The organism is Streptomyces guryensis (assembly GCF_021261325.1).
Taxonomy (GTDB): Bacteria; Actinomycetota; Actinomycetes; order Streptomycetales; family Streptomycetaceae; genus Streptomyces; species Streptomyces guryensis.
Window position 1 is genome coordinate 225,809 of record NZ_JAJSBI010000011.1, and the last position, 87,310, is coordinate 313,118.

Below are 87,310 nucleotides of genomic sequence, written 5' to 3' on the forward strand. Positions count from 1 at the left end.
GGTCTTGCTGACCGACTGCGGGCCGTCGAGGAAGCAGATGCCGAGGGCCTCGGTCATGCCGTAGCCCTGCAGGAACGTCAGCCCGCGCGCCTGGTACGTCTCGATCAGCGGGGTCGGTACCGGGGCGCCGCCGCAGCTGAGCATACGCAGCGACGACAGGTCGGCGTCCGGCCAGCTCGGCTGGCGGGCGATCTGCTCGAACATCGCCGGCACCCCGAACATGTAGGTGATCCGGTGGTGTTCGACCAGTTCGAGGGTGGCCGCCGGGTCGAAGGCCTCGACGAGGACGCAGGTGCCGCCCTTGAGCAGTACCGGCAGGGTGAGCACGGTCAGGCCCGCGATGTGGAACAGCGGCGCCGACACCAGCGCCCGTTCGTCGGCGTGGAGGTCCTTGTCGATGAGGAAGTTGACGCTGTTCCAGGTGACGTTGGCGTGCGAGAGCATCGCGCCCTTGGGGCGGCCGGTGGTGCCCGAGGTATAGAGGATCAGACAGGTGTCGTCGGCGGCGACGGGCTCGTCGATCGGTTCGTCCGGGGACGCGTCGAGCAACTCCTCGTATTCCGGGCCCACTTCGAGAAACACCCGCACGTCCGTGCTGCCCGGCAGTCCGGCGACGAGCCCGGCGTGCGAGGGGCCGTAGACGAGGACCTTCGCGCCGGAGTCGGCGAGCTGGTAGGCGATCTCGGGGCCGGCGAGGCGGGTGTTCTGCGGCACGAAGATCGCGCCGAGCATTCCGGCGGCGAACAGCGTCTCCAGGAAGGAGGGGTGGTTGGGCCCGAGGTAGGCGACCCGGTCGCCGCGCCGCACGCCCCGGGCGCGCAGGGCGTGTGCGAGGCGGGTGGTGCGGTTGTGGAGCTCGCCGTAGGTGAGCGCCGTGCCGCCGTGGACCAGGGCGGTGCGGTGCGGGGTCTTGCGGGCCCGGCGTGCGGGCCATGACCCGAGTCCCTCGTTGCGCATCTACGGCCCCTTACGGCTTCGTCAGCCCGAGCAGGCGGGCGGCGTTCTCCTTGAGGATCTTCGGCTTCACTTCGTCCTTGATCGGCAGCTGCTCGAAGTCGCGGAGCCAGCGGTCGGGGGTGAGGACGGGGAAGTCGGAGCCGAAGAGGACCTTGTCCTTGAGCAACGTGTTCGCGTACTGCACGAGCTGCGGGGGGAAGTACTTCGGCGACCAGCCGGACAGGTCGATGTGCACACCCGGCTTGTGTGTGGCGACGGCGAGGGCCTCGTCCTGCCAGGGGAAGGACGGGTGCGCCAGGATGATCTTCAGGTGCGGGAAGTCGGCGGCCACGTCGTCGACATGGAGGGGGTTCGAGTACTTGAGGCGGATGCCTCCCCCACCGGGGACTCCGGCGCCGATGCCCGTCTGGCCGGTGTGGAAGAGGGCGATGGTGCCCGTCTCCTCGATCACCTCGTACAGGTCGTAGGCCACTGAGCGGTCGTTGGGGAAGAAGCCCTGGATGCTGGGGTGGAACTTGAAGCCCTTCACCCCGTACTCCTCGACCAGCCGGCGGGCCTGCTTGACGCCCGCCTTGCCGCGGAAGGGGTCGATGGAGGCGAAGGGGATCAGGACGTCGGCGTTGGCGGCGGCCGCCTCCGCGACCTCCTCGTTCGGGACCGGCGCGGTGCCGGTCGCGGACTCGGCGTCCACCGTGAAGATCACGGCGGCCATCTTCCGCTCGCGGTAGTAGGCGGCCGTCTCCTGAAGGGTCGGCTTCCGCTTGCCCTCGACCTTGAAGTAGGCGGAGGAGGCGTCGTGCAGGTCCTCGTCCAGGGAGGAGTGGCCCTTGGAGGAGACCTCCGCGTGGGTGTGGACGTCGATCGCGACGAGTTCCTCGACGTCGATGCTCGTCATGCTCAGGCCTCCGGGAACTTCGGGGCGGGGACGCCGACGCTCTGCAGTTCGGCGCCGACCGAGGTGGGGAAGGCGTCGGCCAGGGAGTCCGGGGTCCAGCCGCCGTCTGCGTACGCCGCCTTGACCTCCTGCGGATGCGACCAGAGTGCCACCTTGTCGCCGCCGATGCCGATGGCCTGGCCCGTGATTCCGCGGGCGGCCTCGGAGGCGAGGAACGGGACGAGGGCCGCGCAGTCCTCGGGGGTGCCGAAGCCCTCGCCCTTGCGCAGGAAGTCCGGGAGCGGCTCGCCGTTCTTCATGGCCTCGATGTACGGGGCGAAGGCGGGGATGGTCTCGGTCATCGCGGTCGCGGCGACCGGGACGATCGCGTTGACGGTGATGTTCGCGCGGCCCAGCTCCATCGACCAGGTGCGGGCGAAGGCGGCGATGCCGGCCTTGGCGGCGGAGTAGTTCGTCTGCCCGAAGTTGCCGCGCTGGCCGGCCGGCGAGCCGACCAGGATCAGGGTGCCGCCCTCGCCCTGCTCGCGCATCCGCACGGCGGCGGCGCGGGCACAGGTGAAGGTGCCCTTGAGATGGGTGGTGATCACCGCGTCGAAGTCGTCGTCGGACATCTTCCACAGCACCTTGTCGCGCAGGATGCCGGCGTTGGTGACCAGGATGTCGAGCCGTCCGAACTCCTCGACCGCACGGCTGACCAGCCGGTCGGCGGCCTCGCTCGTGCCGACCGGGACCACCTCGGCGACGGCGGCGCCGCCGGCCTCGGTGATGGACTTCACGGCCGCCTCGGCCACAGCCTCGTCGACGTCGTTGACGACCACGGACGCGCCGTGGGCGGCCAGGGCGTGCGCGTAGGCGAGGCCGAGGCCCCGGCCGCTGCCGGTGACGACGGCGACCTTGCCGGTGAGATCGATGCTGGGCACGGGTGGGTCCCTTCACGAGGTGATGCGGGTGGTGCGGCTTCCGCACAGCGGCTTCGAGATCGAAGCTAAGAGCAATAATTGTTGACGTCAATAGTTGTTGAACACCTGCGGGTGCGACATGCTGGAATCTGCACCGAGAGCCGCGCCCCCGTGGGGCCGAGACCAGGGAGCCCGCCATCACCCGCCAGCACGCCACGAACGCAGCCTCGATCGACGCGGACGAGCCATGGATGCGTGGGCTGCACGCGGACACGGGCTACCTGCTGTACCGCCTGGGCCTGCGCTCCGGACAGCTGTTCAACGCCTTCCTGCAGGAGTCGGGGCTGCGCCTGCGGCACTACGCGGTCCTGCGCTTCCTCGCCACCTCCGACGGCGCCCTGCAGCGCGAACTCAGCACCCGCCTCGGCTACGACCCGAGCGCGATCGTCGGCCTGGTCGACGACCTGGAGAAGCTGGGCTTCGCTGAGCGCCGCCCCTCCCCCGACGACCGCCGCAGCCGCATCGTCGTCCTCACCGAGGACGGCCGCGCCTTCCTGCGCGGCACCGACGAGGCGGGCCTGCGCGCGACGAACGAGCTCTTCAAGCCGCTGGAGCCGGCCGAACGCGAGACGCTGCACGCGCTGCTGCTGCGGATCGCGGAGGACGGACTGGGCCGCGCCGGAGACTGATGTGGTCGAAGACGCCCGGCAGTTGAACGCCCGCTCCGCGCCCGACCGGCTGCTGGCCGTGCTCGCCGCGTTCGACCACGAGCACCCGGCGCTGTCCCTGACGGACATCAGCCGACGGGCCGGGCTGACCCTCACCACCGCGCACCGCCTGGTGGGCGCCCTCACCGACTGGGGCGCCCTGGAACGGGACGACTCCGGCATCTACCACGTGGGGCTCAGGCTGTGGGAGGTCGCGGCCCTCGCCCCGCGCGGCCTCGCGCTGCGGCAGATCGCGCTGCCGTACCTGGAGGACCTGTACGAGGCGACGCACGAGAACGTGCAGCTGGCGGTGCGGGACGGCGGGGAGGTCGTCTACATCGAGTGGATCTCCGGTCGCAGCGCCGTCGGCGTGCACATACGGGTCGGGGCGCGCTGGCCGCTGCACGCCACCGGGGTCGGGCTGGCGCTGCTCGCGCACTGCGGTTCGGAGGCGCAGGAGAAGTACTGCGCGGGGCCGCTCGCCTCGTTCACGCCGTACACCATCACCGAGCCGGTGCGGTTGCGCCGGGTGCTGGCCGAGGTGCGGCGCACGGGAGTCGCGGTGAGCAGCAGGCAGGTCACCGACGACGCACTGTCGGTGGCCGCCCCGGTGCGCGGGCCGGGCGGGGCGGTGGTCGCCGCCGTGTCGGTGGTGGTGCCGCAAGCCGATGCGCAGGTACCGGTGCTGGTGCCCGCGGTGCGGCTTGCGGCGCGCGGCATTTCGCGGGCGCTGGGGTGGCGGCCCGCGAAGGAGCCGTAGAGATCGCTCAGCAGTCAGCGGTTGCCGGGCATCGGCTTGCCCGCGAAACGGTCGGTGAGCCAGTTGACCGAGTCGCCGATCGCCTGCGGGGCGCCGAGGAGATGGTCGCCCGCGTACGAGGTCCACTGCGTGGCCGTCCCTGCGTCGCAGTAGGCGCGGCGGGTGTCCTGGCCGGTCTCGGCGGGGATCACCTCGTGAAGACCGCGGAGGCGCTCCGCTGACAAAGCAGGCCGGACGAGACGGCCAACGCCCCGGCGGATATCCCTCTCACCGGCGAGGCCCCGCCCAGGGCCCCTCGCGATACTGGAACGGCCCTTGCCCCGAGGAGCCGCCCATGTCCCCGCAGTCCTGGTTCTCACAGACCGCCGCGCGCCTGCGTACGGCGAATCCGTACGTCGTCGACGCCGCCCTCGCCGCGCTCGTGCTGTTCGCCGTATCGCTGCAGTGGCTCTTCCCCGACCAGGGGAACGACCGGCTCAGCTGGCAGGGCTGGCTGCTCGGTGCCGCGACGGCGGTGCCGCTGGTGTGGCGCAGGCGGGCGCCGTTCGCGACCGCGTGGGCCGTGTCGGCGGCCACGCCCGCCATGGCCGTCTACCACGCGCCCCCGCCCGACGTGATGTACGGCGGGCTGGTCGTCCTCTACACCATGGCCGCCCGGGCCCGGGCCTGGCAGCGGCGCTTGATGCTGGTGGGCTGGGTGATCGGAGCCACCGTCACCATGCAGCACAAGGAGCACGCCCGGCCCTTCGAGTACGCCTTCCATCTGCTCTGCATCGCCTGCGCCTACGCGCTCGGGTGGCTGGCCCGCCTCCAGCGTGCCTACACCACGGAGCTGGAGGACCGGGCCCGCGGACTGGAGCGGGAGCGCGCCGCGGACACCGCGAGGGCCATCGCCCAGGAACGCGCCCTCATCGCCCGGGACATGCACGACATCCTCGCCCACGCGGTGAGTCTGATGGTGGTGCAGGCGGAGGCGGGGCCCGTCGTGGTGCGCAGTGATCCGGAGCGTGCGGAGGCCTCCTTCGACGCGATCGCGGCGACCGGCCGGGACGCGATGGCGCAGCTGCGGCGCATCCTCGGGGTGCTCAAGGAGGAGCAACAAAACGGCACTTCACCGCAGCCGGGCGTGGCGGCACTCCCGCAGCTGCTGCGGCAGGTCGGCGAATCGGCGGGCCTGCGGGTCGAGTTGCACACCACGGGCGACCCGCGCCTGCTGCCCGCGGACGTGGAGGTCGCCGCCTACCGCGTGGTGCAGGAGGCCCTGACCAACACCGTGAAGCATGCGTACGCTGCCTGTTCGACCGTCGAACTCGACTGGACGGAGGACCTGTTGACCCTCACGGTGACCGACGACGGACGGGGCCCTGCGGCACCCGGCGGCGGGCACGGGCTGATCGGCATCCGGGAGCGGGCCGCCGCGTGCGGGGGCAGCGCCGAGGCCGGGCCCGGACCGGACGGCGGCTTCCGGGTCGTCGTACGCCTGCCTGCCGCCGCCGACCGTCAGGCGGCCCTCGGGTGAGCATCCGGGTGGTCGTCGCCGACGACCAGGAACTGGTCCGCAGCGGTTTCAGCATGATCCTGGAGGCGCAGCAGGACATCGAGGTGGTCGCCGAGGCCGGCGACGGCGCGCAGGCGGTCGCGGCCGTCCAGCGCCACACGCCGGACGTGCTGCTCCTGGACATCCGGATGCCGGTCATGGACGGCCTGGAGGCGGCCCGGCGGGTGTGTGCGCAGTCCTGCTGCAAGGTCGTCATGCTGACCACGTTCGACCTGGACGAGTACGTGTACGAGGCGCTGTACGCGGGCGCCAGCGGCTTCCTCCTCAAGGACGTGCGCCGCGACGACCTGGTGCACGCCGTACGGGTGGTCGCGGCGGGCGACTCGCTTCTCGCGCCGACGGTGACGCGGCGGCTGGTCTCGGACATCGTGCGGCGGCGCCGCGAGGTGGCCGCCGCCGAGGTCACTCCGCAGCGGCTGGACGCACTGACCGCCCGTGAGGTGGAGACGTTGCGGCTGCTGGCCCGCGGCCTGTCCAACGCCGAGATCGCCACGACCTTCTTCGTGAGCGAGCACACCGTCAAGACCCATGTCAGCAACGTACTGAGCAAGCTCGGGCTCAGGGACCGGGTGCAGGCGGTGATCTGCGCCTACGAGTCGGGACTGGTGGCACCGGGCGCCTCCTAGCCGTCCAGTTCCTCGAAGAGGGTCAGTTGAAGGGCTCCCGGAGCCTGTAGCCGGGAATTCAGCGAGTTCCACGGGGTGCGCGTCGGCCCGGCGAGAACCTCGGCCCCCGCCGCGGCCAGTCGTGCCGTGACGACGTCGGAGTCGTCGACCTGGAAGGCGACCCGGATGTGCCCGGCCACGCGGTGGCCCACCTCGACGTCGTCGATGAAGGCGGCGTGGTTCGGGTCGGTCAACTCCAGTGTGGCGCGGCCCGCTTCGAGGATGGTGACTCTTCCGTCGGGAGACGAGAAGGCGGCCAGCTCGGGCAGGCCGAGGACGTCACGGTAGAAGCTCAGGGCCTCGTCGTAGTCGGGTGCCGTGACGACGAGACGGAGTTCACGGACGGCGGGTTCCTCGGACATACGGGCTCCTGCGAGATCGCGGTTTTTGTGCTCCCTCAACTCCGGTGCAGATGCTGAGGATTCCCGCCGTCTCCCTCTCGGGAGTGAGCCGAACGGTTGCCTCCCCCGTACGACCGAGGCCCCGAAACCACTCCCTCCGGCGATCCGCCGCACCCTCCGTCACCACGAGCCTGGGGGCGATGAGAACCGACTACCCGCCGGGAGGGACCATGCTCTCCACACTTGCCCGGGCGGCGACCCGCCGCCCGCTGACCGTCATCCTTCTGTGGGTGCTCTTCCTGCTGCTCGGCTTCGGGCTGGGGACGGGCGTCTTCGGGCGGCTCTCCGACAACGTGCCCGAGGTGCCGGGCACCGAGTCGGAGCGGGCCGCCCAGTACCTGGACCGCGTCGACCCGACGGGCGAGTCGATCACCGCCGTCGTCGCGGGTGTCGCCGTCTCCGACCCCGGACTGCGCGAGCAGGTCGAGCGGGCCGTGGCCGACGTACGCGGCCTCGCCGGTGTCGCCGCGGTCCCGGACCCGTACCGGACCCGCGGTCTGACCGCCGCCGACGGGCGCGCCCTGATCGTCCCCGTCACCTTCAAGGGCGGTCTCGGCGACTCCGCCGAGAAGAAGGCGGTGGACGCGGCGACCGACCGCATCAAGCAGATCGACGCGCCCGAGGTCCACGTCAGTGGCGGCCCGTTGCTGGGCGAGCAGCTGGGCGAGCGGGCCCAACAGGATGTGAAGAACGCCGAGTTGATCTCACTGCCCGTCGTACTCGCCCTGCTGCTCGTCGTGTTCGGCGGGCTGCGCGCGGCCGGGCTGCCGCTGGTGATCGCGGTGAGCGGGATCGCGGGCGCCTTCCTGGCGCTGTTCGGGTTCAGCCAGGTCACCGACATCTCGGTGTACGCGATCCAGGTGACCACCATGCTGGGGCTCGGACTCGCCGTGGACTACGCCCTGTTGATGCTGGTCCGCTTCCGCGAGGAGCGCCGGCAGACGGAGGACGTCGTTCAGGCGGTGCACCGGACGGTCGCCGCGGCCGGCCGGACGGTGTTGTTCTCCGGGCTGACGGTGGCCGTCAGCCTGACCGGTCTGCTGGTCTTCCCCAGCGTGTTCCTTCGCAGCATGGGCCTGGCCGTGGCCGCCGTGGTCGTCATCGACATGCTGGCCGCGCTGACGCTGCTGCCGGCGCTGCTGGCCAGGTTCGGCGGGAAGATCTCCCCGGCGAAGACCCGGCCGGAGGGCGAGGAGGGCCGCTTCTTCGCCCGCGTGGCCCGCTTCGCGGCCCGCCGCCGCGTCGCCGTCCTGGCCACGGCCGTCCCGGCCCTGCTCGTCCTGGCGCTGCCGGTCACCGGTATGAAGATCGAGATCGGCGACGCGACCCAGTTGCCCGCGAGCACCGAGGCACGGCAGTTGTACGACACGGTGGACGCGCACTTCCCGGCGGGTACGGGGGTCTCGCCGGTCACCGTCGTCCTGAAGCCGGGGACGGACTCCGCGACCGCGGGCCGGATCCGCGCCCTCTCGCCGACCGCGCACTCCCGCGGCCTGCCCGGCGGCGCAACGGTCGTACAACTGCAGCCGTCCGGCAGGGTCGACGGAACACAGGCCACCGACCTGGTCGAGCAGGTACGGGAGCTGCGCGGCACCGAGCCGGTCCAGGTCACCGGGCCCGCAGCCCGCCTGGTCGACTTCCGCGCGATGCTCTCCGACCGGGCGCCCTGGGCCGCCCTGACCGTCCTGGCCGGCATCTTCGCCCTGCTGTTCGCGTTCACGGGCTCGGTGCTGATCCCGCTGCGCACGATCCTGACCACGCTGCTCAGCCTGGGCGCTGCGCTCGGTGCGGTCGTGTGGGTCTTCCAGGACGGCCACCTGGCCGGGGCGCTGGGCGCCGAGGGCCTCGGCGCGCTGAGCCTGACCGCCCCGCCCCTGATCGTCGCCATCGCCTTCGGACTGGCCATGGACTACGAGTTGTTCATCCTGGCCCGGATGCGGGAGGCGCGGGGCCTGACCGGAGACGGCCAGGAGGCCGTGGTGAGCGGTCTGCGCAGCTCCGGCCGCGTGGTCACCTGCGCCGCCCTGCTCCTCGCCGTCGTCTTCGGCGCCTTCATGACAGGCGGCTTCTCCCCCATCCTCCAGATCGGCCTGGGCCTCACCCTCGCGGTCCTGATCGACGCGACGATCGTACGCATGCTGCTGGTCCCGGCGACGATGACACTGCTGGGCCGCCATGCATGGTGGTCACCGAGCCCGCTGCTGCGGCTGCACAGCCGGTTCGGTTTGCGCGAAGAGCCCGCTCCCCAACGGGAGTTGACGCACAGCTGAGGCTTCCCGCGCCCCTTCAGGGGCGCGGGGAACCGCGCGACCAGCCACGACGCAGCCGCGGACGAGAGACGACCCATTGCGGCAGATGCGCCTACGCGGGCAGACCCTCGCGCATCCGCCGATCCCGCGGCGCCTCCTTCCGCCCCAGTCGGGCATCCAGCAGCCGGCGCGCAGCGTCACACCGACCCGCCGCGACGAGGGCGTACAGCAGCGTCTCCTCGACCACCTCCCGCTGGGCGGCACTGCCGCCGACCCGCCGCAACCCCGGCAGCAGCGCGTCGAGCCCGCGCGCCGCCTCGTGGAAGCGCTCCTCGACGAGTGCGGCAAGCGCGTCGCACAACGGTGCGATGACTTCTCGCTGCACGGCATCGGCGCCGACGGCATGGTCCCGCAGCCGATGCAACGCCGCCAGATCCCCCGCAGCGGCGAGAGCCACGGCCGCATGCAGCGCGGTGAAGGCGGTGGCCGGACGTTCCAGGACGTCCAGGGCCACCGTGTCCAGGACGTCCCCCGCGGGCAGCTCACCCCGCCAGCTGTCACTCAGCCGGGCACGCCACAGCAACGACCCCGAGTCGACCAGCGCCCGCACCCCGGTCACCACCCGGCCCGGCGCGAGCTGCGCGAACCAGCGCCTGCGCACCGCCGCCGGGTCGTCGAGGGCGAGTTCGTGCAGGGCGATGTGCCAGGAGAAGTGGGCCCGGTGGACAGCGCCCCGGCCCTGACCGGACACCCAGCCGTCCAGCCAGTCGCGTCCCGCCTCGTGCACGCCGGACTCGTAGTGGACGTGCGCGAGCGCGTGCACGGCGTGCCCCGAGGCGGGTTCCAGGGCGAGGGCCCGGTGGGCGAGCTCACCGGCCTCGTGCAGCCGGCCCTGCTCCTGCCGGAGGAAGGCGAGCAGCGAGGTGTGGAACCAGTGGCCGTCGTAGGCGGGAGACGTCCGCTCGACCAGCCGCAGCGCGTGATCGTCGTCGAGGTCGGTGACGCCGGAGAAGGCGATGGTGGGCACGGCGGCGGCGAGCGCGAGCGCGTCGGCGGGGTACGCGTCGAGGTGGCGCACGAGGGCCGTGTCGCCGTCGTCGCCGTGCACCCGGCGCGTGACGACGTCCACGAACGAACGCTCCCGCTCGTCGGCCTGTTCGCGTGCCGAGCGCTGCGCGTCGGCGAGAGAGCGTGGTACGTCGACGGCGGCGCCGCACTCGTGGCCGAGCAGGGCGAGAGCCGCATGGCCGAGAGCGAACCCGGGGTCGAGGGCCACGGCTCGGCCGAAGGCGTCCTCGGCGCCGGCGCGGACCTTGAGGACCCGGTTGAGGCCGCTGCGGTAGGCGGCGGCCGCCTCGGCGTGGGTGGAGAGGGCGAGCCCGTGGCCGTCGACGGGACGGCGGGACAGGCGGGGCCTGGCCGCCTTCCCCGTCAGTGGGGCGAGCAGCTGACCTGCCAGGTCTGCCGCCTGGACGCGGATCTCGGGGATCGCGGTCGTCTCCCACAGTTCGCCGCGGCGCGGGGCGCCCAGCGTGAACAGCGGGCGGGCGGCGCGGCCTTCGGCGTCCAGCAGCCGCCCGTCACGGGTGGCCACGCCCATGCCGAGCGGGCCCGGTACCGCGGCCCCGGAGGCGAACAGGGAGCGCCACAGGGGGTCGTCGAACCGTCGGCCCGGTCCGGTGCAGTCGATCACCCAACCGACGTGCAGGGTACGGCCGTTGGAGAGGGTGACCGCGAGTGGGCCCTCGTGCTCGACCGCGTCCGTCACCGCGCCGGCGTGGACGGTGAGCCGTCGGGCCGTACGGGCCCGGGAGACGGACTCGGCGGTGGCGGGGGCCATGCGATGGCGGTGGGTGTTCCACAGGGCGCCCTCGCGCGCCAGGAACTCGGCCCGGTCCTCCGGGGTGAGGCTGTGCCAGAGGCGGGCGGTGTGCGGGCGCAGGCTGTCCAGGGCGGGGCGCCAGTCGCCATGGGTGCGCACGGAGCGGCTGATGTGACGGTAGACGGCCCTGCGGAGGCGGCCCAGCGAGGTGTCGTCGAGGTCCTCGGGCGGGCCCATCGGTCCGGCGGGGGTGAGCGCGTGCGGCTGCGGCAGCAGGCCGCTGCGGGAGAGGGCGTGGACCGTGCGGCCGGGGCGGTCGAGGGTGAGGGCGAGGTCGACGGCGGTCAGGCCGGTGCCGACGAGGAGGACGTCGGCGGTGTCGGAGAGCGGGCCGTCCAGCACGCCTGTGGCCCAGGGCTCGGCGACGAAGCGGGCCGAGGCGCGCAGGGCGGGCGGGGCCCAGGCCGCGGACGGGGCGGCGGGGCCGGTGGCCAGGACCGCGCTGTCGGCGGTGAGGTGTCCCCCGTCGGCGAGGTGGAGTTCCACCCGGCCTTCGGGGGTGCCGGTACAGCTCTCGGCGCGGGTGCGCAGCCGTCGTACCGTGACCGTGCCCTGAGCCCTGACGATGGCCTGCGCGAGGGTGTCGGCGAGGTAGGCGCCGAAACGGTAGCGGGTGGCGAAGTCGGCCGCGGTGACGGACGGTTCGCCGTGGTGGCACAGCCAGCGGGTGAAGTGGCCGGGGTCGTCGGGGTAGCAACTCATGCCGCCCGCGGGCACGTTGAGGCGGTGACGCGGGTCGCGTGTGGCGTACGCGGTGCCGCGGCCCGCCTCCGGGGCCGGGTCGAGGAGGACGAGGCCGAGCGGTGTCCGGCGGCGCGTCGCCGTCTCGCAGAGCTGGACGGCGGTCAGCGTGCCCGCCGCGCCTGCTCCGACGACGGCCACGGTGTGCGGCTCGCGGACTTCGGTCACGTCATACCTCCGGCGGTGATCGGTCGTTCCCTGTTCAACCCGTTTCCCAGGCCCCGGTCGGGCCGCTCATACTCTGTTCACAATCCCTGCGGCCAGGACAACCGTGGTTTCGGGCGTTCTCAGGGTGACTCCTCACAGGAATCTCAGGAACCAACCCGAGAATTCAAAGGATCAACAAATCTACGCGGCGCAGGATGCACCCGGAAAAGGTGGACATCCCAGAAAGGCCTGCCGTGGGCGCCTCGCACATATCGAACCGGTCCGAGCAGTGGCCGGGGCCGTGGTCCCGGCGCGGGCTGCTCGCCGCCCTCGGGGTCGCACCGGCCGCCGCCGTACTGACCGGATGCAGCGGCTCGGCGGGCGCCGCGGACGGGACGGCGAGGGCCGCCGGGTCCGCGCAGCCAGCGGCGAAGAGGCCCACGGTCTCGGTCACACCCGCCGACGGCACCAGGAAGGCCGGGTTCACCAGCCCCGTCGTGGTCACCGTGGCCGACGGCACTCTCGCGTCGGTGAAGGTCACCGGCAACGACGGCTCCGAAATGGCCGGTTCTCTCAACGACGCGAGGACCAGGTGGACGTCGGCGAAGAACCCGTACTCGGGAACGAAGTACACGGTGACGGCCACCCCGGCGGGTGCCGCGGCACAGACCGCGACCTTCACCACCAGGTCGCCCGGCGAGACCTTCGTCGGCTACTTCACGCCCGAGGCGGGCTCCACCTCCGGCGTGGGCATGCCCGTGTCGATCAACTTCACGCACGCGGTGAAGGACCGGGCCGCAGTCCAGAAGGCCATCACCGTCACCGCCGAGCCCGCCGTAGAGGTGGTCGGCCACTGGTTCGGCGACACCCGGCTCGACTTCCGCCCGGAGACCTACTGGGCGTCCGGCACGAAGGTCACCCTGAGCCTGCGGCTGAAGGACGTCGAGGGCTCCGACGGCGTCTACGGTGTGCAGCACAAGGACGTCACCTTCCACATCGGCCGCGCGCAGATCAGCACGGTCGACCTCTCCACCAAGGAGATGACGGTCAGGCGGGACGGCGCGACGATCGCCACCTATCCGGTCAGCGGCGGCAACGCCCAGCACACCACCTGGTCCGGAATCATGGTGATCAGCGAGCGGTTCAAGCAGACCCGTATGGAGTCCTCGACGGTCGGGCTCGGCGACGAGTACGACATCTCCGACGTGCCGCACGCCCAGCGCCTGACCACGTCCGGCACCTTCGTGCACGGCAACTACTGGGCGTCCACCTCGGTGTTCGGCCACCAGAACACCAGCCATGGCTGCGTCGGCCTGCACGATGCGAAGGGGGCGAACGACAGCTCCGTGGCGGGCTACGAGTTCTACGACTCCTCGATGCTCGGCGACGTCGTCGTCGTCAGGAACTCGGGTGAGAAGACCGTCGATCCGGCCAACGGTCTGAACGGCTGGAACCTCTCGTGGTCGCAATGGAAGGCGGGGAGCGCGGTTTAGCACCTTTGCACCGTTCAGGGGGTGAACTTCTCTGCCCCGCAGGGACTTTTCTTGCTTTAACTCTTGACGGTTCTGATGACGGAGAGCACATTGGGCCCACTTTGAGAGCGCTCTCAATGGTACCCGCAGCCCCTCATTCACTCCGTACCCGGGAGGCACCCCCGTGAGTGCAACCTCCGGCATACCCAGACGACGACGCGCGCTCCTCGCCGTACTCAGCACGCTCGGCCTGGCGGCCGTGCTCGCCACGGCCGCCACCCAGTCCGCCGACGCCTCGGCACCCGCACCCCCCTCGGGCTGGACCCAGCTCTTCCTCGACGACTTCAACGGCTCGGCCGGAACCGGCGCCAACACCTCCAACTGGCAGTACGACACCGGGACTTCGTACCCGGGCGGTGCCGCCAACTGGGGCACCGGCGAGATCGAGACGATGACGAACAGCACGAACAACGTCTCACTCGACGGCAACGGCAACCTGCGTATCACCCCGCTGCGCGACTCCGCCGGCAACTGGACGTCGGGCCGTATCGAGACCAACCGCACCGACTTCCAGCCTCCGGCCGGCGGCAAGCTGCGCGTCGAGGCGCGCATCCAGATGCCCAACGTCACCGGTGACGCCGGCGCCGGCTACTGGCCGGCGTTCTGGATGCTGGGCGCCCCCTACCGCGGCAACTACCAGAACTGGCCGAGCGTCGGCGAGCTGGACATCATGGAGAACGTCCAGGGCATCAACAAGGTCTGGGCGACCATGCACTGCGGTACGGACCCCGGCGGCCCGTGCAACGAGACGACGGGCCTCGGCAACTCGACGGCATGCCCCAACACGACCTGCCAGTCGTCCTTCCACACCTACACCATGGAGTGGGACCGCTCGGTGACCCCCGAGGCGATCCGCTTCTACGTCGACGGCGTCAACTACCAGACCGTCACGGCCAACCAGATGGACGCCACGACCTGGGCCAACGCCACCAACCACGGCTTCTTCGTCATCCTGAACGTGGCGATGGGCGGCGCCTTCCCGGCCGCGTTCGGCGGCGGCCCGACCGCCGCCACGGAGTCCGGCCACCCGATGCTGGTCGACTACGTCCAGGTCCTGTCGAGCAGCGGGAGCACCACCACGCCCCCGCCCTCCGGCAACCATGACGCCTACAGCGCCGTCCAGGCCGAGTCCTACGACAGCCAGTCCGGCACCGCCACGGAGAGCACCTCCGACACCGGTGGCGGCCAGGACCTCGGCTCCCTGGCCAACGGCGACTGGGCCCTCTACAAGGGGGTCGACTTCGGCTCCACGGCGGCCACCCAGTTCTACGCACGTGTGGCGAGCGGCGCCGCGTCCGGGGTGAGCGGCCTGGTCGAGGTACGCCTGGACAGCCGTACCGCCACACCCATCGGCAGCTTCGCCCTCGCCAACACGGGCGGCTGGCAGTCCTGGAAGACGGTCCCGGCCAACATCACCTCGGTGACCGGTACCCACGACGTCTATCTGACCTTCACCAGCGGCCAACCGGCCGACTTCGTGAACGTGAACTGGTTCGACTTCGGCCACTGACCCGGCTTGCCCAGTTCCCCGCGCCTCTGAAGGGGCGCGGGGCTGTATTGATATGCGGCTGGGCCGCGCGGGCGCGACCAGGCACAGCGTTTCCGCAGACCGTCGACGGCACACAGCCCCGCGCGGCGGAGCCGTAGTTCACCGAAGCTCCGCACGGAACCCCGCCGGCGTCACATCCGTGTGCTGCTGGAAGAACTTCGAGAAGTTCGCGGCGTCGGGGAACCCGACAGCCACCCCCACCCGGCCGATCGGCATGTCCGTATGGGCCAGCAGCCGCTTCGCCTCCAGGATCACCCGCTTGTCGATGAAGCCCTTGGGCGTCTCACCGGTGGCGGCCCGGACCGCACGCACGAGGGTGCGGCGGGAGTAACCGAGGGCGTCGGCGTAGGCGCTGACGCTGTGATTGGTGGCGAAGTCCTTCTCCACGGCGTCCCGGAACAGGGTGAACGTGGTGTCCGACTGACGGCGGGCCGCCTCCGCCGAGCTGGCCGCCAGGTGCGCCAGCCGCAGCAGGAAGGCCGTGAGGGCGTGCCGCAGCACCGCCGTGTGCAGGCTGAGCGGCAGGGTGGTGGTGTCCTCGTACTCGCGTTGAAGCTGTGCGATGGCGGACTTCAGGGCCGTGAGCTGCTGCTGGTCGGGGTGGAGCAGGGGCGGCAGGTCGTAGCGGTAGAGGCCGGTCGCCTCCACCGTGGCGCGGGGCAGGAATCCGGGCTGCATGGCCAGGACGGTTCCGCGGTACTCGCTCGCTTTCGAGAAGCGGTGGACCTGGCCGGGGCGGATCCACAGCACGTCGCCGGGCGAGGCCTCGTACTCCGCGAAGTCGACCATGTGGCGTACGGGGCCGTCGTCGAAGAACATCACGACGTGGAAGTCGATCCGGTGTACACGCTCCAGTGGGGCCGACCCCTCGGCGTGCCAGGTGCGGTCGGCTCCCATCGGGCCGACCCGTACGCCGACACCGCCCAGACTCAGTTCGACCGGGAAAGGGAACGTTCGGATGCCGTCCACTTCGCCGTCACCGTCTCCACCTTGGATGGTTCTGCCCGCCATGTCCTACTCGCGCCGCCTCGGTCGTGCCGTCGGTGTCCCACTTTCACCACAGGCTGACACACGGCGACCTTCCCTCCTAAAAGTCAGACTTTTAAGTTTGAACGCATCAGAGCAGTGCAGCCGCTTCGATCGAGGACTTCTTGAAGATGAGTACGCAGACTCCGGACAGCTTCGAATGGACCGAACTCGACCGGCGTGCCGTCGACACCGCGCGTCTGCTCGCGGCCGATGCCGTGCAGAAGGTCGGCAACGGCCACCCGGGCACGGCGATGAGCCTGGCCCCGGCCGCGTACACGATCTTTCAGAAGGTGATGCGTCACGATCCCGCCGACCCCGAGTGGACCGGCCGGGATCGTTTCGTTCTGTCGCCCGGCCACACCTCGCTGACTCTCTACACGCAGCTGTTCCTGGCCGGATACGAGGTCGAGCTCGATGATCTGAAGGCGTTCCGGACCCATGGGTCCAAGACGCCCGGTCACCCCGAGTACGGGCACACCGCCGGTGTGGAGACCACCACCGGTCCGCTCGGCCAGGGCGTCGCCAACGCCGTGGGCATGGCGATGGCCGCCCGTTACGAGCGCGGTCTGTTCGACCCGGAGGCCCCCGACGGCACCTCCCCCTTCGACCACACCATCTGGGCGATCGTCTCCGACGGCGACCTGCAGGAGGGCGTCTCGGCCGAGGCGTCCTCGCTCGCGGGTCACCAGAGGCTCGGCAACCTGGTCTTCCTCTACGACGACAACCACATCTCCATCGAGGGCGACACCGCGACCGCGTTCTCCGAGGACGTCCTCAAGCGGTACGAGGCCTACGGCTGGCACGTGCAGCGCGTCGAGCCCTCGCTCGGCGGCGACATCGACGTACCGGCTCTGTACGCGGCCCTGAAGGCCGCGCAGGCCGAGACCGAGCGGCCGTCCATCATCGCGATGCGCACGATCATCGCGTGGCCCGCCCCGAACGCGCAGAACACGGAGGCCGCGCACGGCTCGGCGCTCGGCGACGACGAGGTCGCGGCCACCAAGCGCATCCTCGGCTTCGACCCCGAGCAGTCCTTCCAGGTCGACGCCGACGTCCTCGCCCACGCCCGCGAGGCCCTGGACCGCGGCGCCGAGGCGCACGCGGCCTGGGACAAGCAGATCGACAAGTGGCGCGGCGCCCACCCGGAGCGCGCCGAGCTGTTCGACCGGATCGTCGCGGGCCAGCTGCCCGAGGGCTGGGAGGACGCCCTGCCGGTCTTCGAGGAGGGCAAGTCCGTGGCCACCCGCGCCGCCTCCGGCAAGGTGCTGCAGGCGCTCGGTGCGATCATGCCCGAGCTGTGGGGCGGCTCCGCCGACCTGGCCGGCTCGAACAACACCACCATCGACAAGACCTCGTCCTTCCTTCCGAAGGGCAATCCGCTCCCGGAGGCCGACCCCTACGGCCGTACCGTCCACTTCGGCATCCGCGAGTTCTCGATGGCCGCGGAGATGAACGGCATCGCCCTGCACGGCAACACCCGCATCTACGGCGGCACCTTCCTGGTGTTCTCCGACTACATGCGCAACGCGGTGCGGATGTCGGCGCTCATGCAGCTTCCGGTGACGTACGTCTGGACCCACGACTCCATCGGGCTGGGTGAGGACGGGCCCACGCACCAGCCGGTGGAGCACCTGGCCTCCCTGCGTGCGATCCCCGGCCTGAACGTCGTCCGCCCGGCCGACGCCGGCGAGACCGCGATCGCCTGGGGCGAGATCCTCAAGCGGCACGCCACCAACCCGGCCCCGCACGGACTCGCGCTCACCCGCCAGGGAGTGCCGACGTACGCCCCCAACCCCGATGCGGCGAAGGGCGGTTACGTCCTGAAGGAGTCCTCGACCCGGACCCCGGACGTCGTCCTGATCGCCACCGGCTCCGAGGTCCAGCTCGCCGTCGCCGCACGCGAGCAGCTGGAGGCCGAGGGGATCGGCACCCGGGTCGTGTCGATGCCGTCCGTGGAGTGGTTCGAGGAGCAGCCGCGGGAGTACCGCGAGCGCGTCCTTCCCCCGTCCGTGCGAGCGCGGGTCGCCGTCGAGGCCGGGATCGGTCTGACGTGGTACCGCTTCACGGGTGACGCAGGACGCATCGTCTCCCTGGAGCACTTCGGCGCCTCCGCCGACGCCAGGACCCTGTTCGCCGAGTTCGGCTTCACCCCCGAGAACGTCGCCGCCAAGGCCCGGGAATCCCTGGCCGCCGCCCGCGGTTGATCCGATCGCCAGAAAGAAGATGATCAAAGTGACCGAAGCAACCGCGACCGCGGGAGCACTCAAACGCCTGTCCGACGAGGGCGTCTCCATCTGGCTGGACGACCTCTCGCGCAAGCGGATCGAGTCCGGCAACCTCGCCGAACTCGTCGAGAACAGCAACGTGGTGGGCGTGACCACCAACCCGTCCATCTTCCGGGCCGCCATCGGCTCCGGCGAGGGCTACGAGGAGCAGCTCGCCGACCTCGCCGTCCGCGGTGTCACGGTCGAAGAGGCCGTACGGATGATGACCACCGCCGACGTCCGTGCCGCCGCCGACATCCTGCGGCCCGTGTACGACGCGACCGGCGGCCGGGACGGCCGGGTCTCCATCGAGGTCGACCCGCGCCTGGCCCACGACACGAAGGCGACGATCGCCGAGGCCAAGCAGCTCGCCTGGCTGGTCGACCGCCCGAACGTGATGATCAAGATCCCGGCCACCCAAGCGGGCCTGCCGGCCATCACCGAGGTCATCGGCCTGGGCATCAGCGTCAACGTCACGCTGATCTTCTCCCTGGAGCGCTACCGCGAGGTCATGGACGCCTACCTCGCCGGTCTGGAGAAGGCGCGGGCGAAGGGCCTCGACCTCGCCGCCATCCACTCCGTGGCCTCCTTCTTCGTCTCCCGCGTCGACTCCGAGATCGACAAGCGGCTGGACGGCCTCAGCTCCCCCGAGGCGTCCGTCCTCAAGGGCAAGGCGGCGCTCGCCAACGCGCGCCTCGCCTACGAGGCGTACGAAGAGACCTTCGGTGGTGGGCGCTGGACCGCCCTCGCCGGTGCCAGGGCCAACAAGCAGCGCCCCCTGTGGGCCTCGACCGGCGTGAAGGACCCCGCGTACAAGGACACCCTGTACGTGGACGAACTCGTCGCGCCCGGCACCGTCAACACCATGCCGGAGGCCACGCTCAACGCCACCGCCGACCACGGCGACATCACCGGCGACACGGTGACCGGCGGCTACGCGCAGGCCCGCGCCGACCTGGCCGCCGTAGAAGCCCTCGGGATCTCCTACGACCAGGTCGTGCAGCAGCTCGAGGACGAGGGCGTCGCCAAGTTCGAGACGGCCTGGCAGGACCTGCTGGGCGCCGTCACGAAGTCCCTCGACAGCAAGGGAGTTGAGACGGAATGACCGAGCACACCACGGTCGGGCCGGCCCTCGACTGGACCAACCCCCTGCGCGACGAGCGCGACCGCCGGCTCCCCCGTATCGCGGGCCCGTCCGGTCTCGTCATCTTCGGCGTCACCGGCGACCTGTCCCGCAAGAAGCTGATGCCCGCCGTGTACGACCTCGCCAACCGCGGCCTGCTGCCGCCGGGCTTCTCCCTGGTCGGGTTCGCCCGCCGGGACTGGGAGGACCAGGACTTCGCGCAGGTCGTGCACGACGCGGTCCGCGAGCACGCGCGCACCGAGTTCCGTGAGGAGGTCTGGCAGCAGCTCGCCGAGGGCATGCGGTTCATCCCGGGCGACTTCGACGACGACACCGCGTTCAAGCAGCTGAAGTCGGCCGTCGACGAGCTGGACGCCTCCCGCGGCACCGGAGGCAACTTCGCCTTCTACCTCTCCGTACCGCCGAAGTTCTTCCCCAAGGTCGTCCAGCAGCTCAAGAAGCACGGTCTGGCGAACGGGCGTGAGGGCTCCTGGCGGCGCGCGGTCATCGAGAAGCCGTTCGGACGCGACCTGGCCAGCGCCCGCGAGCTCAACTCGATCGTGCACGACGTGTTCGAGCCGGACCAGGTGTTCCGCATCGACCACTACCTGGGCAAGGAGACCGTCCAGAACATCCTGGCGCTGCGCTTCGCCAACCAGATGTACGAGCCCATCTGGAACCGGTCGTACGTCGACCACATCCAGATCACCATGGCGGAGGACATCGGCATCGGCGGCCGCGCCGGCTACTACGACGGCATCGGCGCCGCCCGTGACGTCATCCAGAACCACCTGCTCCAGCTGATGGCGCTCACCGCCATGGAGGAGCCCATCGCCTTCGACGCCGAGTCGCTGCTCACCGAGAAGCTGAAGGTGCTGAAGTCGGTGCGGCTGCCGGAGAAGCTGGGCGAGCACACCGTTCTCGCGCAGTACGCGGAGGGCTGGCAGGGTGGCGAGAAGGTCCTCGGCTACCTGCAGGAAGACGGCATCGACCCGAACTCGAAGACCGACACCTACGCGGCCGTCAAGCTGGAGGTGGACAACCGCCGCTGGGCGGGCATCCCCTTCTACCTGCGCACCGGCAAGCGGCTGGGCCGCCGGGTCACCGAGATCGCGGTGGTCTTCAAGCGGGCGCCGCACTCCCCCTTCGACTCCACCGCCACGGAGGAGCTCGGGCAGAACGCGATCGTCATCCGCGTCCAGCCCGACGAGGGCATGACGGTCCGGTTCGGCTCCAAGGTGCCGGGCACCTCGATGGAGATCCGGGACGTGTCGATGGACTTCGCGTACGGCGAGTCCTTCACGGAGTCCAGCCCGGAGGCGTACGAGCGGCTCATCCTGGATGTGCTGCTCGGCGACGCCAACCTGTTCCCCCGTCACCAGGAAGTGGAAGAGTCCTGGAAGATCCTCGACCCCATCGAGGAGTACTGGGCGCGGCACGGCAAGCCCGCGCAGTACCCCTCGGGCAGCTGGGGACCCGAGGAAGCCGACGAGATGCTCGCACGAGACGGACGGAGCTGGCGCAGGCCATGAAGATCGACCTGACCGACACCACGGCAAGCAAGATCAACAAGGCGCTGGTGCAGGGTCGCCGCGCCATCGGCACACCCGCCGTGGGCATGGTCCTGACGATGGTCATCGTCACGGACGAGGAGAACGCCTACGACGCGATCAAGGCGGCCGAGGAGGCCTCGCACGAGCACCCCTCGCGCACCCTGGTCGTCATCAAGCGGCACGCCCGCACCCCGCGCGACCGCATGGCCTCCAAGCTGGACGCCGAGGTCCGGGTGGGCGCGGACGCCGGCACCGGCGAGACGGTCGTGCTGCGCACCTACGGCGAGGTGTCCGACCACGCCGACTCGGTCGTCCTGCCGCTCCTGCTGCCGGACGCGCCGGTCGTCGTGTGGTGGCCGGTGAACGCGCCCGAGGTGCCCGCGAAGGACCCGCTGGGCGCGCTCGCGCAGCGCAGGATCACCGACCTGTACGCCGTCGAGAACCCGACCGAGACGCTGCAGCAGCGGGCCCGCTCCTACGCGCCCGGCGACACCGACCTCGCCTGGACCCGGCTGACGCCGTGGCGCTCGATGCTGGCGGCGGCCCTGGACCAGGCCCGGACCCGGATCGTGTCGGGGGCCGTGGAGGCCGAGGCCGACAACCCGGCCGCCGAGCTGCTGGCGCGCTGGCTGGAGGCGCGGCTGAACGTGAAGATCGACCGTGTGGTCACCGCGGGACCGGTCGTCACGGCCGTCCGTCTCGGGACCGCGGACGGCGAGGTCGTCATCGACCGCCCCGAGGGCCCCCTGGCCACGCTCACCCTGCCGGGCCAGCCCTCGCGCACCCTCGCGCTGAAGGTCCGCACCACCTCCGAACTCATCGCCGAGGAGCTCAGGCGCCTCGACGCGGACGAGATGTACGCCGTCGCCCTGCGGGGCGAGGGGGTGTCTGATGGATGAGGCCGGCCCTGAGCGACTGCGCCTCGTGACCCACCCGAGCGGGGTCCGGTGCGTGCGGCTGCAAGGCGGAGGAGGGAGTCGACGCGGAGCGTCGGCGACCGACGGCAACGCCGCAGATGCGCATGCCGGACCCCGCGACGCCGGCAAGATCCATCAGAGGCCCGCTCGGGCCACCAAGGAGAACCTCTCCCATGTCTGACTCACCGAAGCTCACCCGGCGCCCCGAGTGGACCGCCCTGGAGGACCACCGCGCCGACTCGCTGCAACGCCCGCGGCTGCGTGAGCTGTTCGCGGCGGATCCGGCCCGCGCCGAGCGGTACGTCGTGCGCGTCGGCGACCTGCGTATCGACTACTCCAAGCACCTCGTCAACGATGAGACCCTCGCGCTCCTGCAGGAACTGGCCGCCGCCACCGACGTGTTCGGGCTGCGCGACGCCATGTTCCGCGGCGAGAAGATCAACGTCACCGAGGACCGGGCCGTGCTGCACACGGCGCTGCGCGCCCCGCGGGACGCGGTCGTCGAGGTCGACGGCGAGAACGTGGTGCCCCAGGTCCACGCCGTCCTGGACAAGATGAGCGACTTCGCCGAGCGGGTCCGCTCGGGCGCCTGGACCGGCCACACCGGCAGGCGCATCCGGAACGTCGTCAACATCGGCATCGGCGGCTCCGACCTGGGCCCTGCGATGGCGTACGAGGCGCTGCGCACCTTCACGGCACGGGAGCTGACGTTCCGCTTCGTCTCCAACGTCGACGGCGCCGACCTGCACGAGGCTGTGCGGGACCTGGACCCGGCGGAGACGCTGTTCATCGTCGCGTCGAAGACCTTCACCACGATCGAGACCATCACCAACGCCACGTCGGCCCGTTCCTGGCTGCTTGCCGGGCTCGGCGGCGAGGAGAAGGCGGTGGCCAGGCACTTCGTGGCGCTGTCGACGAACGCCGGCAAGGTCACCGGGTTCGGCATCGACCCGGACAACATGTTCGAGTTCTGGGACTGGGTCGGCGGTCGCTACTCCTTCGACTCGGCGATCGGCCTGTCCCTGATGATCGCGATCGGCCCGGACCGGTTCCGGGAGCTGCTCGACGGCTTCCACACCGTCGACGAGCACTTCCAGAACGCGCCCGCGGAGGCCAACGCCCCGCTGATCCTCGGCCTGTTGGGCATCTGGTACGGCAATTTCTTCGGCGCCGAGTCCCATGCGGTGCTGCCGTACAGCCACTACCTGTCGAAGTTCACGGCGTATCTGCAGCAGCTGGACATGGAGTCCAACGGCAAGTCGGTGGACCGCGACGGCCAGGCGGTGGGCTGGGAGACCGGCCCGGTGGTGTGGGGCACGCCCGGCACCAACGGACAGCACGCCTACTACCAGCTGATCCACCAGGGCACCCGGCTGATCCCCGCGGACCTGATCGGGTTCGCGCGTCCGGCGGCCGAGCTCGGCGACGAACTCAAGGCCCAGCACGACCTGTTGATGGCCAACCTGTTCGCGCAGGGCCAGGCACTCGCCTTCGGCAAGACCGCCGACGAGGTGCGCGCGGAGGGGATCCCGGAGGAGCAGGTGCCGCACCGCACCTTCCAGGGCAACCACCCCACCACGACGATCCTGGCCCGCGAGTTGACGCCGTCGGTCCTCGGCCAGCTGATCGCCCTCTACGAGCACAAGGTGTTCGTCCAGGGCGCAGTCTGGAACATCGACTCCTTCGACCAGTGGGGCGTCGAGCTCGGCAAGGTCCTCGCCAAGCGCGTCGAACCCGCACTCACCCAAGGCGCGGACGTCCCCGGCCTCGACCCCTCCACCACCGCCCTCGTGGCCGCGTACCGCGAGCTCAAGAACGCTCAGGAAGAAGTGAACTGACCATGCAGATCGGACTCATCGGGCTCGGCAAGATGGGCGGCAACATGCGCGAGCGGATCCGCCGCGCCGGCCACACCGTCATCGGCTACGACCGCAACCCCGACCTCTCCGACGCGGCGAGCCTGGCCGAACTGGTCGACAAGCTCGAAGCGCCGCGCGTGGTGTGGGTGATGGTCCCGGCGGGCGCCCCCACCCAGTCCGTGGTCGACGAGCTCGGCGGACTCCTCTCCCCGGGTGACACGGTCGTCGACGGCGGCAACTCCCGCTGGACGGACGACGAGAAGCACGCCGAGGAGCTGGGCGCCAAGGGCATCGGCTTCGTCGACGCGGGTGTCTCCGGCGGTGTGTGGGGCCTGCAGAACGGCTACGCGCTGATGGTGGGCGGCGAAAAGGAGCACGTCGAGCGACTTCACCCGATCTTCGAGGCGCTCAAGCCGGACGGCCCGTACGGCTATGTCCACGCGGGCAAGGTCGGCGCCGGGCACTTCTCCAAGATGGTCCACAACGGCATCGAGTACGCCATGATGCAGGCGTACGCCGAGGGCTGGGAGCTGCTGGAGAAGGTCGAGTCGGTCGACAGTGTCCGGGAGGTCTTCCGCTCCTGGCAGGAGGGGACGGTCATCCGTTCCTGGCTCCTCGATCTCGCGGTCAACGCCCTCGACGAGGACGAGCACCTCGACAAGCTGAAGGGCTTCGCGCAGGACTCCGGCGAGGGCCGCTGGACCGTCGAGGCGGCCATCGACAACGCCGTGCCCCTCCCGGCGATCACCGCCTCGCTCTTCGCGCGGTTCGCGTCCCGACAGGACGACTCGCCGCAGATGAAGATGATCTCGGCGCTGCGCAACCAGTTCGGCGGGCACGCCGTCGAGTCGAAGTAGGCGCGTCGTGGGGGACCTTCTCCTGGTCCGCCACGGCGAGACGGAGTGGAGCGTGTCGGGACAGCACACCAGCTGGACCGACCTGCCCCTCACCCAGCACGGTGAGGAGCAGGCCAAGTCGCTCGCTCCACTCCTCTCGCAGCGGACCTACGCACTCGCACTGACCAGCCCGCTCGGCCGCGCGATACGCACCGCCGAACTCGCTGGCATCCCCGCGGCCGTGGTCGAGCCCGACCTGCACGAGTGGGACTACGGCGGCTACGAGGGCATCACCACCGCCGAGATCCACCGCACCCGCCCCGACTGGTACCTGTGGACCGACGGCGTGCCGCCCGGCCCCGACGGACACCCCGGCGAGTCCCCCGAGCAGACCGGGGAGCGCGCCGACCGCGTACTGTCCCGCGTGGACGGGGCGCTCCCCGACGGCGACGTGGTCCTCGTGGCCCACGCCCATTTCCTACGGGTCCTGACGGCCCGCCGGCTGGGTCTTCCTCCGGCGGACGGCCGTCTCTTCCAGCTGGCGACGGGCACCGTCAGCCGCCTGTCGACGGAGCACGACCGCCCGGTGATCGCCGAGTGGAACAATCGGCCGTAGAGCCTTGTGGAAGCTTATTGGCGCCCTGTAGTGCCTCCGGGATCGAGACCGGCCTGGGCCACAGAACGTCTCCGCACTCGCTCAACACCGTTCCTTGAGGACTGAGCGGGAGTGAGTCCTGTTTCCAGGACTGCTGTTGCTCAGCCGCGTGCTCCGAACGGTGTCGGGCACGCTGGTCGCCCGCGTGCGCTCCGCGGCCTGCCGGTACGGATCTCGTCCGTGGTCCGGGGATGCGGGGGCGGGGTCCCTCACGTCCAAGGGCCTCCGGTCCGGCCTGGACGGTCCGATCCCCGTATCCATCACTTAGTGGGTACGGGGCGGTGCCGTCCTTCGCCGAATCGGGTGCCCGAGGGCGCGTCGCCCGATCGCGACGCACTTCCGCGACGTCTGCGAGTACGTCATCCGCACCCACCGCATATTCCCGGCGCACACGGACGCCATCCACGTCCCGCGCATCTGGCTGCAGACCCATCACGTGGAACGGCCGTACTACGAGCGGTTCTTCGTGAACGGACCGACCGACACCCAACGGCGGCACGCGGAGCTCTGGGATTAGAGTCCCGCTCTGTGGAGATCAACGATCTGACGCCGGCCGAGCAGCAGGTGTGGCGGGCGTTTCCGACGGGGGCGACGGTCGACTTCCGGGAGGGGGGCGACGACGAGGACACGGTGGAGGGTGCGCAATGGGGGCCCGAACGGAGCATAAGAGCAACGGTGTTGCGGGCACTGCTCCTCAACGGCCCCCGAGTGCCGGGTGAAGTGGCCGCGCTGAAGGTCCAAGGCGCGCGGATCACCGGCACCCTGGACCTGAGACACGCGACGGTCGACAGCGTCGTCCATCTGAGCCACTGTCACTTCGCCGACGCCCCGGACCTCTCCGGCGCCCACCTCCCCTACCTCAACCTGCGCGACTCCGTGCTGCCCGGCCTGATGATCGCGCGAGCCCGCGTGGACGGCAGCGTCCGGCTGACCCGGTGCCGGTTCTCCGGAGTCGTGCACCTGGGCGGGTCGCACATCTCCGGGGTGCTGTTCCTCGAACGGGCCGAGTTCGCCGCCGTGCCGGAGACCGGGCCGGTCCTGCGGCTCAGCCATGTGACCATCGAGGACGACCTGTGCGCCCCCGGGCTGCGCACGCACGGCGAGATACGACTGGACGGCGCCGCCGTCGCCGGATCGGTCGACCTCAACGACGCCCGGCTCCACCACCCCGGAAACGCCGTCCTGGACGCCCAGACCCTCGTCGTGGAAGGCGACCTCCTGATGCGGCGCGTTGAGGCAACAGGCTGTATCGGCCTGCGCGGCGCACGCATCGCGGGTCGCTTCGACCTGTCGTACTCCCGCTTGTCGAACCCGGACGACTCGGCCCTGCGGGCGAGCAGCTGCACCATCGGCGAACTCTGGCTGCGCAAGGGTCCGCCCTTGGTAGGACGGCTCAACCTGCGCCGCGCCCAGGTGGATGTCCTGTTCCTGGAACCGGAGGTGGTGCCCGACGAGGTCTATCTGAGCAGCCTCGTGTACACCACTCTCACACCCCACGAACCCGCCGAGCGCCGCCTCCCCATGCTCGAACGCGATGCCGACGGCTATGTCCCGCACGCCTACGAGCAGTTGGCCACCTCCTACCGCCGAGTCGGCGACGACCACGCCGCCCGCCTGGTCCAGCTCGCCAAGCAGCGCCGCCTGCGCTCGACCCGCGCCTGGTACGGCCGCCTCTGGGGCTACGTCCAGGACGCCACCGTCGGCTACGGCTTCCGCCCCCTGCGCGCGGCGATCTGGCTGCTGTCCCTCCTGGCCATCGGCTCGACCGCCTACGCCCTGCACCACCCCCACGCGCTCAAGGCGTCGGAGGCCCCGCACTTCAATCCGGTGTTCTACACCCTCGACCTGCTGCTCCCGGTGATCTCCTTCGGCCAGGAGGAGGCGTTCGCACCGGACGGCTGGTACCAGTACCTCGCCTACGCCCTGATCATCACCGGCTGGGTCCTCGCCACGACGGTCGTCACCGGTGTGACCAGAACCGTCAGCCGCCAGTGAGCCGCCGCGCGGCATGCTGCGCGGCCAGTCGCACGGGCGCGTTCTGGGCGCCGTACCCCCGGTACCCGCCATCCCGCTGGACGAGCTCGAAGAAGACCCGGCCGACGGTCCTCGTGTAGCAGTGCCGGAACTCCCCGTACCGATCCCTGTCGTAGAGGATCCCGAGCTCGCGATACGCCTCCAGCTCCCCCTCGGAGAACTCGAACCGGGCGGCCAGGTCGTCGTAGTAGTTCGCGGGCATCGGCAGCAGCAGCCCGCCCGCCTCGCGGTAGCGGCGCGCCGCGGCCACCACGTCGTCCGTCGCCAGCGCGATGTGCTGGGCGTGGACCGTGTCGTCGGCGGGGGCCGCGCCGACGGTCAGGGCGATACGGACGCTGCCGTCGGCGTCCGTGACGGCACGGCTGCGCAGCAGGCCGTACGGGTCGGCGACGTCCACGCTCTCCTGCGCGGACAGGCCGAGCACGCTGCGGTGGAAGAGAGTGGCTTCGTCGAAGTGGTGCCAGGGCTGGACGAGGGCGAGATGGTCGATGCGCCGGACGCCCCCGGTCGCCGGTCCTGCGTGCTCGACATCCTTGAAGTCGCAGCGCCAGTCGGGCTGTTGGGGTCGGCCGGTCGCGCAGAAGAACAACTCCGTGCCGTCCGGGGCCGCCACTGCGTCCAGCGGGGCGTCCTCGCTCGCCCGGCGGCGCGGCAGTACGGGCGCCAGCAGCGCCTCGGCCCGACGCGCGGCGCCCGCCGGGTCCGGGGACTCCAGACCGATCGCGGCAAGTCCGGTGCCCTCGCGGCGAGCGGCCGGCCCGGTGTTGACGAGCACCCGGGCCTCCCCCGCCTGCCACAGATCGACCGGCTTGCTGCGGTGCCGCGCGGCCCGGGTGAAACCCAGGGCCCCCAGTACTTCGCTGACCGGCTCGGCGTCGGGAGTGACCAGCTCGGCGAAGGCGACCCCCGTGGGAACGACAGGGGCGGGCAGGTCGGCCAGCCCCACCGCCTCCTGGAGCACCAGGAGCGACCGCTGCGCGTCCACGGCCGTCGGCCCGGCCTCCGCCTGCCGGAAGACGTCGTTGAACACCTCCAGGGAGAGCGGCCCGGCATACCCTGCGCGCAGCACATGCCGCACGAGCCCGGCGACGTCGAAGCCGCCCTGTCCCGGGAAGCAGCGATAGTGGCGGCTCCACTGCAGCACGTCCATCGCGAGCAGCGGAGCGTCGGCGAGCTGCAGGAAGAAGATCTTCTCGCCGGGGATGTCCTCGATGCCCTTGGGATCGGTGCCACGCGAGAGAATGTGAAAGCTGTCGAGACAGGTGCCGAGCGCGGGATGGTCGGCCGTCTCGACGACATGCCAGGCATGGTCGTACGTACTCACGTGCCGCCCCCAGGCAAGCGCCTCGTAGGCGACACGGATTCCGAAGCCCTGTGCCAGATCGGCGAGCCGACTCAGCTGCTCGGCAGCAAGGGCATCATCGTCGACCGCCAACGGGGAGACACTGGAACAGACGAGCACCGTGTCGACGCCAAGCCGCCGCATGAGCTCGAACTTGTGCCGGGCCCGACGCAGGTTACGCGCGAACTCCTCCTCGGGCACGGCCTCGATGTCCCGCATGGGTTGGTAGAGGTCGATGCCGAGCCCGAGGCCGCCACAGCGGGCCCGGATCTCCTCGGGTCTGAGAGGACTCGCCAGCAGGTCGTTCTCAAAGATCTCAACCCCGTCGAACCCGGCCCGCGAGGCAGCGGTGAGCTTCTCGGTCAGGGAGCCACTCAGGGAGACGGTGGCGATGGACGTGCGCATGGACGTGCTCCTTCTGACTGCCGAGTACTACAGCGCCCCTTCAGGGGCGCGGGGCTGTGCTCGCTTTGCGGCTTCCGCCGCGTGGGCGCGAGCAACCACGTACGGCCCGCAGCCGTCACACCGCCTCACCGACCGAGCTCTCCGCAGCAACCTCCGCGAAGTCCGCCAGCATCCGCCCGCTGTCAGGCTCACGCCCGGTGACCAGCCGAAACGCATCCGCAGCCTGGAAAACAGCCATCCCACCCCCATCCAGAGTGGCGCAGCCAACCGCCCCGGCGGCCCGCAGCAACTCCGTCTCCAACGGCCGATAGACAACCTCGGCAACCCACAGCCCCGGATGAAGCAGCTCCGCAGGGAACGGCAGCCCAGGGTGCGCAGCCATCCCGGTAGGCGTCGCATGCACGACCCCGTCGGCCGAGCCGAGCAGCCGAGCGAGCTGATCGGGAGTAGCGGCGGCCGCCCGGCCGACACCGAAGTGCCGGTTCAGACCGCCGGCAAGATCAGCGGCCCGATCGGCCAGGGCATCAACAACTGTGACCCGCTCGGCGCCCAGCGTGAGGGTGGCGTGCGCAACGGCCGCCCCCGCCCCGCCGGCACCGAGCTGCACCACCCGCTCCAGCGAAGCGTCCGGCAGCCCGCGCGCGAAGGACGCGGCGAACCCGGTGACGTCCGTGTTATGACCGATGGCCCGCCCGTCCTCGAAGACGACGGTGTTGACCGCCCCCAACGCCTCGGCCTGCGGCGCAAGATCATCCAGGTGCTCGATGACGAGTTGCTTGCACGGGTGCGTGATGTTCAGCCCGTCGAAGCCGAGATCACGCGCGGCCCGCACCAGCTCGCCGACCGCCTCCGGAGGCACGCCAAGGGCCTCGATGTCGATGAGCCGGTACAGATAGCGCAGACCCTGCCGGTCCGCCTCCCGCTCGTGCAGCGCCGGGCTGAGCGACGGGCCGATGCCGGAACCGATCAGTCCGACGAGATACGAGTCCTTGGCCACGGGGCCTCCTGAACCGAGCGCTAATGTACGAACTAGTACGTTAGCTATATCAGCCCTCCGGCCCCGTGGGAAGAGCTCGCCGACGCAGCCCGGCCCGCCTTCTAGAATCTGCGGCACTGGCCGCACTCCCGGAGGAACCCGATGACCAGCGTCGACGAACCGGCACGACCGAACGGGCGGATCCGCGACGCCGCCCGCACCCAGGCCGAGATCCTCGACGTGGCGACCCAGGAGTTCGCACGGGCGGGCTACGACGGCGCCCGGGTCGACGAGATCGCCGCCCGCACCCGCACCACGAAGCGGATGATCTACTACTACTTCGGCGGCAAGGAACAGCTGTTCACGGCCGTCCTGGAGCGGGCGTACGGCGTGATCCGCGAGGCCGAGCAGAAGCTGGACGTCGAGCACCTGGACCCGGTCGCGGCCATCCGGCGCCTGGCCGAGCTGACCTTCGACCACCACGAGCAGCACCCCGACTTCATCCGCCTGGTCAGCATCGAGAACATCCACGGCGCCGAGCACATCGCCGCCTCCGAGAAGCTGGGCAGGATCGGCTCCCCCGCGCTCGACGTGATCCGCCGCATCCTGGCCGCCGGGCAGGAGTCGGGTCTGTTCACGGCCGACGTCGACGCGGTCGACCTGCACGCGATGATCAGTTCCTTCTGCTTCTTCCGGGTCGCCAACCGGCACACGTTCGGCGCCCTGTTCGGCCGCGACCTGGTCGACCCGGCCCAGCGCGAGCACTACCGGACGATGCTGGGCGACATGGTGATCGCGTACCTGACGGCGGACCGCGCGACGGACTGATCACGCCGATCACGCGCACGGCGGCGGCAAGATCCTTCGACACCACCCCTTGACACCCGGGAAACGTGGGCGCAACATCCGTAGCCAACCACTACTAACTATCCAGTGGGTTAATTAGCCGGGTAGCACCCGGCGCGGCCGTCCCGTCACCCCAGGGATCCGGCACTTCTCCCCCGCCGCTCACTCCGCTTACGTTGGAGTTCCCTCGAAGGAGCAAGCCGTGTCCGTCCCCGCCGAAGCCGTCGGGCAGCCGAGAAAGGCGGCCACCGCCGCCTGGATCGGCAGCGCCCTGGAGTACTACGACTTCTTCATCTACGGCAGCGCGGCCGCGCTGATCTTCCCGAAGGTCTTCTTCGACGAGTCCGACCCGGCCACCGCGACCCTGCTGTCCCTGGCCACGTTCGGTGTCGCGTATGCGGCCCGGCCCGTCGGCGCGCTCTTCCTCGGCCACTTCGGTGACCGTGTCGGGCGTAAGAAGATCATGGTCTTCACGCTGATCCTGATGGGCCTGTCGACGTTCCTCATCGGCTGTCTGCCCACCCGCGCCCAGGTCGGCGGCCTCGCACCGGTCCTCCTGGTCGCCTGCCGCGTCCTGCAGGGCATCTCGGCGGCGGGCGAGCAGGCCAGCGCGAACTCGATGACCCTGGAACACGCGCCACCGAACAGGCGCGGCTTCTTCACCAGCTTCACCCTCAGCGGCACGCAGGGCGGCCAGCTCATCGCCACCCTGGTCTTCATCCCGGTCGCCGCGCTGCCCGAGGACCAGCTGTTGTCGTGGGGCTGGCGGGTCCCGTTCTGGGCGAGCGTCGCGGTCGCCGTGGTCGGCTACGTCATCCGCCGCAGGCTGGAGGAGACGCCGGCCTTCGCGAAGCAGGCGGCGACCGAGGGTGTCGTGAAGCTGCCGCTGGCGGTGCTGATGCGCGAGCACTGGGTGGATGTGCTGCGGGTGATCGGGGGCGCGCTCATCGCCTCGGTCTCCACGATCTTCACGGTGTGGGCCCTCGCCTACGCCACCAGCGACACGGTCGGCATGTCCCGCTCCTCCATGCTGTGGGTGGGCGCCCTCGCCAACCTCGTGGCCCTCGCCGCGATCCCCCTGTGGGCCTCCCTGTCGGACCGCATCGGCCGCCGCCCGGTGTTCCTGATCGGCGCGGCGGGCAGCGCGCTCGCCATGTTCGGCTACCTGTGGGCGATCTCGACGGGCGACTACCCGCTGACGCTGGTCCTGGGCATCGTCGCCTTCGGCATCGTCTACAGCGCCGCGAACGGCGTCTGGCCCTCCTTCTACGGCGAGATGTTCTCCACCCGCGTGCGCCTGTCCGGCATGGCGATCGGCACCCAGATCGGCTTCGCCGTGGCCGGCTTCGCGGTCACGTTCGCCGCGCAGATCGCGGGCCCCGACGGCACCGACTGGTCCTCGGTCGCCCTGTTCACCGCGGCCCTCTGCGTCCCGCCGGTGATAGCCGCCCTCACGGCCCGCGAGACCCACGAGGTCCCGACGGAGCACCTGGGTGAGCGGACCGCCCAGGCGGCGTCACAGCCGGAGACGGTCACCGCCTGACGCACCCACGAACGCCCCCGGGCACCGGATGCCACACCGGCTCCGGCGCCCGGGGGTTCCTGCGTTTCCGGCCCCACGGAGCCGACGGCCGTCAGCACCGTCCACGCCTCGGCCACCCGGTCCAGCGCGCCCCTTCCCGCCCCGGCTTCCCCGCGCTTGGTCGGGTGCCTGCCGTACGGTCGGCATCCGCCGGACTCTGCCCCGCCGGCATGGCGATACCCCCGTCATCGCCTCCGGGCCGACGTGGATCCACTGCCGGTCGTAGATCCCGTCAGCGCCTGGTAAACGGCAGCAGTACGGGGCGGCGACAGAGACCATCCCGTCCGCGGGGGCGAGGTGGAAGCTCTCGTCGTCGCCGGTGGACCGGAGCTGCGGATGCCGGGGAGCAGGCTCGGGTCGTCATGGCCGAACTCGTCGTACGGCACGGCTGCGGCCTCATCGTGCCGTACATCCCTCAGCCGGCCCCGCGGCAGGCCGTAGGACGCCTGGGCGGACCTCGAACTCCGGCCGTGTACACGGCCGCACGGCCGCCCCGGCCCGTCCCGACCGGCAGCGCAGCGTGGGGGGCGTCGCGGATCTGCCGGAGGCCCACGCCGGGCGGGCCTCCGGTCCTACGCTCGTGGGTGACGCGGCTCGTACAGGCCGACCTCGCCGCCGCCCGGCAGCCGGAAGGCGGTCACCCGGCCCCAGCGTGCCTCCTCCAGGAGCCGGGTGAACTCCACGCCCTTCTCGGTGAGTTCGGCAGTGGTCGCGTCGATGTCGTCGCACATCAGCATCAGTTCGTGCGACGGCTCGCCCTCGGCCGGGTGGAAGGCGACCTCGGCGGGCGGCGCCTTGAAGATGAGCCAGCCGTGGCCGGCGTCGACGTGCGCCCAGCCGAGGACGTCGCGGAAGAAGGCGCGGTCGGCCTCGGCGTCGCGGGAGTAGATCACCACGTGTGCACCATTGATCACGCGCGGAGGCTAGGTCCCCGACCCGGCGCACGGCAAGGGCGGCACGCGGTCCGTCATGCGGAGGCCGCGGCCAGGCAGAACTCGTTGCCCTCCGGGTCTGCCATCGTGATGTGGTGTCCGTCGAACTCCTCCAGGACGCTCCCGCCCGCCTTCACCAGGCGCTCGCACTCGGCCCGGATGCGGGCCCACCGCTCGTCGGGGCTGCCGCCTCCCGGCACGCGGACGTCGATGTGGAGCCGGTTCTTCGCCGTCTTGGGCTCGGGGACCTTCAGGATGGACAGCCGGGGGCCCGCACCCTCGGGATCGCAGAGCCACGCGCTGTCGTCCGCCGAGTCGTCGTCCTGCAGGTCGAACTGCGCGAGCCACTCCTCGCGCGTGGCGAAGGGAGCGGGCGGCGGCTCGTCGACGTAGCCGAGCGCCGTCTTCCAGAACCCGGCGAGGAGTCGCGCGTCCGCGCAGTCAAGCGTGAGATCGATAGTGACTGCCATGCAAGGACCGTACTGCGCACCACTGACAGCCGGGCCGCGGTCGGAGCCGGAGCCTGATCAGGCGTTCGACCAGCCCCGCTCGCAGAGCACCAGCCGGTAGCCGTCGGGATCCTCGATCGTGACGCCCCACTGGTTCCAGTAGGGATTGGGCGACGGCACCCGCTTGCCGCCGTGCGCCTCCAGCCGGGCCACCAGGTCGTCGGGCACCGGCCCGTCCAGATAGACGACGAGGAGGTCCTCCTCCGTGGGCCTGGGCTCGACGGGCCGGCCCCGTTCATGGACGAGCTCCAGATGCCATCCGGCGTCCGGCCGGCCGAGCATCAGCAAGTCGTGCTCGCCGGGTTCGAATCCGCCCTCGGCCCGCCACACCACACTCAGCCCGAGCCCCTGCGCCCAGAACCGCTCGGCGGCCGCGAGGTCCCGGGACGGGCGGGCGATACGGATGTGGCTGCGACCGTCGATCGGCATCGTGACCTCTTCCTGAGCTGCGGCGTCCTTCCTCGCAGCCTAGGCAGCCCGTGATCCCCCAACCATCGGCCGTCCGCCCTGCACCCCGGGACCTAGGTCTCCATCCGCCCGCTTTCCTCAGCCCTCCGGGCGAAAGGCGCTGTTGAGGCATTGCGCGCGCTGCGGTAATCATGGGGGTTTCCGCGCGCTCCGGCCGGATTCAGGGGCGGCCGGGGTGCGCGGACCGGCGTTGACTATCGTTGCCCGATCACACGAACGGGCGGCGAGAGGCGGACGAGGACGTGGCGGGGGCCGGGTGGATACGGGTGCCGGTCGGCGACGACGCCGCACGGTGGGCCACCCGCGGGCGCAGCCGCAAGGTGCTGCTCGTCGTCCACAACGTGACCGCGGCGACCCGCCTGCTGGACGTCCTGCCGCTCTTCCACGACGACTTCAGGGTGCAGTTGCTGGCCACCTGTCCGGGCTCGTCGGCGTTCCGGGCGGGCGTCGCGGAACTGCTGGACGGGACCGGGGTGCCCGTACTGCCCTGGGAGCAGGCGGTCGAGACACCGGTCACGCTGGCCGTGTCGGCGAGCTTCGGCGGTCAACTCCGGTCACTTTCCGGCGTATTGACCATCTTGTCGCACGGTGTCGGATACACTAAAACTTTGCCGACACCCGACACCCGACACCCGACACCCGACACCCGGCAGCGGTCGGAAGAGGTCGGATCCGGTCTTCGGAATGTCGCCGGAGTGGCTCCTCGACGAGAACGGCAAGCCGATCGCGGACGCGCTCGTCCTCTCGCACCCCGAGCAGTACGAGCGGCTGCGCCGCGTCTGCCCCGAGGCCGCGCCCACGGCCGTGCTCGCGGGGGATCCCTGCTGGGACCGCATGCTGGCGGCCCGCCCGAACCGCGACCGCTTCCGCCGCGCACTCGGGGTGGGCCGGGCGCAGCGCCTGATCGTCCTGAACTCCACCTGGAATCCCGAGTCGTTCTTCGGCGACGGCGGCGGCGATGACGTACTGCCTTCTCTCCTCCCTCGTCTGACCTCGGAGTTCCCGGCCGACGAGTACCGTCTGGCGGCCGTCCTGCACCCCAATGTCTGGCACGGTCACGGCCCCGGCCAGATCCGCGCCTGGCTCGACCGTGCCCGCCGCGCCGGGCTGGCCCTGATCGACCCCGTGGAGGGCTGGCGCCAGGCGCTGCTGGCCGCCGACGCCGTGATCGGCGACCACGGTTCGGTCACCTACTACGCCGCCGCACTCGGCACACCGGTCCTCCTCGGCGCCGCACCCCTCGCGGGCCTGGACCCCGAGGCCCCGGTCCACGCCTTCGTCCGCACCGCACCCCGCCTCGACCCGGCACGCGCCCTGCGCCCACAACTGGACGCACTCATGGAGCGCCACCAACCACCGCCTGAACCCGCCGAGTCGGTCAGCTCCGCACCCGGCGAGTCCGCCCCCCGACTGCGAAGGCTCTTCTACGACGTCATCGGCATCCCCGAACCGGACGCACCCGCCCGTCTCGAACCCCTGCCGCTCCCCCCGTACGAACCCGCTACGCACACCGTCCCGTTCCTGGTCCTCACCCGCCTGCTCGACTCCGGCGAGGTCCGCGTCACCCGGTACGCGGGCCCGCATCCGGCACCGGACGACGAGGGCGAGGCCCACACGGCGGTACACGAGGACACCCGCGAGACGGACCGACTCGCCCTGGCCGACGTGGTGTTCCGGTACGGCGACGAGAACGATCCGCGCTTCGTCTCCCCCGCCCACTGGACGGCAGAGGTCCTCGACCGGCATCCGCACTGCGCGCTGGCTGCCTACATCACCGGCCCCGGCTCCTGCGTGCTCCGCACCCGCGCGGGCACGCCGATACGCATGGACGCCGGCCCCGGCGCGGACGCCGATCCGGCCGTGTACGCCTCCGCCCTGCACGCATGGCTCACGGCGGGCAATTCGCCGGTGGAAGCGGCCAGGCAGCAGCTGACCGTCCGCATCGGGAAAGCCGCCCACCCCGTATGGCTCACTCCGGCGTGACGCACCGCTCCCGCAGCACTCGCAGCCACGCCACCTGGTACTCGGCGTTCTCCCGGCCGAGGGCCGTGAGGGCCTCGTCGATCAGTGGCCGTGCGGTGTGCCGCTCGTGGCCGTCCAGGTGGGTTTCGGCGAGGTCGGTGAGGGCGCGGGCGGTGTTGTAGACCTCGCCGGTGTCGCGGAAGAAGCCCAGGGCGCGTTCCAGGCGCTGCACCGCCTCGTCGCGGCGGCCGAGGCCGCGCAGGGCGCGCCCCCGGTGGCGATCCAGCAGGGCCCGGGCGCGCGGGAGATCGGCGGCGCCCTCGTCGTCGGGGGCGATGCCGTCGAGGATGCCGTACGCCTCCTCGAAGCATGCGTACGCCTCCTCGAACCGCCACTGCCGCAGCCGCAGCAGTCCGAGGAACTCGACCGCGGAGGCGTGCCCGCGCACATGGCCGGCCGCCCGCTCGTCACGGGCGGCGGCGAGCGCTTCGGGTTCGGCCTCGTCCCAGCGGCGCAACTCCGTGAGAGTGTGGGCGAGTTGGGCGTGCAGCGCTCCGGCCGTGCGGGTACCGGGGAAGTGCTCGTCGGCGATGCGTGCTCCGGCGCGCAGGGCGGGCAGCAGGATGTCGTGGTGGCCGGCCTTGAGCTGAAGCGGCCACAGGGCCCGGCAGAGCAGGACGACCGTGGCCCAGTCCTCGAAGTCCTCCGCCGCGTGCACCGCCTCGACGAGACCGGGCGCCTCGGAGGCCAGCGTGGCGACGGCCGTGCCCCGGTCCGGGAAGGACACGGGCGAGTCGGCGGTGGGCACGCGCCAGCTCTCGGGCAGTGCAGCCCGGGCCGCGCCCACGGCCAGGTCCCGGTAGCCGGCGACGACGCGGGTGACGGCGGCCGAGCAGGCCGCGATGCCGTCGAGGGCGGCGGCCGTGTGCTCGGCGTGGGCGCGGACGGCGGGGCGGTAGCGGTAGCGGCCGGAGCCGGTGCGTTCGAGGAGGAGGGCCTCGGCGAGTTCCTCCAGGTGTCGGGCGGCCTCCGTCTCGTCGAGGTCCGCGGCGCGGGCGGCCGCGGCGGGGCCGAGGTGAGGCCAGTCGCGCAGCGCGGCGAGCCGGTAGAGACGGGCCGCAGCGGGGGTGAGCACACGGTAGGAGTCCTCGGCGGCGGCACGGACGGGGTCACCCTCCAGATCCGCGGGCGGCTCCGTGTGCGTGGTCAGGCGGGGTGCCGCGGCGCGCAGGGCGTAGGGCGAGCCGGCGCAGCGGTCCAGGACCCCGGGGAGGGTGGCGCGGGCCGCGTCGATCGCGGGTCTGCCGACGAGGTCGGTGAGCAGCCGTACGGCGTCGCGCCGGGCCAGCGGGCCGACCGGGATGCGCAGGGCGTCCAGGCCGGTGAGCGGCTGCCGGGCCACGACGATCGTGAAGACGCCGGGCGCCGAGGTCAGCAAGGGCCGCAGCTGGGCGGCGGACCGGGCGTGGTCGAGCACGAGCAGCAGCCGCCGGTCGGCCAGACAGCGCCTCAGGAGTTCCGCGCGGTCGGCGGCGGCCGGCGGTGTCTCCTCGTCGGGCAGGCCGAGTCCGCGCAGCAGGGTGCCGAGAACCGCTTCGGGCGCGTGGGCGCGCAGGTCGGCGTAGAGCTGGCCGTCGGGGAAGCGGGCGGTCTGGCGCCAGCCCCAGTGGAGGGCGAGGGTGCTGGTGCCGATGCCTTCGGGTCCGTGGAGGAGCGCCAGCCGGGGGCGTCCGGCGAAGTTGCGCGCCGCCTCCTTGTCCAGGATTTTCAGGGCTTTCTGACGGTCCGTGAAAAAGTGCGGGGCGGTGGGCAGGCAGGGGCGTTGCAGCCCTGCTGCGATGCCGGGAGCTCGTACCCGGCTGGCGAACTGCGCCCATGTCTGGGCCAGTTGGGGATCACCCTGTAGGCGCTCGTGCACCAGGCGGGCCACGTCGTCCAGTTGGCCGGGGGTGGTGGGTGCCGTCACCTCACCCCCGGCGATACGGCGGACCAGACCGCCGGCCGACTCCCAGGCCCACTTGCCGGCCTCGTTCGCCATGCCTGATCCGACGGCTCCGAGGACCGCGCCGATGGCGCCCAGCGAAACCGGATCCACCATGCCGTGCACTCCCCGTCTTCCGTTCGCCACGTCGACCGCAGTGATCAACCCTAGCCGCAGTGACGGGACATGACAGGGCATCACGGCACATCACTCAGCCCCGGTCGGCCACCTTGGGAATGCCGTAGGCCCGCTCCACCCTCAGCCGTACCACCAGGCGTCGGTCGCGGACCATCGCTGCACGGTAGTCGTCCCAGTCCGGGTGCTCGCCCAGGACGTCGCGGTACAGGCGGATCAGCTCCTCCACCGTGTCGTCGTGCGGGTCCTTCGCGACCGGCGTGAGCTCGGCCGTTCCCTCGACGACCGTGTAGGCGCGGCGGTCCGGGGTGGACACGTGGTAGGACGCCCGCGCGTCCCGGCGCAGGTTGCGGGTCTTGGCCCGGTCGTCGGTGACGGAGATCCGGACGATGCCCTCGTCCGGGTAGTAGTGGTGGCTGACGTTCGACAGCTGGGGCCGGCCGTCGTGCTTGAGGGTGACCAGTACGCCGCTGCGGTCGTCGGAGAGCAGTTCGAGCAGTGTGTCGTGAGTCATACCCGGTCAACCCGTGCGACCGATCTCCGCATTCCCGCCGTGGTGGACACTGTCTACCCAGACCCCAATAGACACTGTCTACTGGGGTCTGGTAGACAGTGTCTATGGACGCATCGGAGAGTGGGCTGCGGGAGCGGCTGGTCGACGTCGGAGTGGATCTGGTCGCCCGCGAAGGCGCGCAGGCGCTGACCCTGCGGGAGATCGCGCGCCGGGCGGGCGTCTCCCACGGGGCACCTCGCCGCTACTTCCCCACCCACCTGGAGCTGCTGTCCGCCATCGCCCGCCGCGGCTTCGCCGAGCTGGCGGCGCGGGCGACGGCGGCGACCGGAGACGGCACGGCGCCCCCTCGCGAGCAGCTGGCCGCCCTGGGACGGGTCTATCTGGAGTTCGCCGTGGGCAGCCGCGGCATGTACGAGTTGATGTTCCGTCACGATCTGCTGGAGAGCGGGCACTTGGGCCTGCGCGACACGAGTCTGCCGCTGTTCGTGAGGCTGGTGGAGCTGGTCGGGCGGGCCCGGCCCGACGCGGACGCCCGGGTCGTCGCGGGCGCGCTGTGGGCGAACCTGCACGGCATCGCCCAGCTGTGGGGCTGGGGCAGCCTCCAACTCGCCACGGGAGCGGACCACTTCGCACCGCTGCTGCGGTCGGCCCTCGACGCGCACCTCGGGGACGGCGCATGAGCGGGCACCGCGCCCTTACGCTGGCGAGCAGCGTGGTCGGGGCTGTGATCGTCGCCTTGGACGGCACGGTCCTCACCGTCGCCCAGCCCACCCTGCAACGGGATCTGGGCGCCTCCTTCGCGCAGGTCCAGTGGACCAGCACCGGTTATCTCATCGCGGTGGCGGGCCTGTTGGTGTTCTGCGGACGGCTCGGTGACCGGTACGGGCATCAACGGGTCTTCGGCATCGGGATGTCGGGCTTCGGCGTGACGTCGGCGGCCATCGGGCTGGCACCCGGTGTCGGCTGGGTGATCGGGCTGCGGGTCCTGCAAGGTGTGTTCGGGGCGTTGCTGCAGCCTGCCACGCTGGGGATGCTGCGGGCCGCGTTCCCGCCCGACCGGCTCCGGATGCCGATCGCGGTGCGGGCCGGCGCGATCGGGGTGGCGGCCGCGGCGGGGCCGGTGCTGGGCGGGGCGCTGGTGGCCGGGCCGGGCTGGCGGGCGGTCTTCTTCCTGAACGTCGTACCGGCACTCGTCTTCGGTCTGCTCGCCCTCACCTTGCGCGGCCCGCGCCCCCAACAGCCCTCCCCCGCCGGCTTGGACGTGCCCGGCGCGCTCCTGCTCGCACTGACCCTGGCCTGCCTGGTGCACAGTCTGGTCGCGCTGGCGAACGGCGGGTGGACGACGGCGAGCGCGCCGGGCCTGGTGTCGGCCGCGGTCGCGGGTGCCGCCTTCGTACGGCATGAGCGGCGGACCACGAGCCCGCTGGTGCCGCCGGACGTCGTGGGCTCGGCGGCCGTCGGTTCCGCGCTCGGCGTGCTGGTCGCCGCGTCGGCCGCCCTGAACGGCACGCTCTTCGTCGCCACCTTCCTGCTCCAGGACACGCTCGGTCTCGACCCCCTGCGCATGGCCCTGCTGAGCCTGCCGCTCGCGGCGCTGATGATCGTCGCCGCGCCGGGGTGCGCGGTGCTGCTGCGCCGCGTCGGGGCCCGTCGTACGACGGTGGCGGCGATGGCCGTCCTGGCCGCCGGGATCCTGGTGCTGGGCCGGGCCTCGGGCACGATCGCCCTCTGCACGGGGTTCGCGCTGCTGGGGGCCGGGTTCGGCACGGTGATGGTGGCGGCCACCCATGTCGTCGTACGACAGGCCGCCGTCGGGTCGGCCGGGGTGGCGGGCGGGTTGCAGCAGACCGCGATGAACGTCGGCCCGGCGCTGGGCGTGGCCACCGCGACGACGCTGACGGGGCTGGGCCATGGGTACGGGCTTGCGCTGGGGGTTCTCGCCGTGGTGGCCGGGGCCGGGGCGGTGGCGGGCCGCGCACTGCCGGAACGTTCCGCCGAAACGATCAATCCGGCTCAACCGGGGGACCTTGTGCCCCTTCCTGAGCGACGATGAGACCAGAACAGAACAGGCAGAGTCCGCTGCGTTCAGCGCAGCCCCGAAGGGGCGCGGGGAACGGCGCGACCAGCCACGACGGTGCCGCAGCCAACTGACGGCCTGTCGCGGCACTCACAGCGGAGCGCTTCGCGCGTTCGGAGGAGAGCGATGGCACAGCTGCGACAAGAGGTCGACCCGGACGAGGCCGGGCTGGACGCCAAGGCGCTGGACCGCCTCGACCAGCATTTCGCCCACCACGTCGATGAGGGACGCCTGCCCGGCTACCTGGTGGCCGTCGCCCGCGGCGGACGCGTCGCCCACCTCACCACCCACGGCCGGCGCGACGTCGCGGCGGGTCTGCCGGTCGAGGCCGACACCCTGTGGCGGATCTACTCCATGACCAAGCCGGTCACCACGGTCGCCGCCCTGATACTCGTGGAGGAGGGCCGGCTGTCGCTCGACGACCCGGTCGCCCGCCACCTCCCGGCCTTCGCCGACCCGCAGGTCTACGAGAGCGGGTCAGGCGCCGGTCTCCGGACCCGCCCGGCAGCCCAACCCCCGCTGATCCGGCACCTGTTGACCCACACCGCGGGCCTGACCTTCGCGTTCTACCACCACCACCCCGTCGACGCCCTCTACCGCGAGGCGGGCCTGGACTCGGCCGTGCTGCCGGGCTCGGACCTGGCCGGGACCGTCGACGCGTACGCGCGCCTGCCGCTGCAGTTCGAGCCGGGCACGCAGTGGAACTACTCGGTCGCCACCAATGTGCTCGGCAGGGTGATCGAGGTCGTGTCCGGGCAGCCGCTCGACGTCTTCTTCGCCGAGCGCGTCCTCGGCCCGCTCGGCATGACCGACGCCGGATTCTGCGTCACGGACGAACAGGCCCCGAGGCTCTCCGAGTTGTACGGCGACACCGACGCCGGCGGCATCGAGCCGATCGCCGGGCTGCCGCTGCGCGGGCGGCCCCGCTTCCTGTCCGGCAGCGGCGGCCTGGTGGCCTCCGCGTACGACGTGCACCGCTTCATGGAGCTGCTGCGCCGCAGGGGCGAGCTCGACGGGGTCCGTCTACTGGCCCCCGGGACGGTGGACCTGATGACCCGCAACCAGCTGCCCGGCGGCGCCGATCTGCGCGCCTTCGGCAGTCGCCCGGCCCATGACGAGCCCGGCAACGACGGCGTCGGCTTCGGCCTCGGCGTCTCCGTCGTCATCGACCCCGAACGCACTCAGGCACCCTCGGGCCTGGGTACGTTCGGCTGGAGCGGGGTGGCGACGACGACCTTCTGGGTGGACCCGAGCCGTGATCTGAGCGTGCAGTTCATGACGCAGGTCCGGCCGAAGTCGTCACTCAGGCTCTACCCCGACCTCAAACGGCTGGTCCACGAGGCGGTCACGGACTGAACGTTCCCCGGACCGCGACCGGATCACCTCGCCGACCGGCGGAGTCGGCGAGGTGGCGTGCGATCCGGCTCAGGACAGGTGCGCCAGCGCGTCCAGATGCGGCAGGACGTGGTCGAGCCGTTCCCGCTTGGTGCGCAGATAGGTGATGTTGCTCTCGCACGGCGGGATCAGCAGCGGGACGGTCTCGGCCACCTCGATGCCGTGCTGCACCAGCGCCTCCCGCTTGCGCGGGTTGTTGGACATCAGACGCACCGAGTTCACGCCCAGGTCCTGGAGGATCTTGGCGGCGACGCCGTAGTCGCGGGCGTCCACCGGCAGCCCCAGCGCCAGGTTCGCCTCCACGGTGTCCAGGCCCTCCGCCTGCAGCGCCATCGCGCGCAGCTTGGCGAGCAGACCGATGCCGCGGCCCTCGTGGCCCCTCAAGTAGACGACTATGCCACTGCCTTCGGCGACGACGGCCTTGAGCGCGGAGGCGAGCTGGTCACCGCACTCGCAGTGCTGGGAGCCGAACGCGTCTCCGGTCAGGCACTCGGAATGCAGCCGGGTGAGGACACCGTCCGTGCCGATGTCACCATGGACGAGGGCCACTTGCTCGTCATCGCGATCGTGATCCATGTAACCCACCGCCCGGAATTGCCCGTAGACCGTGGGCAATGGGGCATTCACAATCCGTTCCACGCCCGTGCGCTGTGGGGACTTCTTGCCGAGGACGCCGATTTTATCTGTCATGATCTGATTCCTAAGCAGAGACGAAGGGCCGTGAAGAAATGAGTGGATCGGGCGCGCGTACGGCGGCATACGGGCTGGTGCCGGCGGACACTACGGAAGAGGTACGGACCAGAGCGGCGGGTGTCTCAACGCAGGTCGCCGTCCTTCCGGTCGGGAGCTTCGAGCAGCACGGTCCGTTCCTTCCGCTGGCGACCGACACGCTCGTCGCCTGTGCCATGGCCCGGGAGATCGCGGCGGCGTACCCGGTGCACCTCCTCCCGCCGGTGACCATCTCCTGCTCGCACGAGCACGCGGCCTGGCCCGGGACCGTCAGCATCTCTTCCGTGACCCTTCACGCGGTGGTATGTGACATTGCACAGTCGCTGCGCCGCTCCGGCGTCGACGCCCTGGTGGTGGTCAACGGGCACGGCGGAAACTACGTACTGGGCAACGTCGTTCAGGAGTCCTCCGCCCGGGGCGAGCGAATGGCGCTGTTCCCGGCCGCGGAGGACTGGGAAGCGGCACGGCAGCGGGCGGGGGTGACCACCTCGCTGCTGACCGACATGCACGCGGGAGAAATCGAGACCTCCATCCTTCTGCACGCTCACCCGGAATTGCTTCGCCCCGGTTATGAGGCCTCCGATTTCGTCGCGGACGACCGGCGTCATCTGCTCACCCTCGGTATGTCCGGCTATACCGATTCGGGCGTCATCGGACGCCCTTCGCTCGGTTCCGCGGAAAAGGGGAAGCAACTGCTCGCGGCTCTGGCGGATTCCTTCGGAGCGTATTTCTCACTCCTCACCTCGGCGGGCGATTCCGGCACGGAGACCGGAGAGACGGGGGAAGCCGGCAGCGCGCGCGGGTAGTCGCGTCCGGGTGCGGGTTCCGGGGCTGCCGCCGCGGCCGTTCCGGAACCCGCCCGCAGGCCCGGGTACCAGCGGGCGACGAGGACGACGAGGCCCGGCAGGGCCGCCACAAAGCTGAGCACCCCGTACACCACGGCGACGGCCACCCCGCTGCTCGCGCCCAGCCCGGCCGCGCCGAACGCCCAGGCGGCGACGCCCTCGCGGGGGCCGAAGCCGCCGACGTTCAGCGGCAGCCCCATCGCGACCAGCGCCAGCACCGCGAGCGGCAGCAGCGCGGCGACGGAGGCACCGGATCCGGCGACCCGAGCGGCGAGCACGAACATCGCGAGGTGGCCGGCCAGGATGAGCACCGACGAGACGACGACACCCGGCCAGTTGCGGCGCGACAGCAGTCCCTCTCGGGCCTCGGTGAGCGTCGCGCGCAGCGCCCGTCCGCGGCGGGAGGGCGCCCGGTTCATCCGCAGCGCGACCACTACGGCCAGCGCGCCCACCGCGGCGAGCCCGACCAGCGGCGCGAAGTGCCGGGTCTCCGCCAGCACGGGGGACGGCATCGTCAGGAGCACAGCCCCGCCGATGACCGTCAGCGCGACCTGCCCGGCAACCCGTTCGAGGACCACCGAGCGCACGCCGCGGCCCATGTCACCGGCGCTCTGCCCGTGCCGCACGGCCCGGTGCACATCGCCGAGGACACCGCCCGGCAGGGCGGCGTTCAGGAACAGCGCCCGGTAGTAGTCGGCGACGGCCGACCCGAGCGGCAGCCGGATCCTGAGCCCCCGGGCCACCAGCGCCCACCGCCACGCACTGAGCACGGTGGTGACCACCCCGATCACCAGCGCCGCCAGCAAGGTCGGCAGGTCGATCCGCCGAAGCCCGTCCAGCAGCACCCCGGTACCGAGTCGCCACAGCAGCGCACTGAGGATGACGACACCGGCGACAGTCCCGAAATGGGTACGCGCGGCACGGGAGTTGAGCCGGGACAGAACGGCACGCCACCAGGACCCCCGCACCGCCCCCGCCTCCGGCCGCGCCGAGGAGACGATCACACCGATACGCGCCTGGGAGACGGCGGCACCGGTGGGCGACAAGGACTCGGCCCCGCCGGCCCGGACTACGACGGCGGTACCCGCGGGCCCAACGCCCCCGGCTCGCACCGCAACACCCGCACCCGATGCCGACACGACCCCGCCGGCCCGCACGTCGACGGCCACACCCGCGGACACCTCAGCCCCGGCGCCACCGGCCCGCGCCTCAACACCCGCACCCGCGGACGCCGCAGACCCGGCACCTCCGACCCGCACCTCAACACCGGCACCCGTCACCGACGCAGCCCCGGCGCCACCGGCCCGCGCCCCAACAGCCGCCCCGATCGGCGTCGCGGAGCCGGCCAGGACGTCCACCGGCACCCCCGCCGACGTCACACCGTCGATCCGCGCCTCGTCGGGGATGCGGCGCAGCGCGCGTACGGCTCGTGCCGCTCGGCCGCTCGGCTCGCGTCGTACCACGACCGCCCGTACCGTCTCCACGCTCATGACGCTCCGCCCGTCGGCCGGGACAGGGCCAGCAGGTCGCTGTGGTGGACCACGACGTGCAGTTCGCCTGCCCGGCAGGCGGCCAGGCGGTCCTGCAGATACCGTTCTGCACGGGCCTTCAGCTCGGGGCGTTCCTCGACGGCCGCGCCCACCCAGCCGCGCAGCCACTGGGCCGTCAGCGCGGCCTCGTCGGGGCCGAGGCGCCAGGGACTGGGGTTGACCTGTACCGTCGCGCCCCGTTCCGAGAACGCCTCGCAGGCCACCGTGATCGCGTCCGGGCCGAGCAGGCCGCCCCGCCGCTGGTGGGCGTTGAACGCGTCGGTGATCTCCTCGTCCATCGGGTCGGACGGGGTGAGTTCGACGCGGCCGGCCACCGAGAGCGTCAGCAGCGCGGGGCAGCCGGCCCCGGTGCAGGCGACGGCGAGGGTGTCGATCTCCTCGCGGGTGAGGACGTCGAGGAGCGCGGAGGCCGTCACCAGTGAGGCGCCGGCGAGGGCGTCCGGGGTGAGCCGGGCGACGTCGCCGCGGCGCGTCTCCACGGTGACCCGGCTGCCGTCGGCGGCGGAGCGCGGGGAGGCGACGGCCGCGAAGTGCAGAAGGTAGGGGTCCCGGTCGTGCAGGATCCAGTGCTGGGGGCCGTCCAGGCGGGGCGCGAGCCAGCGGCCCATCGAGCCGGTGCCGCAGCCCAGGTCGTGGATGACCAGCCCGGCCTTGCCCGGCAGGTTGGCCAGCCGGATCCGCAGCGGGTCGAGCAACTCGTGGGCCCGCCCGGCGGCGTCGGCGGGTTCGCGCAGCTCCAGCCACTCGGGCGCGTAACGGGGCGGCTCCTCGGCCCCGGTGTCCCGCAGCCGCACGGTGGCGCGCTCACCGGGGCGCGGGGCGGGGCCGGCGCCGGGGATCACGGAGTCCGCCGGTTCGCAGCCGTCGCGATCGGCCGGCTCCGAGGCGTTCCGCGGCGCGGGCTGCGCCGGGATCCTCCCGCCGATCTGTGCAGTCCTGTTCATGCCGCCCTCCTGGGTTCGCTCGGCAGCCGGCCCAGTACTCCGGCGAGGCTTCGGGCCGTGGTCGCCCACCCGTCCAGGGCGGCCCGTCGGCCCCGGGCGGCGGCCTTGAGCCGGCGTCGTACGTCGGCCTCGCCGAACCAGCCGCGCAGTTCGGCGGCGAGGGCGGCGGGGTCCTCCGGCGGCACGAGGATGCCGGGGACACCGCCGTCGGGCGCGCGTCCGACGGCCTCGGGGACACCGCCGACATCCGTGGCCAGCACGGGGATTCCGCGCGCGAGGGCCTCCGTCACCGCCATGCCGTACGTCTCCGCGTACGAGGTGAGGACCATGAGGTCGGCGGCGTTGTAACTGGCGTCGAGCTGGGCACCGGCCTGCGGGCCCGCCAACTCGATGCGCTCCCCCAGTCCGTGCTCCTCGATCAGCAGCCGCAGATGGGCGACGTACTCGGGGTCCTGCCCGAGACCGCCGACACACACGCAGCTCCACGGCAGGTCGGCCGCCGCGGCCAGCGCCTGCACCAGCCGGTGCTGGCCCTTGCGGGGGGTCACCGCCGCCACGCACAGCAGCCGCGAGACGCCGTCGGTCCCGGAGGCGAGGGGCGCGATGTCGGCGCCGGGGGCGGCGACATGCACCCGCTCGGGGGCGAGGCCGTGGTGGGCGACGAGGCGGCGTACCGCCCAGTCGCTGGTGGCGATCACGGCGGGCACGGCCCGCAGCACGTCACGCTCCTTGGCGTCCAACTCGGCGGCCACGGCGGGCTCGAGGCCCCTCTCGTCGCCGAGCGGAAGGTGCACGAGGACGGCGAGGTTCAGCCGCTCGGTCTCCGGTACGACGATCTCGGGGACGCCGCAGGCGACGATCCCGTCCAGCAGGACGACCGTCCCGTCCGGCAACTCCCGCAGTGTCCGCGCGAGTTCCGCGCGGGCCGCCGCCCCCGGCCGGGGCCACTCGCCGCCCACGGCGTGCTTGTGCACCTGCCAGCCGAAGCCGGGCAGGTCCAGGCTGATCCGCCGGTCATAGGCGTTGCCGCCGCTCGGCGCGGCCGGGTCGTCGACGCCGCCCGGCATGAGGAAGTGCACGGAGCGCAGGGACATGGGGATGATCTCGGCGTTCTTCAGGGCGGAGCTCTGCACGGGCACGTACCCCAGTGCGGGCCGCTCCGCCTGCCCGAGGGTGTTCTCCACCTTCTCCAAGGTCGCGTCGGTCACAGGGCACGCTCGTAACTCGCCCAGGCGATGTGCGACTCGTGCAGGGTCACCGAGATGCCCGCGATGCCCTTGGCGCCCTCACCCAGCGCACCCTTCTCGATCCGCTCGGCGAGCCGGTCGGCGATGACCTTGGCCAGGAACTCCGTGGAGGTGTTGATGCCGGCGAAGTCGGGCTCGCTGTCGAGGTTTCTGTAGTTCAGCTCGCTGACGACGGCACCGAGTTCCTGGGTGGCGAGTCCGATGTCGACGACGATGTTGTCGTCGTCCAGCTGCTCGCGCCGGAACGTGGCGTCCACCAGGAACGTCGCTCCGTGCAGGCGCTGCGCGGGTCCGAAGACCTCGCCGCGGAAGCTGTGGGCGATCATGATGTGATCGCGGACGGTGACACTGAACAACGGACGACCCTCCAGGTGCGGCGCGTCTGGTCCTCCGGCCGTTGGCCGCCGGAGGATGCCGTGTAGTACGGCTCTTCGCTTCCCCGCGTTCAGCCGAGTCTCACCCTTTTCTCAGGTCAGACAGTTTCGGGGTACCTCACACGGTGACACAGCGCGGGAATCTCACCGGAGGCCAGCCGGGGCATCACCGCCGGCAGCTCGTCGAACGTGCTTTCCCCTGTGATGAGCGCGTCCAGCGCCGGGTCTGCGAGCAGGTCGAGGGCGAGGGCGAGCCGGTCGGCGTAGCTGCGGTTGGCGCGGGCCGGGGAGACGGTGCCGACCTGGCTGCTGCGGATCGTCAGCCGCCGGGAGTGGAAGGCCTCGCCGAGCGGGAGGCTCACCTTCCGGTCGCCGTACCAGCTCAGTTCCACGACGGTGCCCTCGGCGGCCAGGAGTTCCAGGGCCCGGGCCAGGCCCTGTTCCGTGGCACTGGCGTGCACCACCAGGTCCCGTTCGCCGAGCGCGTCCTCGGGCAGCGCGAAGTCGACACCGAGGGCCTCGGCGGTCTTGGCGCGGGCCGGGTCGGCGTCGACGAGTTGCACCCGTACGCCCGGGAAGCGGGCCAGCAGCGCGGCCACCGAGCAGCCGACCATGCCGCCGCCGACCACCGTGATCCGGTCGCCGACCAGTGGCGCGGCGTCCCACAGGGCGTTCACGGCCGTCTCGACGGTCCCGGCGAGGACGGCCCGTTCGGCGGGAATGTCCTCGGGCACGACCGTGACGGCCGAGACCGGCACCACATACCGCGTCTGGTGCGGATACAGACAGAAAACCGTACGCCCGACCAGTTCCTCGGGCCCCTCCTCGACCCTCCCCACACTGAGGTAGCCATACTTCACGGGTGCGGGGAACTCGCCCTCCTGGAACGGTGCCCGCATGGCGGCGTGCTGACTCTCCGGAACGCCGCCGCGGAAGACGAGCGTCTCCGTGCCGCGGCTGACGCCCGAGAAGAGCGAGCGCACCAGTACCTCGCCCTCGGCAGGTTCCGGCAGGTCGAGGCTCCGGATCTCGCCGAGACCCGGACGACTCAGCCAGAACGCGCGTGCGACGCGGTTCATCCGGCCTCCTCCTGAACGATCGGGAAGTTGTTCACGTACCGACATGTGCACAGGCCGCGCACAGTACGCGGCGTTGATCGACTTTGTCATTCGGCCGGAGGGTGTGCGGTGGCCCTGAACAACACTTACGACGCAAGGCTGGTCCAGCAGGAGACCGCTGTGGGAGCGGGCGTTCAGATCCTGTTGCTGGCTTTGCTCGGCACGGCGATCGGCATGGGGCCGGCGGGCTGGCTGACCGGCCTCGTCTTCGCCGTCGCCATGTGGGCGGTGCTCTCGCGGGCACTGCACCGCACCCGGCCGCGTTCGTTCGGCCCGGCCAACCGCGTGACGCTCGGCCGGGCGACGCTGGTGGGCGGCGTGACGGCCCTGGTCGCGGACTCCTTCGAGAGTTCCCCGCCGGTCACCGCCCTCGTCGGCCTCACGGCGGTCGCCCTCATCCTGGACGGCGTGGACGGCAAGGTCGCCCGCGCCACCGGCACCTCCACCCCCCTGGGCGCCCGCTTCGACATGGAGGTCGACGCGTTCCTCATCCTGGTGCTCAGCGTCTACGTCTCCACGCAGCTCGGCCCGTGGGTCATGCTCATCGGCGGCATGCGCTACGCCTTCGTCGCCGCGGCCCACGTCTGGCCGTGGCTGAACGCCTCACTGCCGCCGAGCACGGCCCGCAAGACGGTCGCCGCGATGCAGGGGATCTGTCTGCTCCTCGCCGCCTCCGGCTACCTGCCGCCCGTGGCGTCCCTCGGGGTCGTCGTACTGGCCCTGACCACACTGGTCTGGTCCTTCGGCCGCGACGTCCTGTGGCTCCGACAGACGTCTCGCGTCCGGGACGGCGAGGTGGAGGAGATGCTGGAGTTGGAGTCGGAGCTCGCGCCGGTGACGTCGACGTCCTGAGTCGGTCCGGCAGCGCCCCTGAAAGGGCCGCTGGGAACTGCGCGACCAGCCACAGCGGACCCGCGGACGATCCACGACGCATCCCGGCGCTCACGGCGGAGCGCCGACCCGGCGCGGCAACAACCCCACCGCGGCCGCCGGCACGGCTCCCAGCACCAGCCACGGCACAACCCCCGGCAACCCCATGCCGAACAGCGCCCCACTCGCCGAGCTCCCCACCAAGGCGATGAGCCCCGAAACCGAGGACAGCGCCCCGGTGCACAGACCGAGCCGTCCGTCCTCCGCGAGATCGGGAACCCGCGCCCGGGCGACGGGCGCGACGAGCATCTGGCCAAGGGTGAGCAGCGTGACGAAGCCCGCGGCAGGCAGCAGCCCCGTCGTGCCGGTCAGGGCGGCGGGTCGAGCGACGGCCACGACGACGAACCCGGTCGCGATCAGCCACAACCCGCCGCTCATGGAGCGGCGCAACGTGAGACGGCCTCCCACCCACCGGGTGACGGGCAGCCGGGCACTCACCACCAGCACCGACGACAGCGCGAACAGCCAGGCCAGCGGCGCCTGCGAGCCCGCCGCGCGCTCCACCTCCGCCGGCAGGGCGAGGTAGAGCTGGTTGTAGGCGAGCAGATAGGCCCCGTACGCACAACACAGCGCCAGGAAGCGGCGGTTGCGCAGCAGCGGGCGCACCCCGCCCCGTCCCCGGGTACGGACCCGCCCCGGGATGTGCTGCGGCAGCAGCCAGACATGCCCGGCCGGCACGAACACGAAGATCCCGGCGCCCGCCAGGCACACCGCACGGAAGTCCACCACCAGCAACAGCGCGCCGGGCAAAGGACCGACGAACGCCCCCGCCTGTCCCGCGACGGTGAACAGCGCCGGCACCCGGGTGCGCGGGCTCCCGCCCGCTTCCTCCACCACCACGGCCTGGCGGGCGACCTCGGAGTCCACGGCCGGTGAGAACAGTGCGGCGGCGAACCCGGTCAGCAGCACCGCGCCGACGACCGCCCAGGTCTCCCGGGCGTAGCCGAGCCAGACGAAGCCGACGATCCGCAGCACACACCCGGCGAGCACCACCGGCCGGATCCCGTACCGGTCGGCCGGCGCCCCGCCCACCACGAACAGCCCCTGCCGACTGAAGGCTCCGCAGTCCGAGCAGGAACCCGACCAGCCAGCCCGCCATCCCCATCGCCTGCCCCAGGTGCCCGGACAGGAAGGGCAGCACGGCGAAGAAGCCGATGTTGAAGGCGAGTTGCGTGAGGATCAGCAGTCGCAGGAGGGGCGTCAGCCGAACGCCACCCCTCGTAGGGCCACGCAGACCGCTCGTAAAGGAAGCCACCCTGCTCACCGGGAATCGACCAACTCCCTTGTAGTCGAAGGCCGTTGAGCAGGACCGGCAGGGACAACAGCGACCGCGTCGGTGGTACGACGCCGCGGCCGCCGCACTCCCCCGCCCGCGCTCACCGCCAGCGCACCGAGCAGGGCGAGTACGGCGGCGGGGGCGAGGACCGCCCACGGGGCGCGTTCGGCGTAGGGCTGGTTCTCGGCGAGCAGCAGGCCCCACTCCGGGGAGGGCGGCTGTGCGCCCAGGCCGAGGAAGGCGAGCGAGGCGAGCGCGAGGGCGGTGCCGGGCAGGCGCAGCAGGGCGTGGCGGGTGACGGGCGGCAGGACGGCGGGCAGCAGCTCGTGGCGCAGCAGGTGCCGGCGCCCGGCGCCCAGGCCGCGGGTGGCCGTGAGGTGCAGGGCGGCCCGTTCCTGCCGCAGCAGTGCGGAGGTGTGCACGGCGAGGGGCGCCCACGCGACGGCGCTCACGGCCAGCGCGGGCGTCGCCGGTCCGCTGCCCGCGACGGCGGCGACGAGGAGCGCGCCGAGTACCGGCGGTACGGCGTTGACGGTGTCGACGAGCGGCCCGGACAGCCGGGGCAGCAGCCCGAGCAGTACGCCGGTGAGCAGGGCGACGGCGCCTATCGCGAGGGCGAGCAGGAGGGTGTCGAAAGCACCGTGGGCTACCCGGGCGAGCATGTCCCGGCCGAGCGCGTCGGTGCCGAACGGGTGGGTCCAGGAGGGGGGTCGGAGCCGCTGACCGGTGTCGAGGGCGAGCGGATCGCGGGGCAGGCCCAGCCCGATGACGACGAGCAACAGCCCACCGTGGACAAGGAACCGGATCCCGCGGACCGGCGCCGACGACCGGTGCAGGGAAGGCAGGGACCCGTCCCGCAGGGCGGGTCCGATCAGCAGCCGGGCCGTGAGCCGGGCCGCGCCTGCCGCGGCGGCGGCGAGCAGGAGGAGTACGAGCGTTCCGGCCTGCAGCACCGGGAGATCCTGAGCGAGGGCGGCCCGGAGGGTCGTGCGGCCGAGCCCGGGGATGTCGTAGATCTGCTCGACGGCAACGGATCCGCCGGTCAGCCCGACCACGAACAGCCCGGCGTTGGGCAGCAGTCCGGGCAGGCAGCGGCGCACGGCCTGGCGGGCGATGCTCCGGCGGGGCAGTCCGCGAGCCGTGGCGGCCAGGGCCCAGGGTTCGGCGAAGGCGCTGGGCAGCAGGTCGTCGAGGAGCCGTCCGAGCACGGCCCCGGCGGGCAGACCGAGGGCGAGCGCGGGCAGCACGGTCCAGCGCGGCCCGTACCAGCCGAGGGCGGGCAACCAGCCGAACTGCACCCCGACGACGGTGGCCGACACCGACGCGGTGAGGAACTCGGGCAGCGCGGCGAGGATCGCGGAGAAGGAACCGCCGTTCCGGCGCTCCTGTCGGTACAGGGTCCGCGCGCAGACGAGCCCGGCCGTCACCACCGCGACCACGAGCGCGACGGCCATCAGCAGCAGGGAGGCACCGAGGGCCTGGAGCACGGCGGGCGTGACCTCGGCCCCGGAGATCCACGACCGCCCCGCGTCCCCGCGCCACAGCCCGCCGAACCACTGCCCGAGCAGTCGCAACGGACCTTCGTCCAGGCCGAGTCGGGCCCGGATGTCAGCCAGCGCCTCGGGGCTGGGGGCGCGTTCGGCCGAACGCGCCCTGAGCACGGTGAGCGCCGGGTCGGTGCGCGCGAGCCAGGGCAGCAGGCCGACCCCGCACACGAGGGCGAGAGCGAGTCCGGCGCGCCACAGGAGCGCGGTGACCTGGTGCCGCATGCGTCAGCGCCGGGTGCCGGTGCCGGTGCCGGTGCCGACGAGGGTGCGCTCGTACGGATCGAGGAGCGCACCGCGGACCGAGTCGGCGACGCCGGTGATGACGCGCTGGTGGACGAGCGGGACGACGGCGTCGGTGCCGAGGATGTCCGCTTCGGCCGCCATGACCGCGTCCTGCCGCTCCGCGGTGTCGGTGGCCCGTTCGGCCTTCGCCACGGCCCGGTCGACGCCCTTGTCGCACAGCAGCGCCAGGTTGTAGCCGCCGTCGCAGGTGAAGTCGCTCGCCAGGACGGCGACGGGGTCACCGGTGTCGACGAGCGTGTTCCGGGCGAGCACGAGGGCGTCGAACCTCCCGTCCAGCGCGTCGCTCTCCAGCCGCGAGTACTCCCGCACCTCCAGCTCGACCTCGAACCCCGCCTTCTCCAGCTGCTGCTTCAACACCTGGGCGACTTCGGGGAGTTCGGGCCTGTTGTCGTACGTGGCGAGGGTGAGCTTCGTGTCCGCGGGAGCCGCGGCCTTCGCGCGCCCGACCGGCGCCCTGCGCTTGCCCTCGGCCCAGGTGACCGCGGGTCCGTAGATACCGGCTCCGGCGTCGGCGTGCCCCTCGTAGACGCCGTCGGCGAGCGCGGAGGTGTCGACGGCCCGACGCGCGGCGGCCCGCAGTTCGGGGTCCTTGAAAGGACCGGACTCGCTGTTCAGGAGCAGGCTGGTGGTGCGTGCCGTGGCCGTCTCCTTGCGGGTGGCCCTGTCGAGGGTGGCGGCCTGCGCGACGGGGACGGCCTCGGCGAGGTCGACCTGCCCGGTGCGCAGGGCGGCCGTGCGGGCGGTGCCGTCGGCGATGAACCTCACGTCGACACCGGAGGACCGGGCGAGGCCGCCCCAATGGTCGTCGAAGCGGTCGAGGGTGGCGGAGGTGGCGCCGGTGACCTTGGTGAGCTCGAAGGGACCGGTGGCGGTGCCGACCGGGTCGACGCGGCCCGTGGTGCCGTAGGCCTTGGGAGCGAGGACGGCGAGGCTCGGGCTGGACAGTCGCGACGGCAGTACGGGATCGGGGCTGCCGGTGGTGATCCGTACGCCCGTGCTGCCTGCGGCCTGCGCGCGGAGCCGGACGCCGGAAAGGGCGGCGGGCGCGGGCTCGGCCTCGGTGGCGTGGGTGAGTGAGGCCGCGACGGCGGACGGGGTGACGTCCGTGCCGTCCTGGAAGGTGGCCTCGCGCAGGGTGAACAGCCAGGTGCGGTCGCTCTCCCGGCGCCAGGAGGCGGCGAGGACGGGGACCGCCGCACCGTTGGCGTCCAGGGCGGTGAGGCTTTCGGTGACGCCGAGGCGGCTGAGGATGGTGGCGTCGTCGCCGTACGGAGAGAGGTTCTCGGCGGGCGGGAAGGCGAGGGCGACCCGCAAGCGGGAGCCGTCCTCCGCGTCACTCCCGCCGCCGGGGCCGCCGGCGCCTTCGGATGCGAAGCAGCCGGTCAGGACCGGGGCGAGCAGAAGGGCAGGGAACAGTCGGAAACGGCGCACGGCGGCTATCGCCCCATCGGTATCTCGAAGTGAACGATCCCCTGCCCGCCCCCGGGTTCCTCGCGCTCGTCGTGCACGGCCTTGCCGAGCGACCGCCAGAAGGCCTCCGCACCCGGGACCGCCGGGTCGGTGTGCAGATAGACGGCGCGGTAGCCGCCGTCCGCGGCCGCGAACCCGAGCAGTTCGCCGACGAGGCGCCGGGCGAGTCCGCGTCTGCGGTGCTCGGGCCGGACGTAGATCCGGCGCAGTTGCGCGGTGGCGCCGGACGGGTAGCGCGCGGCGAGGTGGCGCGGGTTCGGCGGGTGGGCGGGGCCACGGGAGTCGAGGGCGGCGGTGGCGACGACGTTTCCGTCAACCGGGTCGAGCGCCACCAGCAGGGTGTGGCGGGAGGAGGCCAGGTAGGCGGCGGCCGGATCGAGGATGTCGCCGTGCCAACGGGGCACGTAGCCGGTGCCGAAGTCACGGTGGACGGTGTCGAGCATCACGGCTCGCGCACCGTCGAGGTCGTCCGGGCCCGCCACCCTGATGCAGTAATCAAGCACCTGCACATCATATGCATTAAGGCTCACCCTCTTGATCGCTGACGCCACGCCGCTCGACCGCCCCCGATTTGACAGACCGTCGGAAGCCGCCTAAAACCTAGCACATGACATTCATTTTCAAAACGAGCTCGGCCCGGTAATGCGGGTCGCGTTCGTCGGCAAGGGCGGTAGCGGCAAGACCACCCTGTCAGCGCTCTTCTCCCGTCATCTGGCCCGCTCCGGCGCACCGGTACTCGCCATCGACGGCGACATCAACCAGCATCTGGCCGAGGCACTGGGACACGACGAGAACCACCTGGACGCACCGCCCCTGGGCGCCCACCTGCCCGAGATCAAGGACTACCTGCGGGGCGCCAACCCGCGCATCGCCTCCCGCGAGGCGATGATCAAGACCACCCCGCCCGGCCGCGGCTCCCGCCTGCTGCGGCCGCTCGGCGACGACGAACTCCACGCACGCCACGTCCGGCGCGTGGGCGACGTACCGCTGATGGTGACGGGCGAGTTCGACGAGAGCGACCTCGGGGTGGCCTGCTACCACTCCAAGCTCGGCGGCGTCGAGCTCTATCTCAACCACCTGGTCGACCGCCCCGGTGAGTACGTCGTGGTCGACATGACGGCGGGCGCGGACGCCTTCGCGTCGGGCCTGTTCACCCGGTTCGACATCACGTTCCTGGTGGCGGAACCGACCCTCAAGGGCGTCTCGGTCTACCGCCAGTACCGCGACCACGCCCGCGAGTTCGGGATCCGTGTCGCCGTGATCGGCAACAAGGTGACGGGCGAGGACGACCTGCTGTTCCTGAAGGAGCAGGTGGGCGACGACCTCCTGACCCACCTGGTCCAGTCCCCCTGGGTGCGCGCGGCCGAACAGGGCCGGGCGGAAGACGGGTTGGACGGCCTGGAGCCACACAACCGCCACGCCCTGAACATCCTGCGCGAGACCGTCGACGCCCACCCCAGGGACTGGCCCGCCCTCCACCGCCACGCCGTCGAGTTCCACCTGCGCAACGCCCGCGCATGGTCGGACGAGGCGACGGGCCTGGACCTGGCCGGCCAGGTGGACCCGGAGTTCGTACCGGGCCCGGCGGCCCTCACCTGACCACCAGCCTCCATGAAGCACATCCACCGACTCTTGGAACGGACGCCCCCTTTCATGTCTCTCGACGTCTCCCCGAAGCTCCTCGCCGAAGCCGAGTCCGGTGCCATCCGCGAGGAGGATTTCGTGGACACGGTCCGCACGTCCCTCCCGTACGCCTACGACCTGATCGCCTCCCTCGCCACCGAACTCAAGAGCGGCACGGCCGAGTTCACCGACAACCAGACCCCTCCGCCCTCCGAGCAGGACCGCGGCCAGCTCCTTCGCGCCCTAGCCGGCGACGCCATCCGAGGCAGCCTCGAACGCCACTTCGGCGTGGAACTGGCCTTCCAGAACTGCCACCGGGTGGCGGCGTTCCGGCCGGGAGCGCGGAACGGCGAGACGTACGGACGGTTCACGTCGGTGCGGTCGCAGGTGCTGAACCAGTCGCCGGAGTTCCGGGACTGCTGACGCGCCCTACGCCCCGCCGGCCGGAGGGCCCGGTCAGAGGACCTCTTCCTCCTCCGGGACGACGACCTGGTCGATCATGTACTGGATCTTCTCGGCCGGCAGGGCGACCGCCATCGCCCAGTAGTAGATGACGAGGCTGAAGACGGCGGTGGCGACCATGTCCCACCACAGCGGGAACCACGGGTGCTTCAGGGGTCCGAAGTCGCTCAGGTAGACGATCAGACCCATGCCGACCAGATAGGCCGGCAGCCACTGCGCGGCCCGCATGTCCAGCTCCGGGGTGATCGGGTTCATCTTGAACACCCTGTTGGCGACCAGGATGACGTAGCCGATGAGGATGGCGACTCCGAGCTTCCAGTCGGTGGTCCAGCCCGACCACAGGATCAGCAGGTTGGCGACGACGAACGCCAGCGGCGACATCCAGCTGCCGCCGGGCAGCCGGTAGGGGCGGTGGGCGTCGGGCAGACGGCTGCGGAACACGCCGAAGGAGAGCGGCGCCCCCGCGTACATCAGCACGCTCGCGCTGGTGATCAGCCCGACCAGGGAGCGCCAGCTCGGGAAGGGCAGGAAGCAGATGCAGCCGATCACGAAGGCGGTGATCAGGCCGACCCAGGGGACACCGCGCTTGTTGGTCCGCTCGAACGCGGTCGGCACATAGCCGTTGCGGCTCAGGCCGTACGAGACCCGGGAGGAACCGGTGATGTAGATCAGCCCGGTGCCTGCCGGGGAGATCACGGCGTCGAGATACAGGATGGTGGCCAGCCAGCCGAGACTGATCAACGTGGCGACCTGCGCGAATGGCCCGCTCAGGGCATTGAAGGCAGAGTTAGCCCAGGTATGGCCGATCTGGGACGCGGGCAGCGCCGCGAGGAAGACGACCTGGAGGAGGATGTAGATGATGATGCCGATGATGATCGACCCGATCACCGCGCGCGGGATGTCCCGCTTGGGGTTGGCGCTCTCACCGGCGAGCTGGTCGGCCTGCTCGAAGCCGAGCAGGGCGAAGATGATGCCGCTGGTCGAGACGGCGGACAGGATGCCCTTCGCCCCGTAGGGGTTGAATCCGTCGGCCGCCGTGAAGTTGGCGGTGTGGAACTGGGCGATGGCGAAGACGAAGACCGTCAGCAGGGGGATGCCGACCTTCCACCAGGTCGCGGCGCTGTTGGTGCGGGCCAGCAGCCGGATGCTGAGGAAGTTGATGGCCGTGATGGCGGCCATCAGTCCGACCGCGACGGCGATGCCGGAGCCGGTGAGGACGTGCTCGCCGCCCTTGATCTTCTCCCAGCCGTGCCCCCAGGAGTAGTGCTGGCCATAGGTGATCATGGCCAGGACCTCGATGGGTGCCACCGTGGCCGCCTGCAGCCAGGAGAACCAGCCGAAGGAGGCTCCCGCGGCGCCACCGTAGGCGTAGTGCGGGAAGCGGGCGGTGCCGCCCGAGACCGGGTACATCCCGCCGAGCTCGGCGTGCACCAGCGCCAGGATCAGGATGGCGACGCCGCCGATGGCCCAGGAGATGATGGCCGCCGGGCCGGCAGCCGCCAGCGCCCCCTGGGCGCCGAACAGCCACCCCGACCCGATGATCGACCCTTCCGAGGCCCAGATGAGGCCTACGAAGCCGATCTCGCGCCGCAGTCCCGGTTTCGTTCCCGCGCCGGGCGCCTTTTCCGATAGGGCCATGCCACACACCCCCTCATAGGGTGATCCTCATCACATTATCGTGCCACGTTGGCGCGCTCGCGACAGCTGGCCGTGCGTACACGACTCGGCAAAATGCCCATGGGCCGGGAGACCGTGCCTGTGCCGGACCCGCGCTCCCGGGTCCGGGTCCGGTCGGGAGGCGGTCCGGAGGCGGTCCGGGTCCGGCGGAGCGGTGCTGTCTCAGGCCGCCTTGCGCGTACGGCCCCGGTGGGCGCGGACGATCTCGGCGTAGCGGTGTCCGCTGCCCTTGATCGTCCGCACCTGCGTCCGGTAGTCCACGTGGACCAGTCCGAACCGCTTGTCGTAGCCGTACGCCCACTCGAAGTTGTCGAGCAGCGACCAGGCGAAGTAGCCGGCCAGCGGGGCGCCCTTGCGAACCGCTGAGGCGCAGGCCGCGAGGTGGCGTTCCAGGTAGTCCTGGCGTTCGGGGTCGTCCACCGTGCCGTCCGGGCGTACGACGTCCGGGTAGGCCGAGCCGTTCTCGGTGACGTACAGCCTGCGGGCGCCGTACTCCTCGGTGAGCCGGAGCAGAAGAGCCTCGATGCCGTTCGCGTCGATCTCCCAGTCCATGCCGGTGCGCGGGACGCCGAGGCGGCGGACCGAACGCACATGGGGTGCCGGGGCCGAGGGGTCGTCGGCGACGGTCGCCGGCATGTAGTAGTTCAGGCCGTGCCAGTCGAGCGGGGCGGCCATCGCCGCCAAGTCGCCCTGCCGCTCCGGGAGTTCGACGCCGTACACCTCGCGCATGTCGGCCGGGAAGCCGCGGCCGTACACCGGGTCCAGCCACCAGCGGTTGACGTGGCCGTCCTGTCGGCGCGCGGCCCGCACGTCCTCGTCGCGGTCGGTGGCGGCGTGCACGGTGGAGAGGTTGGTGACCAGGCCGACTTGCGCGGACGCGGCAGCCGCGCGGATCGCCTCGACGGCGAGGCCGTGGCCCAGCAGCAGGTGGTAGGAGGCGCGGACGGCGGCCGTCAGGTCGGTGAGGCCGGGGGCCATCCGGCCTTCCAGATGGCCGATCCAGGCCGAGCACAGCGGTTCGTTGAGCGTGGCCCAGAGCGACACGCGGTCACCGAGACGCGCGGCGACGACCGAGGCGTACTCGGCGAAGGCGAGCGCGGTTTCCCGCTCGGGCCAGCCGCCGCGGTCCTGGAGGGTCTGCGGCAGGTCCCAGTGGTAGAGGGTGACGGAGGGCACGATGCCCGCCTCCAGCAGCCGGTCGATCAGCTCGTCGTAGAAGGCGAGGCCCTTGGGATTGACCGGTCCGTCCCCGCCCGGCACCACCCTCGGCCACGCGATCGACAACCGGTAGGCGTTCGTGCCCAGTTGACGCATCAGGCCGATGTCCTCGCGCCAGCGGTGGTAGTGGTCGCAGGCGACGTCGCCGTTGTCGTTGCCCGCGACCTTGCCGAGGGTGTGGGAGAAGGTGTCCCAGATCGACGGGGAGCGGCCGTCCTCCGCGACGGCTCCCTCGATCTGGTACGCCGCCGTGGCCGTGCCCCACAGGAAGTCGGGCGGGAAGGCGGCGAGGTCGATGCGGTCGGACACGGAAGTCCCTTCGAAGTGGCTGGAGCGGGTCACTTGACGGCACCTGCCGTCAGCCCGGCGACGAGATAGCGCTGCAGCAGCAGGAAGCCGGCCACCACGGGCACGCTGACGACCAGCGAGGCGGCCATGATCTGGTTCCAGTAGACGTCGTTGAGGGTGGAGTAGCCCTGGAGGCCGACGGCGAGCGTGCGGGTGGTGTCATCGGTCATGACGGAGGCGAAGAGCACCTCGCCCCAGGCGGTCATGAAGGCGTAGACGGCGACGGCGACGATCCCGGGGATCGCGGCCGGTACGACGATCCGCAGCAGCGCGCCCAGCGGTCCGCAGCCGTCCACCAGCGCCGCCTCGTCCAGGTCGCGCGGCACCGAGTCGAAGTACCCGATCAGCATCCAGATCGAGAACGGGAGGGAGAAGGTCAGGTACGTGAGGATCAGACCGCCGCGGGAGCCGAACAGGGCGATGCCGGTGGCGTTGCCGATGTTGACGTAGAGGAGGAACAGCGGGAGCAGGAAGAGGATGCCCGGGAACATCTGGGTGGACAGGACGGTGACCGTGAAGACTCGCTTGCCGCGGAAGCTGTAGCGGCTGACGGCGTAGGCGGCGAACACCGCGATCACCACCGAGCAGACGGTCGCCGTGCCCGCGACGATCAGCGAGTTCAGGAAGTAGTGCGCCAGCGGGACCGTCGACCAGATGTCGATGTAGGGGCGGATCGTCAGGCCGCTGGGCAGCCAGCGGAACCTGCCCGTGACGTCGGCGAGGGGCTTCAGTGAGCTGGAGACCATGACGTAGACCGGCACCAGGACGAAGCCGGTGAGCAGGGTGAGGAGGATCCGCCGGGACCAGAGGAACGAACTCGGCGGGGCCATGGGCGACCTGAGCCGCTGGGCCTCAGACATCGGCCGTCCTCCGTCCGCGCGAGGTGAGCGCCAGATACACGCCCGTCACCACCAGCAGGAAGAGCAGCAGGAGTACGGACATCGCGGACCCCGTGCCGAAGTTCCAGGTGACGAAGGACGCCTGGTAGATGTGGACCGAGACGAGGTCAGCGGCCTCGGGGGCGGCCTTGCCGAACAGGACGTACGGCGTGTTGAAGTCGTTGAAGGTCCACAGGAAGAGGACCAGGACCAGCACCTGGTTCACGGGCCGCAGCGACGGCAGCGTGATGCGGCGGATCTGCTGCCACATCCCGGCGCCGTCCAGGGCGGCCGCCTCGTACAGCTCGCGCGGGATGTTCTGCAGGCCGGCCATCACGATCAGGAAGGCGAACGGCCAGCCCTTCCAGACCGACACGGTGAGCAGTGCGTAGAAGCTGTTGTCGCCGATCAGCCAGAAGGACGGCTGGTCGGTGAGGTGCAGCTGGTCGTGCAGGACGTGGTTCACCAGGCCGTTGTCGTGCTGGAACATGAACACCCAGGTGATGACGGCCGCGTACACCGGCAGGGCGTACGGCACCAGGAACAGCGCCCGCAGCAGGCCGCGGCCGCGGAAGGTGTCCTGCATGAGGACCGCGGCCGCCGTGCCGATCAGCCAGCACAGGCCGACCGAGAGCACGGTGAAGCCGACCGTGACGAAGAAGGAGTGCAGCAGTGCCTCGCCGACGGGGGCGTCGAAGTCCACCGACACCCGGTAGTTGCCGAGGCCGGCCCAGGGCGCGGTGCCCCAGTCCCGGATGTAGAACTGCGTGAGCTCCTTGAAGCTCATGACGATGCCGATGACCATCGGCACGAGGTGCACCAGGAGTTCGAGGACCAGGGCGGGCAGCAGGAGCAGGTACGGCAGTCCGGTACGGCGGATCCGGCCGGGGCGGCGGCCACGCTGGTCGCGTGCCGCCGCCCCGGAGGGGCTCCCGCTCACCGAAGGCTCCTTGAGGGCGGTGGCCGTCATCGGGCTCACTTCGCCGGCATCTGCTGCTGGGCCTTTTCGAGCGCCGCCTTCACCGAGTCGGCGGTCACCGCCCGCCCGGCCGCAGCGTCCGCGAGCAGGTCCTTGACCGCCGTACCGACCGCCGTCTCGAACTGCGACTCGTCGGCGACCTGAGGCAGCGCCGCGGCGCTCGTCGCGAGTGTCTGCTTGAGCACGGAGTTGGACGCGCTGTTGAACGCGGCATCCGACTGGGCTGCCCGCACCGGCGGGATCGAGCTGTACGCCGTGTTGAGGATCTTCTGCTCCGCGTCGCTCGTCATGAACTTCACGAACTTCGTGGCGCCGTCGAGGTTGTGGGTGTTCTTGAAGACGGCGAGGTTGATGCCCGCGACCATCGAGTTGACCTGGGTGCCGGTGCCGGGGGTGCCGGACTGCACGGGCACGGGCGCGATACCGTACGAACTCTCGCTCATGCCCTGGGACTTGAGGTTGGCGGCGGCGGACTGCCACAGCAGCATGGCCTGCCTGCCCTTGGCGAAGTCGCTGACGGACTGGTTCTGCGCGTACTCGGCGTCGCCGGTCGGGATGACCTTGTCCTTGGCCATCAGGTCGACGTACTGCCTGACCGCGGTGACCACGCCGTCGTTGGTGAAGTCGGGCCTGCCTTCGGCGGTGAAGAAGTCGGCGCCGTGCTGCTTGGCGAAGACGAAGACGTGGTGGATGTTCTCCGCGAGGTTCGCCCCCTCGGCGCCCAGCGGCGACCTGCCCTTCGCCTTGATCTTCTTGCCGTCCGCCACCAGTTCGTCCCAGGTGGCCGGGGGCTTGGAGATGCCGGCGTCGGCGAAGATCTCCTTGTTGTAGTAGAGGGCGTAGGCCATCGAGTACAGCGGTACGGCCGCCGGGTCCTTGCCCGTCGCTCCGGTCGAGCCGAGTGCGGAGTCGACGAAGCGGTCCTTGCCGCCGATCTTCGCGAAGTTCCCGGCGTCCCAGGGCAGCAGTGCGCCGGTGGCCTGCAGGGAGGCGCTCCAGGTGTTGCCGATGTTGAGGACGTCGGGGCCCTGGCCGGAGGTGGTGGCGGTGAGGATCCGGTTCAGCAGATCCGACCAGGGGACGACCTCCAGCTTCACCTTGATGCCCGACTGCTTCTCGAACTTGTCGAGCTCGGGCTGCAGGACCTTCTTGTCCACGGCGATGCTCGCGCCCTGGTTGGAGGCCCAGTACGTGAGCGTTCTCGGCGAGTCGTTGGACCCGCCGCCCGTCGCCGACCCGCCTCCGCAGGCCGAGGCGGCAAGGGCGAGTGACACGGTGACGGCGCCTACGGCCGCGGCTCGGATGCTGCGCATGGCTCCCGGTGTCCCTTCGGGGATTGCACTCATGGCTTAATTTAGGACGTGAGTTAAACCTCAAGGGATGGTCCCGTCAAGGGGTGCGGCAGCCGTTGTGGAACTCCGGTCGTACCCCTTGACGCGCGAGTTCGGATAGTTGAAGCATTCACCGGCGAGAGAGCGCTCCCACACCCCGCCTCGTTCACTTTCTGAACAGGAGAGCCGCCCCATGCCCCTGCCCGACTCAGGCCTGCCCGACTCCGCCCCGCCCGCGACAGGCCGCAGAACCGTCCTCGGCGCAGCCGCCGTATCCGCCCCCGCGGTGCTCGGTCTGTCCGCCCGCGCGTCCGCCGCCCCGTCGTCGCGCGGGAAGCCCCGACTCCTCCCCGGCGGCGGCGACCTCGGCCCGAACGTCCTGGTCTTCGACCCGGCCACCCCGGGCATCCAGGCCAGGCTCGACGAGGTGTTCAGGCAGCAGGAGTCGGCCCAGTTCGGCACCGGCCGCTACGCGCTGCTGTTCAAGCCCGGCACCTACCACGACCTCAACGCCCGACTCGGCTTCTACACCTCGATCATGGGCCTGGGCCTCTCCCCCGACGACACTACGATCGACGGGGACGTCACGGTCGACGCGGGCTGGTTCAACGGCAACGCGACGCAGAACTTCTGGCGTTCGGCGGAGAACCTGGCCCTGGTCCCGGCGAACGGCACCAACCGGTGGGCGGTCGCACAGGCGGCCCCCTTCCGCCGTATGCACGTCCGCGGCGGCCTCAACCTCTCGCCCACGGGCTACGGCTGGGCGAGCGGCGGCTACATCGCCGACAGCCGCATCGACGGCCAGGTCGGCCCGTACTCGCAGCAGCAGTGGTACACCCGGGACAGCGCGATCGGCAGCTGGCTCAACGGCGTCTGGAACATGGTGTTCTCCGGCGTCGAGGGCGCCCCGGCGCAGAGCTTCCCTAACCCGCCGTACACCACACTCGCCACCACCCCGGTCTCCCGGGAGAAACCCTTCCTGTACGTCGGCGGCACCTCCGACCTCCGCGTGTTCCTGCCGGAGAAGCGGACCGAGGCCCGCGGTGTCACCTGGGGCAACGGCACCCCACGGGGCACGTCGCTCCCGCTGTCCCAGTTCTACGTCGCCAGGCCGGGTGTCTCCGCGGCCACGCTCAACCAGGCGCTCAAACAGGGGCTTCACCTACTACTGACACCGGGGATCTACCACCTCGACCAGCCGATCCGGGTGAACCGCGCCAACACGGTCGTGCTGGGCCTCGGGTACGCAACTCTGGTACCCGACGACGGAGTCACGGCTCTGCGTGTAGCCGACGTGGACGGCGTACGCCTGGCCGGATTCCTGATCGACGCCGGGCCGGTCAACTCCCCCACCCTGCTGGAGATCGGCCCGCGCGGCTCCTCCCGGGACCACTCCACCAACCCCACCACCGTGCAGGACGTGTTCGTCCGCATCGGCGGCGCGGGCGCCGGAAGGGCCACCACCAGCATGGTGATCAACAGCCGGCACACCATCGTCGACCACACCTGGGTCTGGCGCGCCGACCACGGCACCGGCGTCGGCTGGGACACCAACCGAGCCGACTACGGGATCGTCGTCAACGGCGACGACGTGCTGTGCACCGGCCTGTTCGTCGAGCACTTCAACAAGTACGACGTGCAGTGGTACGGGCAGCGGGGTCGCACGATCTTCTTCCAGAACGAGAAGGCCTACGACGCCCCGAACCAGGCCGCGGTCCAGAACGGGGCCGTGAAGGGCTACGCCGCCTACAAGGTCGGCGACGGCGTCACCGCGCACGAGGGCTGGGGCCTGGGCAGTTACTGCTACTACAACGTCGACCCGACGATCGTGCAGCACAACGGCTTCGCCGCCCCGAACCGCCCCGGCGTACGCTTCCACGACCTGCTGGTGGTGTCCCTCGGTGGCCAGGGCCAGTACGAGCACGTCATCAACGACACGGGCACGCCGACGTCGGGCACGTCGACGGTACCGTCCACAGTGGTCTCGTATCCGTGAACGAGCGGCGGCCCCACCCGCGTATGGGGGGGCCGCCGCGTCGGTCACCGGACCGGTGCGACCGCCGGGGCCGGGGCGTAGCCCGTGGGACGGGCCGTGAAGGTGCCGCGGCCCTGGGTTCGGCTGCGCAACCGGGTTGCGTAGCCGAAGAGTTCGGCCAGCGGCACGGTGGCGGTGACGACCGCCGAGCCGCCGCGCGAGGTCGAGCCCGAGACCCGGCCGCGGCGGGCGGCGAGGTCTCCGAGGACGCCGCCGACGGCGTCCTCTGGAACGGTGACCGTGACCTCGACGACCGGTTCCAGGAGGACCATCGCGCAGGCCCGCAGGGCCTCCCGGAGGCCGAGTTTGCCGGCCGTGCGGAAGGCCGTCTCCGAGGAGTCCTTCACATGGGTCGCCCCATCGGTGAGGGTCACGCGCAGCCCGGTCACCGGGTGACCGCCGAGCGGTCCCTCGGCGAGGGCGTCCCGGCAGCCGGCCTCGACCGCTCGCACGTACTCCTGCGGCACCCGCCCGCCGACGACGGCCGAGCGGAACTCGAACCCGGCCTCCAGCGAGTCGACATCGAGGACGACATGCGCGAACTGCCCCGCTCCGCCGTCCTGTTTGACATGCCGGAAGACCAGCCCGGACACCCCGCGGCCGACCGTCTCGCGGTAACTCACCCTCGGACGGCCGACGTTGACCTCCACCCCGTGGGCGCGCCGGAGCTTCTCCGCCGCGACCTCAAGGTGCAGTTCGCCCATCCCGGACAGCACCGTCTGACCGGTCTCGGGGTCCGTCCGCACGACCAGCGAGGGGTCCTCCTCGGCCAGCCGCGCGAGTGCCGAGGCGAGCTTGTCGGCGTCGGTGGACCTGCGGGGCTCGACGGCCACGGAGACCACCGGCTCGGCGACGACCGGCGGTTCGAGCACGATCGGCGCGCCGGGGGCGCACAGGGTCGAGCCGGCGCGGGCGGACTTCAGCCCGACCACGGCGACGATGTCCCCGGCGACCGCACGGTCCATGTGGGCGTGCCGGTCGGCCTGCACCCGCAGGATCCGCCCGATCCGCTCGGTGCGGCGCGTGCCCGCGTCCCACACGGCGTCTCCCTTCTCGATCGTTCCCGAATACACCCGTAGATACGTCAGCCGCCCGGTCGGGGTGGCGTTCACCTTGAAGGCGAGCGCCGCGAACGGCGCCACCGGATCGGCTGCCCGCCTCTGCTCCGTACCGTCGAACGTGCCTTGTACGGCGGGCACGTCGAGCGGCGAGGGCAGATACGAGACGACGGCGTCGAGCAGCGGTTCCATGCCGCGGTTGCGGTACGCCGAGCCACACAGCACCACCACGCCGTCGCCGCTGCGCGTCAGGTCGCGCAGGGCGCCGACGAGGGTCTGCGCGGACACTGTCGCCCGCATGCAGAACTCATCCAGCGCACCGGTGTGCAGTTCGGCCACCGCCTCCTCCAACAGCCGCCGACGCCGCTGCGCCTCCTCACGCAGCTCCTCCGGCACCGGCCCCTCGACGGCCGTGTCGCTCCCGTCGCCCCAGACGAGCGCCCGCATGCGGACAAGGTCGACGACACCGCGGAAGCCGTCCTCCGCACCGATCGGCAACTGCACGACCAGCGGCGCCGGATGCAACCGTTCACGGATCGACGCGACGGCCGTGTCGAGGTCGGCGCCCGCCCGGTCCAGCTTGTTGACGAACGCGATCCTCGGCACACCGTGCCGATCGGCCTGCCGCCACACGGACTCGCTCTGCGGCTCGACACCGGCGACGGCGTCGAACACCGCGACCGCGCCGTCGAGCACCCGCAGCGAGCGCTCCACCTCGTCGGCGAAGTCGACGTGCCCGGGCGTGTCGATGAGGTTGATCCGGTGGCCGGCCCAGGCGCAGCTCACCGCCGCCGCGAAGATGGTGATGCCGCGATCGCGCTCCTGCGGGTCGAAGTCGGTGACGGTGGTGCCGTCGTGGACCTCGCCGCGCCGGTGCGTGGTGCCGGTGGCGTACAGGATCCGCTCGGTGACGGTGGTCTTGCCGGCGTCGACATGGGCGAGGATGCCGAGGTTGCGGACGACGGTGAGGGGGTTGAGGTTGGTGCGCACGGCCCGTTGGCCTTTCTGGTGATCGCTGATCATCGGCGATGATCGGAAAAGGGCAGCGCTATTCCCGGGCGAACGGGTCCGACCACAGGCGCCGGTGAATACGGCAGGCCGCGTCAGACGTTCGTCACGGACATCCGGTACCGGCCGCGCAGCCGGCACCGGACGGACGGGGACACGAGGATCACCTCGTACTGCGAGCAGGGGACGACGACATCGGTGCAGTAACGCACGGCCGTCCTCCTCACTCGTCCCGCACGTCACGGCGACGCACGGTGCGTGGCGAGTCTAGGGACTTCGGAACGGGCGGGGCACCGGATTTTTGGGCGGCACGCGGCAAGTGAACTTTCCTGGAACGACCGGAACTTATCCGCCGCGCCACTAGTTTCTCCGGTGCTGTAGATCTCGGTAGCTCTCGGTAGCTCTCCGCAGATCTCTTACGACACCGAACAGATGGAGTTCTCATGGCCCTGTGGGACCGCATCAAGGAATCCGCGTCGACGATGCAGACCCAGCTCGTGGCGAAGAAGAACGACCTGAAGAGCGGAGCCTTCCGCGACGCCAGCATGGCGATGTGCGCCCTGGTCGCCGCCGCCGACGGCACCATCGACCCGGCCGAGCGGCAGCGTGTGGCCCAGTTGATCGCCACCAACGAGGTCCTGCAGAACTTCCCCGCCGACGATCTGCGCCGCCGCTTCGAGGAGAACCTGAACAAGCTGACGACGGACTTCGCCTTCGGCAAGGTCAGCGTGCTGCAGGAGATCGCCAAGGCGAAGAAGAAGCCCGCCGAGGCCCGTGCGGTCGTTCAGATCGGCATCGTCATCGGCGGCGCGGACGGCGACTTCGACAAGACGGAGCAGGCCGTGGTGCGGGAGGCGTGCTTCACCCTCGACCTGCCGCCGCACGAGTTCGACCTCTGAGCTCCCTGTCCTGCTTTCCACCCGTCCTCCCTCTACCGGGCTGCACGGTCGCGCCCAACGCCTGCTCCGTCGCAGTGAGAGCAGGCCCACCTCTTCGGGTGGTTTACGCCGCGCGGAACCGGTCAGGCGCGTGGGATGTCCCACCCCCAGACCACAGCCGTAACTCAAGTAAGACACGCACCAGAGAGCGCAGGTTCCCCAAGCGGTGTGCAGCAAGGGCGGGTGAAGCAGCGCGACGCCTACTTCGACAACGCCAAGTACCTGGCGATCGTGCTGGTGGCGATGGGCCATGCGTGGGAGCCGCTGCGGGACGGCAGCCGGACCGTCACCGCGCTCTACGACCTCGTGTACGCCTTCCACATGCCGGCGTTCATCGTGATCTCCGGCTACTTCTCCCGCGGTTTCGACGCGAGCCCGGCGAAGATCAGACGACTCGTGACCGGGGTCGCCGTTCCGTATGTCCTCTTCGAGACGGCGTACACCCTCTTCACCCGCTGGACCGACGGCGTCCCGGACCGGCCGATCACCCTCCTGGATCCCCTTTATCTGACGTGGTTCCTGGTGGCGCTGTTCATCTGGCGGCTGACCACCCCGATCTGGCAGAAGCTGCGCCGGCCGCTGCCCGTGGCGCTCGTCGTCGCGATGCTGGCGACCGTCTCCCCGTCCATCGGCAACGACCTCGATCTGCAGCGGGTGCTGCAGTTCCTGCCGTACTTCGTGTTCGGCCTGTGCCTGCGGCCGGAGCACTTCCGGCTGGTGCGCCGCTGGAAGGTGCGCGTACTGGCCGTGCCGGTGTTCGTCTGTGCGCTCGCCGCCTCGTACTGGGCGGTGCCGCGGATGACCGGCGGCTGGTTCTTCCACCGCGACAGCGCCCAGGAACTGGGTGCGCCCTCCTGGTACGGCCCGGTGACGACGCTGGCTCTCTTCGGCTGCTCGATGGTCCTGGTCGCCTGCTTCCTGGCCTGGGTACCGGGTCGCCGCCTGTGGTTCACCGCGCTGGGCGCGGGCACGCTCTACGGCTATCTGCTGCACGGCTTCGTCGCCCAGGGATTGAAGTTCTGGGGCTGGTACTCCCCCGACTGGATCCATCGGCCGCTCGGCGAGCTCACCGTCACGCTCGTCGCCGCCGCGGTCGTGACCGTGCTGTGCACGCCGCCCGTCCGGCGGATCTTCCGCTTCGCAGTGGAGCCGAGGATGGAGTGGGCGTTCCGGCGGCACACCCGCGGGGCGACCGAAGCGGTCCGTGAGCAGGCAACTCCGATCGGGTCACGAGCGTAGTCCTGACTCCGCTGGGCAACCGGCATCCAGAAACGCAAAAGACCCCTGCTGAGCAGGGGTCTCGCTGGTTGGTGTCCGAGGGGCGAGTTGACCACTGACGATACGGTCGTGGTGGCGCAAGGGAAGTTCTGTCTCTGATGAGGTGTGCGGGAGACAGGATGACCCACAAAATCGGCGATCTTCTGAAAGGCGATCAACTCCCGTAGCTGGGGCGCCCAGCCGACATCGTCTGCCTGTTGGAGGGTGGCGAGATTGCGGGCGATCCGCACCGCCGTCCGGTGGATCTTCAAGGAGGCGGCCCAGTCGTAGTCCGAGCCCACCTGGATCTGCACACTGAACCGGCTGGAAAGGGCCTCGGTGAGGACCGCGCCGTGCACCCCGGGATTGTGTCCGGCGATCACGTAGAAGCCGTCGGCAGCGGTGATGGTCTCGCCCTTGTGCGCTTCGACCTGGATCTGCCTGCGCCCGTCCATCGCGGGGTACAGGGCGGCCAGCACCTTCGGGGAGATCAGGGTGGCGTCGTCCAGGAGGAGGGCGCGGCCTTCCTGCATGGCGGTCACCAGCGGCCCGTAGACGAACTCGTAGCCGCCGTTCGTGTCCTGGGTGTATTCGCCGATCGGGTCGCCGACCGTGGTGTCGCCGTCTCCGGCCACCGTGATCAGGTCGGGGAAGGCCGCCTCGATCAGCGAGGTCTTCCCCGTTCCCGGCGGCCCGTACAGCAACGCCGCCACCTGCGCCTCCCGCAGCCGCTGGAGGGCCTCCACATCCGGCAGCTGCGCCAACGCCCGGGGGTGGTACTTCTGCCCGTTCGGGCGGGTGATCGGCTGCGGCCGCCCGTTCGCCGGTGGGGCCGCAGGCGCCTGCGGGGAGGCCTGGCTCGGCACGGGGGGGGCGTGCCGCCCGGGGCGGGCGGTGGCGGTGCAGTGTTCTGGGCCGCGTTGGCCGTTGCCGAAGTCGCCCTGTACATACGGGGTTTGGAACCGGACCGCTCCGCCTCGCCCCGGCACACCAGCGTCTCGCAGGCGTTGCCGACCGCGCCACCCGAGTGCCCCAGCCTTCGCGCCAGCTCCGTGACCGTGAAGACCCTCCCCGGACTCGCCGCCAGCACGTGGGCGATCCTCGCCCGCAACTCGCCCGGGCGCGCCTTGGCGCCCGGGCCGGGTGGCGGCCCTGCAGGCGTCGTGGGGGAATTCGGCGCAGTGGAGGCGGACTGCTGCGGTTCGGGGCCGGAAGGCGGGGACGCGGGCGCAGACGTGGCGGTACTCGTCATCGTGAAAGTCCTTTCACCGGGGCAATAGGGCCGCCATATCCGAATTCGAAAGCGGCCAGCCTCTGGGCACACTCCACCCGTCATCCGTTTTCGGGCGGTCCCCATCGGCGGGATTTCCATTCCCGGCCTTTCCGGGAACAATTCAAATATAGCTCGACCTGCACCCCGACTGGAGCCGCATTCCGGCTTGATGATGCTGGAATTCTCGTGGATTCACGACGGGAATTCAGGGGAATTCACGGAGGCGCGACGCAAGGCGTCGCGGGCGGCGGCCTGCACGACCGATTCACAGGCACCCAGAAACGCCGGCGCCCCGGGAATTCGAGTACACGCACGATGTGCGGCCCCCGGCGCGGCCGCGCCTGCGTGGAGAGTTGACTCCTCCCGGGTTGGGCTGCGCAGAGAGGGCTTGGAAGCGGGCTGGAGAAAGGGAAGACTCACACAGGATGAGCCGGCGACGGCAGGGCACGGACACACGACGGGATGCGCGGGAGCCGGGCGCAGGCTGTCAGTAGATCGGGATGCGTTGCTGCACCGATATACAGTCGCCCTCGTCTGCGGATGGCTCACAGGGTCCCTGGCCTGCACCTTCGCGTGGGACGGGGGTGTCGTTTCCAGGCGCGGACACTGAAGCGACGGCTGATACGCCCCCGGATGCGACGGGGCAAGCACCGTCGGACCAACCAAGCCGAGCTGCCAAGAGCCGTACCCGATCCCCGCACGACAAGGTGATGGCAGCTCATGTCCTGGTCAGCGGAGAATTGTCCGTCCACCGCGAATTCTTGCCGACTCGGGCACTGAGCCGGAGGCCGCGTTCGGCACCTCCAACATGAAACCGGGCGAAGCCGACTCCCCCCGGGCCCTGCTGTATCCCAGTCGGCTTACCTCACCGAAGCCCCGAGGCAAGCCGCAGGTCAAGCAATGTGCAATTCCAGGAACAATGGACTGTCGCAGCGGCTGGAGGCACTCGTTCCGGATACCTCGCCGTGGCATTCTCTAGTGGTCGACAGATACGGTGGATCGAATGCCGGAACAGCTGACAGTCAGGTTCGATGACCTGACTCAGGCCACCGAGGACATCGGCTCGATAACCAACGCGATCCTGGAGCACCTGGCTGAGCTGGACAATGCCGTGCGCCGAATAGCGGACACATCGGAGGACGACGCCCATGACGCATTCCACTGCTAATGCCGGCAATGATGCTTCCACGCGTCCCTGAAACGCGAGACCCTTCAGGGCGCCCACGACTACGGCGACGCCAACACCTGCAGAAGGACGGTATTTGCCTGGCTGACCCGCTACAACACCCGCCGTCGGCACTGCGCCAACGGCCGCCACCTCAGCCCCAATGCATACGAACGCCGACACCACACCTCCACCCCGCCCTCGGTCAGGTGCGTGACGTAGGAATGTCGTGTGCCCGCATAAGCCGTGTGCGGTTGACTCCGTGTGGCCATTGCACAGGCCATTGTTGGTAATGACGTTGGCGAGGTTGTGCATCGTCGGTGTTGCGTTTCAATGCTGGCATTGTGACGCAGGTCACTCCGCGATGCTGCGTTCTTGCCCCGGCTTCGGCTCGGCTGGGGGCGCTGTATAGGCTGGACTGAGGGAGGCTCATTTGCGGGAAAAGTGGAGCAGTCTGCCGCGCTGGGCGCGATGGGTTCTTGCGGTGTACTTGATCGGCTTCGGCGAAGGGGCCTGCGTGCACCTGTACTGGGTGCTGATGAACGGCATCCATACCTTTGCGCATTTCCCGATGGTCTCCCAGGTATACCTGAACGCCCTGGCGCTCCTCGATCCGCTGGTCGTCGTGCTGGCGGCGCGCGTGCGCCGCAGCGGCATCCTGCTCGCAGTGGTGGTGATGACGCTGGATGTGACCACGAACTGGATCGGCAACTGGCCGTGGGTGAAGGCTGACCCAGCACGGCTGCTGCAACCGGTAGGGCTACTACCCATCACGCTCTTCGGACTGTTCGTTCTCCTGTCCGCAGTGCCTCTCCTTCGCGTCACAACGGACACGGCGGAGCGACTCAACTACATGATCCGAACGTGACAGTTCGGGGTTGCGGGAGCTGAGTCACGTGGTTCGCCCCACGGATGACGCCGCGTAGGAGGATGATCTCCTCGTGCTGGGCGGCGAGGCGGGCGAGGGCCTGAGCACGGAAGTCGGTGAGCTCGTCGATGGTGCCCGCGGAGCGGTTCAGTCGCTCCTTCAACGCGGTCACCTCGGCTCTCAGGCGTGCGATCTGGGCCTCTCGTGGGTCGGTGACCTCTCCGGCCTGTTGCAGGGCTTGGAGGCGGCATTCGAACTCTTCGCGGAGGTGGACATAGGGGCGAGTGCCGTAGAAAACGGTGCGGTCCACGCCGGCCTCGATGGCGAGGGTCTTGATGTCGCAGCGGCATCCGGGCGGGATCTCACCGCACAAGAGGCGGTCTATGGCAGCCCGGAAGCGGTTCTCGTTCTCGGTCCGTCGTGCTGCGGTGATCCTCATGCGGAGTCCTCGTCGGGTTGGTCGGTGGAGGCTCCGCAGATCTCGGCGACCAGCGGGAGGGCCCGCTCGTAGTCGTGCTGCAGGCGAGCATGTTCGGTCCGGCGGGTCTTGCCCAGGTCGCCGAGGAAGGCGCCTCCCCCTGAGTGGTGGACACGCTGATACTGGATCTGCTTGATCCGGAGGAAGCGAGAACACCGCCGATGACGATGAAGGACTACTTGGACGAGTTCAAGGCCGATGCCGTGGCCCTGTACGAGTCCACACCCGGGGCGACCTACAAGAGCATCGTTGCAGCACTTCGTAGCTGGTCAGCGGCTGCCCGCGCAGACTGTGGGTGATCCGGGAGAACAGCCGGCGTTCCACTTTGTTCCATTTTGAAGTACCTGGCGGGAAGTACATGACGGTGATGCTCAGTCCGCACTCGTCGGCGAAGTCGGCCCACCCCATCCTGAACATGCGGGAGGCGGCCGAGTTGCCCCCTCCGGAATCGGCGGTGACCAGTAAGCAGTCGGCACTGGGGTAGTCGACGTGTCCTTGGACCTTCCACCAGCGGCGCAGGGACTCCACCGCGAAGGCGGCGGTGTTGCGGTCGGTGCCCACGTTCACCCAGCCGCTGTCGCGCCCCAGGTCATGGATGCCGTACGGGATGACGACCGGGGTGCCGGGGCCGATGAAGTCGTGGTCGGGGGCGATGATCGGCTGGCCTTTGGGGCGGTAGGTGCGGCCGGGCCGGGCGAAGTCACCGACCGGTTACTTCTGCTTCGCATACACGCTCACCACCGGCAGTACCCCGCGCCAGGAAGCGTTCGGCGGCGGAGTTGATGTGCCGGAACTGGGCGTCTCGATCGGGCACCTGACTGCCGGCCCGAGTCTTGACCATGCCCTGCAGACGGAAGCCCATCGCACGCAGCAGGTTGCCGACCACTGGAGCGCTGACCGGATGACCGGCATCGGTCAACTCCCGGGACAAATCCCGCAGCGAGGCAGTGGTCCAGCGCAGCGAAGACACCGGATCGCCCACCTCACGCGGCGCGATCAACAACTCGAGCGCGCCGCCACCAGACCGGGGTCGCGCTCGGCGGCGGGCTTGCGCCCACCGCCGGGTCTGCGCACCCGCCCCAACGCCTCTGCTCCGCCCGCGAGTTCCTCACGCCCTCGTGTGACGGTCGACTCCGAGACCCCCGCCAGCCTCGCCACTGCCGAGATCCAGCCATGCCCCAGCGCCTCGGCCTCGGACGCCAGATACAGGCGGCGCTGCCGCTCGTCCAGATGCGGCAGCACCACCGCGAATCTCGCATCCAGTACCGCCAGGACTTCATAAGGAATCGCCACATCACCCCAAGTACCATGCAGAACAGAGGTATTGACCCGAACCTGGCAGTAGTTAGATTACGGCTCCTGAACCGCTTCCAGCTCGTCCACGACCACCGGGACGCCTTCGGCGTGAAGCGGTTGTGCCAGGAGCTGGGCGTGAACCGTTCCAGCTACTACAAGTGGCAGGACAGGGCCGACGCGCGGACCGCGCGGCAGGTCGCCGACCGGGCCCTGGCCGAACAGATCTGCGCCGTCGACTCCGACGGCGCCTCCGGCGGATCACCGCCGAGCTCCGCGTCGCCACCTGATCCTTAAACGTCTTCACAACCGCTCATGAAAACGGTGGCCGTTCCCGTGCCCGCAGCCGCCCCCTGACCTGCACAGACCTCTTAACGATCAGGACTTACGGCTGCCGTGTCTGAGTACGTTTAAGTACAGCTTTAGTTGGCGTTGCTAACTTCTTTCAAGTCGACATGCGCCAATGGAGGAAGAGGAATGGATGAGCGACGCCGACTTTTGTCGGCGGTCGGCGCTGATGCCGCTGGGGCTGTATGCCTTGCGGAGGCGGGAATGGACGTGGCGATGCTCGTCCCGGTCGGCTCGTCCTGTACAGCGGCAGCGGCCGCGATCGCGGAGGCGGGCCGACGGTCCGTGACCATCTTCGCGGACCTCGACGATCTCGCTTCCGTCGAATCCGCGCTGGCCCGAGTGCGCGCTTCACTCGGTACCCCTTCCGTGCTGCTGAGCATCATAGGTTCCGGGTCGTACCGCGGCCCGGGAGGACTGCTCGACCAGAACTGGAAAGAGATCGTCGAGCGTCCGCTCCGCAGGGCCTTCCTGGCCAGCCGGGCATCGATCGATTCCCTGGTCAAGAATGGCTGGGGCCGGGTCATCACCGTCCTCGACTTTGACCGTTCCAGTCAGGCACGGCCGCACGAGGACGCAGTACTGCGGGCTGGCTTGGAGGGGCTCGTCCGGACGCTCGCCCTGGAGCTGAGCCCGTTCGGCATCACTTCGAACCTCATCACGTCCGACCCCTCCGGTTCGACTCGGGAGTGGGCGGGGGCGCACTACGGATCGCAGGTCGCGGACCTGGTGGGCTTCCTCGTCAGCGATGAGGCCTCAGCCGTATCCGGCCGGAGCATCCCGCTGTACTACGACGGTTCGCAGGCCGAGGCGTCGGATGGTCCCTCGTCGAGGCGGCAGTGTGGCGGCGACCTGAACAAGCAAGTGGCGGTCGTGATGACAATTTAGGTCAACTGTTGAGGTGTTCTGCCGGCGGTGGGCAGCGTTCATTGCCATCCGATGAAGAGGTTACGCAGGGCGTTGAGCGGGTCGATCAGGCAGCACATCGCTGCCGTTCTCTCGCCACACCACATCGGTCGATATCGAGCTACGGATTAGTTCGCCGCTGATCGGCATGGCCAAACCAGACCGGGTACGACTGTGCGCCGAAACTCGTGCGCGCTCGGAGGACGTATTGGTATGACGGATCAACACGAGGATCTCAGTATCGCGAACCTTTCGCAGGAGCTGACCGCCGCCTTGTCAGCCCGGGCGAAAGAGCTCGACGAGACACTCGAATCGGTTGTGCACGAAGCCTGGGAATTGGCGCTGAGCCGGCTGCCGTCGCATCTCGGCGCCGGAGACATCGGCTGCACCCTGGATTTCTCCATGTGCCCGCCTGGCGACCGGATCCAGTTGAGCGTGGAGCACCGGCCCGACGAATTCGCCCGCGAGGACGCTGACCGGCTGCTGGCCTTGCTGGTCCGGATACTTGAAGCGGTGGAGAGGAACCCGGGCCAACCTGTCGAGAGTGCACAGCTGCTCGACGCCGCCGAGCTGCGCCGGATCCTGGCCGAGTGGAGCGGTTCCGGCGACCGTCGGCCTCCCCTTACTTTGAGCCAGCTGCTGGAGCAGCCGGTGAAACGGAGTCCGGACCGCATCGCACTGGTCCAGGGGAGCGAGGCGATAACTTACCGCGAGCTGGATAGCCGCGCGAACCGGCTCGCTCGTCTACTCATGGACAGCGGGGTAGGACCGGGGCAACTGGTGGCGTTGGCCCTGCCACGATCCATCACCTTGATCACGGCCGTCTTCGCTGTGGCCAAGACGGGAGCCGCATTCCTGCCGCTGGACCACAGCTACCCGCTCGATCGCCTGTCCTTCATGCTCGACGACGCCGCACCGGCGTTGCTTTGCACCACTGAGGAGGCTGCCGAAGGTCTGCCGGCGCGATCGTGGCCGCCGCAACTGGTGCTGGACGACGCCGAGTTCGCCGCCAGCATCCGGGACCTGTCGGACGCAAATCCGGATCCGTCCGGAGCCTGGGCCGGCCACGCGGCGACCGAACTGGCTTACGTCATCTACACCTCGGGCACCACGGGCCAGCCGAAAGGCGTGGCCGTCACGCATTCCGGACTGCTGGATCTGGCGTCGGCCGCGGCCGACTGGATGGCGCTCGGCGTCGGCGACCGAATACTGCAGTTTTCCTCGCCGAGTTTTGACGCGTTCGTCTTCGAGTTGCTTGCGGCCTTCGCCGCCGGAGCCACCCTCGTCATCCCGCCATCCGGGTCGGCCCTGGCTGGGGAGGCGTTGGTCGAGATGCTCGCCGAGAGCCGGGTCAGCCACGCGGTGCTCCCGCCTGTGGCCGCCGCGAGCATAGTCCCCGAGGCAGTGCCCGAACTGCGGACTCTTCTGGTGGCTGGTGAGGCGTGCTCCGGCGATCTCGTCGCCCGGTGGGCTTCGCAGTGCCGAATGATCAACGCTTATGGCCCGACAGAGGCGACGGTGTGCGTCACCATGAGCGAGCCCCTGTCCGGCTCGGCGACCCCGCCGATCGGCAGGCCTGTCACGGGTGCCCGCGTGTACGTGCTGGACCGGCACCTCCAGCCGCTGCCTGTGGGGATGCCGGGAGATCTCTACGTTGCCGGCGGTGGCCTCGCCCGCGGCTATCTGGGCCGCCCGGCACTCTCCGCCGAACGCTTCGTCGCCGATCCGTTCACAGGCAACGGTGACCGCATGTACCGGACCGGCGACCTGGCCTCCTGGCGAAGTGACGGGAGCCTCTCCTTCCACGGCCGGGTCGACGATCAAGTCAAGCTGCGGGGGTTCAGGATCGAACTCGGCGAAGTGGAGGCGGTGCTGGCCGACCACCCACTCGTCGCACAGGCGGTAGCCGCAGTTCAGGAGGACGAACGAGGAACCAGGCAGCTGGCCGCCTACGTGATTCCCGCTGGCTCGGAGCAACCGTCATCGGGCGAGCTGCGTGAACACGCCAGTCGCTCCCTCCCTCACTTCACGGTGCCCGCCGCCTACGGCATCATCAACGCCCTTCCCACGACACCAAGCGGCAAGCTTGATCGGCGCGCGCTCCCGGTGCCGGTCCCGGCTCAAGCCGCGACCGTGCGTCCTGCCCGCACCCCCGCCGAGCTCGCATTGTGCGAGATCTTCGGCCAGGTACTCGAGCGGGCCGACGTGAGTGTGACGGGCAACTTCTTCGAACTGGGCGGCGACAGCCTGCTTGCCGTCTCGGTGATCCAGCGGGCGCGCCGGGCGGGCTTCGCGCTCTCGCCCATGGAGATCGTCAACAATCCGACCGTCGAGGCGCTGGCCGCGGTCGCGGAACCGGTCGGCCTGTCACGTGGACAAGGAGCCGGATCAGCCGGGCCGTCCGACACCGACCAGAAAGACAGCGCATGATGACCGCGCGACCCATGGTGGCGCCCGAAAAGATCGATGACATCGATCTCGCCGACCCCCGCCTGCACGCGGAGCGCGACCTGAGCGAGGTATGGCGCCATCTGCGCGCGACGAGGCCCGTCCATTGGCAGTCGGCGCGCGAGGGCAGGCCCGGATTCTGGGTGATCACCCGGCATGCCGACGCGACCGCCGTCTATCGGGACAAGGGTCACTTCACGACGGAGCGCGGCAACGATCTGGCGATGCTGCTCAACGGCGGCGACCCGGCTGGCGGGACGATGATGGCCGTCACTGACGGGCTGCGGCACAACTTGCTCCGCAGCATCATGATGAAGGCGCTCTCCCCGCGGCGGTTGGAAGAGATGCGGCAGGAACTGCGCCGCAGGGTAGACGCGTTGCTGGCGAACGCGATGGACGACGCGAACTGCGACTTCGTCCGCGACGTGGGGGGTGATGTCCCTCTTGGGATGATCTGCGACCTTCTCGCCGTACCGGAGTCCGACCGCAAGTACCTCCTGGATCTCACTGCTCGGTCCTGGAGTAAGCACGCCTCCGACACGCCCCCGGAGGACGGCCGGACCGCCCAGGGCGAGATTCTGCTCTACTTCGCGGACCTGGCCGACGAGCGGCGCGGTGGCGAGGGCGAGGACGTGGTGAGCCTGCTGGCGAACAGCCGTGTCGACGGCAAGTACCTCAGCAACGCCGACGTCATGGCCAACTGCTACGGCATGATGATCGGCGGCGACGAGGCCCCGCATCACGCGATCAGCATGGGGCTGCTGGCCCTGCTGGAACATCCGGACGCCTGGTCCCTGCTCAAGAGCGGCGGCGCGCAACTGGAGACCGCGGCGGAGGAAGTACTGCGCTGGACGGTGCCCGCCCTGCACGCCGGTCGCACCGCGACGGGCGACGTCACCGTGGGCGGCCAGCTGATTAGGAGCGGGGATGTCGTCAGCGTGTGGATCTCCTCGGCCAACCGGGATGCCGAGGTCTTCGAGGACCCGGACCGGTTCGATCTCAACCGATCGCCGAACGAGCACCTGTCCTTCGGCTTCGGCAAGCACTTCTGCATAGGGCACTATCTGGGACGCATGGAGGTCCAGGCGGTCCTGGACGGCCTGCGCCGGATGGTCGGCAGCATTGAGCAGGTCGGGCCGGAGCGCTGGATCTACTCGGACATCCTGCACGGCTTGAGTTCGCTGCCCGTGGTTCTTCACGGCTCGGCGGCTTGAGGGGATTGGATTCCCAATGGAGTTGTCAGCCCGGGTTGGTGGCTCGCTGTGAGCGTGTCAGCCCAGCGTGACGGGAGGCTCCGGCGCTGTGAGTTCGAAGGTGCGGCCGTCGCGTATGAGGGCTCAGCGGGCGGCGACCATGGCGGACATGCAGAAGACCCGATGCCGAGCGGCCAATCCTTTCAAGCCACCACTGGGCTGGAACCACCGAGCCACACCCAGCATCCCCGGGTCTTCTGATCCTGCGAGTTACCGAAACCAACCCACCTACAACGTAAGGAACTCACACATGTCGAATCCGTTCGAGGACCCCGAGGGCGAGTACCTGGTCCTGGTGAACGAGGAGAACCAGCACTCGCTGTGGCCGGTGTTCGCGGCCGTGCCGCAGGGCTGGAAGCGGGTGTTCGGCGCGGCCGAGCGCCAAGAGTGCCTGGACTACGTCGAGAGGTCGTGGACCGACATGCGGCCCACAAGCCTGATCGCGGCCATGGACGGCGTCGCTTAGCCACACCGCCGACTCAGCTCGACAACCTGATGGGCGCCGCCGGCTTGGCGGGCTCCCGCCAAGCCGGACAGAGGAGACAGATGGCCGACAACACCGAGACCCGGTATCTCAGGTCCAACGTGATCCTGGAGCCGCTGGTCGATCGGTTCTACGCGTGGCTGCACACTGTGGCGCCAGTGCAGGCCTCGATGAACCTGGCGAACGTGCAGCTGCCGATGCTGGAGTCGTATCTGCAGTCCCCACAGGTTCACGTCTCGGCGAGCACCAACCCGAAGTTTCGTGGCGGCTACTACGTCGGCGTTCCGCAGTCGCGCGCGACGGAGATCGCCGCATTGGTTGCGTCCATCCAGAGGGACCGGGCTCCGATGCTGGAGTTCGCCGCGGCAGTCGCCGAGGCCGAGAACCTGATCCGTCAGAACGCGACCGGATCTGATCTCTCCCCCCTGTACCCAAGGCTCCCCTCGGCCATCAGGGGACTCGTGGAGATCTGCTACGACACCAGCAACCAGCCTTCGCTTCACTTCCTCGAGCCGCTGGTGTACCAGAGCGCCGCCTATATCGAGCAGCGGCAGTCGGTCCAGCTCTCCCTGGACGACGGTGAGGAGCGGCCGTTCATCCTGAGCACTCCGCGCCTGCCGTCAGCCACCACGCTCGACCTGGCACTGCCGTTCCGCCATCCGGGCCTCACGGAACTGGTCGGCGCACGGATCAGGCCGACGACGGCAGCCCGGCTGCGTGACGCGCTCGACCTCGACGACGGGCAGGCAAGCGTCCTCGACCAGCTGCTGGACGCGAGCCCGAGCCTCTCGGCGGACAGGCACATCGACGCAGGCGGCCGGATCCGCTATTTCGGCCACGCCTGCCTTGTGTTCCAAACGGCCGAGGCCGCGATCGTCACCGACCCGTTCATCAGCACTGACAACCGGTTCGGCGACCGCTTCACCCTCGACGACCTCCCGGACAACATCGACCTGGTCCTGATCACCCACGGCCATCAGGATCACATCGTCCTGGAGACCCTGCTCCAATTGCGCGGCCGAGTGGGGTCGGTGGTGGTTCCGCGCTCGTCCCGGGGAAACCTTCCTGACCCGTCGATGGCGCAGTATCTCAGGCACCTCGGCTTCCCGGTGACTGAGGTCGACGATTTCGACGAGGTCGCCTTCCCCGGCGGGAAGGTCACCGCGACACCGTTCCTGGGCGAGCACGCCGACCTCGACATCCGCGGCAAGTCAACGTTCTGGGTGGAACTGGCCGGCAAGTCGGTCTTCGTGGGTGCCGACTCCTCGGGCATCGATCCGGACCTGTACCGCTACATCCGCGGGCATCTGGGTTCCGCGGACATGGCGTTCCTCGGCTTGGAGTGCGACGGGGCTCCGCTCACATGGCTCTACAAGGGTCTGCTGACCAAGCCGGTGACCAAGAAGATGAGCGATTCGCGCAAACTGTCGGGGTCGAACGCGGCCCAGGCCGGCGCCATCATCAGCGAACTGGGGGCGGGCGAGGCCTATGTTTACGCGATGGGCGAGGAGAGCTGGCAGGGGCACATCATGGCTACCTCGTATGCGGACGACAGCTACCAACTCCAACAGATTGACGAGTTCCTCCTCTGGTGCAAGGACCGCGGGATCGCCGCCGAGCACCTGTTCAACAAGCGCGAGTGGCGTTGGTGACGCGCGGAGACGCCTCATGGCCCGCAGCGAGCACGTGAAAGTCGACGGAGCCAGGCAAGACGGCGGAGAGACGAGACCAGGACACGGCTCTGGTCCGAGTCGCCGGACGGAGTATCCCGTACTCACTCCGGTGAGCCTCGGCTTCTGCGGTGGTGGCACCGGTTCGATGACCGCGAGCCCGCGCGGGCCCATCGCAACCCGGGTGACGCGGACCCGTCCGAACGGTGGCGAGCCAGCGGCACGGCCGGGTTCGCTCCAGGGCCGTACCTCCGGTCATCCGGACCGTCACCCCTGCTGAATAGCCACGCTTCAAGCGTGTCCACCACCGACGATGGGATGGCAGTGAGAATTGGATCCGTGTCCGAACGAAGCCCTCTGACGCTTCCCGCTCTTCTGGCCCACCGCGCGAAAACAGCGTCCGACCAGGTCGCGTACGTTCACCTCATCAATGGCGAGGAGCCCGGCGAGCAGACCACCTACGGGGAACTGCACGCCGCGGTGCAGGGCAGGGCGCAGGCGCTGGCCGGACGGCCCGGCGCAGCCCGCAGCGCGGTGCTGATGTATCCCACCGGCCTGGAGTTCATCCGCAGCTTCCTGGCCTGCGCCGCGGCCGGGATAGCTGGAGCGCCTGTGCAGGTTCCGACGCGACGACTGGCAGTACAGCAGTTGCGTGGAATTGCCGACGACGCTGGCACCACCATGGTGCTCACCACTCGGTCGGTCCGCGACCAGGTGTACTCAGACTTCGGCGAACTGCCCCAACTGGCCGGCCTTGATCTGATCGCGACCGATGATCTGGCTCCGCCTGCGACGCTCGTGCGGCTGCCCGAAGTGGGGCTGTCCGACGTGGCATTGCTCCAGTACACCTCTGGTGCCACCGGGTCGCCCAAGGGCGTCATGGTCACGCATGCCAACTACTGGGCCAACACCGCGGAGACCGACGCGCTGTGGCCGTTCGGGGACGATGGCACCGTGGTGACCTGGCTTCCCCTGTTCCACGACATGGGAGTGATGCTCGGTGTGGTGGTGCCGCTGTGGGCGGGGTGCCCTGCCTACCTGATGGAGCCGGAGGCTTTCATCCGGCGTCCCGCTCGCTGGCTGGAGGCGCTGTCCCGATTTGGTGGCACCCATTCGTCTGCGCCGAACTTCGCCTACGACCTCTGCTTGCGCGACGGTCCCCGGGAGCCCATCGATCTTTCGCGCTGGCGTGCGGCGATCAGCGGGGCGGAACCGGTGCGTCCGCACACGATGCACGAATTCATCGGGAAGTTCGCCCCCTACGGCCTGAACCCGCGTGCCGTCTCCCCGGCCTACGGGCTGGCCGAGAACACCCTGAAGGCATGCGGCAGCCGAGCAGACACAGAACCTGCCCAGCTCTGGCTGGACGCCGACGAGCTTGGACAGGGACGTGTGGTCCTCCTTCCGGGCGATCCCGCTGGGGGCAGCGAGCTGACCAGCGCCGGAGTCCCGGTGATGAGCTGCGGGGTCCCCGTCGGCGAGACCCAGATCCGGATCGTGGACCCGCACACGTTGCGAGCCGTCGGTCCGGACCGGCTCGGCGAGATCTGGGTGTCCGGTCCGTGTGTGGCTGCTGGGTACATAGGCCGTGGAGAGGAGAGCGAGCGGAGCTTCCGGGCACGTATCCGGGATGAGGAGGAGGCCGGCCCGTTCCTCCGCACCGGTGACACCGGATTCGTACGGGACGGTGAGGTGTATGTCACCGGCCGAATGAAGGACATGATCATTATCAAGGGCCGCGACCGCTATCCGCAGGATCTGGAGTATTCGGCGGAACAGAGCCATCCACTCCTGCATCCAACCTCGGCCGCTGCCTTCGTAGTGGACACCGGTGAGCAGGAGTCCCTGGTCCTAGTGGTGGAGGTCGACGGCAAGGCACAGCGGTCCGCGGGAATCGACGAGCTGTCGGAGGCCGTTCGGGGGGCGGTCGCGCGCGACCACCGGCTCGAAGCTGCGGACGTGGTTCTCATACGTCGCGGTGCGCTGCCGAGGACCACCAGCGGCAAGATACGTCGCAATACCTGCCGTGAGCTGTACGAGTCCGGGACGCTGCCCAGACTGGACAGGGCTTTGGAGCGCGCGTGATGGGATGGCCCGAAAGCGTAGCTGTTCAGCTGGGGTGACGGTGTGGCAGTTCCCTCAGGCTGCTGCTGTGGTGCCCGGTGTGAGGGCAGGCGGGAGCCACGGGTCACGTTGCAGAACTGGGTCAACAAGGCACGCGAGCCCCAAGAGGAAGGGGCCGATGGCCGACGGATGGAGGATCCTTACCGCCGCGTGGACCGTCGACGCCCGCCCCGTCTGCGAGCCCTGCCGCAGGTGGAGATCCTGGGGCAGGTGCGGACCCACCAGCACTTCTGGTACAGCAAGGAGCAGTTGCGCTGGTGGGACGGGCACATGCTGCCGCCGGCCTCGCCGCGTTTTGACTGCCCTACGACACCGACGCGCACTACTGCGTCAAGCGGGGCGTGGTCGGGGTATCGCACCCACTTCACCGAGACGTGTGAACCTGATGCGCCAGAGGTGGTGATACACGTTGCTACCACCATTGCGCCGGTCCAAGACGGCGAGCTCACCGATCAGAACCACGACGACCGCGCTACGGCAAGGAGGCCTTCATCATCCGTTGGCAAGAACAGCAGGCCACCTTCCGGCGCGGCAAGCAAGGCCAACAGTGGCGGCCGCCGCACATCGGCGGTGTCTGCGGCCACAACTACATCCAGGTGCGCTTCGACGGGGCGACCTGATCCATCCCGGGGCTGATGGAGACATCGAAGACCCGGAAGGGCCCCGACCATGCCTACAACCCGTAAGGCATTTGGGGACAGTATCTGGTTTCATCATCCGATTTTGGAGCTGCTGTGGGCGCCATTCCTGAAATCGACCTCTCCGATCCGGCCGTAGTGTCCGACCCGTTCACTGTGTACGGACGAGCGCGGGAGCAGAGCCCCCTCGCACGCCTGCTGAAGCCCGGCCTCGGCCCGGTATGGGCGTTGACCCGATTCGAGGACGCCAAGGCGATGCTCACCGACGTGCGCTTCGAGATGAACGCGAACAGCTACGTGCGTCCGGACGTACCGGAGCTGCAGCAGCAGGAGAACATACAGCAGGTGGACGGCCCCAAACATGCTCGTCTCCGCCGCCTTGTCTCGCCGCCCTTCACTGCACGCCGAACCGCCGAGTTCCGGCCTGCCCTGCAACGCACTGTGGAGTCCTTGCTCGATGACCTCGCAGGGCAGGCCGACGGTGAACCTGTAGACCTGCTTGCGCACTTCGCTCGACCGCTGGCAGTCCACGTGGCCTGCGAACTGGTCGGCGTAGCGCCGGAGGACTACGACACCTGGCGGACCTACGCCGAGGCCGTCGCTGTCGGTTACGGCCCCGAATTCAGGCAGGCCGTCCCTGGCATCGCGCGTGCCGCGACGGAGACGGTCGCCCGCAGTCGCCGGGAGGGGGCCCGCGGCCTGCTCGCCGAACTGCTCGGCACTGACGCCGAAGACCAGGACGACCGACTGACCGACGCAGAGCTGATCACCCTGGTCTGGCATCTCGTTCTGGCCGGGCAGGGCCCGGCCCACCTCATCGCCAATTCCGTCGAAATCCTCCTCCAACACCCCGACCAGCTCGCCGAGCTACGCGCCGACGAATCACTGATGCCCGGTGCGGTCGAGGAGTTGACCCGCATGTACGGACCGCAGGTGCTGACCCTGCCGCGCTACGCTCGCGAGGATGTCGAGATCGCCGGCGTGACAATTCCGCGCGGCGACCGCATCTGCGCGGTGCTGGCCAGCGCGAATCGCGATCCGCGCGTCTTCGAGGATCCGGATCGGCTCGACTTCCGCCGCCCGCCCGGTCGGCCCGCGCACCTGGGATACTCGCACGGATCGCACTTCTGTCTCGGTGCGGCGTCAGCGCGCGCCCAAACCGAAGCCGCGCTCAGCACGCTGTTGCGCCGCTTCCCGAAGCTCGCCCTCGCCGAAGGAGACACCCTCCGCGTTCCGAACTCGGAGTTTTGGCGGTCCACCGCCCTCCTCGTCACGCTTTGACCTCGGACATTCAGGCCAGAAGGACGATCTGATGCCGGGTTAGCGAAAAGACGCCGTTGACCTGCGAGGATGCGAGTTTCTAGTCCGTATCTGCAACAGAGATCAAGGCACCTTTCTGGTGAGTGAGCGTACAGGGCGGAGCCGACGGCTGTCCGTTGCCGCCGATGGGAAGGGCCTGATCGGGCATGCCGGGGCGGTGCTGTTGCACCAGGTCGCCGACCGTGCCGCGTTGACCGACGCGCTGCGGCGGCTGTGTCCGGCGGGCGGCAGTGCGACGTGGCGGAACCGCGCGGATGCGCTGCTCGGACTGGCGGGCGCGATCGTGCTCGGGGCGAAGAACCTGTCCGAGGCCGAACAGCTCCAGGCCAACCACACCGCCGTGCTGGGGGCCGCAGCCTCGGACCCCATCGCGCACGGACGTTGGCCGCGCTGGAGGAGTCCGCCCGGCAGGTGCGCTGTGGTCCCGTCTGCGGCGGGATGTTGTGGGGTGTGCTCCTCACCAGGTGTGATGCTGAGTGGCAACGCTCCGGTCACCGGTCATCCTTCCGCCGCGCCCGGGGCGTGCGAATTCCGGTGCGGCATGGTGTGGTTCGGCACACGGCCGACGGGATCAATCTTGAATCCGGCCGCGCCGCGGTGTGAGGGCCATACACTCCGCCGATCTCGCGTCGGTCGTGGACCCGGATGCTGGTCACACCGGGTCCTGGCGGGCCAGGCAGGGGACTTCGCCGTCGCGCAGCCCGTAGTAGACCCGGGTAAGCAGCTTGCGGGCCACGGCGGCCTTGGCGATGCTGCGCGCCTCAGCACCGCGGCGGGCCTCGATGCGGTCGCGATGGACACGCGTCGGCGTGCCTTCGGGAGCGCGTTGGACGGCCTCACCGGCTGCCCAGCGCACCAGTTTCGGGCCCTGCTTGGTCAGATGCCCGGACCATCTCCACGTCCGACTCGCGGTGCCGGGGCGTGAGTCCGACCCACGAACTGAGCTGCTTCGGGGTAAGGCACCGAGTGACGTTGCCGTCTCGGCGACGAACACCGCAGCCAGCACCGGGCCGATGCCGCCGATCTTCCGGATCGCGCGGTAGCCGGGGTCGTCGGTGAGACGGCCGGCGATCTCCTTGTCGAGCCGGGCCAGTTCGGTCCGCAGCTTCTTCAACAGCACCAGGTGCAGTTGGTCCCACACCCGGCCTCGATCCGCGCGGCCAGGCGCCGCCAGCAGGTCATGCCCGAGCCGAAACCCAGCTCCTGGGGCAGGTACTCCCACTGGATGCCGGTGTGCAGCACGAACAGGATCCCGCACAACGCCTGGCGGTCCGGAACCCGCGGTCTGCCCTCGACCAGCTTCGGACCTGGCTTGGGCAGCAACGGCTCGATCAGCGACCACAGTTCATCCGACACGACCCACGGCCGCGACTGACGTGTTCCCAAGACCAGACCAACGACCATCCACACCGAACGTCATATGATCAACAGGTTCTGTTACTCAGGTTGAACTCGTAGAGTCCGGCTGCGTGGTCACCAGGGTTCGATGATCAGGCCGGTCCCGGTGAGGCAGCCGTCGATCAGGTGGGGTCTGAACTGGATCTTCTTGAGCTTGCGTTTG

The 87,310-nt window shown here is 70.3% G+C and carries 68 protein-coding genes and 7 pseudogenes (1 of these 75 only partly in view); 39 read left to right on the forward strand and 36 right to left on the reverse strand.

All coding sequences use genetic code 11. The features are described 5' to 3' along the window. The 3 genes in view from LJ657_RS23250 to LJ657_RS23260 are tightly spaced (at most 11 nt apart) and all read right to left on the reverse strand, a layout consistent with a single transcriptional unit that may run on beyond the window. Nucleotides 1-957 carry the 5' portion of an acyl-CoA synthetase gene (locus tag LJ657_RS23250; RefSeq protein WP_232650663.1) on the reverse strand. 546 nt of this gene lie to the left of the window's left edge, so 957 of the gene's 1,503 nt are visible here — the first part of the coding sequence; it begins with the start codon at nt 955-957; its stop codon lies beyond the left edge, outside the window. Between the two features lie 10 nt (nt 958-967). Further along, nucleotides 968-1,843, reverse strand: a complete 876-nt coding sequence (locus LJ657_RS23255) for an amidohydrolase family protein (protein ID WP_308117077.1) — start codon at nt 1,841-1,843, stop codon at nt 968-970. 11 nt (nt 1,844-1,854) lie between these two features. After that, nucleotides 1,855-2,772, reverse strand: coding sequence for an SDR family NAD(P)-dependent oxidoreductase (locus LJ657_RS23260; protein WP_308117075.1), 918 nt, complete (start codon nt 2,770-2,772; stop codon nt 1,855-1,857). 230 nt (nt 2,773-3,002) lie between these two features. Here LJ657_RS23260 and LJ657_RS23265 point away from each other — a divergent pair, with 230 nt between their 5' ends. Both LJ657_RS23265 and LJ657_RS23270 read left to right on the forward strand, forming a co-directional pair. Continuing rightward, nucleotides 3,003-3,440 carry a MarR family winged helix-turn-helix transcriptional regulator gene (locus LJ657_RS23265; RefSeq protein WP_232650665.1) on the forward strand — a complete coding sequence of 146 codons (438 nt, stop codon included), beginning with the start codon at nt 3,003-3,005 and terminating at the stop codon, nt 3,438-3,440. Nucleotides 3,441-3,462: 22 nt separating this feature from the next. After that, nucleotides 3,463-4,218 (forward strand): IclR family transcriptional regulator, encoded by a 756-nt coding sequence (locus LJ657_RS23270; RefSeq protein WP_232650739.1) that lies wholly within the window; start codon nt 3,463-3,465, stop codon nt 4,216-4,218. A 14-nt stretch (nt 4,219-4,232) separates the two neighbouring features. On the opposite strand, the gene LJ657_RS23275 is transcribed toward LJ657_RS23270, so the two are convergent. Then, nucleotides 4,233-4,409, reverse strand: a complete 177-nt coding sequence (locus LJ657_RS23275; protein ID WP_232650666.1) for a lipase family protein — start codon at nt 4,407-4,409, stop codon at nt 4,233-4,235. Nucleotides 4,410-4,552: 143 nt separating this feature from the next. On the opposite strand from LJ657_RS23275, the gene LJ657_RS23280 reads away from it, so the two are divergent. Together LJ657_RS23280 and LJ657_RS23285 are read left to right on the forward strand one after the other, a co-directional pair. Beyond that, complete coding sequence (locus LJ657_RS23280; RefSeq protein ID WP_232650667.1) at nt 4,553-5,737, forward strand: sensor histidine kinase; 1,185 nt, start codon at nt 4,553-4,555, stop codon at nt 5,735-5,737. Next, nucleotides 5,734-6,402 (forward strand): response regulator, encoded by a 669-nt coding sequence (locus LJ657_RS23285; RefSeq protein ID WP_232650668.1) that lies wholly within the window; start codon nt 5,734-5,736, stop codon nt 6,400-6,402. Before LJ657_RS23280 ends, LJ657_RS23285 begins: the two co-directional genes overlap by 4 nt. On the opposite strand, the gene LJ657_RS23290 is transcribed toward LJ657_RS23285, so the two are convergent. After that, the gene (locus LJ657_RS23290; RefSeq protein ID WP_232650669.1) at nt 6,399-6,803 is read right to left on the reverse strand and encodes a VOC family protein; all 405 of its coding nucleotides are present in this window, start codon (nt 6,801-6,803) and stop codon (nt 6,399-6,401) included. The genes LJ657_RS23285 and LJ657_RS23290 overlap by 4 nt on opposite strands. Nucleotides 6,804-7,012: 209 nt before the next feature. Here LJ657_RS23290 and LJ657_RS23295 point away from each other — a divergent pair, with 209 nt between their 5' ends. Continuing rightward, nucleotides 7,013-9,112, forward strand: a complete 2,100-nt coding sequence (locus LJ657_RS23295) for an MMPL family transporter (RefSeq protein ID WP_232650670.1) — start codon at nt 7,013-7,015, stop codon at nt 9,110-9,112. Between the two features lie 91 nt (nt 9,113-9,203). Here the strand turns inward: LJ657_RS23295 and LJ657_RS23300 are convergent, their stop codons facing one another. Continuing rightward, nucleotides 9,204-11,882 (reverse strand): FAD/NAD(P)-binding protein, encoded by a 2,679-nt coding sequence (locus tag LJ657_RS23300; protein WP_232650671.1) that lies wholly within the window; start codon nt 11,880-11,882, stop codon nt 9,204-9,206. 233 nt (nt 11,883-12,115) lie between these two features. Here LJ657_RS23300 and LJ657_RS23305 point away from each other — a divergent pair, with 233 nt between their 5' ends. Both LJ657_RS23305 and LJ657_RS23310 read left to right on the forward strand, forming a co-directional pair. Next, entirely contained in the window at nt 12,116-13,354 is a 1,239-nt protein-coding gene (locus LJ657_RS23305; protein WP_232650740.1) for a L,D-transpeptidase, read from the forward strand. Nucleotides 13,355-13,517: 163 nt separating this feature from the next. Then, nucleotides 13,518-14,903 carry a glycoside hydrolase family 16 protein gene (locus LJ657_RS23310; RefSeq protein WP_232650672.1) on the forward strand — a complete coding sequence of 462 codons (1,386 nt, stop codon included), beginning with the start codon at nt 13,518-13,520 and terminating at the stop codon, nt 14,901-14,903. 138 nt (nt 14,904-15,041) lie between these two features. Here the strand turns inward: LJ657_RS23310 and LJ657_RS23315 are convergent, their stop codons facing one another. After that, entirely contained in the window at nt 15,042-15,953 is a 912-nt protein-coding gene (locus LJ657_RS23315) for a helix-turn-helix transcriptional regulator (RefSeq protein WP_232650673.1), read from the reverse strand. A 146-nt stretch (nt 15,954-16,099) separates the two neighbouring features. Here LJ657_RS23315 and tkt point away from each other — a divergent pair, with 146 nt between their 5' ends. The 7 genes from tkt to LJ657_RS23350 all read left to right on the forward strand — a co-directional run bounded on the left by tkt (nt 16,100) and on the right by LJ657_RS23350 (nt 25,139). Beyond that, nucleotides 16,100-18,175 carry a transketolase gene (gene tkt, locus LJ657_RS23320; protein ID WP_232650674.1) on the forward strand — a complete coding sequence of 692 codons (2,076 nt, stop codon included), beginning with the start codon at nt 16,100-16,102 and terminating at the stop codon, nt 18,173-18,175. A gap of 19 nt (nt 18,176-18,194) precedes the next feature. After that, complete coding sequence (gene tal, locus LJ657_RS23325) at nt 18,195-19,340, forward strand: transaldolase (RefSeq protein ID WP_232650675.1); 1,146 nt, start codon at nt 18,195-18,197, stop codon at nt 19,338-19,340. Continuing rightward, nucleotides 19,337-20,890, forward strand: coding sequence for a glucose-6-phosphate dehydrogenase (gene zwf / locus LJ657_RS23330; RefSeq protein ID WP_232650676.1), 1,554 nt, complete (start codon nt 19,337-19,339; stop codon nt 20,888-20,890). The genes tal and zwf overlap by 4 nt, the downstream gene beginning before the upstream one ends. Then, nucleotides 20,887-21,810 (forward strand): glucose-6-phosphate dehydrogenase assembly protein OpcA, encoded by a 924-nt coding sequence (gene opcA / locus LJ657_RS23335; protein WP_232650677.1) that lies wholly within the window; start codon nt 20,887-20,889, stop codon nt 21,808-21,810. Before zwf ends, opcA begins: the two co-directional genes overlap by 4 nt. A gap of 191 nt (nt 21,811-22,001) precedes the next feature. Next, complete coding sequence (gene pgi / locus LJ657_RS23340) at nt 22,002-23,666, forward strand: glucose-6-phosphate isomerase (protein WP_232650678.1); 1,665 nt, start codon at nt 22,002-22,004, stop codon at nt 23,664-23,666. Between the two features lie 2 nt (nt 23,667-23,668). Then, nucleotides 23,669-24,544 carry a phosphogluconate dehydrogenase (NAD(+)-dependent, decarboxylating) gene (gene gnd / locus LJ657_RS23345; protein ID WP_232650679.1) on the forward strand — a complete coding sequence of 292 codons (876 nt, stop codon included), beginning with the start codon at nt 23,669-23,671 and terminating at the stop codon, nt 24,542-24,544. A gap of 7 nt (nt 24,545-24,551) precedes the next feature. Then, nucleotides 24,552-25,139 (forward strand): histidine phosphatase family protein, encoded by a 588-nt coding sequence (locus tag LJ657_RS23350; RefSeq protein WP_232650680.1) that lies wholly within the window; start codon nt 24,552-24,554, stop codon nt 25,137-25,139. 100 nt (nt 25,140-25,239) lie between these two features. Here the strand turns inward: LJ657_RS23350 and LJ657_RS23355 are convergent. Continuing rightward, a pseudogene (locus tag LJ657_RS23355) lies at nt 25,240-25,511 on the reverse strand (hypothetical protein); the annotation flags it as partial. Nucleotides 25,512-25,706: 195 nt separating this feature from the next. On the opposite strand from LJ657_RS23355, the gene LJ657_RS23360 reads away from it, so the two are divergent. Then, nucleotides 25,707-27,173, forward strand: coding sequence for a membrane-associated oxidoreductase (locus tag LJ657_RS23360; RefSeq protein WP_232650681.1), 1,467 nt, complete (start codon nt 25,707-25,709; stop codon nt 27,171-27,173). Here LJ657_RS23360 and LJ657_RS23365 read toward each other — a convergent pair. Further along, nucleotides 27,160-28,959, reverse strand: a complete 1,800-nt coding sequence (locus LJ657_RS23365; RefSeq protein WP_232650682.1) for a bifunctional sugar phosphate isomerase/epimerase/4-hydroxyphenylpyruvate dioxygenase family protein — start codon at nt 28,957-28,959, stop codon at nt 27,160-27,162. The two genes, LJ657_RS23360 and LJ657_RS23365, sit on opposite strands and share 14 nt — an antisense overlap. A 115-nt stretch (nt 28,960-29,074) precedes the next feature. Further along, on the reverse strand, nt 29,075-29,956 hold the full coding sequence (locus LJ657_RS23370) for a shikimate dehydrogenase (protein ID WP_232650683.1): 882 nt from the start codon (nt 29,954-29,956) through the stop codon (nt 29,075-29,077). Between the two features lie 141 nt (nt 29,957-30,097). On the opposite strand from LJ657_RS23370, the gene LJ657_RS23375 reads away from it, so the two are divergent. Next, nucleotides 30,098-30,763 carry a TetR/AcrR family transcriptional regulator gene (locus LJ657_RS23375; protein WP_232650684.1) on the forward strand — a complete coding sequence of 222 codons (666 nt, stop codon included), beginning with the start codon at nt 30,098-30,100 and terminating at the stop codon, nt 30,761-30,763. Nucleotides 30,764-30,983: 220 nt separating this feature from the next. Further along, entirely contained in the window at nt 30,984-32,324 is a 1,341-nt protein-coding gene (locus LJ657_RS23380; protein WP_232650685.1) for an MFS transporter, read from the forward strand. 611 nt (nt 32,325-32,935) lie between these two features. Here LJ657_RS23380 and LJ657_RS23385 read toward each other — a convergent pair. The 4 genes from LJ657_RS23385 to LJ657_RS23400 form a co-directional block, all read right to left on the reverse strand. Next, complete coding sequence (locus tag LJ657_RS23385; protein WP_232650686.1) at nt 32,936-33,277, reverse strand: VOC family protein; 342 nt, start codon at nt 33,275-33,277, stop codon at nt 32,936-32,938. 53 nt (nt 33,278-33,330) lie between these two features. Continuing rightward, nucleotides 33,331-33,765 (reverse strand): VOC family protein, encoded by a 435-nt coding sequence (locus tag LJ657_RS23390; protein ID WP_232650687.1) that lies wholly within the window; start codon nt 33,763-33,765, stop codon nt 33,331-33,333. Nucleotides 33,766-33,822: 57 nt separating this feature from the next. Beyond that, nucleotides 33,823-34,233 carry a VOC family protein gene (locus LJ657_RS23395; RefSeq protein WP_232650688.1) on the reverse strand — a complete coding sequence of 137 codons (411 nt, stop codon included), beginning with the start codon at nt 34,231-34,233 and terminating at the stop codon, nt 33,823-33,825. A gap of 247 nt (nt 34,234-34,480) precedes the next feature. Beyond that, nucleotides 34,481-34,789 carry a hypothetical protein gene (locus tag LJ657_RS23400; RefSeq protein ID WP_232650689.1) on the reverse strand — a complete coding sequence of 103 codons (309 nt, stop codon included), beginning with the start codon at nt 34,787-34,789 and terminating at the stop codon, nt 34,481-34,483. A gap of 167 nt (nt 34,790-34,956) precedes the next feature. Between LJ657_RS23400 and LJ657_RS23405 the strand changes: the two genes are divergently transcribed. Then, the gene (locus LJ657_RS23405) at nt 34,957-36,255 is read left to right on the forward strand and encodes a hypothetical protein (protein ID WP_232650690.1); all 1,299 of its coding nucleotides are present in this window, start codon (nt 34,957-34,959) and stop codon (nt 36,253-36,255) included. On the opposite strand, the gene LJ657_RS23410 is transcribed toward LJ657_RS23405, so the two are convergent. Continuing rightward, complete coding sequence (locus LJ657_RS23410) at nt 36,242-38,332, reverse strand: tetratricopeptide repeat protein (RefSeq protein ID WP_232650691.1); 2,091 nt, start codon at nt 38,330-38,332, stop codon at nt 36,242-36,244. The genes LJ657_RS23405 and LJ657_RS23410 overlap by 14 nt on opposite strands. A 94-nt stretch (nt 38,333-38,426) precedes the next feature. Then, a complete protein-coding gene (locus LJ657_RS23415) occupies nt 38,427-38,864 on the reverse strand; it encodes a PPOX class F420-dependent oxidoreductase (protein ID WP_232650692.1) in 438 nt (145 codons plus the stop codon). 104 nt (nt 38,865-38,968) lie between these two features. On the opposite strand from LJ657_RS23415, the gene LJ657_RS23420 reads away from it, so the two are divergent. The 3 genes from LJ657_RS23420 to LJ657_RS23430 all read left to right on the forward strand — a co-directional run bounded on the left by LJ657_RS23420 (nt 38,969) and on the right by LJ657_RS23430 (nt 42,297). After that, nucleotides 38,969-39,544 carry a TetR/AcrR family transcriptional regulator gene (locus LJ657_RS23420; RefSeq protein ID WP_232650693.1) on the forward strand — a complete coding sequence of 192 codons (576 nt, stop codon included), beginning with the start codon at nt 38,969-38,971 and terminating at the stop codon, nt 39,542-39,544. Beyond that, nucleotides 39,541-40,917, forward strand: coding sequence for an MFS transporter (locus tag LJ657_RS23425; RefSeq protein ID WP_232650694.1), 1,377 nt, complete (start codon nt 39,541-39,543; stop codon nt 40,915-40,917). The genes LJ657_RS23420 and LJ657_RS23425 overlap by 4 nt, the downstream gene beginning before the upstream one ends. Before the next feature lie 150 nt (nt 40,918-41,067). Next, nucleotides 41,068-42,297, forward strand: a complete 1,230-nt coding sequence (locus LJ657_RS23430) for a serine hydrolase domain-containing protein (RefSeq protein WP_232650695.1) — start codon at nt 41,068-41,070, stop codon at nt 42,295-42,297. 69 nt (nt 42,298-42,366) lie between these two features. Here the strand turns inward: LJ657_RS23430 and ribA are convergent, their stop codons facing one another. After that, nucleotides 42,367-43,026 (reverse strand): GTP cyclohydrolase II, encoded by a 660-nt coding sequence (ribA, locus tag LJ657_RS23435; protein WP_232650696.1) that lies wholly within the window; start codon nt 43,024-43,026, stop codon nt 42,367-42,369. 38 nt (nt 43,027-43,064) lie between these two features. On the opposite strand from ribA, the gene LJ657_RS23440 reads away from it, so the two are divergent. Further along, a complete protein-coding gene (locus LJ657_RS23440; RefSeq protein WP_308117076.1) occupies nt 43,065-43,871 on the forward strand; it encodes a creatininase family protein in 807 nt (268 codons plus the stop codon). 155 nt (nt 43,872-44,026) lie between these two features. Here the strand turns inward: LJ657_RS23440 and LJ657_RS23445 are convergent. The 5 genes and pseudogenes from LJ657_RS23445 to LJ657_RS23465 all read right to left on the reverse strand — a co-directional run. Further along, nucleotides 44,027-45,400: pseudogene (locus LJ657_RS23445) on the reverse strand (lysylphosphatidylglycerol synthase transmembrane domain-containing protein); the annotation flags it as partial. Next, nucleotides 45,397-46,404, reverse strand: a complete 1,008-nt coding sequence (locus tag LJ657_RS23450; protein WP_232650697.1) for a class I SAM-dependent methyltransferase — start codon at nt 46,402-46,404, stop codon at nt 45,397-45,399. The pseudogene LJ657_RS23445 and the gene LJ657_RS23450, both read right to left, overlap by 4 nt. Continuing rightward, nucleotides 46,401-47,612, reverse strand: a complete 1,212-nt coding sequence (locus tag LJ657_RS23455) for a glycosyltransferase family 4 protein (protein ID WP_372487958.1) — start codon at nt 47,610-47,612, stop codon at nt 46,401-46,403. The genes LJ657_RS23450 and LJ657_RS23455 overlap by 4 nt, the downstream gene beginning before the upstream one ends. Further along, nucleotides 47,609-48,007 (reverse strand): 6-pyruvoyl trahydropterin synthase family protein, encoded by a 399-nt coding sequence (locus tag LJ657_RS23460; RefSeq protein WP_030936582.1) that lies wholly within the window; start codon nt 48,005-48,007, stop codon nt 47,609-47,611. The genes LJ657_RS23455 and LJ657_RS23460 overlap by 4 nt, the downstream gene beginning before the upstream one ends. A gap of 116 nt (nt 48,008-48,123) precedes the next feature. Continuing rightward, nucleotides 48,124-49,104 carry a zinc-dependent alcohol dehydrogenase gene (locus LJ657_RS23465; RefSeq protein ID WP_232650698.1) on the reverse strand — a complete coding sequence of 327 codons (981 nt, stop codon included), beginning with the start codon at nt 49,102-49,104 and terminating at the stop codon, nt 48,124-48,126. Between the two features lie 108 nt (nt 49,105-49,212). Here LJ657_RS23465 and LJ657_RS23470 point away from each other — a divergent pair, with 108 nt between their 5' ends. After that, entirely contained in the window at nt 49,213-49,995 is a 783-nt protein-coding gene (locus LJ657_RS23470; protein ID WP_232650699.1) for a CDP-alcohol phosphatidyltransferase family protein, read from the forward strand. Nucleotides 49,996-50,085: 90 nt separating this feature from the next. Here the strand turns inward: LJ657_RS23470 and LJ657_RS23475 are convergent. The 4 genes and pseudogenes from LJ657_RS23475 to LJ657_RS23490 all read right to left on the reverse strand — a co-directional run bounded on the left by LJ657_RS23475 (nt 50,086) and on the right by LJ657_RS23490 (nt 55,172). After that, a pseudogene (locus tag LJ657_RS23475) lies at nt 50,086-51,328 on the reverse strand (MFS transporter). Nucleotides 51,329-51,333: 5 nt separating this feature from the next. Next, complete coding sequence (locus LJ657_RS23480) at nt 51,334-53,118, reverse strand: ABC transporter permease subunit (RefSeq protein ID WP_232650700.1); 1,785 nt, start codon at nt 53,116-53,118, stop codon at nt 51,334-51,336. A 3-nt stretch (nt 53,119-53,121) separates the two neighbouring features. Beyond that, nucleotides 53,122-54,630 (reverse strand): ABC transporter substrate-binding protein, encoded by a 1,509-nt coding sequence (locus LJ657_RS23485; RefSeq protein WP_232650701.1) that lies wholly within the window; start codon nt 54,628-54,630, stop codon nt 53,122-53,124. A gap of 5 nt (nt 54,631-54,635) precedes the next feature. Then, entirely contained in the window at nt 54,636-55,172 is a 537-nt protein-coding gene (locus tag LJ657_RS23490; RefSeq protein WP_232650702.1) for a GNAT family N-acetyltransferase, read from the reverse strand. Nucleotides 55,173-55,311: 139 nt separating this feature from the next. On the opposite strand from LJ657_RS23490, the gene LJ657_RS23495 reads away from it, so the two are divergent. Together LJ657_RS23495 and LJ657_RS23500 are read left to right on the forward strand one after the other, a co-directional pair. Further along, nucleotides 55,312-56,268, forward strand: coding sequence for an ATP-binding protein (locus tag LJ657_RS23495; protein ID WP_232650703.1), 957 nt, complete (start codon nt 55,312-55,314; stop codon nt 56,266-56,268). 54 nt (nt 56,269-56,322) lie between these two features. Next, the gene (locus LJ657_RS23500; RefSeq protein WP_232650704.1) at nt 56,323-56,715 is read left to right on the forward strand and encodes an SCO5389 family protein; all 393 of its coding nucleotides are present in this window, start codon (nt 56,323-56,325) and stop codon (nt 56,713-56,715) included. 33 nt (nt 56,716-56,748) lie between these two features. Here LJ657_RS23500 and LJ657_RS23505 read toward each other — a convergent pair whose 3' ends face one another. The 5 genes from LJ657_RS23505 to LJ657_RS23525 form a co-directional block, all read right to left on the reverse strand. Next, complete coding sequence (locus tag LJ657_RS23505; protein WP_232650705.1) at nt 56,749-58,392, reverse strand: APC family permease; 1,644 nt, start codon at nt 58,390-58,392, stop codon at nt 56,749-56,751. 201 nt (nt 58,393-58,593) lie between these two features. Beyond that, nucleotides 58,594-59,958, reverse strand: coding sequence for a GH1 family beta-glucosidase (locus LJ657_RS23510; RefSeq protein WP_232650743.1), 1,365 nt, complete (start codon nt 59,956-59,958; stop codon nt 58,594-58,596). 29 nt (nt 59,959-59,987) lie between these two features. Next, a complete protein-coding gene (locus LJ657_RS23515) occupies nt 59,988-60,827 on the reverse strand; it encodes a carbohydrate ABC transporter permease (protein ID WP_232650744.1) in 840 nt (279 codons plus the stop codon). A gap of 22 nt (nt 60,828-60,849) precedes the next feature. Beyond that, on the reverse strand, nt 60,850-61,845 hold the full coding sequence (locus LJ657_RS23520; RefSeq protein WP_232650706.1) for a carbohydrate ABC transporter permease: 996 nt from the start codon (nt 61,843-61,845) through the stop codon (nt 60,850-60,852). Nucleotides 61,846-61,850: 5 nt separating this feature from the next. Continuing rightward, nucleotides 61,851-63,167: an ABC transporter substrate-binding protein gene (locus LJ657_RS23525; protein ID WP_232650707.1), complete on the reverse strand. Its 1,317-nt coding sequence runs from the start codon at nt 63,165-63,167 to the stop codon at nt 61,851-61,853. A gap of 211 nt (nt 63,168-63,378) precedes the next feature. On the opposite strand from LJ657_RS23525, the gene LJ657_RS23530 reads away from it, so the two are divergent. Continuing rightward, the gene (locus LJ657_RS23530; RefSeq protein WP_232650708.1) at nt 63,379-65,181 is read left to right on the forward strand and encodes a pectate lyase-like domain-containing protein; all 1,803 of its coding nucleotides are present in this window, start codon (nt 63,379-63,381) and stop codon (nt 65,179-65,181) included. 44 nt (nt 65,182-65,225) lie between these two features. Here the strand turns inward: LJ657_RS23530 and fusA are convergent, their stop codons facing one another. After that, a complete protein-coding gene (fusA, locus tag LJ657_RS23535) occupies nt 65,226-67,301 on the reverse strand; it encodes an elongation factor G (RefSeq protein WP_269786807.1) in 2,076 nt (691 codons plus the stop codon). A 428-nt stretch (nt 67,302-67,729) separates the two neighbouring features. Here fusA and LJ657_RS23540 point away from each other — a divergent pair, with 428 nt between their 5' ends. After that, nucleotides 67,730-68,185 carry a tellurite resistance TerB family protein gene (locus LJ657_RS23540; RefSeq protein ID WP_232650709.1) on the forward strand — a complete coding sequence of 152 codons (456 nt, stop codon included), beginning with the start codon at nt 67,730-67,732 and terminating at the stop codon, nt 68,183-68,185. A 135-nt stretch (nt 68,186-68,320) separates the two neighbouring features. Further along, nucleotides 68,321-69,463 (forward strand): acyltransferase family protein, encoded by a 1,143-nt coding sequence (locus tag LJ657_RS23545; protein WP_232650710.1) that lies wholly within the window; start codon nt 68,321-68,323, stop codon nt 69,461-69,463. 161 nt (nt 69,464-69,624) lie between these two features. Here LJ657_RS23545 and LJ657_RS23550 read toward each other — a convergent pair. Further along, a pseudogene (locus LJ657_RS23550) lies at nt 69,625-70,580 on the reverse strand (AAA family ATPase); the annotation flags it as partial. 1,177 nt (nt 70,581-71,757) lie between these two features. Here LJ657_RS23550 and LJ657_RS23555 point away from each other — a divergent pair. From LJ657_RS23555 to LJ657_RS23565, 3 genes and pseudogenes are all read left to right on the forward strand, one after another. Beyond that, nucleotides 71,758-71,922, forward strand: coding sequence for a hypothetical protein (locus tag LJ657_RS23555; protein WP_232650711.1), 165 nt, complete (start codon nt 71,758-71,760; stop codon nt 71,920-71,922). A 24-nt stretch (nt 71,923-71,946) separates the two neighbouring features. Further along, nucleotides 71,947-72,141: pseudogene (locus tag LJ657_RS23560) on the forward strand (hypothetical protein); the annotation flags it as partial. A 211-nt stretch (nt 72,142-72,352) separates the two neighbouring features. Continuing rightward, the gene (locus LJ657_RS23565; protein WP_232650712.1) at nt 72,353-72,787 is read left to right on the forward strand and encodes a hypothetical protein; all 435 of its coding nucleotides are present in this window, start codon (nt 72,353-72,355) and stop codon (nt 72,785-72,787) included. On the opposite strand, the gene LJ657_RS23570 is transcribed toward LJ657_RS23565, so the two are convergent. Continuing rightward, the gene (locus LJ657_RS23570; protein WP_232650713.1) at nt 72,765-73,226 is read right to left on the reverse strand and encodes a hypothetical protein; all 462 of its coding nucleotides are present in this window, start codon (nt 73,224-73,226) and stop codon (nt 72,765-72,767) included. The genes LJ657_RS23565 and LJ657_RS23570 overlap by 23 nt on opposite strands. Before the next feature lie 291 nt (nt 73,227-73,517). Continuing rightward, nucleotides 73,518-74,558 (reverse strand): annotated as a pseudogene (locus LJ657_RS49370) (ISAzo13 family transposase); the annotation flags it as partial. 138 nt (nt 74,559-74,696) lie between these two features. Here LJ657_RS49370 and LJ657_RS23585 point away from each other — a divergent pair. The 8 genes from LJ657_RS23585 (at nt 74,697) to LJ657_RS23620 (ending at nt 85,710) form a co-directional block, all read left to right on the forward strand. After that, nucleotides 74,697-74,855, forward strand: a complete 159-nt coding sequence (locus tag LJ657_RS23585; protein WP_232650748.1) for a hypothetical protein — start codon at nt 74,697-74,699, stop codon at nt 74,853-74,855. Nucleotides 74,856-75,035: 180 nt separating this feature from the next. Further along, nucleotides 75,036-75,794 carry an SDR family oxidoreductase gene (locus LJ657_RS23590; RefSeq protein ID WP_269786809.1) on the forward strand — a complete coding sequence of 253 codons (759 nt, stop codon included), beginning with the start codon at nt 75,036-75,038 and terminating at the stop codon, nt 75,792-75,794. 231 nt (nt 75,795-76,025) lie between these two features. Continuing rightward, nucleotides 76,026-78,242, forward strand: coding sequence for a non-ribosomal peptide synthetase (locus tag LJ657_RS23595; RefSeq protein WP_232650716.1), 2,217 nt, complete (start codon nt 76,026-76,028; stop codon nt 78,240-78,242). A 14-nt stretch (nt 78,243-78,256) separates the two neighbouring features. After that, a complete protein-coding gene (locus LJ657_RS23600) occupies nt 78,257-79,474 on the forward strand; it encodes a cytochrome P450 (protein WP_232650717.1) in 1,218 nt (405 codons plus the stop codon). Between the two features lie 289 nt (nt 79,475-79,763). Then, nucleotides 79,764-79,979, forward strand: coding sequence for an MbtH family protein (locus LJ657_RS23605; protein ID WP_232650718.1), 216 nt, complete (start codon nt 79,764-79,766; stop codon nt 79,977-79,979). Next, nucleotides 79,925-81,649, forward strand: a complete 1,725-nt coding sequence (locus LJ657_RS23610; protein ID WP_232650719.1) for an MBL fold metallo-hydrolase — start codon at nt 79,925-79,927, stop codon at nt 81,647-81,649. The genes LJ657_RS23605 and LJ657_RS23610 overlap by 55 nt, the downstream gene beginning before the upstream one ends. A gap of 315 nt (nt 81,650-81,964) precedes the next feature. Further along, on the forward strand, nt 81,965-83,752 hold the full coding sequence (locus LJ657_RS23615) for a fatty acyl-AMP ligase (RefSeq protein WP_232650720.1): 1,788 nt from the start codon (nt 81,965-81,967) through the stop codon (nt 83,750-83,752). Between the two features lie 773 nt (nt 83,753-84,525). Next, the gene (locus LJ657_RS23620; RefSeq protein WP_232650721.1) at nt 84,526-85,710 is read left to right on the forward strand and encodes a cytochrome P450; all 1,185 of its coding nucleotides are present in this window, start codon (nt 84,526-84,528) and stop codon (nt 85,708-85,710) included. 1,138 nt (nt 85,711-86,848) lie between these two features. On the opposite strand, the pseudogene LJ657_RS23625 reads toward LJ657_RS23620, so the two are convergent. Further along, nucleotides 86,849-87,153, reverse strand: a pseudogene (locus LJ657_RS23625) (transposase); the annotation flags it as partial. Between the last annotated feature and the right edge of the window lie 157 nt (nt 87,154-87,310).

Bases quoted from the DNA above. Each gene is read 5' to 3' on its own strand.
- LJ657_RS23420 (WP_232650693.1), top strand. From the start codon at position 38,969: ATGGACGCATCGGAGAGTGGGCTGCGGGAGCGGCTGGTCGACGTCGGA.
- LJ657_RS23265 (WP_232650665.1), top strand. From the start codon at position 3,003: ATGCGTGGGCTGCACGCGGACACGGGCTACCTGCTGTACCGCCTGGGC.
- LJ657_RS23430 (WP_232650695.1), top strand. From the start codon at position 41,068: ATGGCACAGCTGCGACAAGAGGTCGACCCGGACGAGGCCGGGCTGGAC.
- LJ657_RS23570 (WP_232650713.1), bottom strand. From the start codon at position 73,226: ATGAGGATCACCGCAGCACGACGGACCGAGAACGAGAACCGCTTCCGG.
- LJ657_RS23295 (WP_232650670.1), top strand. From the start codon at position 7,013: ATGCTCTCCACACTTGCCCGGGCGGCGACCCGCCGCCCGCTGACCGTC.
- LJ657_RS23290 (WP_232650669.1), bottom strand. From the start codon at position 6,803: ATGTCCGAGGAACCCGCCGTCCGTGAACTCCGTCTCGTCGTCACGGCA.
- LJ657_RS23540 (WP_232650709.1), top strand. From the start codon at position 67,730: ATGGCCCTGTGGGACCGCATCAAGGAATCCGCGTCGACGATGCAGACC.
- LJ657_RS23450 (WP_232650697.1), bottom strand. From the start codon at position 46,404: ATGAACAGGACTGCACAGATCGGCGGGAGGATCCCGGCGCAGCCCGCG.
- LJ657_RS23545 (WP_232650710.1), top strand. From the start codon at position 68,321: ATGTCCCACCCCCAGACCACAGCCGTAACTCAAGTAAGACACGCACCA.
- LJ657_RS23555 (WP_232650711.1), top strand. From the start codon at position 71,758: ATGCCGGAACAGCTGACAGTCAGGTTCGATGACCTGACTCAGGCCACC.
- tal (WP_232650675.1), top strand. From the start codon at position 18,195: ATGATCAAAGTGACCGAAGCAACCGCGACCGCGGGAGCACTCAAACGC.
- LJ657_RS23595 (WP_232650716.1), top strand. From the start codon at position 76,026: ATGACGGATCAACACGAGGATCTCAGTATCGCGAACCTTTCGCAGGAG.
- LJ657_RS23520 (WP_232650706.1), bottom strand. From the start codon at position 61,845: ATGACGGCCACCGCCCTCAAGGAGCCTTCGGTGAGCGGGAGCCCCTCC.
- fusA (WP_269786807.1), bottom strand. From the start codon at position 67,301: ATGATCAGCGATCACCAGAAAGGCCAACGGGCCGTGCGCACCAACCTC.
- pgi (WP_232650678.1), top strand. From the start codon at position 22,002: ATGTCTGACTCACCGAAGCTCACCCGGCGCCCCGAGTGGACCGCCCTG.
- LJ657_RS23500 (WP_232650704.1), top strand. From the start codon at position 56,323: ATGTCTCTCGACGTCTCCCCGAAGCTCCTCGCCGAAGCCGAGTCCGGT.
- LJ657_RS23410 (WP_232650691.1), bottom strand. From the start codon at position 38,332: ATGGTGGATCCGGTTTCGCTGGGCGCCATCGGCGCGGTCCTCGGAGCC.
- LJ657_RS23280 (WP_232650667.1), top strand. From the start codon at position 4,553: ATGTCCCCGCAGTCCTGGTTCTCACAGACCGCCGCGCGCCTGCGTACG.
- opcA (WP_232650677.1), top strand. From the start codon at position 20,887: ATGAAGATCGACCTGACCGACACCACGGCAAGCAAGATCAACAAGGCG.
- LJ657_RS23480 (WP_232650700.1), bottom strand. From the start codon at position 53,118: ATGCGGCACCAGGTCACCGCGCTCCTGTGGCGCGCCGGACTCGCTCTC.
- gnd (WP_232650679.1), top strand. From the start codon at position 23,669: ATGCAGATCGGACTCATCGGGCTCGGCAAGATGGGCGGCAACATGCGC.
- LJ657_RS23440 (WP_308117076.1), top strand. From the start codon at position 43,065: ATGAGTGGATCGGGCGCGCGTACGGCGGCATACGGGCTGGTGCCGGCG.
- tkt (WP_232650674.1), top strand. From the start codon at position 16,100: ATGAGTACGCAGACTCCGGACAGCTTCGAATGGACCGAACTCGACCGG.
- LJ657_RS23605 (WP_232650718.1), top strand. From the start codon at position 79,764: ATGTCGAATCCGTTCGAGGACCCCGAGGGCGAGTACCTGGTCCTGGTG.
- LJ657_RS23505 (WP_232650705.1), bottom strand. From the start codon at position 58,392: ATGGCCCTATCGGAAAAGGCGCCCGGCGCGGGAACGAAACCGGGACTG.
- ribA (WP_232650696.1), bottom strand. From the start codon at position 43,026: ATGACAGATAAAATCGGCGTCCTCGGCAAGAAGTCCCCACAGCGCACG.
- LJ657_RS23530 (WP_232650708.1), top strand. From the start codon at position 63,379: ATGCCCCTGCCCGACTCAGGCCTGCCCGACTCCGCCCCGCCCGCGACA.
- LJ657_RS23515 (WP_232650744.1), bottom strand. From the start codon at position 60,827: ATGGCCCCGCCGAGTTCGTTCCTCTGGTCCCGGCGGATCCTCCTCACC.
- LJ657_RS23395 (WP_232650688.1), bottom strand. From the start codon at position 34,233: ATGCCGATCGACGGTCGCAGCCACATCCGTATCGCCCGCCCGTCCCGG.
- LJ657_RS23590 (WP_269786809.1), top strand. From the start codon at position 75,036: ATGGATGAGCGACGCCGACTTTTGTCGGCGGTCGGCGCTGATGCCGCT.
- zwf (WP_232650676.1), top strand. From the start codon at position 19,337: ATGACCGAGCACACCACGGTCGGGCCGGCCCTCGACTGGACCAACCCC.
- LJ657_RS23465 (WP_232650698.1), bottom strand. From the start codon at position 49,104: ATGAACCGCGTCGCACGCGCGTTCTGGCTGAGTCGTCCGGGTCTCGGC.
- LJ657_RS23495 (WP_232650703.1), top strand. From the start codon at position 55,312: ATGCGGGTCGCGTTCGTCGGCAAGGGCGGTAGCGGCAAGACCACCCTG.
- LJ657_RS23375 (WP_232650684.1), top strand. From the start codon at position 30,098: ATGACCAGCGTCGACGAACCGGCACGACCGAACGGGCGGATCCGCGAC.
- LJ657_RS23415 (WP_232650692.1), bottom strand. From the start codon at position 38,864: ATGACTCACGACACACTGCTCGAACTGCTCTCCGACGACCGCAGCGGC.
- LJ657_RS23525 (WP_232650707.1), bottom strand. From the start codon at position 63,167: ATGCGCAGCATCCGAGCCGCGGCCGTAGGCGCCGTCACCGTGTCACTC.
- LJ657_RS23405 (WP_232650690.1), top strand. From the start codon at position 34,957: ATGTCGCCGGAGTGGCTCCTCGACGAGAACGGCAAGCCGATCGCGGAC.
- LJ657_RS23600 (WP_232650717.1), top strand. From the start codon at position 78,257: ATGGTGGCGCCCGAAAAGATCGATGACATCGATCTCGCCGACCCCCGC.
- LJ657_RS23365 (WP_232650682.1), bottom strand. From the start codon at position 28,959: ATGCGCACGTCCATCGCCACCGTCTCCCTGAGTGGCTCCCTGACCGAG.
- LJ657_RS23425 (WP_232650694.1), top strand. From the start codon at position 39,541: ATGAGCGGGCACCGCGCCCTTACGCTGGCGAGCAGCGTGGTCGGGGCT.
- LJ657_RS23315 (WP_232650673.1), bottom strand. From the start codon at position 15,953: ATGGCGGGCAGAACCATCCAAGGTGGAGACGGTGACGGCGAAGTGGAC.
- LJ657_RS23390 (WP_232650687.1), bottom strand. From the start codon at position 33,765: ATGGCAGTCACTATCGATCTCACGCTTGACTGCGCGGACGCGCGACTC.